The organism is Olleya sp. ITB9 (assembly GCF_001315805.1).
Taxonomy (GTDB): domain Bacteria; phylum Bacteroidota; class Bacteroidia; order Flavobacteriales; family Flavobacteriaceae; genus Olleya; species Olleya sediminilitoris.
The window spans coordinates 57,672-167,526 of record NZ_BCBW01000010.1 but is presented as its reverse complement, the minus strand read 5'-3'; the positions used below and the strand labels follow the sequence as shown (position 1 = coordinate 167,526).

Annotated in this window: 116 protein-coding genes, 1 other RNA gene and 1 pseudogene (1 of these 118 running past the window's edge); 40 read left to right on the top strand and 78 right to left on the bottom strand. The window is 30.5% G+C overall.

The features are described 5' to 3' along the window. Positions 1-127: 127 nt before the first annotated feature. The 20 genes from ITB9_RS02420 to ITB9_RS02320 all read right to left on the bottom strand — a co-directional run bounded on the left by ITB9_RS02420 (position 128) and on the right by ITB9_RS02320 (position 18,994). Entirely contained in the window at positions 128-1,075 is a 948-nt protein-coding gene (locus ITB9_RS02420; protein ID WP_054850977.1) for a hypothetical protein, read from the bottom strand. Between the two features lie 157 nt (positions 1,076-1,232). After that, entirely contained in the window at positions 1,233-1,610 is a 378-nt protein-coding gene (locus ITB9_RS02415; protein ID WP_054850976.1) for a hypothetical protein, read from the bottom strand. A 510-nt stretch (positions 1,611-2,120) separates the two neighbouring features. Next, positions 2,121-2,954 (bottom strand): hypothetical protein, encoded by an 834-nt coding sequence (locus ITB9_RS02405; RefSeq protein ID WP_054850974.1) that lies wholly within the window; start codon positions 2,952-2,954, stop codon positions 2,121-2,123. Between the two features lie 57 nt (positions 2,955-3,011). Continuing rightward, positions 3,012-3,242, bottom strand: coding sequence for a hypothetical protein (locus ITB9_RS02400; RefSeq protein WP_148638326.1), 231 nt, complete (start codon positions 3,240-3,242; stop codon positions 3,012-3,014). 348 nt (positions 3,243-3,590) lie between these two features. Continuing rightward, positions 3,591-4,250 (bottom strand): hypothetical protein, encoded by a 660-nt coding sequence (locus ITB9_RS02395; protein ID WP_054850972.1) that lies wholly within the window; start codon positions 4,248-4,250, stop codon positions 3,591-3,593. Between the two features lie 176 nt (positions 4,251-4,426). Further along, complete coding sequence (locus ITB9_RS02390; protein WP_028607872.1) at positions 4,427-4,696, bottom strand: hypothetical protein; 270 nt, start codon at positions 4,694-4,696, stop codon at positions 4,427-4,429. Between the two features lie 42 nt (positions 4,697-4,738). Then, entirely contained in the window at positions 4,739-4,930 is a 192-nt protein-coding gene (locus ITB9_RS02385) for a hypothetical protein (RefSeq protein ID WP_028607871.1), read from the bottom strand. A 157-nt stretch (positions 4,931-5,087) separates the two neighbouring features. Continuing rightward, positions 5,088-5,495, bottom strand: a complete 408-nt coding sequence (locus ITB9_RS02380; RefSeq protein WP_054850971.1) for a hypothetical protein — start codon at positions 5,493-5,495, stop codon at positions 5,088-5,090. A gap of 394 nt (positions 5,496-5,889) precedes the next feature. Then, positions 5,890-6,432 (bottom strand): hypothetical protein, encoded by a 543-nt coding sequence (locus tag ITB9_RS02375; RefSeq protein WP_054850970.1) that lies wholly within the window; start codon positions 6,430-6,432, stop codon positions 5,890-5,892. A 240-nt stretch (positions 6,433-6,672) separates the two neighbouring features. Beyond that, positions 6,673-6,864 carry a cold-shock protein gene (locus tag ITB9_RS02370; RefSeq protein WP_028289761.1) on the bottom strand — a complete coding sequence of 64 codons (192 nt, stop codon included), beginning with the start codon at positions 6,862-6,864 and terminating at the stop codon, positions 6,673-6,675. A gap of 310 nt (positions 6,865-7,174) precedes the next feature. After that, complete coding sequence (locus tag ITB9_RS02365) at positions 7,175-8,569, bottom strand: NAD-dependent succinate-semialdehyde dehydrogenase (RefSeq protein ID WP_054850969.1); 1,395 nt, start codon at positions 8,567-8,569, stop codon at positions 7,175-7,177. A gap of 52 nt (positions 8,570-8,621) precedes the next feature. Then, the gene (locus tag ITB9_RS02360; RefSeq protein ID WP_054850968.1) at positions 8,622-9,128 is read right to left on the bottom strand and encodes a peroxiredoxin-like family protein; all 507 of its coding nucleotides are present in this window, start codon (positions 9,126-9,128) and stop codon (positions 8,622-8,624) included. Positions 9,129-9,347: 219 nt separating this feature from the next. After that, positions 9,348-10,658: a DEAD/DEAH box helicase gene (locus ITB9_RS02355; protein WP_054850967.1), complete on the bottom strand. Its 1,311-nt coding sequence runs from the start codon at positions 10,656-10,658 to the stop codon at positions 9,348-9,350. A gap of 2 nt (positions 10,659-10,660) precedes the next feature. Beyond that, positions 10,661-12,001 (bottom strand): DEAD/DEAH box helicase, encoded by a 1,341-nt coding sequence (locus ITB9_RS02350; RefSeq protein ID WP_054850966.1) that lies wholly within the window; start codon positions 11,999-12,001, stop codon positions 10,661-10,663. Positions 12,002-12,139: 138 nt separating this feature from the next. Further along, entirely contained in the window at positions 12,140-13,027 is an 888-nt protein-coding gene (locus tag ITB9_RS02345) for a carbohydrate kinase (protein ID WP_054850965.1), read from the bottom strand. Positions 13,028-13,039: 12 nt separating this feature from the next. Continuing rightward, a complete protein-coding gene (locus ITB9_RS02340; RefSeq protein ID WP_054850964.1) occupies positions 13,040-14,524 on the bottom strand; it encodes a mannitol dehydrogenase family protein in 1,485 nt (494 codons plus the stop codon). 14 nt (positions 14,525-14,538) lie between these two features. Then, a complete protein-coding gene (locus tag ITB9_RS02335) occupies positions 14,539-15,507 on the bottom strand; it encodes an ABC transporter permease (RefSeq protein ID WP_028289768.1) in 969 nt (322 codons plus the stop codon). A 20-nt stretch (positions 15,508-15,527) separates the two neighbouring features. Next, the gene (locus tag ITB9_RS02330) at positions 15,528-17,051 is read right to left on the bottom strand and encodes a sugar ABC transporter ATP-binding protein (protein WP_054850982.1); all 1,524 of its coding nucleotides are present in this window, start codon (positions 17,049-17,051) and stop codon (positions 15,528-15,530) included. Between the two features lie 10 nt (positions 17,052-17,061). Next, positions 17,062-18,120 carry a substrate-binding domain-containing protein gene (locus tag ITB9_RS02325; RefSeq protein ID WP_028289770.1) on the bottom strand — a complete coding sequence of 353 codons (1,059 nt, stop codon included), beginning with the start codon at positions 18,118-18,120 and terminating at the stop codon, positions 17,062-17,064. Between the two features lie 55 nt (positions 18,121-18,175). Then, on the bottom strand, positions 18,176-18,994 hold the full coding sequence (locus tag ITB9_RS02320; RefSeq protein ID WP_261975540.1) for a hypothetical protein: 819 nt from the start codon (positions 18,992-18,994) through the stop codon (positions 18,176-18,178). 261 nt (positions 18,995-19,255) lie between these two features. Here ITB9_RS02320 and ITB9_RS02315 point away from each other — a divergent pair, with 261 nt between their 5' ends. Continuing rightward, on the top strand, positions 19,256-19,987 hold the full coding sequence (locus tag ITB9_RS02315; protein ID WP_054850962.1) for an NUDIX domain-containing protein: 732 nt from the start codon (positions 19,256-19,258) through the stop codon (positions 19,985-19,987). Positions 19,988-20,051: 64 nt separating this feature from the next. On the opposite strand, the gene ITB9_RS02310 is transcribed toward ITB9_RS02315, so the two are convergent. Then, positions 20,052-20,507 (bottom strand): cold-shock protein, encoded by a 456-nt coding sequence (locus tag ITB9_RS02310; RefSeq protein WP_028289773.1) that lies wholly within the window; start codon positions 20,505-20,507, stop codon positions 20,052-20,054. Positions 20,508-20,692: 185 nt separating this feature from the next. After that, positions 20,693-21,634, bottom strand: a complete 942-nt coding sequence (locus tag ITB9_RS02305) for an EamA family transporter (protein ID WP_054850961.1) — start codon at positions 21,632-21,634, stop codon at positions 20,693-20,695. A 92-nt stretch (positions 21,635-21,726) separates the two neighbouring features. Here ITB9_RS02305 and ITB9_RS02300 point away from each other — a divergent pair, with 92 nt between their 5' ends. After that, positions 21,727-22,002, top strand: a complete 276-nt coding sequence (locus tag ITB9_RS02300; protein ID WP_028289775.1) for a DUF3817 domain-containing protein — start codon at positions 21,727-21,729, stop codon at positions 22,000-22,002. Between the two features lie 2 nt (positions 22,003-22,004). Here ITB9_RS02300 and ITB9_RS02295 read toward each other — a convergent pair whose 3' ends face one another. Continuing rightward, on the bottom strand, positions 22,005-22,394 hold the full coding sequence (locus ITB9_RS02295; RefSeq protein WP_028289776.1) for an acyl-CoA thioesterase: 390 nt from the start codon (positions 22,392-22,394) through the stop codon (positions 22,005-22,007). A gap of 118 nt (positions 22,395-22,512) precedes the next feature. Between ITB9_RS02295 and ITB9_RS02290 the strand changes: the two genes are divergently transcribed. Then, positions 22,513-22,929, top strand: coding sequence for a hypothetical protein (locus ITB9_RS02290; protein WP_054850960.1), 417 nt, complete (start codon positions 22,513-22,515; stop codon positions 22,927-22,929). A 30-nt stretch (positions 22,930-22,959) separates the two neighbouring features. Here the strand turns inward: ITB9_RS02290 and ITB9_RS02285 are convergent, their stop codons facing one another. The 8 genes from ITB9_RS02285 to ITB9_RS15770 all read right to left on the bottom strand — a co-directional run bounded on the left by ITB9_RS02285 (position 22,960) and on the right by ITB9_RS15770 (position 26,913). Continuing rightward, positions 22,960-23,631, bottom strand: coding sequence for a DUF2461 domain-containing protein (locus ITB9_RS02285; RefSeq protein WP_054850959.1), 672 nt, complete (start codon positions 23,629-23,631; stop codon positions 22,960-22,962). Between the two features lie 119 nt (positions 23,632-23,750). Beyond that, positions 23,751-23,891: a hypothetical protein gene (locus tag ITB9_RS15535; protein ID WP_187294244.1), complete on the bottom strand. Its 141-nt coding sequence runs from the start codon at positions 23,889-23,891 to the stop codon at positions 23,751-23,753. Between the two features lie 52 nt (positions 23,892-23,943). Then, positions 23,944-24,153 carry a hypothetical protein gene (locus ITB9_RS02280; protein ID WP_054850958.1) on the bottom strand — a complete coding sequence of 70 codons (210 nt, stop codon included), beginning with the start codon at positions 24,151-24,153 and terminating at the stop codon, positions 23,944-23,946. Positions 24,154-24,249: 96 nt separating this feature from the next. Then, on the bottom strand, positions 24,250-24,411 hold the full coding sequence (locus ITB9_RS15270) for a DUF1328 domain-containing protein (protein WP_028289780.1): 162 nt from the start codon (positions 24,409-24,411) through the stop codon (positions 24,250-24,252). Between the two features lie 51 nt (positions 24,412-24,462). Continuing rightward, on the bottom strand, positions 24,463-25,368 hold the full coding sequence (locus ITB9_RS02275) for a mechanosensitive ion channel family protein (RefSeq protein WP_028607428.1): 906 nt from the start codon (positions 25,366-25,368) through the stop codon (positions 24,463-24,465). A gap of 44 nt (positions 25,369-25,412) precedes the next feature. Continuing rightward, positions 25,413-25,916: a Dps family protein gene (locus ITB9_RS02270; RefSeq protein WP_028289782.1), complete on the bottom strand. Its 504-nt coding sequence runs from the start codon at positions 25,914-25,916 to the stop codon at positions 25,413-25,415. 177 nt (positions 25,917-26,093) lie between these two features. Next, complete coding sequence (locus ITB9_RS02265; protein WP_261975538.1) at positions 26,094-26,777, bottom strand: tRNA pseudouridine(38-40) synthase TruA; 684 nt, start codon at positions 26,775-26,777, stop codon at positions 26,094-26,096. Continuing rightward, the gene (locus ITB9_RS15770) at positions 26,770-26,913 is read right to left on the bottom strand and encodes a hypothetical protein (RefSeq protein ID WP_261975537.1); all 144 of its coding nucleotides are present in this window, start codon (positions 26,911-26,913) and stop codon (positions 26,770-26,772) included. Before ITB9_RS15770 ends, ITB9_RS02265 begins: the two co-directional genes overlap by 8 nt. Before the next feature lie 52 nt (positions 26,914-26,965). On the opposite strand from ITB9_RS15770, the gene ITB9_RS02260 reads away from it, so the two are divergent. Then, positions 26,966-27,382 carry a hypothetical protein gene (locus ITB9_RS02260; protein WP_028607429.1) on the top strand — a complete coding sequence of 139 codons (417 nt, stop codon included), beginning with the start codon at positions 26,966-26,968 and terminating at the stop codon, positions 27,380-27,382. A 70-nt stretch (positions 27,383-27,452) separates the two neighbouring features. On the opposite strand, the gene ITB9_RS02255 is transcribed toward ITB9_RS02260, so the two are convergent. The 21 genes from ITB9_RS02255 to ITB9_RS02155 form a co-directional block, all read right to left on the bottom strand. Continuing rightward, complete coding sequence (locus tag ITB9_RS02255; protein WP_082396004.1) at positions 27,453-28,868, bottom strand: right-handed parallel beta-helix repeat-containing protein; 1,416 nt, start codon at positions 28,866-28,868, stop codon at positions 27,453-27,455. Positions 28,869-28,911: 43 nt separating this feature from the next. After that, positions 28,912-29,514: a bifunctional phosphoribosyl-AMP cyclohydrolase/phosphoribosyl-ATP diphosphatase HisIE gene (hisIE, locus tag ITB9_RS02250; RefSeq protein ID WP_054850956.1), complete on the bottom strand. Its 603-nt coding sequence runs from the start codon at positions 29,512-29,514 to the stop codon at positions 28,912-28,914. A 118-nt stretch (positions 29,515-29,632) separates the two neighbouring features. Then, positions 29,633-30,388, bottom strand: a complete 756-nt coding sequence (gene hisF, locus ITB9_RS02245; protein ID WP_054850955.1) for an imidazole glycerol phosphate synthase subunit HisF — start codon at positions 30,386-30,388, stop codon at positions 29,633-29,635. A gap of 90 nt (positions 30,389-30,478) precedes the next feature. Next, entirely contained in the window at positions 30,479-31,213 is a 735-nt protein-coding gene (gene hisA / locus ITB9_RS02240) for a 1-(5-phosphoribosyl)-5-[(5-phosphoribosylamino)methylideneamino]imidazole-4-carboxamide isomerase (RefSeq protein ID WP_054850954.1), read from the bottom strand. Between the two features lies 1 nt (position 31,214). Then, positions 31,215-31,796: an imidazole glycerol phosphate synthase subunit HisH gene (gene hisH / locus ITB9_RS02235; RefSeq protein ID WP_054850953.1), complete on the bottom strand. Its 582-nt coding sequence runs from the start codon at positions 31,794-31,796 to the stop codon at positions 31,215-31,217. Then, positions 31,796-32,935, bottom strand: a complete 1,140-nt coding sequence (gene hisB, locus ITB9_RS02230) for a bifunctional histidinol-phosphatase/imidazoleglycerol-phosphate dehydratase HisB (RefSeq protein ID WP_054850952.1) — start codon at positions 32,933-32,935, stop codon at positions 31,796-31,798. The genes hisH and hisB overlap by 1 nt, the downstream gene beginning before the upstream one ends. A gap of 44 nt (positions 32,936-32,979) precedes the next feature. Further along, positions 32,980-34,014, bottom strand: coding sequence for a histidinol-phosphate transaminase (gene hisC, locus ITB9_RS02225; protein WP_054850951.1), 1,035 nt, complete (start codon positions 34,012-34,014; stop codon positions 32,980-32,982). 243 nt (positions 34,015-34,257) lie between these two features. Beyond that, positions 34,258-35,541 (bottom strand): histidinol dehydrogenase, encoded by a 1,284-nt coding sequence (gene hisD, locus ITB9_RS02220; protein ID WP_054850950.1) that lies wholly within the window; start codon positions 35,539-35,541, stop codon positions 34,258-34,260. After that, positions 35,542-36,399 (bottom strand): ATP phosphoribosyltransferase, encoded by an 858-nt coding sequence (hisG, locus tag ITB9_RS02215; protein ID WP_054850949.1) that lies wholly within the window; start codon positions 36,397-36,399, stop codon positions 35,542-35,544. A 271-nt stretch (positions 36,400-36,670) separates the two neighbouring features. Then, entirely contained in the window at positions 36,671-37,483 is an 813-nt protein-coding gene (locus ITB9_RS02210) for a prohibitin family protein (protein ID WP_028289794.1), read from the bottom strand. 14 nt (positions 37,484-37,497) lie between these two features. Beyond that, positions 37,498-39,531 carry a hypothetical protein gene (locus tag ITB9_RS02205; RefSeq protein WP_054850948.1) on the bottom strand — a complete coding sequence of 678 codons (2,034 nt, stop codon included), beginning with the start codon at positions 39,529-39,531 and terminating at the stop codon, positions 37,498-37,500. An 8-nt stretch (positions 39,532-39,539) separates the two neighbouring features. After that, positions 39,540-40,286 (bottom strand): 3-oxoacyl-[acyl-carrier-protein] reductase, encoded by a 747-nt coding sequence (fabG, locus tag ITB9_RS02200; protein ID WP_028289796.1) that lies wholly within the window; start codon positions 40,284-40,286, stop codon positions 39,540-39,542. 161 nt (positions 40,287-40,447) lie between these two features. Next, a complete protein-coding gene (locus ITB9_RS02195) occupies positions 40,448-43,417 on the bottom strand; it encodes a pitrilysin family protein (RefSeq protein WP_054850947.1) in 2,970 nt (989 codons plus the stop codon). A 106-nt stretch (positions 43,418-43,523) separates the two neighbouring features. Next, entirely contained in the window at positions 43,524-44,396 is an 873-nt protein-coding gene (gene sucD, locus ITB9_RS02190) for a succinate--CoA ligase subunit alpha (protein WP_028607438.1), read from the bottom strand. Positions 44,397-44,494: 98 nt separating this feature from the next. Continuing rightward, entirely contained in the window at positions 44,495-44,884 is a 390-nt protein-coding gene (locus ITB9_RS02185) for a nuclear transport factor 2 family protein (protein ID WP_028289799.1), read from the bottom strand. After that, entirely contained in the window at positions 44,885-45,820 is a 936-nt protein-coding gene (locus tag ITB9_RS02180; RefSeq protein WP_054850946.1) for a UDP-3-O-(3-hydroxymyristoyl)glucosamine N-acyltransferase, read from the bottom strand. An 11-nt stretch (positions 45,821-45,831) separates the two neighbouring features. Next, on the bottom strand, positions 45,832-46,398 hold the full coding sequence (efp, locus tag ITB9_RS02175) for an elongation factor P (RefSeq protein ID WP_028289801.1): 567 nt from the start codon (positions 46,396-46,398) through the stop codon (positions 45,832-45,834). A 21-nt stretch (positions 46,399-46,419) separates the two neighbouring features. Then, complete coding sequence (gene lpxA, locus ITB9_RS02170) at positions 46,420-47,205, bottom strand: acyl-ACP--UDP-N-acetylglucosamine O-acyltransferase (protein ID WP_028289802.1); 786 nt, start codon at positions 47,203-47,205, stop codon at positions 46,420-46,422. Between the two features lie 10 nt (positions 47,206-47,215). Then, positions 47,216-48,622, bottom strand: a complete 1,407-nt coding sequence (locus ITB9_RS02165) for a bifunctional UDP-3-O-[3-hydroxymyristoyl] N-acetylglucosamine deacetylase/3-hydroxyacyl-ACP dehydratase (protein ID WP_028607440.1) — start codon at positions 48,620-48,622, stop codon at positions 47,216-47,218. After that, on the bottom strand, positions 48,609-49,637 hold the full coding sequence (gene lpxD, locus ITB9_RS02160; protein WP_054850945.1) for a UDP-3-O-(3-hydroxymyristoyl)glucosamine N-acyltransferase: 1,029 nt from the start codon (positions 49,635-49,637) through the stop codon (positions 48,609-48,611). Before lpxD ends, ITB9_RS02165 begins: the two co-directional genes overlap by 14 nt. A 25-nt stretch (positions 49,638-49,662) precedes the next feature. Beyond that, positions 49,663-50,892 carry an HD domain-containing protein gene (locus ITB9_RS02155; RefSeq protein WP_054850944.1) on the bottom strand — a complete coding sequence of 410 codons (1,230 nt, stop codon included), beginning with the start codon at positions 50,890-50,892 and terminating at the stop codon, positions 49,663-49,665. Between the two features lie 37 nt (positions 50,893-50,929). Between ITB9_RS02155 and ITB9_RS02150 the strand changes: the two genes are divergently transcribed. The 6 genes from ITB9_RS02150 (at position 50,930) to ITB9_RS02130 (ending at position 55,576) form a co-directional block, all read left to right on the top strand. After that, positions 50,930-52,483, top strand: a complete 1,554-nt coding sequence (locus tag ITB9_RS02150) for a response regulator (protein ID WP_054850943.1) — start codon at positions 50,930-50,932, stop codon at positions 52,481-52,483. 20 nt (positions 52,484-52,503) lie between these two features. Beyond that, positions 52,504-52,917, top strand: coding sequence for a tRNA (adenosine(37)-N6)-threonylcarbamoyltransferase complex ATPase subunit type 1 TsaE (tsaE, locus tag ITB9_RS02145; protein WP_028607444.1), 414 nt, complete (start codon positions 52,504-52,506; stop codon positions 52,915-52,917). Positions 52,918-53,087: 170 nt separating this feature from the next. After that, a complete protein-coding gene (locus ITB9_RS15530) occupies positions 53,088-53,231 on the top strand; it encodes a hypothetical protein (protein ID WP_187294243.1) in 144 nt (47 codons plus the stop codon). Continuing rightward, positions 53,194-53,715, top strand: coding sequence for a hypothetical protein (locus ITB9_RS02140; RefSeq protein ID WP_261975536.1), 522 nt, complete (start codon positions 53,194-53,196; stop codon positions 53,713-53,715). The genes ITB9_RS15530 and ITB9_RS02140 overlap by 38 nt, the downstream gene beginning before the upstream one ends. A gap of 253 nt (positions 53,716-53,968) precedes the next feature. Beyond that, a complete protein-coding gene (locus tag ITB9_RS02135; RefSeq protein WP_028607446.1) occupies positions 53,969-55,168 on the top strand; it encodes an alanine dehydrogenase in 1,200 nt (399 codons plus the stop codon). Between the two features lie 24 nt (positions 55,169-55,192). Next, a complete protein-coding gene (locus tag ITB9_RS02130; RefSeq protein WP_028289810.1) occupies positions 55,193-55,576 on the top strand; it encodes a DUF4258 domain-containing protein in 384 nt (127 codons plus the stop codon). 40 nt (positions 55,577-55,616) lie between these two features. Here ITB9_RS02130 and ITB9_RS02125 read toward each other — a convergent pair whose 3' ends face one another. Next, positions 55,617-56,792 (bottom strand): proline dehydrogenase family protein, encoded by a 1,176-nt coding sequence (locus ITB9_RS02125; protein WP_054850941.1) that lies wholly within the window; start codon positions 56,790-56,792, stop codon positions 55,617-55,619. A gap of 95 nt (positions 56,793-56,887) precedes the next feature. Here ITB9_RS02125 and aroB point away from each other — a divergent pair, with 95 nt between their 5' ends. Continuing rightward, the gene (gene aroB, locus ITB9_RS02120) at positions 56,888-57,952 is read left to right on the top strand and encodes a 3-dehydroquinate synthase (protein ID WP_054850940.1); all 1,065 of its coding nucleotides are present in this window, start codon (positions 56,888-56,890) and stop codon (positions 57,950-57,952) included. A gap of 85 nt (positions 57,953-58,037) precedes the next feature. Then, positions 58,038-58,334 (top strand): hypothetical protein, encoded by a 297-nt coding sequence (locus tag ITB9_RS02115; RefSeq protein ID WP_054850939.1) that lies wholly within the window; start codon positions 58,038-58,040, stop codon positions 58,332-58,334. Here the strand turns inward: ITB9_RS02115 and ITB9_RS02110 are convergent, their stop codons facing one another. The 3 genes from ITB9_RS02110 to ITB9_RS02100 all read right to left on the bottom strand — a co-directional run bounded on the left by ITB9_RS02110 (position 58,335) and on the right by ITB9_RS02100 (position 60,618). Beyond that, on the bottom strand, positions 58,335-58,850 hold the full coding sequence (locus ITB9_RS02110) for a DinB family protein (RefSeq protein ID WP_054850938.1): 516 nt from the start codon (positions 58,848-58,850) through the stop codon (positions 58,335-58,337). 78 nt (positions 58,851-58,928) lie between these two features. After that, positions 58,929-59,408, bottom strand: a complete 480-nt coding sequence (locus ITB9_RS02105) for an Lrp/AsnC family transcriptional regulator (RefSeq protein WP_028289815.1) — start codon at positions 59,406-59,408, stop codon at positions 58,929-58,931. 73 nt (positions 59,409-59,481) lie between these two features. Beyond that, positions 59,482-60,618, bottom strand: coding sequence for a M14 family zinc carboxypeptidase (locus tag ITB9_RS02100; protein WP_054850937.1), 1,137 nt, complete (start codon positions 60,616-60,618; stop codon positions 59,482-59,484). A gap of 313 nt (positions 60,619-60,931) precedes the next feature. On the opposite strand from ITB9_RS02100, the gene ITB9_RS02095 reads away from it, so the two are divergent. From ITB9_RS02095 to ITB9_RS02085, 3 genes are all read left to right on the top strand, one after another. Further along, on the top strand, positions 60,932-61,378 hold the full coding sequence (locus ITB9_RS02095; RefSeq protein ID WP_054850936.1) for a helix-turn-helix transcriptional regulator: 447 nt from the start codon (positions 60,932-60,934) through the stop codon (positions 61,376-61,378). A gap of 236 nt (positions 61,379-61,614) precedes the next feature. After that, the gene (locus tag ITB9_RS02090) at positions 61,615-61,989 is read left to right on the top strand and encodes a hypothetical protein (RefSeq protein ID WP_028289818.1); all 375 of its coding nucleotides are present in this window, start codon (positions 61,615-61,617) and stop codon (positions 61,987-61,989) included. A 3-nt stretch (positions 61,990-61,992) separates the two neighbouring features. Then, positions 61,993-62,778, top strand: a complete 786-nt coding sequence (locus tag ITB9_RS02085) for a TerC family protein (protein ID WP_028289819.1) — start codon at positions 61,993-61,995, stop codon at positions 62,776-62,778. 50 nt (positions 62,779-62,828) lie between these two features. On the opposite strand, the gene ITB9_RS02080 is transcribed toward ITB9_RS02085, so the two are convergent. The 5 genes from ITB9_RS02080 to ychF all read right to left on the bottom strand — a co-directional run bounded on the left by ITB9_RS02080 (position 62,829) and on the right by ychF (position 70,246). Next, positions 62,829-63,869, bottom strand: a complete 1,041-nt coding sequence (locus tag ITB9_RS02080; RefSeq protein WP_054850935.1) for a hypothetical protein — start codon at positions 63,867-63,869, stop codon at positions 62,829-62,831. 90 nt (positions 63,870-63,959) lie between these two features. Next, positions 63,960-66,647 carry a DNA gyrase/topoisomerase IV subunit A gene (locus ITB9_RS02075; protein ID WP_054850934.1) on the bottom strand — a complete coding sequence of 896 codons (2,688 nt, stop codon included), beginning with the start codon at positions 66,645-66,647 and terminating at the stop codon, positions 63,960-63,962. Beyond that, complete coding sequence (locus ITB9_RS02070) at positions 66,648-68,507, bottom strand: DNA topoisomerase IV subunit B (protein ID WP_054850933.1); 1,860 nt, start codon at positions 68,505-68,507, stop codon at positions 66,648-66,650. Between the two features lie 112 nt (positions 68,508-68,619). Beyond that, positions 68,620-69,078 (bottom strand): SRPBCC family protein, encoded by a 459-nt coding sequence (locus ITB9_RS02065; RefSeq protein WP_054850932.1) that lies wholly within the window; start codon positions 69,076-69,078, stop codon positions 68,620-68,622. Positions 69,079-69,151: 73 nt separating this feature from the next. After that, the gene (ychF, locus tag ITB9_RS02060) at positions 69,152-70,246 is read right to left on the bottom strand and encodes a redox-regulated ATPase YchF (protein WP_054850931.1); all 1,095 of its coding nucleotides are present in this window, start codon (positions 70,244-70,246) and stop codon (positions 69,152-69,154) included. 227 nt (positions 70,247-70,473) lie between these two features. Between ychF and ITB9_RS02055 the strand changes: the two genes are divergently transcribed. Beyond that, complete coding sequence (locus ITB9_RS02055; protein WP_054850930.1) at positions 70,474-73,233, top strand: TonB-dependent receptor; 2,760 nt, start codon at positions 70,474-70,476, stop codon at positions 73,231-73,233. A 100-nt stretch (positions 73,234-73,333) separates the two neighbouring features. Here ITB9_RS02055 and ITB9_RS02050 read toward each other — a convergent pair whose 3' ends face one another. Continuing rightward, positions 73,334-73,687: a 4Fe-4S dicluster domain-containing protein gene (locus tag ITB9_RS02050; protein WP_028289826.1), complete on the bottom strand. Its 354-nt coding sequence runs from the start codon at positions 73,685-73,687 to the stop codon at positions 73,334-73,336. A 76-nt stretch (positions 73,688-73,763) separates the two neighbouring features. Here ITB9_RS02050 and ITB9_RS02045 point away from each other — a divergent pair, with 76 nt between their 5' ends. The 9 genes from ITB9_RS02045 to ITB9_RS02005 all read left to right on the top strand — a co-directional run bounded on the left by ITB9_RS02045 (position 73,764) and on the right by ITB9_RS02005 (position 82,222). Then, positions 73,764-74,825, top strand: coding sequence for an acyl-CoA reductase (locus ITB9_RS02045; protein ID WP_054850980.1), 1,062 nt, complete (start codon positions 73,764-73,766; stop codon positions 74,823-74,825). A 109-nt stretch (positions 74,826-74,934) separates the two neighbouring features. Continuing rightward, positions 74,935-75,996 (top strand): 3-phosphoserine/phosphohydroxythreonine transaminase, encoded by a 1,062-nt coding sequence (gene serC / locus ITB9_RS02040; protein WP_054850929.1) that lies wholly within the window; start codon positions 74,935-74,937, stop codon positions 75,994-75,996. Between the two features lie 82 nt (positions 75,997-76,078). Further along, on the top strand, positions 76,079-77,035 hold the full coding sequence (locus ITB9_RS02035; protein WP_054850928.1) for a D-2-hydroxyacid dehydrogenase: 957 nt from the start codon (positions 76,079-76,081) through the stop codon (positions 77,033-77,035). A 123-nt stretch (positions 77,036-77,158) separates the two neighbouring features. After that, on the top strand, positions 77,159-77,794 hold the full coding sequence (locus ITB9_RS02030) for a DUF937 domain-containing protein (protein WP_028289830.1): 636 nt from the start codon (positions 77,159-77,161) through the stop codon (positions 77,792-77,794). Positions 77,795-77,895: 101 nt separating this feature from the next. After that, on the top strand, positions 77,896-78,327 hold the full coding sequence (locus ITB9_RS02025) for a DUF6146 family protein (protein WP_054850927.1): 432 nt from the start codon (positions 77,896-77,898) through the stop codon (positions 78,325-78,327). A 36-nt stretch (positions 78,328-78,363) separates the two neighbouring features. After that, the gene (locus tag ITB9_RS02020) at positions 78,364-78,855 is read left to right on the top strand and encodes a DUF6787 family protein (protein ID WP_054850926.1); all 492 of its coding nucleotides are present in this window, start codon (positions 78,364-78,366) and stop codon (positions 78,853-78,855) included. Beyond that, positions 78,856-79,194 (top strand): hypothetical protein, encoded by a 339-nt coding sequence (locus ITB9_RS02015; RefSeq protein ID WP_054850925.1) that lies wholly within the window; start codon positions 78,856-78,858, stop codon positions 79,192-79,194. 31 nt (positions 79,195-79,225) lie between these two features. After that, complete coding sequence (locus ITB9_RS02010; RefSeq protein ID WP_054850924.1) at positions 79,226-81,625, top strand: TonB-dependent receptor domain-containing protein; 2,400 nt, start codon at positions 79,226-79,228, stop codon at positions 81,623-81,625. Positions 81,626-81,640: 15 nt separating this feature from the next. Beyond that, positions 81,641-82,222 (top strand): hypothetical protein, encoded by a 582-nt coding sequence (locus ITB9_RS02005; RefSeq protein ID WP_054850923.1) that lies wholly within the window; start codon positions 81,641-81,643, stop codon positions 82,220-82,222. A gap of 35 nt (positions 82,223-82,257) precedes the next feature. Here ITB9_RS02005 and ITB9_RS15765 read toward each other — a convergent pair whose 3' ends face one another. The 5 genes from ITB9_RS15765 to msrA form a co-directional block, all read right to left on the bottom strand. Then, positions 82,258-82,653: an AraC family transcriptional regulator gene (locus ITB9_RS15765; RefSeq protein WP_261975535.1), complete on the bottom strand. Its 396-nt coding sequence runs from the start codon at positions 82,651-82,653 to the stop codon at positions 82,258-82,260. 42 nt (positions 82,654-82,695) lie between these two features. Further along, positions 82,696-83,034 carry a hypothetical protein gene (locus ITB9_RS15760; RefSeq protein WP_261975534.1) on the bottom strand — a complete coding sequence of 113 codons (339 nt, stop codon included), beginning with the start codon at positions 83,032-83,034 and terminating at the stop codon, positions 82,696-82,698. 51 nt (positions 83,035-83,085) lie between these two features. Then, positions 83,086-84,222: an MFS transporter gene (locus ITB9_RS01995; protein ID WP_054850922.1), complete on the bottom strand. Its 1,137-nt coding sequence runs from the start codon at positions 84,220-84,222 to the stop codon at positions 83,086-83,088. 86 nt (positions 84,223-84,308) lie between these two features. Continuing rightward, positions 84,309-84,611: a hypothetical protein gene (locus ITB9_RS01990; protein ID WP_054850921.1), complete on the bottom strand. Its 303-nt coding sequence runs from the start codon at positions 84,609-84,611 to the stop codon at positions 84,309-84,311. A gap of 236 nt (positions 84,612-84,847) precedes the next feature. Next, entirely contained in the window at positions 84,848-85,402 is a 555-nt protein-coding gene (gene msrA / locus ITB9_RS01985) for a peptide-methionine (S)-S-oxide reductase MsrA (RefSeq protein WP_028607466.1), read from the bottom strand. A 175-nt stretch (positions 85,403-85,577) separates the two neighbouring features. On the opposite strand from msrA, the gene ITB9_RS01980 reads away from it, so the two are divergent. The 6 genes from ITB9_RS01980 to ITB9_RS01955 are packed head-to-tail and all read left to right on the top strand — an operon-like array spanning position 85,578 to position 91,946. Beyond that, a complete protein-coding gene (locus tag ITB9_RS01980; RefSeq protein ID WP_054850920.1) occupies positions 85,578-88,031 on the top strand; it encodes a DUF5916 domain-containing protein in 2,454 nt (817 codons plus the stop codon). Between the two features lie 59 nt (positions 88,032-88,090). After that, on the top strand, positions 88,091-88,750 hold the full coding sequence (locus ITB9_RS01975) for an ABC transporter ATP-binding protein (protein ID WP_028607468.1): 660 nt from the start codon (positions 88,091-88,093) through the stop codon (positions 88,748-88,750). Between the two features lie 2 nt (positions 88,751-88,752). Next, positions 88,753-89,298: a CPBP family intramembrane glutamic endopeptidase gene (locus tag ITB9_RS01970; protein ID WP_054850919.1), complete on the top strand. Its 546-nt coding sequence runs from the start codon at positions 88,753-88,755 to the stop codon at positions 89,296-89,298. A gap of 57 nt (positions 89,299-89,355) precedes the next feature. Next, positions 89,356-89,919: a hypothetical protein gene (locus ITB9_RS01965; protein WP_054850918.1), complete on the top strand. Its 564-nt coding sequence runs from the start codon at positions 89,356-89,358 to the stop codon at positions 89,917-89,919. A gap of 11 nt (positions 89,920-89,930) precedes the next feature. Further along, on the top strand, positions 89,931-90,695 hold the full coding sequence (locus tag ITB9_RS01960) for a TIGR02757 family protein (RefSeq protein WP_054850917.1): 765 nt from the start codon (positions 89,931-89,933) through the stop codon (positions 90,693-90,695). 57 nt (positions 90,696-90,752) lie between these two features. Then, on the top strand, positions 90,753-91,946 hold the full coding sequence (locus ITB9_RS01955) for an ATP-binding protein (protein WP_054850916.1): 1,194 nt from the start codon (positions 90,753-90,755) through the stop codon (positions 91,944-91,946). A gap of 49 nt (positions 91,947-91,995) precedes the next feature. Here ITB9_RS01955 and ITB9_RS01950 read toward each other — a convergent pair whose 3' ends face one another. Further along, positions 91,996-92,319 carry a DUF6799 domain-containing protein gene (locus ITB9_RS01950; RefSeq protein WP_054850915.1) on the bottom strand — a complete coding sequence of 108 codons (324 nt, stop codon included), beginning with the start codon at positions 92,317-92,319 and terminating at the stop codon, positions 91,996-91,998. A 105-nt stretch (positions 92,320-92,424) separates the two neighbouring features. Beyond that, positions 92,425-94,320, bottom strand: coding sequence for a peptidase M61 (locus ITB9_RS01945; RefSeq protein WP_054850914.1), 1,896 nt, complete (start codon positions 94,318-94,320; stop codon positions 92,425-92,427). 154 nt (positions 94,321-94,474) lie between these two features. Here ITB9_RS01945 and ITB9_RS01940 point away from each other — a divergent pair, with 154 nt between their 5' ends. From ITB9_RS01940 to ITB9_RS01925, 4 genes are read left to right on the top strand one after another with little or no spacing between them, the layout of a single operon-like run. Beyond that, complete coding sequence (locus tag ITB9_RS01940; protein WP_054850913.1) at positions 94,475-96,403, top strand: VWA domain-containing protein; 1,929 nt, start codon at positions 94,475-94,477, stop codon at positions 96,401-96,403. Continuing rightward, the gene (locus ITB9_RS01935) at positions 96,400-97,650 is read left to right on the top strand and encodes a dihydroorotase family protein (RefSeq protein WP_054850912.1); all 1,251 of its coding nucleotides are present in this window, start codon (positions 96,400-96,402) and stop codon (positions 97,648-97,650) included. Before ITB9_RS01940 ends, ITB9_RS01935 begins: the two co-directional genes overlap by 4 nt. 4 nt (positions 97,651-97,654) lie before the next feature. Next, a complete protein-coding gene (locus tag ITB9_RS01930) occupies positions 97,655-97,990 on the top strand; it encodes a hypothetical protein (RefSeq protein WP_054850911.1) in 336 nt (111 codons plus the stop codon). After that, a complete protein-coding gene (locus ITB9_RS01925) occupies positions 97,990-98,637 on the top strand; it encodes an alpha/beta hydrolase (RefSeq protein ID WP_028607476.1) in 648 nt (215 codons plus the stop codon). The genes ITB9_RS01930 and ITB9_RS01925 overlap by 1 nt, the downstream gene beginning before the upstream one ends. A gap of 105 nt (positions 98,638-98,742) precedes the next feature. Here the strand turns inward: ITB9_RS01925 and ITB9_RS01920 are convergent, their stop codons facing one another. Then, positions 98,743-99,240, bottom strand: a complete 498-nt coding sequence (locus tag ITB9_RS01920) for a hypothetical protein (RefSeq protein ID WP_054850910.1) — start codon at positions 99,238-99,240, stop codon at positions 98,743-98,745. Positions 99,241-99,254: 14 nt separating this feature from the next. Beyond that, a complete protein-coding gene (locus ITB9_RS01915; RefSeq protein ID WP_054850979.1) occupies positions 99,255-100,016 on the bottom strand; it encodes an MBL fold metallo-hydrolase in 762 nt (253 codons plus the stop codon). A 93-nt stretch (positions 100,017-100,109) separates the two neighbouring features. On the opposite strand from ITB9_RS01915, the gene ITB9_RS01910 reads away from it, so the two are divergent. Further along, positions 100,110-101,564, top strand: coding sequence for a hypothetical protein (locus tag ITB9_RS01910; protein WP_028289853.1), 1,455 nt, complete (start codon positions 100,110-100,112; stop codon positions 101,562-101,564). A 192-nt stretch (positions 101,565-101,756) separates the two neighbouring features. Here ITB9_RS01910 and ITB9_RS01905 read toward each other — a convergent pair whose 3' ends face one another. The 6 genes from ITB9_RS01905 to ITB9_RS01880 are packed head-to-tail and all read right to left on the bottom strand — an operon-like array spanning position 101,757 to position 106,928. Continuing rightward, positions 101,757-102,305 carry a 1-acyl-sn-glycerol-3-phosphate acyltransferase gene (locus tag ITB9_RS01905; RefSeq protein ID WP_054850909.1) on the bottom strand — a complete coding sequence of 183 codons (549 nt, stop codon included), beginning with the start codon at positions 102,303-102,305 and terminating at the stop codon, positions 101,757-101,759. Position 102,306: 1 nt separating this feature from the next. Continuing rightward, positions 102,307-103,389 carry an iron-containing alcohol dehydrogenase family protein gene (locus ITB9_RS01900; protein ID WP_054850908.1) on the bottom strand — a complete coding sequence of 361 codons (1,083 nt, stop codon included), beginning with the start codon at positions 103,387-103,389 and terminating at the stop codon, positions 102,307-102,309. 28 nt (positions 103,390-103,417) lie between these two features. Further along, positions 103,418-104,035, bottom strand: coding sequence for a CatA-like O-acetyltransferase (locus ITB9_RS01895; RefSeq protein WP_054850907.1), 618 nt, complete (start codon positions 104,033-104,035; stop codon positions 103,418-103,420). Further along, positions 104,036-104,743 (bottom strand): HAD family hydrolase, encoded by a 708-nt coding sequence (locus ITB9_RS01890; RefSeq protein ID WP_054850906.1) that lies wholly within the window; start codon positions 104,741-104,743, stop codon positions 104,036-104,038. It abuts the gene before it with no gap. After that, positions 104,734-105,462 carry a 3-deoxy-manno-octulosonate cytidylyltransferase gene (kdsB, locus tag ITB9_RS01885; RefSeq protein WP_054850905.1) on the bottom strand — a complete coding sequence of 243 codons (729 nt, stop codon included), beginning with the start codon at positions 105,460-105,462 and terminating at the stop codon, positions 104,734-104,736. Before kdsB ends, ITB9_RS01890 begins: the two co-directional genes overlap by 10 nt. Positions 105,463-105,497: 35 nt before the next feature. Continuing rightward, positions 105,498-106,928, bottom strand: coding sequence for an ATP-dependent RecD-like DNA helicase (locus ITB9_RS01880; RefSeq protein WP_054850904.1), 1,431 nt, complete (start codon positions 106,926-106,928; stop codon positions 105,498-105,500). A 122-nt stretch (positions 106,929-107,050) separates the two neighbouring features. On the opposite strand from ITB9_RS01880, the gene ITB9_RS01875 reads away from it, so the two are divergent. From ITB9_RS01875 to rsmD, 3 genes are read left to right on the top strand one after another with little or no spacing between them, the layout of a single operon-like run. After that, a complete protein-coding gene (locus tag ITB9_RS01875; RefSeq protein WP_028289860.1) occupies positions 107,051-107,794 on the top strand; it encodes a hypothetical protein in 744 nt (247 codons plus the stop codon). Continuing rightward, the gene (locus ITB9_RS01870; RefSeq protein ID WP_028607484.1) at positions 107,778-108,599 is read left to right on the top strand and encodes a DUF3822 family protein; all 822 of its coding nucleotides are present in this window, start codon (positions 107,778-107,780) and stop codon (positions 108,597-108,599) included. Before ITB9_RS01875 ends, ITB9_RS01870 begins: the two co-directional genes overlap by 17 nt. Continuing rightward, positions 108,599-109,156 (top strand): 16S rRNA (guanine(966)-N(2))-methyltransferase RsmD, encoded by a 558-nt coding sequence (gene rsmD, locus ITB9_RS01865; protein WP_054850903.1) that lies wholly within the window; start codon positions 108,599-108,601, stop codon positions 109,154-109,156. Before ITB9_RS01870 ends, rsmD begins: the two co-directional genes overlap by 1 nt. Positions 109,157-109,191: 35 nt before the next feature. Here rsmD and rnpB read toward each other — a convergent pair. Continuing rightward, positions 109,192-109,501, bottom strand: an RNA gene (gene rnpB / locus ITB9_RS02425) — RNase P RNA component class A. A gap of 191 nt (positions 109,502-109,692) precedes the next feature. Here rnpB and ITB9_RS01860 point away from each other — a divergent pair. After that, positions 109,693-109,855: pseudogene (locus ITB9_RS01860) on the top strand (DNA polymerase III subunit gamma/tau) (it continues 1,564 nt past the right edge of the window).

The window sequence follows — 109,855 nt, the reverse complement described above, 5'->3', positions numbered from 1 at the left end:
GTCTTAAATGTGCTACAACGTTTTTGTATATGGTTTGTTTGTTGCGTGTTTTAAGTGCCTAATTTAGCAAATAAAAACCGAATAGAAAATCCGTGAGGATTTTCGTAAGTAGGCTTAAAACAAGCAATTAATTATACACAGTGTTGGAAATAGTTTTTAATATTTCTTCTCTCGTTTTAAAGTTTTTTTGATTGTTGAATTTTATATTTTCAACTTCCTCTTTGTACTCTTTCATTTCTCGTATTCTTACTTTTAAATAACTTACTATTGAACTATTACTATCTTTTTCAGCCTCTTTTAATTGGTCTTTTAAGATTTCCAAATCTAATTCTGCATCAGTCAGATAATAGTTTCCATAATAAAATAGCTGTTTGCTCTCATTGAATTTTTTAAGTAAACTCGATAGACAAGGTGCAAAACTTCCATTTCTTAAGTCAAAAATTACAGATTTGTCATTTGGTAAAGAATCTAGAAACTTTATTAATTCAGGATTATCAGATTCGCAACCTCTTATATTTCCCCAAATTCTATATTCAAGTGGTTCGGTATTTATTTCTTTTATCCGCAATTTGTAAGAAAAATAATCTTGAATTTTTTCTGTAATACATAAACCTTTGTAATCGTCAATCGTCTTATTTACTAGTTGAAAAAAGGCATCTAAAATTTTATAATCTATTTTGTATTTATCTATTCTAGGTGGACTTACTGAAGTTAACGAAATAGTGTCATTTCGTTGGTCAATTGTATTAAACTTAAAACGAATTCCATCTAATACATCTCTCTGATGTACAATGGAACTATCGAGCTGAATTTCATGAATTTCGTTTAGAAATGTTGTCAAATTTTCATTACTAATATCGTACTCTCTGTTAATTAAATTCTCTGAACCTTGAATACTTCTCTCTGTTTTATAGAACTTACTATTTTGATAAAGAACCTTTTTGTTTAAGTCAATCGAATATGTAATTGGTGATAGAAAAGCAGGATAGAATTCATATTCTATTTTTTCAATATTTCTTTCAGAATTGCAAGAAATTATTAAAATTGAAAATATGATGATTATTAGTCTGTTCAATGGTTCGTTCAAATTATTGCCAACGGTCTAGTGTATGATTTCGTTGCGTGTTTAAGCACTAAAGTTAGTAAATAAATCACAGATAGAAAGTCCGCGAGGACTTTCGTAAGTAGGCTATAACTAGCAATGAATTATACACATTGTTGTAAATAGTTTTTTATTCCACTTTCTCATAGTAATGATTCAAGTCATAATTCAATACAATTTTCGGCTTTTCAAAAATTTTATTGATAAAATATGTACTGTGTCCAGCTGTTCCCATTTCATATTCGTAAGTCCAATCAATTTCAGTCGTTAAAATTCCATAACTAACTTTATAAGTTCCATTTCCATAATATTCACTCGAAAATGTTCCATCTGATTTTAATATTAAAGTGTCTGCTTTATGAGGTGATTCTAAACAGCAAATTTTATTATCGTAATTAGTATTTGCGTAAACTCCTTCAACAGTATTTTTCGTCATTGGAATGTCACATCGCAAAACTAAAATTGCAATAAATAAAAATATTCCAATTCCCATTAGTATTCGTTTCATTTAGTTTTAGGTTTTAAAATCAAAATCGCGAAGGTCGAAATGAAAATAATTAATGGTATCTGAAACGCTAAATAGTTAAACTTCTCAATTGGTATTTCTGTTAAACGCCTAATTAATGGTGTCAGCATTAACCCAAAAATGATGATTCTAAAAATTCTGCTTTTAAAATATCTCGTAAAAAACAAAATAAGTCCAATTAATACAATAATTGCAAAAATTTGGTCATTATTACCAAATTCAAAACTTGTCCAAAATAGCCATACTATAAATGGTATTCCAATCATTTGTCCCATTAGAATTATAAGAGAATAAGAAGTTAAAGAAATGGTCTTTATGATGGTTTCAAATTTCAATTTCGAGGTTTTTCTTAAATTGGTTACAACGGTTTTGTGTATGGCTCGTTGCGGAAAATCAACTATGATTTTCCGCCGTAACCCAAAGATAGCGAATAAGCGTTGAATTCCGATTAGGAATTCAGCCGCAATGAGCTATACACGTTGTTATACCACGTTATTTATTTCTGAAATATAATTCGAAGTCATTTGAAAATCCATTTCCGTTATTATCTTGCTTAAACCATTCGCTTGTTGGTTTACTTTTCATAAGCGCATGACTTCTCTTTTCATTTGAGGATTTTATTTTAATTCTTTTTAGCATTCCATTTTTATTTATTAATTCAAAACCAATGTAGTACATTTCTTTTTTTTGAAAATTAATATTAGAATTGGATAAATCAATGATTAGTTTACTAGTATTGTTATTAATTTCTAGAACTTGTGGAGATTTTAAAATATCAATTCTTTTACCTTCCTTATTATTGAAAATCAGAGGTCTTATTAATATTGTTTCATTGTCAAATAAAACATCGTTTTCTAGATAAAACACAATTCCTACTAATTCGCAATCATTACAATTTTTATGAGTATATGAGGATAATATAGTAGCTTCTGAACTTACTAAAGTTGTATAATATTTCTTTTTAGATTTAATTTTATAATTATAATCGTGTTCAGGTATTTTCTTGGAAGAAATAATAACCTCATCAAGTATTTCAATTTCTTCATTTAATATAACCTCCTTATTTTTATTATATATTTCTTTAATTGTTAATTTGTTATTTTTAAAACCTGGAATTGAAAACTCAATACTATCACTATTATTTTTGTAAATGATTTTAGAAATGCCATTCTCATTCGAGTAGCTGTACTTATTGTTATGTTTGTTTAATACTAATACATTGTCTAAAATTTTATTTTTTTCATTCTTTATTTTAATAAATAATGAATCTTGTGAATAGCTTAAATTGGAGATGAGTACAATTAAAATTAATGATATTTTTTTCATAATTAGTAGTTTTTAATTAAGGTATGGTATTCAAAAACCATATCTTAATTTTTAAATTTAATTACAGTCAACTCCAGTCCATTCAGTGCTTGAACCTACATTTACCCAAAAAACATAAGTTGTTGTAGTTGCATAAGTACACATACAATCACCACAAGGTGCAGAGAAAGAAGATACAGAGCTACCAAACATTGGTCTAGCAGCTGCTATTTGAGTAGATAATAAAAAAGCAAAAGTAAAAAATATTGCTAAGTTTTTGTTTCTAAAATTATTCATTATTGTATTCATAATATTTAAAATTTAAAGTTGTTTAATTTACTCTTTCGATTTTCAAAAACTCGGTCTACTTATTTTTTTATTTCGGTTTCAACTTTCACATTTTCCGATTTTGGATGGTCAGTCCCTTTTTGACCGTTATGTTTTTCATATGTGGTATAACGGTCGTGTATAAGAATAGTAGGGCGGAAAAAATGCTGTTACTATTCGGTTAAGCACAAGCCGAATTTTTAAATTTTACTATTTATCTTTTTTATTGGAAGTCGTCAAATTTAAAAATTTGGCGACTTCGCAAAAGAGCCTAAGCCATTGAATTAGGCAACTAATTGCCCTATTATTTTTATACGTTGTTAGCAAACGTTATTCCGTCAGACTTTCAAAATAATTCTCTACACTTTTTCTTAATCCGCTAATCGATTCATTGGATTTTTTAATTTCCTCATCATTATTCAGTCGCTCAATTCGATTTTGTATTCTTTCGAGTTCATCTTCTGGTGAGTTGTAAATATCTTGAGCATTGGACGAGCCAATATCTTCCTCAACATCGTTTAAGTTCAGCGTTTCTTCATTCAAGCGTTTTGAAATCAAATTGAAGTTGGTTTCAAAATTTTTAATCTTAAGTTTCAAATCTTTCGGAAGTAATAATTTCTCACGGTGAAATACATCCATTAAAGTCAAATAATCTGCTCGCCAATCTTTTATCCTTGTTTTTAAACTTTCGTGAGAGAACGTTTCAGGTTGGAAAAGCGCATAATTCTTATAGTGTAAATTAACCATTTTATCATAAATTGATTTTAAAGCGTCAATTTGTAAATTGTTAAACTTGGAAAATTGAATTTCATTTTTTTTAAGCACGTTCTTAAAACGCTCAATTTTTCGAGAAACAATTATAGTTTGTCCTATCTGAAATCCTAAAACAATGAGTGTTAAAATGACTATTGCCCAAATATGATATTCCTTGTATTCCGCAAAGTACTTTTCTAATAAATGTTCAATATTCGATTGAAGTAAAATTGTCATTCACGATGGTTTTTTCTAATGTTTGCTAACGGTTTTGTGTATGATTAGTTGCGTGGTTTAAGGAACTAATTTAGCAAATAAAAACCGGATAGAATATTCCGCAGGAATATTCGTAAGTAGGCTTGTACCAGCAATTGATTATACACGTTGTTGGCATTTCGTTGTTTTTATTCAGGTTATTTATTTTCCTGTTCCTTTTTCTTAATATCTCTCATTGTTACTAACATTGTTAAAATTAAAAGGATATTCGACACAATTCCAGCAAATGGTCCTTTTTTAAGATTATCAAAATCAAGTTCTGAAATGTTGTAAATCATAAGTACAATACTTGCGATGATTATCAAATAAATAAAATATTTTTTTGTCATTGTTTTATTTATATTTTTTTTGCAAACTTTTTCAATTCCGATTGAGTGAGCAATTCCGCAACTTGCTAAATTCCGCATTCAATTCAGGTTTTGATTCCGCAAACAAGCTAAAATTCCAATTTAGTAAAGATTATTTTCAGAATCTTTCTTTTCTCTTTTAAAGGATTCTGTCAGACTTTTTAGTTCAGCAACTTTTTCCTTTTCTGTCAAAATTTTATTTCCTTTAATTTTCTCTTTTAGAGAATTGTATTTTTTCTTTAGAGATTCAATATGGTCATTTTGTCCAAAAGAATGCAATTTTAATTCTTCCATAATTTTCCTTTTGAGTTCGTTCGTCAATGAATGCCAACGTTTATGTATAAGAATAGTTGCGGGTTTGTATGCGAGGATTTTCCGAAGGAAAATCAGACGTTACAAACACGCAACGACCTTTGATTAAGCACTAAACCGCAATTATTTTTATACGGTGTTACCTGCTGGCTTTTATTTCGTTTATAATTTTATTCTTTCTTTTTTTTGTTAAAACTTTAACCCAATATGTGATTATAACATCGTATCCACCAGATATTTTTCGTTCATTTTCATTTAGTTCAACAATCCAAGTTGCAATTTTATTTTCGTTTTTATTCGACTCTTTTATTTGGTCAAAATATTCCGTTTTCGTTCCGAATTGTTGAGCACTATTTCCAGTTACAAAAATCACTTTCTTGTCGGTTAAATCATAATTTTTAAGCTGTTTGTCATTCATATATTCAGTCAGAAATTCAGATTCCGTTTGAGTGAGTTTCGGGCTATTATCAATTCCGCATTCAACGAGATTTTGTCCAATTGAGTTAATTGAAATCAGCAGTAAAATTATTGTCCCAATTTTTTTCATAAGTTCGATTTTCAGCTTGCAGGTAACTGGTTATATGACAACTAATATGGTTGTTTTTGGGGTTATATTTCCCGTTATGACAACTTTTAGTAACTTATATTAAATAAGTTTCATTTTATTATAGTTGTATTATTAAAGGCTAAATTACAATAATGCACTTGCAAGTACAATACGTATAACTACGTATTTTTTTGCCTGTGTATATTTTGTGTTTTGATAGGTAGTTGTAATTAAGTGTTTAATTATTAGACCTTTTATGACAGGACAGTTGTTTTTAAGTAACCTTAAAATAACTATTTATAAATTGTACTAAAAAAAAGAAAACGCCTTACAAGGCAATTATATAAGTCTGTTTTTAAAATTTATTGGCTTGTGCAACGGTTACTATTGTTAGCTATAGTTTTTTGTTTCTACTTATGGCGAATATCAGAGTTGAATTAGGTAATACCTTTATAGTTTTTCTAATTTTATTCTCGTAATTATTCATTAGTTTTACTTCTTGTGTAAATTGTAGCATTAGATATTCAGTACTTTTTTCAGATATATAAGTGTATTTAAGTCCTTTAATTATGAAATCACAAGCACCATCAATTAGGTTTAAATAATAATATTCTCCTTTTAGTTTAATTCCAAAGGAGTTTGCATAAGCATAAGTTTCGTATTTTATTTCTGTTTTTCCGCTTGTTGTTTTTCCTTTATACTTTTTACGACTTACATCGTACACTTTGTGTTTGTCTTTTTCTATTTCTAATTTAGCAAAACTTCCTTGAAAATCTAATAGTGATTGTTTGTCGTCAAGATCTTTAACAATTAAAATTCCATTAATAGTACCTTGATATTTTCCTGATTCTAAATTTTGAAAAACAGATTGAAATTGGGTTTTGTTTATGCAACTTGAGTCGTTTTGTCCAAATGAATAAAATGAGACAAATGTCATGAAAATAATAATTGCTGTTTTTCCTCTAATTTGTATTGCTAGTTTAAAGTGTTCTTTTATTATTTTCTGGTCGTTTTAATTACTGCCAACTTGTGTTATACTCACCTTTTTACATTAAAAAGATAAAGTATGACTAACAAATCAGACCTCTTAAGTAGTCATTATTACATAATGATAAAGTTTAGGCACAAAAAAAGGCCACCTTCTTAGGTAGCCTTTTTTAATTGTAATGGATATATATTAGATAACTTTTACGTTTACTGCATTTAATCCTTTGTTTCCTTCTTTTAAATCGAATTCAACCTCATCTCCTTCTCTAATCTCATCGATTAATCCAGAAATATGTACAAAATGGTCTTTATCAACTCCTTCTTCAGTTATGAAACCAAATCCTTTTGTGTCGTTGAAAAATTTTACTGTACCTCTACTCATTGTAATATAATTTATTTTATTAATACTTAATAGTTTACAAGTATAATGCCAAATATTGATACTTCAATTTTTTTATTCAATTATTTTTCATTTTTATTACAATGATAACTTTAAATTCATTTTAAATATGCATTAAATTAACCTTTATTACTAGGTATTGTTTGCATAACTTATATTTTACTAGTGATTACGTGTTTATTTAAGCCTATTAGTAATTAATCTGTTTAAAGTACAATGGTATTATTAAAATACATAAAAGACCAAGTATTAAGCTTGGTCTTTTATAATTGTTACTATTTAATTGGTATTATTAACTATTGTTAAGCATTATTGCTTTGGTGTTAACAAACTCTGTGATACCAAAACCACCATGCTCGCGTCCATAACCAGAATCTTTAATACCACCAAATGGCATATTTGGATGTGCTAATCCGTAAGAATTAATGTTTATCATACCTGTATGAAAATGATTTTTGGCTAATTGTATTGCTTTGTCCTCATCTTTACTAAAAATTCCGCCTCCTAGTCCAAAACGACTATCGTTAGCAATTCTCATGGCATCCTGATCATCTTTAGCTTTTATCAGTGATGCTACTGGTCCAAAAAGCTCGTCATTATAAGCTGGTTGTCCAGGTTTAACGTTTCCTAATACAGTAGATGGGTAATAATATCCTTTTATGTCTGGTATTGTACCACCACATAAGACCTCTGCGCCTTTATTAACGCTTTCTTCAACTTGATTATGTAGTTTATCTCTTAAATCTTTTCTGGCTACAGGACCTAATTTAGAGTCCTTGTCCATTGGGTCTCCATGATTAATTTGCGACATGCCCTTAACAAAAGCCTCTTTAAATTGATCATAGACTTTGTCTACAACTACAAAACGTTTTGCTGCAACACAGGTTTCTCCGTTATTGTAAGTACGACCAAACACACTAGTTTTTACAGCTAAATCCACATCTGCATCCTCTAAAACTAAATAAGCATCGTTACTCCCTAATTCTAAAACCGTCTTTTTTAAAGCTTTTCCTGCTTTTTGTGCGATATACTCACCTGCTTTAGAGCTACCTGTAAGCGTTACACCTCTAACTAGTTTATGCTCTATAATTTTATCTGACGTGTCATGATCTATAATTAAAACAGTGAATAGGTTTTTAGGTAAACCAGCGTCTTCAAATACTTTTTTAAGCATTAAGGCAGAACCAGTAACATTTTTAGCGTGTTTTAAAAGGACTCCGTTTCCTGCCATTAGATTAACTATGGCATATCTTATGGCTTGATATAATGGAAAATTCCATGGTTGGATACCATAAATAACACCTAGAGGTGCTTGTTGTATGATACCTTTACCACCATTTTCCATGGTTCTGACTTCGTCTTCTAGTTTTTTTCTACCTTCGGTTGCAGTATACTCACAAATACCAATACACAATTCAATTTCTTCATGACTTTGCTTGACTAATTTACCCATTTCTTGGGTCATAAGTTTTGCGTACTCGTCTTTTACTTTTTTAAGTTCTTCGCCAATGGATTTTACTATTTCAGCACGATGATCTAAAGATTTAAGTCTCCAGTCTTGATAGGCTTTATCACAGTTGTTGACTGCTTTTAAAGCGTCTTCTTCTGTCATGTAATCATAATGCTGTATTTCTTTTTCTGTTGCTGGATTTATAGTTGAAAATCCTTTATTTGATGTCTTTGTCATATTCTTTTTCATTTTCTTTTTAATTAATACTAGTCTATCGGGTTGTTAGGTATTACGCCTCTCCTCTAGCAGGATAATCTGCTTTTAAGATGTAATCAATACCTCCTAATACGTCATTAAAACTTGGACGTCCAAATGGCATAGATTGTAAAGCTTCCCAATACACGGTTTGGTCAGGTGTTAGTAAAAACAAGCCAGGTTCTGTAAACAGTTCTGGTTCGTCCTTAATCCCTTCCGAAATAAATAAACCCCATTGTCTTGCTTCGTCTATAGACAAACCAAAACCTAATGGTATATTTGCTATCTCCCACTCGTCATGTGTTGCTTTTGCAACCGTTTCTGTATCACTACTTATGGCTATGATATTTACACCACGCTCTGTAAACTTGCTCACCTTTTTTTGAAGTTCTTCTAACTGAGACTTACACACTGGACAGTGTTTACCTCTGTAAAATAATATTAAGGTGAAATTTTTTGGCGATTGGTCACTTAACTTCCAAGTGGTGTCGTTTACTAATTGTATTTCTAGTTCTGGTGCTTTTTCTCTTGGTTTTATCATTGTATTGTATTTTTATTAAAAGCGAAAGTTGATTGGTTAACCGAAACCTTAGGCTTTTGTGATTATAATTTTGTTTACACAAAGGTCTTAAGTATTACCAGTAAAAGCATTATACAATTATACAAGTGTGTTATAGGATTATCATGTTTTTAGAATATAAAAAAGCCTCAAGATATTATTGATATCTTGAGGCTTTTAAAATTTAGAACTAAAATTATTTTATATAGTATACACACGTACTTTCTTTTTCTTAAGTCGTGTATTGTTTATTTTGTCAATAATACTGTTTGATTTAGCCTTTGGTACTGCTACAAATGCGCAATCTTGTTTAAGCTCTATGACTCCAATTTCTGATTTTTCAAGATGACATTGTTTAAATAACACTCCAGCAATATCTCCTTTTGATATTTTATCTTTTCGTCCTCCAGAAATAAACAAGGTGGTCCAATCCGTAGCCATTTTGGTAAGCTTTCCGTTTGGTGTTACTGTGTCATCAACAGTGATAAAATCTGGTAAACGTTCTTCTTCCCATTGTAATACGTAAGCTGTCCCTTCTGTATTCATACGAGCTGTACGACCATTACGATGGGTAAATTCTTCGGCTTTTAAAGGCAATTGATAATGAATGATATAATTAAGCTCTGGAATATCTAAACCACGTGCAGCCAGATCTGTAGCAATTATAATTTGGTGTGTCCCGTTTCTAAACTTAATTAAAGCACGCTCTCTATCTATTTGTTCCATACCGCCTTGAAAACAACCATGCGCAATATTATTTTTATTTAAAAAATCGCTTACATATTGTATGGTGTCTTTGTAATTGCAAAAAATAATACCAGGTTTGTTACCAATGTCATGTAAAAGATCGACTAAGGTTTGAAGCTTATTTTTGTCAGGAGACAATACATGCTTGATCTGTAATTTTGAAATTTTAGTATCCGAATAATCTATAATGATTTGGTTTTCTAAACCTACAAAACGTGGAATGTCCATATCTTGAGTTGCAGAAGTAAGGATTCGTTTTTTTATGTGAGGCAAATTATTGATAATTTGACTCATTTCCTTTTCAAAACCAACTTCTAAAGACTTATCAAACTCGTCTAAAACCAACGTGTTTATATTATCTACAGCAAAAGTCTCGCGACGTAAATGATCTGCAATACGACCAGGAGTACCAATAATTATAGCAGGTGTATGTGCTAAGTCAATTTTATCTTTACTAAAAGGACGTCCTCCATACACTGCATTGGCTTTAAAACCAGAACCCATTGTGCGCACAACTTGCTCTATTTGAATGGCTAACTCACGTGAAGGCACTAAAATTAATAATTGAACCTCATTACAATTAGGGTCTAAAGCTGTAATGGTAGGTAATAAAAAGGCTAGTGTTTTACCTGTACCTGTTGGTGATAATAGCACAGTGTTTTCTGCATTAGCAATAGATAACAGTGCTTCTTCCTGCATTGGATTAAGCGCTTTGATATTTAATTTATCTAAAATATCTTGTTGTATCTTTAAATAATTAGACATAATTATTGTTTCTTTTTTACCTTTTTAGTGGTTTGCTTTTCTACAATAGTATTGCTTTCTGCTATATAATTAGCCAGAATTTTATCTACTAATTCTTCTTTAGTTAAATGGTGAAATATAGTTTTGACTTTTGCTTTAAAATCTTCAGGAATATCACGATTAGGTTTTGTTTTAAAGATCTTTCTTGCCCATAATAATCCGTTATTTTGCTCGATGCTTTTAGCATCCGCTTTTTGATATTGTTTAAACGTGATTCCTAACTCATCTTCAAATTCTGGAATATCTTGTACTTCATCTTCTTGAATTACACTTAACGCTAATCCCTTTGCACCTGCTCTAGCTGTACGACCACTTCTGTGGACATAAGCTTCATAAGTATCTGGTAAATGATAATTTACAACAAAAGCTAAATCTTTAACATCTATACCACGAGCAGCTAAATCTGTTGCTACTAAAATATTAATGTGACCCTCACGAAATTGTCCCATAATACGATCACGAATTCCTTGTGATAAACTTCCGTGAATAGCACCTGATGAAAATTTATTAATTGCTAAGTTTTTTGCTAATTTGTTAACTGCAGCTTTGGTTTTACAGAAAATGATACCACGTTGTCCATCGTTAAAGTTTAAAAAATGCATTAAAACATTTAGTTTTTCAATAGGCTGTACAACTACAAATTGATGCTCTATACCTTGATGTCCTACAGTTTGCATATCCGCTTCAATTGTAGTTACTGTTTTAGCCAAGCTGTTTTGTACCAATTGTTTTATGGTTCCTGGTATTGTTGCAGTAAACAACAACGTACGCCTTGATTTTGGTAAGGCTTTAATAATAGCCTCAAGCCCTTCTTTATGTGCGCTAACCATTTCGTCTGCTTCATCTAAAACAAAATAATTAATTTGACTGACATCAATAGCTTTACGATCTATAACATCTGCTAAACGACCTGGAGTAGCAACTACAATATGGGTTTGCTGTTTAAGTCTTTCTATTTGAGGTTTTATAGGTATACCACCAAAAACACCTGCAATTGACACAGCTAACTCTTCAGAATTAAAACTGTCTAAATTTTTTAAAATCTGTTGTCCTAATTCTCTTGTTGGAGCTAATATAACTGTTTGAATGTTGGTATTCTCTGGATTTACAAGTTGTAATAGCGGTAATCCAAATGCTGCGGTTTTACCAGTACCCGTTTTTGCAATAGCGACAATATCATCCTTAGAATTAAGGATTACAGGAATTGCTTTAGATTGAATATCTGTAGGAACAGTGATGTTTAAATTAGATAACGTGTTATTTATTACACTATTAATTCCTAAACTAGAAAACGAATTTGACATATATTAAATTTTGTGCAAAGATAGCTTGTAAATTTAAAAGAACACACAAAGCAACAGTAGTTTAAGCATAGTAAATAAAAAAGCTTTATGAGTTACCATAAAGCTTTAAAGGGTTTGCTATCAATCTATTTACAAAACCTAACTATTACTTTCAATAAAGTTAGTAATATCTTCTACTGTTATTTTTGGGTTTGCACCTTCACTACCTGCTACAATAGCTCCAATTGCACATGCAAAATCTATAGCTTCTTGTGGATTATCATTATTTAATAACTTATTGATTAAAGTTGCTAAAAATGAGTCTCCTGCTCCAACTGTGTCTATGACTTGAATTGGGTAACCTTCGTTATAATAAAACTCATCATAATAATACAGAATAGCACCTTTATCTCCCTTTGTAACACAAATAGACTTGGTATTTGTCTGTTCTGCAATATATTTGATTTTATCTTCTAAGGATTGTTTATCAAATTGCATATCAGCACAAACCATATCAATCTCGTCATCATTAAATTTAATAAAATCAGCTTCATCCATTAAATCCTTAACAATATCTATATCATAATAAGGTGGTCTTAAATTGACATCAAATATCTTGTTTTTTGCAATTTTTAAAAGCTCATACAAGGTATGCTTTGTCGTACTATCTCTTGCAGCTAAACTACCATAAACAAAAGCATCTGCATCTAAAGTAGCTTGTTTAGAAGCTTCGGTTAACTGGATATTATCCCAAGCTCTAGGATATTGTATATCATAAGTTGCCTGACCATCTAAATCTAAGGCTACTTTTACTTTTCCCGTTTGAAGTGTGTCATCAATCTGAAGGCTTTCGGTATTAATCCCTTTGTCTACAATAAAAAACACTCCTTTTTTACCTAATTTATCTTTACCTATTCTACTAATGATAGAGACATTATTATTTAATGATTTTAATCTAATTGCAAAATTTAGAGGTGCACCTCCAATTTTTTTGTGAGTAGGAAAAACATCCCATAATACTTCTCCAAAACAAACTATATTTTTCATACTACTTTATTATTAATAAGTACTATTAATACTTTTTAAATTATCTTCAATATTTTTATTTGTGATATCTTCATAGGCATTTACAAATGCTTCAGTAAAGACAGGATTCTGTTTTAAAGTTCCAAAAACCGATCCCAATTCTAAAAATGCAATAGGATTCTGTTTTGCCTCTTTCGCTTTTTCACCTAATTCTTGTTTTAAAGCGTCCTTTATGATTAAAGTGTCTCCATTTTCATTAGTACCCAAACTATAAATTGCCCAAGCAGCTGTTACAAATGCAGCTAACTGAATAGATCCTTTTGTTTCTAATTGTGATTGAATCGTAGGTAAAATAAAAATTGGATATTTTGCAGAAGTTTCCGAACAAATACGATCAATTTGATCTTTAATATTTATATTTCCGAAGCGCTCTAACAATGATTGCTTGTAGGCTTCTAAATCAACACCTTCTAAATCCCCTAAAGTTGGTGTCACTTCTTCATCCATATAATGCTTTAAAAAGGCTCTGATATTTGGATTATTAACAGCTTCATCAATGGTGTTGTAACCCATTAATGCACCTAAAATTCCTAATACTGAATGTCCAGCATTTAATAAACTTAGTTTCATTTTCTCATAAGGCACAACATCTTCAACAAACTGTGCTCCTACGTTTTCCCAAACTGGTCTTCCTGCAATAAAATTATCTTCGATAACCCATTGTTTAAAAGGTTCGCAAACTACAGGCCAAGCATCATCGATACCAGAAGTGTCTTTTAAATGTGCAATATCTTCTGCTGCAGTTACAGGTGTAATTCTGTCTACCATTGCATTTGGAAAAGAAACATTTTCGTTAATCCAATCTACCAATTCTGGCGCTGCTTTAGACACATAGCTTAATAGCATATTTTGCGTCATGTGACCATTACCTTGAATATTATCGCAAGACTGAATAGTGATGCCTTTTAATCCACGTTCTTGTCTTAATTTTAAAGCTTGAGTTAAATAACCAAATATTGTTTTTGGTGCATCAGGATATTCTAAATCGTGAATAATTAACGGATTTGTAAAATCGAATGTTTTGGTTGCTTCGTTATAATTATAACCACCTTCCGTAATGGTTAAAGTGATGATTTTAACCTCTGGACTCGCCATTTTTTCAATGACAGTTGTTGGATTTTCTGGAGCAAACAGATATTCTGTTATCGCACCAATAACACGTTTAGTATGTGTGCCATCTAATTCTTTAACAATTAAAGTATACAAACCATCTTGTTCCCTTAGTGTGTTGTATATTTTAGTGTCAAAATCTAATAAAGCTACACCACAAATTCCCCAATCTTTTACGCTTTCGTCTTGTAATAGTTGATCAGTATAAAAAGCTTCATGCGCTCTATGAAATCCGCCAATACCAACATGTACGATTCCTGTTTTAATATCAGATCTACTATACTTTGGTATTGCAATTCGTTCTCCAATTGCAGAAAGGTTTTTAGTATTTAATTTTAAGTTTTCCATTACAGAATATATATTTATTTGCTTTCGAATCTTTGTAATAATACTGCGAAAATGATGATAGCACCTTTAACCACTTGTTGTGGATAGGAAGGCACATTTAATAAGTTTAAAATGTTTCCTATTAATCCTAAAATAAGCACACCCATTAAGGTGTTGATAGCTGTTCCTTTTCCTCCGTTTAAACTTGCACCACCAATAACCACAGCAGCAATAGCGTCTAGCTCCCAAGCCATTCCCATGTTTGGAGACCCTAAGTTGGTTCTAGAAGCCACAATAATAGCAGCAGTTGCAGCTAAAGCACCAGAAATGGCATAGACTAAAAATTTGTATTTATTGACTTTAATACCAGATAAACGAGATGCTTCTTCGTTACTACCAATAGCGATTATTAATCGTCCAAAAACATTGTAACGTAGCATAACCATTGTGCAGATAACGATGATAAAAAATACAATTGCAATATTAGGAATACCCAAAGTTGAGTTATTTGCAAAATTAGACATGTATTGTCCTCCAACTGTTGTGAATGTAACAGGAGACCCTTTAGAATAGATAAAACTTAAACCTCTAGCAATAGTCATTAATGCTAAAGTTGCCACAAAAGGCGCCATTTTTTGATAAGCAACGAGGTAACCAGAAACACTTCCTAAACCAAAGCCAATCACTATAGTCATTAAAATAGCCAATGGTAAAGCAAAAATATTGACTAAAATAGCAAAGGCAACCGCTAATAATGCTACCATAGACCCAACCGATAAATCAATACCACCTGTAAGTATTACGATTAGCATACCTATGCTAATAATACCAATACCAGATACTTGTTTTAATAAATTTGAAAGGTTGACAGATGTAAAAAACACATCCGAAATTAGTGCAGAAAAAATCACTAATAATATAAAAATGAATATTGTATTATACTTGACTAAGAACTTTAGTATGCCTCCTGGAGTACTAAGTTGTTGTTTTAATGTTAAAGCCATAACGTTAATGTTTAATTAGTTTAGTTATATTGTTTTAAAGGTTCTCCAATGGAGTATCGTAAAATGTTTTCTTCTGAAAATTGTTCTTTTTGCAATTCGCCATAAATAGTACCTTCATGCATTACGAGAATACGATCTGAAATTCCCATAATTTCTGGCATATCTGAAGATATTACAACAACACCAACCCCTTTTTTAGCAACCTCATTAATAAGGTTATAGATTTCAATTTTTGCACCTACATCCACTCCTCTAGTTGGTTCATCAATAAAAATGACTTTACTATCAATGCTTAACCATTTTGCTAGAGCTACTTTTTGCTGATTACCACCACTAAGATTTTTTACATTAACCTCTGAATTTGGTGTTTTAATGTTTAGTTTTTCAATTAAACCTAAGACCTTTTTGTATTCGTTTTCTACGTTTATGAAGCCTAGTTTACTAGAAATAGATTTGAAACTGGTTACACTAATATTTCGTCTTATAGACAATGGTAAAAACACACCTTCTTCTTTTCGATCTTCGGAAACAAAACCAATTTGATAACCAGCAGCATCTACAGGAGAATTCGTTTTTATTTCATTTCCTTCTAAAATTAAAGTTCCAGATTTCTTTTTATCTGCACCAAAAATTAATTTTGCAGTTTCTGTTCTTCCGCTTCCACCTAAACCAGCAATACCAAGAACTTCACCTGGTTTTACATTAAAAGAAACATCATTGACTATAGTTTCTTTGGCAGTTAAATTTTTTACTTGAAAGATGGGTACCTCTCCAATTTTAATATCTCTTTTTGGATACAAATCTTTTAATTCACGCCCAATCATTAAGTGAATTACGCCATCTTTATCTGTTTCGGAAATAGGCATACTACCAGTATCAACACCATCTCTAAGTACAGTTACTGTATCTGCTATTTTGAAGATTTCGTCTAAATGATGCGATATATATATAATGGAAATACCTTGTTCTTTTAATTTGAAAAGAATTTGAAATAATTTTTTTACATCTTTAGGATCAAAAACTGTTGTCGGTTCATCTAAAACCAAAATCTTAGTGTCTTCTGAAATAGCTTTAGCAATTTCAACCACTTGCTTTTGTACAATACTTAAGTCTTTTACTTTTGCGGAAGCATCAATTTTAAAGTCTAAAGAATCTAATAATTCTTGTGCATCCTGAATTAAGCCTTTCCAATTCATCCAAGATTTACTAGCACCTAATTTGTGTAAATAAATATTTTCTGCAACCGATAAATCATTCACTAAAGACAATTCTTGATAGACTACATTAATCCCTAAAACCTGACCTTCATGTGTGTTTTTAGGTTTAATTTCCTCTCCATTTAAAACCACTTTACCAGCATCTTTTTGATGCACACCACTTAATATTTTAATTAAAGTAGATTTTCCAGCACCATTTTCACCTAATAATGCATGAATTTCTCCTGACTTTACTTTTAAGTTCACATCTTTAAGTACAGAAACAACTCCAAAACTTTTGGAAATTCCTGACATTTCTAAACGATATTCGTTTGTTGAATTTTTCATGTCTAATAAATTAAAAGATTGCGTTTGGATTGTAGTACTTAGCAGCATTCTCTTTGGTAATTAATAAAGGTGCTGTGTATGATTTTTTATCAAAATCGGTTTTACCATTCATATATTCTACAGCATATTGCACTGCATTTTTACCAATTTGCACAGGACTATTCATTGCTGTACAACCATAAAAATCGGTTTCCATGATATATTTAATGGCTTCTTTTTGACCATCTGCACCAGCAACAATTAAAATATCATCGGTTTTACCAGCTTGTGCAATCGCTTTAATAGCACCTAACACACAAACATCAGATTCTGTAATGACTACATTAACATCTGGATGTGCTACTAAAATATCTTCCATAGCTTTCAGTCCTCCTGCATAAGACCATTCTGTATACGCTTGTGTTTTTACATTTAAGTTAATTTTACCAAGCGTACGTAATTGTTCTTCGGTAATCCCTTGTAATAAACCTTGTTTACGTGTACGACCCACTGGGTTTCCTGCATTTCCGCTTAATAAAGCAATATTCATAGGTTTGTTTCCAAACTTTTTTGCTAACCATTCTCCTGCTAATTCACCATTAGCCAAGTTATTAGATTGTATAGTGGTTACAAATTCTGCTTCAGGACTAATAGAACTATCAATAATAAAAACAGGTATACCAGCAGCTTCTGCCAATTTAGTGACGCCAACCAAGGCATCTGGATCTTTAGGGTTTAATAATAAAGCATCCACGCCTTTGGTAATTAAATCTTCAACAGCAGCAATTTGCTTATTAATATCATCTTGACCATCAGCCGATAAAAATGTCATTCCATTTTTTTCTGTAGTAGATTTTATGCTTTGCCATAATGCTTGATAGTAAGGCGCATTTAGTGAAGGTGAACAATAGCCTATTTTTTTACCGACTAAATCGATTTCGCTTTTAAAAACATCTCCAATGTCTTCAGAAGAATTTGAAGATGTGTTTACATCATTTAATTGCTCTGCACAACCAGAGCACAATAATACAAATACAACCATTGACAATGTCAATTTAAAAGTATTAACTATAGTAGTTTTAGTTTTCATAATTAGTTTGTTTATGATTTTAACACAATGAAAGTTAAGGGATTATATTTAACTATTAAAATAAAGTAAGATCAAATTGGATGACTGTTTTTTCTTGTTCAGGATTCCACATTAAAGTCACATCCACAGGTACTTTATATTTATAAATCTCTAATTGTTTATTAAATGTAGCGCCAACGTTAATAAGGTTTCCTGCACCTTGAGTATAAAACGTTTTATCTGTAATAAAAGACCAAGCTCCTCCTGCAAATAGAGACAAGCTAGAGTTACTATTTTGCCATACTTTGCTGCTAACCTCAAAATAATGTGTCCAAGAATTTTCTAAATCTCCATTATCTTGTACTTCATAATCTCCAGAACCACCATTTATAATAGTAGCAAAATATAATAAAGTGTTTGGTGTTACATTATAACCAAAATTTAAATCTACAAAGTTGTAACCTTGTGTTTTGTCGTAACTCCAGTAACTTAACTTATCACCTCTTTCTTCAACTCCTGTATAGTTATTATGAGTTACAGCTTCAATAAAAAATTTATCTGAAAAACGGTATTTTGTATAAATTGAAACTTCTTTATAATAAGCACTTTCGTTTTCACCGGTAACTATATTATCTACATCTACAGTAGAGAAACTTGCTCCTCCCCAAAAACCAAAAGTGAATTTTTTATTTTTAGAGTTGTATTCTAAACTACTCGCTATCATAGCTCCTGGATGTACTACAAATCCGTGCCAAGTATGCATATTTTTTAGATGTGTACTAATACTAAACGGAGAATACTCTTCCTTTTCTTCTTCTTGGGCAGAAACTATATTTAAAGTGAAACAGGCTAAAAGACATAAAACGATTGTAGTTGTTTTTGATTTTTGGTTCATAATTAAAGTAGTTTTAGTTAGTTTATTTATAAACGTCATAATTACGTTTGTTTTTCAAATGTATTATAAAAAAAATTACAAAACCTAATAAATAGCAAAAAAAGTATGTTAAATTAACATTTATGTGTGCTATATTGACTTTATGGTGTCTATTATTCAAATAAAAAGTGTTATTATTGCTAATGTGAATTTGACGTTTAATTAAAGTTAATACAAGTTTTTTAGATTAATTTTTCGTTATTTATTGAAGCTGAGATAATTATGAAGCCTGAAAAAATATTAAACATATCCGTAGATTGCGTTGTATTTGGATATGATACAACTACTAAATCTTTAAACGTTTTAATGATAAAGCGTTACCTAAAAGATAAACAAAAAATTTTAGTTAATGACTATGTATTGACTGGTTATCATGTATATACGCATGAAAAACTGGATGATACAGCCACTAGAGTCTTGAAGGAATTGACTGGGTTAACAGATCAGTATAAAAAACAATTTAAGGTATTTGGAGACCCTAACCGTTTGTCAAATGAAAAAGATTTAATTTGGATTAAAAATGAAGAGTTTAATTTAAGAACCATTACCGTTGCCTATTATTTTTTACTAAAAACTGAAGATGTAGATTTAAGCAAGAACACTAATGATGCGGAATGGTTTCCGGTGAATGAGTTACCTGAAGTTGGATTTGATCATGAAAAAATTATCATGGAAGCATATGATGATTTAAAAGAAAAATGTCTGTCAGAGCCTATTATATTTGAGCTTTTACCTGATAAATTTACTATTAATGAAGTTCAAGATTTATACCAATCTATATTAGGTATTGAAATTGACAACAGAAATTTTAGACGTAAACTAATAAATAAAAAATATATTATTGCTTTAGACGAAAAACAAGTAGGTGTATCCAAAAAACCTGCGCAATTATATATGTTTAGTAAGGATATTTATGATAAAGTTTTTCAGAAAAACTATTTAATAACTATTTAAAAATAAAAAACCCATTAAGATTAACTCTTAATGGGTTTTTATATGTGTTAAATCTAGCTAATTATTAGATTTTTTTCACTTTTACAGCATTCATACCTTTCATACCTTTTTCAAGTTCAAAAGATACTTTGTCATTTTCAGCAATTTGGTCTATTAAACCACTGACGTGACAAAAATACTTTTCGTTATTTTCTGTGTCAATAATAAATCCAAAACCTTTAGAGGTATCAAAAAATGATACTTTACCTTTTCTTACTGGATCTTCTTCTTCTCCTTCAACTTTTTTAGGAACTCCTAAAACAATTTCTTCTGCATCAATCTTTTCTCTCATCTCTGGATCTGGTGGAGTATCTACCAAATTACCATTAAAGTCTACATATGCAAACTGGATACCATCAGAACCTCCATTAGCCTCTTTTTCGGCTTTACGAGCTTCCATCTTCTTACGCTTATCTTCTCTTTTCTTTAAGCGTTTTTTTTCTTTTTCACTTTTATTAAATGTTTGTTGCGATTTTGCCATTAGCGTTTTTAAATGTGTGTATTAAAATGAATTCATAAAAAGCAGAAAGTAATAAAAAGCTATGTTCTGCTTAACAATTTTAACGTCGTAGAAAGCGACTGTTACAAATGGTTTACCTGCTTTTATGAGTTACAAAGATACTAACTTTTTAATTAATTGTATGTTAAGTCTTTAAGCTATTTAGACTATTTTTTTAAATTTTGTAGCTTTTTACGTTTAAATCTAGAGAAAATAATGATTTTTTTCTTCGAATTTATAAAATATACTCCTGTTAATAAAACAACAGCTGCAACAATAGACTGCTTTGTAATCTGCTCATCCAAAACATACCATCCCAAAAATAAAGCAATTACTGGATTAACATAAGCAGAAGTAGACACCTTTTCTGTAGAGACTTCTTTTAATAAATAATTAAATGCTGTAAAAGCAACAATACCACCAAAAACAATTAATAACAGCATGGCGCCTTGTGCATTTATACTCCATTTTAAAGGTGACGTCCAAACTTCTTTAACTGTTAGGCTAAAAATGACTAAAAACAAACTAGCAAAAACCATTTGATAACCAGTAGCTACAAAAAAGTTTTTTGGCAAATCTGCTTTAGACACAAAAATGCTACCATAACTCCAGCTTAAAACACAAGTAAAAATAACGACTATACCAATGATACCGTTTTGGTCTAATTGCAATGTATCTTGACTAACCAATAAATACATACCTATAACACCCAAAACAACACCAATAATAGATTTTGTTTGAATTTTAGAGCCTTGTAAAATACGCATTAAAAAAATAACGAATAACGGTTGTGTTGCTGCAATAAGTGCTGCAAAACCGCTATCTACATATTTTAAAGCCCATACAAAAACACCGTTACCATACACTAAAAATAAAAATCCAGCTAAAGCCGAATTTTTTAATTGTATTGTACTTGCTTTAAGAGATATTTTTAAAATTTTAGCAATACCAAAAATTAAAATCCCTGCGCAAAAAAACCTAATGGATGCTAAATATAATGGTGAAACCTCTGACACCACAACCTTATTAAGTAAATATGTTGATCCCCAAATACAGTAAATAGAGAAAAATGCCAGTATAATTAGTATAGATTTTCTTGTACTATCCATAACGTTAATTTTAAACGAATTTAGTGATAAATCACTTGATAAAACCTAAAAAAAGAAAACTATAAATTATCTTTACAAAAAAGATAATTATTATGCTAAATACATTTAGAATTGTAGCTTTATTAGAAGGTTTATCATATCTATTTTTAATGGCTGCTGCTATATACAAACGATTACCTGGAGGAGATGACTATTACGTCAGACTACTTGGTATGCCTCATGGATTACTGTTTGTAGCCTACATTGCATTAGCCTTTTTAATCAAGCCAGAACAAAAATGGTCTAATAAAGTATTTGGGATAGTATTATTAGCTTCTATCCTACCGTTTGGGACGTTTTATGTAGATAAGAAATATCTAAAATCTTAATACTAATTATTTAGACGGTCTTTAACAAACTCTATTTTAGTTTTTCCGTGTGGCTTAGGATTACCATCTTGGTCTAAATTTACCATAATAATATTTTCTACAGTAATAATAGTTTCGCGTGTACGCATGTTTCGTACTTCACAATTTAAAGTGATGGAGCTACGTCCAAATTTTTGTACTTCCATACCAATTTCGACAATATCACCTTCTACAGCTTTAGCCATGAAGTTAATTTCGCTCATATATTTTGTAACCACTTTGTTGTTTTCTAGTTGTATGATGGTGTATAAAGCAGCTTCTTCATCTATCCATGCTAATAACTGACCTCCAAACAGTGTTCCGTTTGGATTTAAATCTTCGGGTTTAACCCATTTTCTTGTGTGAAATCTCATATTAAATCTTTACCTCAAAGATAAATAATCTTAATTGTTAACAACACAGTTAAAAACTATATTTATTGATACGACTATTAGTCTTTATTATCGATATTTTTATTAAAACTTAATAATTATGACTACAAGAGACACACAACTATTAGCCATTAGACCAATTATTAAAAGTATAACTATTAGTCCAAATATGAGTGATGATGAGCGTTTCCAAAACACCACATTACGTCCAATTATCAAGCTTCAAAACGATTTGTTTATAGCTGTTTTTAGAAATTACATCGCTAAACACAAAAATGTATTTTACCAGTTAACTATTGAAAAACGAATGACTTACATTGAAAACGCTATACATAAAGACATCAAGTTTAGAAACAGTTTAAAAGGAATGGTTATTGGGCAATTTACCATAGCTGAATATCAAAAATATATACTAAACTCCTCCGCTTTAAATAAGCGAATGATGAATATTGTTAAACAACGTTTACAGAGTAATATTCAACTATTTGAAAAACCAAAAACTTTAAAGGCTGTTTAGCCTGAACAAATACACTATAACTGATGTTGTTTAATCTTTAATTATAGATTCACCATTTAAGTCTGTAGTTAAAACATCACTCATATAATCAAAAAATGGTCTGATGGTTTTAAAATCATCACTAACTTGTTTTGCAAAATCTGGTGCAGTAATATCTGTATCAGTATATTGCTTAGTAAAAATGAATTGTTTTTTTCTTATTAAATCAATAGCTGGATGATTTTTATCAAAATCTCTTGGAGCTGTTTTTAACTCTTCACCTTGTAAATTTCCCCAAACCTGCTGTAAAGACTTTTCATTAATAATATCTCTAACCTCTTGATCGTCCATTTCAAATTCTTTTCTAATACGCAGTAAATCGTCTTTTTCTGGATTCCAAAATCCGACAGCAATAAAATTATTACCTGGTTCTATCTGCATATAATATCCACCTCGTAATCTAGGTTTGACACGATGGAAAGCTGCGCCAAAATTATTTTTGTATGGTAATTTATTTTTAGAAAATCTTACATCTCTGTAAATTCTGAATATTTTAAGTTTTTCAAATTCGTCGTGGGATTGCAAATTAGTATACACTTCATTAAACAATATTTTAACTGCTTTTAAAGCTTTATCATATTCTGTCTTTTGATCTGCAAACCAATCACGATTATTATTAGATTTTAATTTATTAAGAAAATTTAAAGCTGTTTTAATGCTCATAACCTGTTTGTTTATTTGTAAAAATACAAAAGCCTCAAATAAACTGAGGCTTTTGTTACTATTAATCTAACATATAATTTATATGTGATAATTATTTTTTCTTTTCACAGCAATGTGATTTAATCTACTGCATCTTCAACGTCATCTGCTACATCTTCTACAGCGTCTTCTACTTTTTCTCCTGTTGTTTCTTCTCTACAACTTGTTAATACTACAGATAAAGAGAATAATAAAATAAAGGTATATGCTAATTTTTTCATGGCTTGTGTTTTTGTGTGGTTAATATTTTGGTTGATTTTTTAATTGAAGGTATTAATCTTCAATGTCATCTACAGTGTCATCAATGTTGTCTTCAACATCGTCCATAGCTTCTTCAACTTCGTCTGAAGCATCTTCTAGTCCATCTTCAACATCATCAATAGCCTTTTCGACTGTTTCTTCAGTTGATTTTTCTTCTCTACATCCTGTAACCACTAGTGACAGTGAAAATAGAATTAGAAAAGTATATAATAACTTTTTCATTGTTTTTGGTTTAAGGGTTAATAAAAGCTAATCAGTCGACTTATTTTTACTTCTAAACTATATATAATGACTGATTAGTTTTTTATTTAATTGTATTTATGATTTTACTGCTCCTTTAATTAATGATAGTACAAACAGTACTATAAAAATGAAGAATAAAATTTTAGCAATTCCTGCAGACGCTCCTGCAATTCCGCCAAATCCTAAGACTCCTGCGATTAGTGCTATAATAATAAATGTGATTGTCCAACGTAACATAATTTTTTTGGTTTTAAATGATTAATATTAGTAACTAAAAGTACTTTACTATTAGTTATTTGAGAATGAATTCTCGACTTCCTGAGGTGCATCAAAAGATAATTTGTTATCAAATTGAAGCGTCCTAATAGGAAAAGGTATGTTTATATTTTCTTTGTCATAAGCTTTTTTGATTTCGATTATAGCTTTACTTTTAGATCGCATTTTTTCAAGTGCATTTTCTGCATCAATCCAAAATCTACATAAGTAATTAATCGAGCTTCCACCATACTCGGTAAAGTAAAACTCTACGTCATCGGGTGAATCTATTTGATCAAATGTGTTGCAAATAGTTTGTTTTGTTAATTGTTCTACATGGTCTAAATCTGACTCATATCCTACTCCACACTCCAAGAAAACTCTCATTTTAGTAGTTAATGTGTAATTTTTTAATGGATTTTCTAAAATCATCTTATTTGGTATAACAACCATGTTATTATCAGCTTCCTTTATGGTAAAATCTTTTAAGTTAATATCTATAACTTCTCCAGAAAACCCATTGGTTTCTACCCAATGTCCAATTTGAATCTTTTTTCTGAAGGATAGCACAATACCAGCAAAAGTGTTAGATAAAGTCCCTTGTAAGGCTAAACCAATTGCTAAACCTGCAACACCTGCACCAGCTAATAAAGAGGTTAATGTTTTACTTAAGTTTAAAATCCCTAAAGCTAAAAACAATCCTGCAAGCACTACAACTACAGAGGACAAACGTCCAATCATGTTAGTTATAGAATTTTGATGTACACGTTTTGATACTAATTTTGTAACGTATTTATTAACGTATTTTGCAATAAAATAAGAAACAAATAAGACTACAATTGCAAGTAATAAATTTGGTATGTTAGATATTATGGCGTTTAACCATCCTTCTAATTTGCCTATTAACAAATTATAGGCTTCTGATAATTGATTTTTCATAGTAATTGGTATTATTAGTTAATATTTAAGTAAAACTTAAAGTATTAGCTATTTGTTACCACTTTTTTAAGTTGATCAGAGGTGGTTTTTGACCAAGCATTTAACATCCAACTAGATTTTTCTAATTCTCTGATATAAGCTCCTATTAAGTCAATTGTACCTTCGTCTCCAGCATCTTCAGACTTACTTAAAACTTGTGTCATTTGAGATAACATTGTTTTGTGGTCATTTAACAACTCATCTATCATTTCTTGATCCGTAATCATACTTGATGCTTCAGATAAAGATGATAATTTTAAATAGTCGCTAAATTTACTAACTGGATGATGTCTTAAGGTTAAAATACGTTCTGCTATTTCATCAACTTTTACTTTAGCTTCATTGTACATGTTTTCAAACTTTTCGTGTAGGTCAAAAAAGTTTTTACCTAACACGTTCCAGTGAAAGCTTCTTAGTTTTTGATAATATATATTGTAATCTGCTAATAAGGTATTTAACTCTATAACTACAGGTAATAGTTTTTCATCTTGCATATTCAAATAATTCATGTGTTCTGTTTTTTTAGGTTGTTAATTATCTCTGGTACAAAGATGCAACACGAATACAGTTTACATGTTATATGATTTTTTTAGAATGTTATAGAATTACAACAAATAGGTATAAAACAGGGTGTTTTCTTAATAAATTAGTGTTAAAATGAAGAAAAATGACTAGTTTTTGAACTTTTACTCAAATTGAATACTGTTTAAAATCAGTCCAGAAGCTGGTGCAACGTAATACACATCTCCTGTAAAATCTGGTTTTAAGCTAGCTTCAATATCTTGTAAAGTACGTTTACCTTGTCCTAAATGTATTAAAGCTCCCATCATTAATCGTATTTGGTTTCGCATAAAACCTTTTCCTTTTACACGTAATATGTAGCTTTTCTCAGGAAAAAAGCTAGCAGTATAAATGGTATTATCTACAATTTCGCATTTTAAGATGGTACGATTATAAATACCATTATCTGTTGGTTTGTAACAATATTTTTTTAAATAATGCTCACCTTCAAACAGTTTAGCTCCTTCTTTCATTAAGTCTATATCTAAAGGATCTAGTATAGTTGTTAAAATTGGAGCACAAAATGGATGAAACTTATCTCCAAAAGCAAACATATAAAGATATTCTTTTACTTTAGAGTGTTGTATAATATTAAACTTACTATCTACCTCACGTATTTGCAAGGCTCTGATATCTTGTGGTAAGTTGGTATTAAACAGTGCTAAAAATGCTTCAGCATCCTCAATAGGTTCTTCTAAAAAAAGTTCAAAAGCTGCACTTTCTGCACTAACCATAGCATCTGTACGACCAGAAGTTAACGTTTTAAATTTCTTTTTTTCTAAAATGAAGTTTAATGTCCTATCAATCATTAAATGCAACGTCTTTAAGTTTGGTTGTTTTTGCCAACCATGGAACCTGTATCCTAAATACTGTACGCTTATCACGTAAAAAAACTTTTTCTGCATATCTAATTTTGAATGCCGAAAATACTGCTTTACGCCACATATCGCAAAAATTTTATACCTTGAAACACTTTAACTAACTAAAAACTTAAATTATGACTAACGTAACCACTCAAAAACCACCAATGTGGTTTTTAGTTATTAGCATTATTGCTTTAATATGGAATGCACTAGGTGTTATGGCTTACCTAGGACAAACTTTAATGACAGATGAGATGATTGCACAATTACCTAAAGCAGAACAAGACATGTATGCTAATTTACCTTCTTGGTACCTTGGTGCATTTGCTATAGCTGTTTTTGCTGGAACTATTGGAAGTTTAGCTCTTGTATTAAAAAAGAAATGGGCATTTAATGTATTATTAATATCATTAGTAGCAGCAATAATACAAATGTGTTATTTGGCTTTTGTAATAAAAATGACTAACGCTATGACACCAATGATAATTTTAGTTGGTATAGCCTTAGTTTGGTTATCAGATTATGCTACAAAAAAAGGATGGCTGTCTTAAAATTATAACTCACAAAAAAACATCAGCATTTAGCTGATGTTTTTTTTTATTCATAAATTAATTAAACTTTTTAATTAATCCAACATCCATCCCATGGAGTGTTTTCTTCTAAAGGTATATCAAATGGTTCTTGATTATAAGTATTACCAGAAGCACTACCGCTAACTTCTAAAAAACGATAAGCCCAACATTGACTTGGATGTTCAACTATATTATTTGTCAACGTAAGATTAGTCATCTCTTTAAATGCCAGGTGACCATTATCCATAAAGTTATTTGTTATTTCTAAATCAGCACCTCTATACATATACATACCACAGTTATTTAATGTATTATCGTATATGTAAGTGGTTGCAGGATTAGTTTTAGGACTATCGTTGGAATACATTATAATACCATTCCAGTTATTAACAGATACTGTACGCATGGTTATACTATTATTTCTAATAGTCCAATCTGCATTTTTCCAATAGACTATTGGTCCATCAATATACTGGCTATCTTCTCCTTGTAATAAAATATTATCTTCAAGTAAAACATTTTTCCCATCAGTATTTACAATGTCTCCACCTCTATTATTGTGAAAATAATTATTTCTAATTGTAATATTTTCATTTAATCGTCCAGCACCTTCTAAATCAATTCCAAATTGAGGAGCAATTCCATTTGTATGATGAATTTCATTGTTTTCTATCAAAACTTCAGCACTTCCAACAAGTGAAATACCTTGACGTCTATTATCTGAGAAGTTGTTTCTTCTAATATCAATATTTTTTAGTAATTGTTGATCTGCATCACTTGGACTACCAACCAATAATATTCCGTCACCATTAGCTTTACCTAAAGTTACATTTTCAACGGTAACATATTCACTTTCATCTTCAATACAAATTAAATGACCTTCATCATGAGCTACAGCACCATCACTAGTTCTTGGAGTATATTCATGATTATCTCTATCTCCAAGAATAGTTCCTCCAGAAATTACAACATGAGATTTACCACGAACAGCTATTGCACAGTAATTCCATTTATTATTTGGTGCCATTTCAATTATGGCATTTTGATCTAATAACAACGCCATATTGCTATCCAAAACTATTCCTGCTTGATAAATATCATTACCATATTTACCAATTAAATAATGTCCTGCAGGCAAACAAACTTCACCATAACCTTGTGAAATAGCCCAATCAATAGCTGCTTGAATATTATCTGTTGTTTTAACTGGTTCTGTCCTATTGTTTGGTATGTCCCAAGCTTGAAGGTCAATACAATAACGCTCATTAGAAATTTGATCGTAAGGCATAACGTCTATTGGTGTCATGACTCCATTAAACGGATTTGGATTGTCAGGATCTGTTGGACTTAAAGGTGTTACAACCGTAGCTGTTTGGTCATCATCTATATCATCAAAACAAGATGTTAAAGATAAAGCCAAACTTAAAGCTAGGAAGTAGTTTCTAAAATTGATTTGGTTGATCATTTTTCAGTTTAATTATTATACGTACAAAACCCGAAAAAAGACTTTATTTTTTTTCACGTCCTTTTAAAACACCAACTACATCTTTGATTTTAAAACCTTTAGCTTGTAATAACATTAAGTAATGGAACAATAAATCTGCGCTTTCGTTTAAAAACAAATCGTCGTTATCATCTTTTGCTTCAATAACCACTTCTACAGCTTCCTCTCCTACTTTTTGAGCCACCTTATTAATACCCTTTGCAAATAATGAAGCTACATAGGATGTAGAAGAATCTCCACTTTTTACACGACTTTCAATTGTGTTTTCTAATTTAGAAATGAATCCAAAATTTTCAGTATTTGCGTCGTTCCAGCAGGTATCGCTTCCTGTATGACATGTTGGCCCTTTTGGATTTACTTGAATTAATAACGTATCATTATCACAATCTAATTTAATATCAACCAGATTTAAAACGTTACCACTCTCTTCTCCTTTAGTCCATAAACGGTTTTTTGTTCTGCTAAAAAAGGTAACTAATTTAGTATCTTTTGTTTTATTAAACGCTTCTTCGTTCATGTAACCCAACATCAATACATTTTTTGTTGTTGCGTCTTGGATTACTGCTGGTACTAATCCGTCGTTATTTTTATTAAAATCTATGTTCATTTTTTTTGTTTTGTCTGGTCGAGCGCAGTCGAGACCTCTATATTTCAAATAACCTCTCGACTGCGCTCGAGAAGACATTAATTTTTATGAAATGCTGAAACGAATTCAACAAGACAATTTATAGTCGTACTGCTATATTATTATCTCTTAATTCTTCTTTTAAATCTTTTATTGCAATTTCACCAAAATGAAAAACACTTGCAGCCAATGCAGCATCTGATTTACCCATTTTAAAGGTATCCACAAAATGCTGAACCGTTCCTGCTCCACCTGAAGCTATTATAGGAATATTTAAAGTTTCAGACAACTTGGCTAAAGCTTCGTTTGCAAAACCTGCTTTGGTACCATCGTTATTCATAGATGTAAACAAAATCTCTCCTGCTCCTCTACTTTCAACCTCTTTTGCCCAATCGAATAAATTTAACTGAGTTGGGATACTTCCTCCTGCCAAATGCACTATCCATTCGCCATCAATTTGTTTGGCATCTATAGCTACAACAACACATTGGCTCCCAAATTTGTTTGCTAATTCGTTAACTAATTCTGGTCGTTTTACTGCTGAAGAATTAACAGACACTTTATCTGCTCCAGATTTTAAAAGCACATCTACATCTTCAACAGACGAAATACCTCCTCCAACTGTAAACGGTATATTAACGTGTTCTGCCACCTTTAAAACCATATCAATCATGGTTTTTCTACCTTCTAAAGTTGCCGAAATATCTAAAAACACAAGCTCATCTGCTCCTTTTACAGCATATTGCTTCGCTAATTCTACTGGATCTCCAGCATCACGTAGGTTTACAAAATTGACACCTTTAACGGTTCTCCCGTTTTTAATGTCTAGACATGGTATAATTCGTTTTGTAAGCATAATTTTATTTGTTAATGGATATAAAGAAGCAATCCGTAACTTAATTAAGAGATTGATTCATTTTATTGGCAATGACACTTTATTTTTAAATTATAAAAATCGTTCTAATTCTTTTAAAGAGATTCTGTTTTCATAAATCGCTTTACCAATAATTATACCTTCACAATTAATTTCTGAAAGCTTTTCTAGATCTTCAATAGTTGTTACTCCACCAGAAGCTATAAGTTTAATAGACTGACCAGAACTACCGTTTGTACACTCTTCAATAATATTTTTGTACAACTCAATTGATGGACCTTCTAGCATTCCGTCTTTTGAAATATCTGTACAAACTACATATTGAATGCCTTGTTTTTGATACTCTTTTATAAACGGAATGACATCTAAACTACTTTCTTCTAACCAACCACTAATGGCTATTTTTTCGTTTTTACAATCTGCTCCTAAAATGATTTTTTGAGAACCATATTTACTTATCCAACGCTCAAACGTATCTCTGTTTTTAACAGCAATACTACCTCCTGTTATTTGTTTTGCTCCAGAATTAAATGCTGTGATAATATCATTATCAGATTTTAAACCACCTCCAAAATCAATTTTTAAGTTTGTTTTAGATGCAACTTGCTCTAAAACTCTGTAGTTTACAACATGATCGGCTTTTGCACCATCTAAATCGACCATATGCAAATACTCTATTCCTGCGCCTTCAAACTGTTTTGCAACTTCTAGTGGATTTTCATTGTAAATTTTAGTGGTATTGTAATCACCTTTTGTTAAGCGTACACATTTACCGTCTATGATATCTATTGCTGGTATTATTCTCATGTTATAATTCTATAAAATTCTTTAAAATTTGTTCTCCCACTACTGATGATTTTTCTGGATGAAATTGTACACCATAAAAATTATCTTTTTGTAAAGCTGAAGCAAAATCTACACTATATGTAGTTGTGGCAATGCTTTCTTTACAAGCTTCTGCATAAAAACTATGTACAGAGTACATGAATGCCTCGTCTTTAATACCTTTAAACAGCTTAGATTTTAGATCGGTTATCGTATTCCATCCCATTTGTGGTACTTTAACGGTATTATTGAAACGCTTTACATCTACATTAAAAATACCTAAACCTTTGGTATTACCTTCTTCTGAAGATTTACACATCAATTGCATGCCTAAACAAATTCCTAAAACTGGTTGTTTTAAAGTTGGAATTAAAGTATCTAAACCGCTTTCTTTTAGCATTTGCATTGCAAAACTTGCCTCACCAACACCAGGAAAAATTACTTTGTCTGCTGCTTTAATCTTATCAGGATTATTTGATAAAATAGCATCGTAACCTAAGCGTTTAAAGGCAAATTGAATACTTTTTATATTACCTGCTCCGTAATTTATTATTACTAATTTCATTACAACATTCCTTTAGTTGATGGTAAAAACATTTTGTTAGCATCACGCTTTACAGCCATTTTCATTGCTTTTGCAAAGGCTTTAAAAATACCTTCTATTTTGTGGTGTTCGTTAGTGCCTTCTGCTTTAATGTTCAAGTTGCATTTTGCACCATCTGTAAACGATTTAAATAAGTGGAAAAACATTTCGGTTGGCATATCGCCTATTTTTTCGCGTTTAAAATCAGCTTCCCATTCTAACCAGTTTCTACCTCCAAAGTCAACAGCTACTTGCGCTAAACAATCGTCCATTGGCAAACAAAATCCGTAACGCTCAATCCCTAATTTATTACCTAAAGCTTTGTTGAATAATTCCCCTAAAGCAATCATGGTATCTTCAATCGTGTGGTGCTCATCAACTTCTAAGTCGCCATCAACTTTTATGGTTAAATCCATTGCGCCATGACGACCAATTTGGTCTAACATGTGGTCAAAAAATGACAAACCTGTATCAATATCATTTTTACCAGAACCATCTAAATTTAGCTTAATATAAATCTTAGTTTCGTTGGTATTACGCGTGATTTCTTCAACACGATCATTTAGTTTTAAAAACTCGTAAATAGTTTTCCAATCTGTGCTTGTTAATGCAATAGAATCTAAAATTTCTTGTTTAGAAGTTTCAATTTCATCTGCACCTAATTCTGGATCTTCAGATAAAAAGATACCTTTTGCTCCAAGGTTTTTAGCCAATTCCATATCTGTAATTCTATCGCCTAAAACAAAACTGTTTTCTAAATCGTATTCAGCTTTATCAAAATACTTTGTTAGTAAACCTGTTCTTGGCTTGCGTGTTTCGGCATTTTCATGCGGAAATGTTTTGTCTATACAAACTTCAGAAAACACAACACCTTCTTTTTCGAATGCTGAAATCACTTTGTTTTGCGCTGGCCAAAAGGTGTCTTCTGGAAAAGAATCTGTCCCTAAACCATCTTGATTTGTTACCATAACTAGCTCAAAATCTAACTCTGAAGCTATTTTAGCCATGTATTGAAACACTTTTGGATAGAACTCTAATTTCTCTAAACTATCTAATTGATAATCTACAGGTGGTTCTAAAACTAAGGTTCCGTCTCTGTCTATGAATAGTACTTTTTTCATGATTATATGTTCTTGTGAGATTCTGAAACAAGTTCAGAATGACGTTATATATTTTTTAAAGCTTCAATTAATTTTTGGTTTTCAACAGCAGTTCCAATAGTAATTCGAATACAATTTTCGACCTGAGTATTTCTATTTCTAATAATTACTTTTTTATCTATTAAATATTGATAGGTATTATCTGCATCATCAACTTCAACTAATAAAAAGTTAGCTTCTGTAGGATATATTTTTTTTACGATAGGTAATTGACTTAAAGCGTCTTTTAACTTCGTTCTTTCTAAAAGAATATTGTCAATATTTTTAGTAACTTCAGCTTGATTATTTAAGCTATTTAAAACTGCTTCCTGATTTAAAGTGCTTACATTATAAGGAGGCTTTACACGATTATAAAGCGTAATAATTGCTTCGCTAGCATAGGCAACTCCTACTCTAACACCTGCTAATCCCCAAGCTTTACTAAAGGTTTGACTTACAATTAGATTGTTGTATTTATTTATGTTTTTAATGAATGATGCTTGAGAGCTAAAGTCGATATAAGCTTCATCTACAATCACAATACCATTAAAATTCTCTAAGATATATTCAATGTCATCAGTGTTAATTGTATTTCCTGTTGGATTATTTGGTGAGCAAATAAAGATAATTTTAACCTCTTCAAAATCTAAATACGGTTGTAATTGATTTAAGTTTATTTGAAAATCATTAATCAATGGTTGCTTAATCACCTCTATATTATTGATGTTTGCAGACACATCGTACATTCCGTAAGTTGGTGTAAAGGTTAAGACTTTGTCTTTTCCAGGTTCACAAAAAATACGAAAAGCTAAATCTATAACTTCATCGCTTCCGTTACCAATAAAAATCTGGTTAGATTCTACCGATTTAATAGCTGATAACTTTTGTTTAATTTCTGATTGTTGAGGATCAGGATAACGGTTTAATTCTCCAAACGGATTTTCGTTGGCATCTAAAAACACATCTGCTGTACCTTTAAACTCATCTCTTGCAGATGAATACGGTTTTAAAGCTTTAATATTTGCTCTAACTAGGTTGTTTATGTTGAATGTTGTATTCATTTTTATAATTACTGAATAAATTACAGTTCTCTATTATATTCATTTTGTGTGATACTGAAACGAGTTCAGTATGACGTAACGATAGTATTTAAACTTTACCTCTTAATTTAATTCCTTGCTACAAATCTTTCGTGACACTGAAATGAGTTCAGTATGGCGTTATGATAGTATTTAAAATTTACCTCTTATTTCTAATTATTAACTTTAAATCTTGCGTCACACTGAACTTGTTTCAGTGTCTCATTATTTTAAATCTTTTAATCTAATTGAAACTGCGTTTTTGTGTGCTTGTAATCCTTCGGCTTCAGCCATTAACTCTATAGTTTTACCTATATTTTGAATACCTTCTTTAGTAATTTTCTGAAACGTAATAGCTTTTGTAAAACTGTCTAAATTAACTCCTGAATACGCTTTACTAAATCCGTTTGTTGGTAAAGTATGATTGGTTCCTGAGGCATAATCTCCTGCACTTTCTGGTGTGTAATTACCTATAAATACTGAGCCTGCGTTTTCAATTCCGTTAACATAAAAGTCATCGTCTTTTGTACATACAATAAAGTGTTCTGGTCCATATTGATTAATTAAATCTAGAGCTATTGCATCCGTTTCAACTAAAATAGATTTAGAATTTTCAATCGCTTGTTTAGCAATATCCTGTCTAGGAAGTGCTTTAATTTGAACCTCTATTTCTTCCGCTACAGCGTTAATTAAATTTTGAGAGGTAGACACTAAAATGACTTGACTATCTGCGCCATGTTCTGCTTGAGACAACAAATCTGAAGCTACATAACTAGCCTTTGCAGTATCATCTGCAACGACTAATAACTCACTTGGACCTGCTGGCATATCGATTGCCACACCATATTTGGTTGCTAATTGTTTAGCGACAGTAACAAACTGATTTCCTGGACCAAAAATCTTATAAACTTGAGGAATAGATGCTGTTCCAAAAGTTAGTCCAGCAATGGCTTGAATGCCACCAACTTTAATAATTTTTGTAACTCCACATAATTGTGCTGTGTATAAAATTTCGTTAGCTATTTTTCCTTCTTTATTTGGAGGAGAACATAAAACAATCTCCTTACATCCTGCGATTTGTGCAGGAACAGCTAACATTAAAACTGTTGAAAATAAAGGTGCAGTACCAGCAGGAATGTAAATCCCAACTTTTTGAATAGCTCTTTTCTCTTGCCAGCAGTTAACACCTTTTGCAGTTTGCACACTAACTTTTTCTGTTTTTTGTGCTTTATGAAAGTTTTCTATGTTTGTTTTTGCTTGCTGTATGGCTTGCTTTAATTCGGTAGAAATTTTAGCACTTGCTACTTTTACTTCTTCAGTAGTTACAGTGTTTGATGCTAATTCTGCTCCATCAAATAATTGTGTGTATTTCGCTACTGCTTGGTCACCATTACGTTGTACATCATCAAAAATTTGAGTTACCGTAGTTTCAATATCATTAACGGTTTGCGTTGGTCGTTTTAAAATGTCTGACCATGTCGATGGGTTTGGATTGCTAATAGTTTTCATTTATATCACCATATTTTCGATTGGACAAACAAGGATACCTTCTGCACCATTTTCTTTTAACTCGTCAATAATTTCCCAGAAATCATTTTTGTTAATTACAGAGTGGATTGAACTCCAACCCTCTTTAGCAAGAGGTAAAACCGTTGGACTTTTCATACCTGGAAGAATGCTTATAATATCGTCTACCTTATTATTTGGTGCGTTTAGCAATACATAACGTGATTGTCTAGCTTTTAAAACAGACTGTAATCTAAATTGTAATTTATTTAAAATGGCTTGGTTGTCTTGAGAAATTTTAGGAGATACAGCCAATACTGCTTCCGATTTTAAAATAACTTCTGCTTCCTTTAAACCGTTTTTAAATAATGTGCTTCCGCTTGACACAATATCTACAATTGCATCTGCTAAGCCAATATTTGGTGCAATTTCAACAGAACCATTAATTATGTGCAAGTTTGCTTTAATTCCGTTTTTATCTAAAAATTGATTTACTGTGTTTGGATAAGAGGTTGCTATACGCTTTCCTTCTAAATCTTTAATCGAATTGTAAGATGCACCTTTTGGTACAGCAACAGAAACTTTGCATGAAGAAAAACCTAATTTTTCGGCAATTTTAATATCGTTTCCTTTTTCTATTAAAACATTTTCTCCAATAATAGCAACATCTACCACTCCATCTTTAAGATATTGAGGAATATCTCCATTACGTAGGTAAAAAATTTCTAGTGGAAAGTTTTTAGCTGAAGCTTTTAGTTGGTCTTTACCATTGTCTATTGAAATACCAACAGCTTTAAGGATTTTCATTGAATCCTCGTTTAATCTTCCTGACTTTTGAACTGCAATTTTTAATTTACTCATTTTAGTTTCTTTTTTATTTTTTATTTTTTTTTGAAAATTTGAGTAAATCTTAAAACGACGTTTTTAAAAACAAAAAAACCGCTTGATTTACTCAAACGGTTTTAAAAATATTTTGGATTTATTCAATACATTTCTATCTGGCTTGAGTGCTAGTATGGAAATGATGATGATGTGATTGAATAAAATTCATGTTTCTTTTTTTTGTCTTAACAAAGATTGTAAAAATAATATTACAAATCCAAATTTAAGTACATTAAATTAATGTTAAGCCTTATTGGTTACCTAAAATAATTGGCATACCAGAATCTCCAGAACCAATAACTATAACTTTACTGTTGTTTGATTCTGAAAGCTTTACAGTAGCTTCAATACCTTTATCTTGTAATATTTTATCTGTTAAAGATGCACTTAAAATTTTATTTGCATCTGCTTTACCTTGTGCTTCAATTATTACTTTTTCTGCCTCTTTAGCTGCTGTAACTAACCTAAACTCATATTCTAAAGATTCTTGTTCTTGTTTTAATTTACGCTCAATAGCATCTTTAATTGTTGGTGGTAATGTTACATCTCTAATTAAAATATTGTTTAATTGAATGTACTGAGATTCGACTATTTTTTTAGTTTCTTCAAAAATTTCATCTTGAATAGCATCACGCTTACTAGAATATAATTGCTCTGGTGTATAACGACCTACAACACTTCTAGCTGCACTACGTATAGCTGGCTGTAATACACGACTAACGTACTCTCTACCTTTTTCTTTATGTAATTTACTTAAGTTTTTGTAATCTGGCTGATATAATACAGACGCATCCAATTTGATATCTAGTCCGTTAGAAGACAATACCGACATTTTTTCTGGTAACTCTTGCTGTCTAACCTCATAATCAATAACACTATTCCAAGGTGCAACAAAATTAATACCTTCTCCTAAAGGCTCGCTATTAGGGTCAACACCTCCTCCTAATTGATATAAAACTCCTGCATGACCAGAGTCAATAGTTTTAACAGATTTGGTGATAATAATAATTCCGACTATAACCGCAAATAAAACAGGGAAAGCCACTTTTGGTAATTTATCCATTGTAATTTTTTAATTTAAATTAATCCTTTGTATTTTCTGATAAACCACTCTAATGCTAAGCTAAGCACGATAATAAAGAGTAAATAATACCAATCTATCAAAGGTACGACACTTTTATTACTTTTTTGAATGGGTTGGTAACGCTTGTCGTTTAATAAGTCATTAGCTAATGCTTTGTAATTATTTATAAAAAAAGCGTTTCCGTTACTATTAGTAGCAACTTGTTGTAGTTTTGTTACATCTGCATTTAAAAATTGTTGCTCGACGTTATATTCTATTATCTTAAAATTACCAGAGACTGAAATATTTTCTGAAGAAGATTTAACTGTAAAACTATAGCTTCCAGAAGCTAAACCATTTAAATTAACTTGGTAATTATTCTCTTTTAAAATTAAAGGTCTTGTTGTTGTTTCTAAAGATTGGTTATTTTTTACAACGATAGATAGTGATGTATTGTCATCAAACTCGTAATTTTTATTAAAAAACTGAGCACTAATTATAATATTATCGCTTCCATTATAAAACGAATTATAATCAATATTCAATCTGTTTTTTCGCTTGTTAGATGCTAAATACTGTACTAGTTTACCAATAAAATTATCAAATTTCAGAAAACTATCTTCGTTTAAATAACTTTGCGCTCTCCACTTCCAAAGATCTTCTCCAAATAATATAGCTTCTCTCCTACCATTAATTTCTAAAGTTGTTAATAATGGCTGTTTCGTTTGAATACCTGAAACGGTTTTATACAAAATTGTTTCAGACGGTAAATTAAAATCTGCTTCACCAAAAGTAGATTTTAGAGGCGGAAAATTATTAAAATCTAAATCTTCAATTATAAAAGCTGAATAATTAGTGTTTAAATTAGGTTGGTAATCTTCGGTTTGAGTCGTTGCTTCTAAATTATAATCTGTTTGAATTTCATTTAAAAATAACCAATCTGTTTTAGGTCCTGATATTACCCATTTATTTTTATTTTGTTTTTCTAATTCGGCAAACAAAGACTTAAATGAATTGTTTGGCTGATACAGTATAACTAATTGAAAATCATTTAATTGATTTAAAATTTTATTAGGATTTAAAAATACAACCTCACGCTGTTCATTACTTTCAACACTCTTCTTTAAAGCACCTAAATCAGGATGTAAAACAGTACTTACAATTGCAACTTTAGACTTTTGATCAATGACTTCTACTGCAAAATTTTTATAATTATTGGTTTTATTTTTTTCAGTTGATAACGGAATTACTTGTGCTTTGTAATCCTGTACTCCAACACTATTAGCTGATAAATTAAAGTTTAAAACCTCACTATTTTTTGATTTATCTAAGGTAATGACTTTAGAAAATACAGTAGTATTTCCTTTAGTAACCACAAATTTACTTGAAATAGCTTGATCTCCATTGTAGATTACTATAGCTTCTACAGGAAATTTATTTTTTAAATATGCATATTTATTAACGTTAAGCTTACTAATTTGCAAGTCTGAATACACAACGGTATCTCCTAAAATAATAGGATAAATAGGTTGATTGTATTTTTTAGCTGAAAATTGATAATCACTACCAATGGTTTGGTTTCCGTCGGACACAACAATTGTTGGTGCTGTACTATTTTTATATACTTGAGATAACTGCTTAAAAACCTTATCTAAGTTAGTTTGATTTTGATTAAATGATAAGCTATCATTAGAATTTAATGTGTTTCCGAATGAAAACAATTCAATATTAAACTTATTATTTAATTCTGCGTTATTTGATATAGAATTTACAAACTCTTGAGCTTTTACATCTTGTTTTAAGTGCTTTATAGACGATGAATTATCTACAGCAACTACCAAATTTGGTTTTACAATATCATATTTAACTTGCTCAAACTTTGGGTTAATCAGTAATAACAATACTGAAAACAAAGTAATAAAACGCAAAAAAGCAAAAAGCGCATTAGATGTTGATGCGCCTTTTGCTTTATATTTATATTGAAACAGAGCTAGTAAAAGTGCTACTACTCCTGCTAAAATGATATATAATACTGTTTCTGTTGACATTAAATAAATTACGTTAACATTCCTCCATCAACATTTAACGTCTGACCAGTAACATAAGCAGACATGTCTGATGCTAAAAACACACATACATTTGCGATGTCTTCTGGTGTACCACCACGTTTTAAAGGAATTGCATTACGCCATTCTTTAACTGTGTTTTCATCTAATTTTGCTGTCATTTCTGTTTCAATAAAACCTGGAGCAATCACGTTACTTCTAATATTTCTTGAACCTAACTCTAAAGCAACAGACTTAGAAAAACCAATGATACCAGCTTTTGATGCAGCATAATTAGTTTGTCCAGCATTACCCTTAACACCAACTACAGAACTCATGTTAATAATAGACCCTTTACGTTGTTTTAGCATTGTGCGTTGTACAGCTTTTGTCATGTTGAATACAGACTTAAGGTTAACTTCGATTACTTTATCAAAGTCCTCTTCACTAATACGCATTAACAAATTATCTTTAGTAATTCCTGCATTGTTTATTAATACATCAATACTACCAAATTCTGTAAGTACATCCTGAGCTAAAGTTTGAGCTTCGTCAAAACTAGCAGCATTACTTTTATATCCTTTTGCTTTAACACCTAAAGCTATTAATTCTTTTTCTAACTCATTTGCTGCGTCTACAGATGAGCTGTATGTAAATGCAACATTAGCACCTTGCTGAGCAAATACTTGAGCAATACCTTTACCAATACCTCTTGAAGCACCTGTAATTATTGCTGTTTTTCCTTCTAAAAGTTTCATTAAAATAATATTTGATTTGTTTTTGTTTACACGAAAACACATTGTTAGTTTACTATTTCAAATATAGTAATTACAATTTGTTATGTATAAAAAAACCTCATAATTTATAGTAATTATGAGGTTTTGTATTCTAATTCTTTTTAGTCAATAGACTATTAAAGTTACATTTTTACGTCTTCAGATTTTTCGTAATTAAATAAATGGTCAATATCCATTTCTTGAACTTTTCCTAATTTATTTAAAGCTTTTAAATCAACGTCTTTTTTATTACCAATTACCATGACGTTGTAATCTTCACCTTTTATGTTTTTATTAAAAAACTCGCGTAAGTCTGCTAAAGTCATATCTTTAATAGCATTATACATAGCCTCTCTGTTATCTTCAGAGATTCCTAATTTTTGAAGTCTTTCATAATTCCAGAAAATACTTGATTTATTAATACGCTGTGCAGCTATTTTTTTAAGCGTAGACTCTTTAGCAGCATTAAATTGTGCTTCAGATTCTGGCATATCATTCATTAATCCCATCATAGCATCAACAGCTTCTGGCATTTTATTAGCCTGAGTACCAATGTAAGCCATCATGTAATTAGCATCATCTTTTTCTCTAGCTGTACTGTAGCTTGACCAAGCAGAATATGCTAATGATTTAGATTCTCTAATTTCCTGAAATACAATGGAAGATAGTCCACCACCAAAATAAGTATTGAATAATGTTGAAGCAGCCATATTTTCAGCTTTAAAAGGCTCTCCTTTAGCTAAAAACATCATTTCTGATTGTACCATATCAAAATCTACAAAATACACATTTCCACCTGTTTCTTTTTCTTCAAAAGTCATAGCTTCAGGATAATCCTTTAATTGTACATTAACTTTATGTGATGCATTTAAGGCAGATACAGCATTGTCTATATCTTTACCATAGTAAAACATACGTTGCTTGTAATTTTTTAAATCCTTTGCTAAAGCAACCAATTCTTCAGGATTAATTTTATTTAACTCTGATACCGAAATTATATTACGGAAACTAGAATTTTCGCCATATTTGGCATAGTTAAGTAAACCACGTCTTAAAATACTCCCTTTATTAGTCTTAGTATTTTGTCTTCCTTTAGCTATAGATTGTACATATTTATCATAAGCTTCTTGATCTGCAACAGCATTATCTAATAAATGTTCTAGTAATTCTAATCCTTTTGGAAGATTTTCTTTTAAACCACTTAAACCAATGTATGTTTTTTCGTTACCAGTATTAACGTAATAATCTACTCCTAACTTATAAAACTCTTTTTTAAGTTGCTCATTAGAATATTTTTCTGTTCCTAAATACTCTAAATAGCCAACAGCTAAGTCTAATTTTTTATCATTATCACTTCCCATGTCAAAAATGATATTCATATCAAACAAATCATTTGTTTCATTTTCAATGTAAGATACTTTAATTCCGCTATCAGTTTTAGTTTCTTTTATAGCTGAAGCATAATCCACATAAACAGGCTTAAGAGCTTCAGATTGAATGTTATTAAACTCTTCTATAAATTCAGAATTAGATCCTCTATTTAAATTTACTGGAGTTATTCCTGGGTTTTGAACCTTTACAATATTTTCATCAATACCTTTACGTTTATAAGTTACAACGTAATTGTCTTTATAAAATGAATTAGCAAAATCAACTAATTCTTGCTTAGTTATCTTTTTAAGATCATCTAAAAATTTAACTTTATCTTCCCAGTTTTCGTTATGGATAAACGCATTTACATACGCATCTGCAACAGCTGTACTGCTTTCGTATTGTTTAAGTTGAGATTTTTTTAAGTCATTAATTACAGCATCAATCATCCAATCTTCAAACTCTCCTTTTTTTAGCTTTTCAATTTGCTCTAAAAGTAATTCTTTAAGTTCATCTAAAGACTGACCTTCTTTTGGTGCTCCACTTAAAACATGATAACCATAGTCATTTAAAAATGTAGGCGACGATCCTGCATATTGCACTAATTGCTTTTGATTTAAGTTTAAATCCATTAAACCAGCATTTCCGTTAGCTAAAATCATATCTGCTAAAGTTACCAGTTTTTCATCCTCTGTTTTTACACCTCCAGTACGATATGCAATAGAAATACTTTCTGATGTTGGTCCAAAAACTTCGTTTTCTACTACACTTGTTATCATTTCTTCTTTAGGTAATTCTGGATGTTTAACTTCCTTTTTCTCTAATTTACCAAAGCTTTCATTTACTTTACTTATTGTAGCATCAAAATCTAAATCTCCAACCAATACTACAGCCATGTTATTTGGGACGTAATATTTATCAAAATAATTATGAATATCAACCATCGATGGGTTTTTCAAATGCTCGGCAGTACCAATAGTTGTTTGTTGACCATATGGATGATTAGGAAATAAACCTTTAAGCATTGCTGCATAACGTTTACGTCCATCACTATCTTGGCCTCTATTAAACTCTTCAAAAACAGCTTCTAACTCAGTATGAAATAAACGTAACACGACTTGTCCAAAACGTTCACTTTCAAGCTTTAAAAATTTATCAAGCTCGTTTGCAGGAATTTTATTTGTATAAACTGTTTGCTCAAACCATGTGTAAGCGTTTGTACCAGTGGCACCAAGAGAACTTGACATTTTATCATACTCGTTAGCTACAGAAAAATTTGAAGCTGCTAATGATACACGGTCAATTTCTTTATAAATAGCTAATTTATTATCTGGATTTTTTTCTGCTCTATGTTTTTCATATAAATTAGAAATAGTATCTAGATATTTTTTTTCAGTTTCCCAGTTAACAGTACCAATTTTATCTGTTCCTTTAAAAACCATGTGTTCTAAATAGTGAGCTAATCCTGTAGATTGTTTAGGATCGTAGTTAGAACCTGCTCTTACTGCAATGTATGTTTGTATTTTAGGTTCGTCTGTGTTTTTACTTAAATAGACTTTTAATCCATTATCTAAAGTGTATAAACGTAATCCTGTTGGGTCATTTGCAACGGTTTGATAACTAAATCCATTAGCGTCATTTTGGGTTTCTGACTTAGCTACCGAAGACGCTGTATTACCTTTTTTGCAACTAGCAACTAAAGTAATTATAGCAATAGCTAAGACTAATTTTAAGTGTTTCATTTTTTGATTGATTATATTAATAAAAAAAGTTCGTTAGCTAAATTAAGCTAACGAACTTTAAAGGGTATTATATTTTGAGTATTTTAACAGAAAATCAACAGATTTCTTATCCTAATACTTCTGCTACTTTTTTACCAATTTCAGCTGGAGAATCTACAACGTGGATACCACATTCTTTCATAATCGCTTTTTTAGCTTGAGCTGTATCATCAGATCCACCTACAATTGCACCTGCGTGACCCATTGTACGACCTGCTGGAGCAGTTTCACCTGCTATAAATCCTACGATTGGTTTTTTACTACCAGACTCTTTATACCATTTAGCAGCATCAGCTTCTAATTGACCACCAATCTCACCAATCATAACAACACATTCAGTTTCTGGATCGTTAATTAATAACTCAACAGCTTCTTTAGTAGTTGTACCAATAATTGGATCTCCTCCAATACCAATTGCAGTTGTGATACCTAAACCTTGTTTTACAACTTGGTCTGCAGTTTCATAAGTTAAAGTACCTGATTTAGATACAACACCTACTTTACCTTTTTTGAAAACAAAACCTGGCATGATACCAACTTTAGCTTCACCTGGAGTAATAACTCCTGGACAGTTAGGACCAACTAAACGACAATCTTTATCTTTAATATAATCTGCAGCTTTAATCATATCTGCAACAGGAATACCTTCTGTAATAGTAATAATTACTTTAATTCCAGCGTTGGCAGCTTCCATAATTGCATCTGCAGCAAAAGCTGGTGGCACAAAAATGATTGTTGTATCTGCACCTACTTTATCAACAGCTTCTTGAACTGTATTAAAAACTGGCCTGTCTAAGTGTGTTTGTCCACCTTTACCTGGTGTAACACCACCTACTACATTTGTTCCGTATTCAATCATTTGACCAGCGTGAAAAGTACCTTCACTACCTGTAAATCCTTGAACTATTATTTTTGAATCTTTGTTTACTAAAACGCTCATGTTTTGTATTGATTAAGAAGTTTTATGTTGAATTGTTATTTACTTTACAAAAGTAAGTTTTTGTCTGCTAATTGAAAACGAATTTAATATTTAATTTATTAAAATGATGATAAGCTTTGAGGATTCTCGTCAAACAACTGACTAATTTCGTATCCTTTGTATAATAGACCGTTTTTGACTTCCCAAATGGAAATAAAATGTGCTATTGGTTCGATTTCATCTGGTCTTTCAATTGTTGCTGCATAAGCAGTATATCTTGCAGTAATTGTATCGTTTTCTTTTAATAAATGGCTTAATTTATATGTAAACGTTACAAATGACTGCCTTATATCTTGTAATTTGGCTTTAATACCATCATGATCTAAAGCTATATAGCCTTTACTACTATTCCAATGTAATTGACAATCTTTGTCAAACATATTTATAGCATCTTCTGATTTTGCTAAATCTAAATTATAAAAGGCTTTAACAACCGCTCTTGCTGACATCTATTTATTTTTTAAATGTTTGATAATTTCTGGAATTCGCTTAATGTAAGCCAATTCTTTTAATTTTACTCGTGATTCTTCAATTGGAGTACCAAAATAAGATTTACCACCTTCGATAGATTTTGTAACACCTGTTTGACCTAAAACATTAGCTTTTTTACCAATTGTAATTCCGCTGGTAGTACCAACTTGTCCCCAAAGTGTCACTTCATCCTCTATGATACAACATCCTGCAATCCCTGTTTGTGATGCAATTAAGCATTTTTTACCAATTACAGTGTCGTGACCAACTTGAATTTGGTTATCTAGTTTAGAGCCTTCTCCTATAATAGTATCTCCTGTAACCCCTTTATCAATAGTACAAAGGGCTCCAACATCAACATTATCTTTTATTACAACTCTACCTCCAGATTTAAGTTGATCAAATCCTTCTGGTCTATTTTTGTAATAAAAGGCGCTTGCACCTAAAATTGTACCAGCGTGTATAGTTACATTATTACCAATTACTGTATCATCATATATACTTACATTGGAATGTATGACACAGTTGTCGCCAATAACAACATTATGACCAATAAAACAATTGGGTTGAATTATAGTATTTTCACCAATCTTAGCTGAAGCTGAAATAGCTGAATTAGCACTTTGAAAAGGCTTAAAATGAGAGGTTAATTTGTTAAAATCTCTAAACGGATCATCACTAATTAATAATGCTTTACCTTCTGGACAATCAACCTTTTTATTAATTAAAACAATTGTAGCTTTACTATTTAAAGCTTTATCGTAATATTTAGGATGATCAACAAATACGATATCTCCTGGTTCGACAACATGAATTTCATTCATGCCTAAAACCTGAAAATTTTCGTCTCCAACAAAGGTGCTATCAATAAGTGACGCAATTGCTTTTAATGTATATGGTTTAGGAAACTTCATGTGTTAACTAACTATTCTTTAACACGTTCTTTGTAAGTTCCTTTTACAGTTTCTACTTTAATTTTATCTCCTTCATTTATAAATAAAGGCACATTAACAATAGCTCCTGTTTCAACTGTTGCTGGTTTTGTAGCATTAGTTGCAGTATTCCCCTTAACACCTGGCTCAGTAGCTGTAATTTCTAAAACAACACTAGCAGGTAATTCTACTGATAAAGGACTATTATCTTCTGTATTAATAATTACTGTTACAACTTCTCCTTCTTTCATTAATTCTGGACGATCTAAAGCTGCTTCTAATAATCTAATTTGAGTATAATCTGCTTCATTCATAAAATGATAAAATTCACCATCATTATATAAATATTGAAATTTATGAGTTTCTACTCTAACATCTTCTAATTTGTGACCTGCTGAAAATGTGTTATCAATAACTTTTCCGTTAGTTACACTTTTTAATTTTGTTCTAACAAAAGCTGGACCTTTACCTGGTTTTACATGTAAAAATTCAATTATTTTATAGATATCATTATTATATCTTAAGCATAATCCGTTTCTAATATCTGATGTTGTAACCATTTTATAATTTTGTTTTAATTTTTAATTTGATTTAAAATAACCTTTCATAATACCTCTATGAGAGTTTTTGATAAACTGAAGTATCTCGTCACGCTCAGTTGTCGCTTCCATTTCTGCTTCAATAATAGCTGCTGCTTGTGTATTATTATAGTTTTTTTGATATAATATTCTAAATATATCTTGAATTTCTCTAATTTTTTCTGTGGAATACCCTCTACGTCTTAATCCAACAGAATTAATACCGACATAAGATAATGGTTCTCTACCTGCTTTTACAAAAGGTGGTACATCTTTACGTACTAAAGATCCTCCTGTTACAAAAGCATGACTACCTACTGAACAAAATTGGTGTACAGCAGTCATACCTGCAAGTACAACATAATCTCCGATATTAATGTGTCCTGCTAATGTACTATTATTAGAAAATATACAGTTGTTACCTACAATACAGTCATGAGCAATGTGGCAGTAAGCCATGATTAAACAATTGTCACCAACAACCGTTTTCATTCGGTCTGTTGTCCCTCTGTTTATAGTTACACATTCTCTAATGGTCACATTATCACCTATTATAGTTAATGTGTCTTCATCGTTATATTTAAGGTCTTGTGGTACAGCAGAAATCACTGAACCTGGAAAAATATTACAATTTTTTCCTATTCTTGCGCCTTCCATTATAGTGACATTACTACCTATCCATGTGCCTTCTCCAATAATTACATTATTGCTAATAGTCGTAAATGGTTCTATAACCACATTTTTGGCAATTTTCGCACCTGGATGTACGTATGCTAAAGGTTGGTTCATTTTTATTGTATTATTTTACTTTAGTTATTTGTGCCATTAATTCGGCTTCTGCACATAATTTACCATTAGTATAAGCGTAACCTTGCATATGGCAAATACCACGTCTTATAGGTGTTATTAACGAGCATTTGAAGATTAATGTATCTCCTGGCACTACTTTTTGCTTAAATTTAACTTTATCCATTTTCATGAAAAATGTCAAATAATTTTCTGGATCAGGAACAGTACTAAGTACTAAAATACCTCCTGTTTGTGCCATAGCTTCCACAATTAAAACTCCTGGCATTACTGGAGCTCCTGGAAAGTGACCTTTGAAGAACTCTTCATTCATGGTCACATTTTTCATTCCTATAACTTTGTTTTCAGATAATTCAAAAACTTTATCAAGTAATAAAAAAGGTTGTCTATGTGGTAACATATCCATAATTTGATTTACATCCATAACTGGAGTTTGGTTTAAATCAATATTTGGTACGTTATTACGTCTTTCGTTTTTAATGAGTTTAGACATTTTTTTTGCAAACTGTGTGTTTACAAAATGTCCTGGTTTATTAGCTATTACTTTACCTCTAATACGTGTTCCGATTAAAGCTAAATCACCTATAACATCTAATAATTTATGTCTAGCAGCTTCATTAGGATAATGCAAAGTAAGGTTGTCTAAAATCCCATTAGGCTTAACTGCTATAGCTTCTTTATTAAAAGCTTCTTTAAGTTTTTCCATAGTAGAATCGGATAATTCTTTATCTACATATACTATAGCATTATTTAAATCGCCTCCTTTAATTAAACCATGCTCTAGTAATGCTTCTAATTCATGTAAGAAACTAAAAGTCCTTGAGTCTGATATATCTTTTTTGAAGTTAGATATTTTATTTAAAGTTGCATTTTGAGTTCCTAAAACTTTTGTACCAAAGTCAACCATTGTTGTTACTTGATACTCTTTAGAAGGCATGACTAAAATCTCGCTTCCAGACTCTTCGTCAGTGTAAGATATAACATCAGTAACCTCATAAACTTCTCTGAATGCTTCTTGTTCTTGGATACCTGCTTTTTCAATAGCTTCTACAAAAAACTTTGATGAACCATCCATAATTGGTGGCTCAGAGTTGTCTAATTCTAAGATAGCATTGTCAATATCTAAACCAATCAATGCTGCTAATACGTGCTCACAGGTCTGAATAGTAACACCGTTTTTTTCTAAACAAGTACCACGTTGTGTGCTAGTTACATAGTTTGCATCTGCTTCAATTACTGGAGTACCCTCTAAATCAATGCGTTTAAAAGCAAATCCTGTGTTTTCTGAAGCTGGTTTGAAAGTTAATGTTACCTCTTTTCCTGTGTGTAAGCCAACTCCTGTCAAGGATATTTCCTTTTGAATTGTTTTTTGCTTTATGTCAGTACTAACTATTCCCATTTCCTTTTTTTTCTAATTCGTTTATGGTTTTTACCAATTTTGGTAAGTTTTTAAAATATACATAGGATTTATTGTAATCTCCATAAGATAAAGCTGGTGACCCTTGAAGCACCTCGTTATCTTTAACATTACGTCCTATACCTGATTGTGCTTGTATTTTTACATTATTACCAATAACAATATGCCCTACAATGCCTACTTGTCCTCCAATTTGACAATTTTCACCAATTTTGGTAGAACCCGCTATGCCTGTTTGGGCAGCAATAACAGTATTTTTACCAATCTCTACATTGTGTGCTATCTGAATTTGATTATCCAATTTTACACCTTTTCTTATAATTGTAGATCCTAATGTTGCTCTGTCAATAGTAGTAGCTGCACCAATGTCTACAAAGTCTTCCAATATAACATTACCTATTTGTGGCACCTTGCTATATTCTCCGTTTTCATTTGGCGCAAAACCAAATCCATCAGCTCCTATTATAGCTCCAGAGTTTATAACACAATTTTTACCAATAATACAGTCTGAATAGATTTTTGCTCCAGAAAACACGACTGTGTTATCTTGTATAGTTACATTGTCACCAATATAACTATTAGGAAAAATCTTAACATTATCACCTATTGTTACATTATCTCCAACTACGGTAAATGCACCAATGTAAATATCCTTTCCGATTTTAGCCGAATCTGATATTGATGTTGGTTGCTCTATACCAAACTTATTTAGCTTAACTTGATTATAGTATTCTAATAATTTTGAAAATGACTTATATGCATCTTCTACTTTAATTAGCGTACAAGTTATATCTTGTTCTGGTATAAAGTCTTTACCAACAATAGCTATTGTTGCTTTTGTGGTATATATATAGGGCGTGTATTTAGGGTTCGCTAAAAAGGTTAAAGCACCTTCTACTCCTTCTTCTATTTTTGATAATTTAGATACCTCTACCTGAGGATTGCCTTCTACGACACCATCTAAAATACCAGCGATTTGTTCTGCTGTAAATTTCATTGTTAGCAAAAATAGAAAAAATGTACTAAAGTTTGTCTTTTGGATAACATATATAATATTTAGTCACTGTTTTTGATAGTGCTTTTAAATTTAGTTGGTCTGAAGCCTTAACTATATCCTCTACTTTACCGTTTTTGTACAAAATATTTATATTTTGTTTTTTTCTAGTATAAGCTTGATTACTTATTTGTCCAGTAAACACAAAATAATTAGCTTCATGATCGGAAATACTATGTTTTTGTTGCAAAGTTTTTTTATGATTATCTAACACATCTTGCTTAATTGGTTTCTTTTTTATTTTAACCTTTAATAAATGTCTATTAATAATCATATCACAAAGATTTTTTAGTACAAAATCATCGTGATATTGCCAGTTTTTCATTGCTGAAACAATATCATAATCATCTAGTTTAGCAAAGGTTTCAAGACAATCTGAGTTAAATTCATTTAAAGTAATTTCATTTTCTAAAAAGAATAACAATGGTTTACTTGCTTGTAATTTTACTCCGTTTTTAACTAACTCTTTAGCTCTTTTTAATACTCGTATTAACAATTGCTCTGCTACTAAACTTGTTTTATGTAAATACACTTGCCAATACATTAAACGTCTAGCTACCAAAAATTTTTCAATACTATAAATACCTTTATCTTCAATAACTAAATGGTCATCTTTTACATGTAACATAGTAATTAGACGCTCACTATTTATATTGCCTTCAGATACTCCTGTGTAAAAACTATCACGTTTTAAATAATCTGCACGATCCATATCAATTTGACTTGATATAAGTTGTAACATAAATTTACGATGGTACTTTCCTTTAAAGATTTGGATGGCTAGTGTTAAATCGTCGTTAAATTCAGCATTTAATTCTTGCATAAATAACAATGAAATCTCTTCATGAGAAACACCACTAACAATACTATGCTCCATTGCATGGCTAAAAGGACCATGACCAATATCATGTAACAAAATGGCTATACATAGTGCTTTTTCTTCTTCTTCAGAAATCTTAACTCCTTTAAATCTAAGCACTTGAATTGCCTTTTGCATTAAATGCATACAACCAATTGCATGATGAAATCTAGTATGATGCGCTCCTGGATATACTAGATATGACAATCCCATTTGTGAGATTCTTCTAAGTCTTTGAAAAAATGGATGTTCAATTAAATCAAAAATTATAGAATTTGGAATAGTAATAAATCCGTAAATTGGGTCGTTTAATATTTTAAGTTTGTTACTTGGTTTCAAGCTTAAGCCTTTATTTAATTAATATACACAAATATACATGAACAATATAAATATTCTTTGGGTTGACGACGAAATAGATTTACTAAAACCTCATATCCTGTTTTTAGAGAAAAAAAACTATAATGTCACAACTTGTAATAGTGGTACAGAAGCTATAGAAATTCTGGATGACAAAAAATTTGATATTGTTTTTTTAGACGAAAACATGCCTGGATTAACAGGCTTGGAAACGCTACATGAAATTAAAGAAAAGCAAGATACACTTCCAGTAGTAATGATTACTAAAAGTGAAGAAGAATACATTATGGAAGAAGCTATAGGTAATAAAATAGCCGATTACCTTATAAAACCCGTAAACCCAAACCAAATACTTTTAAGTCTTAAAAAGAATTTAGACCATTCTAGATTAGTGTCTGAAAAAACGACTTCTAATTACCAACAAGAATTCCGAAAAATAGCAATGGACATGGCTATGGTAAATAGTTATGAAGAATGGGCAGATTTATATAAAAAGTTAATTTATTGGGAAATTCAGCTAGAAGACATTGAAGACCCTAGTATGTTTGAAATTTTAGAATCTCAAAAAAACGAAGCCAATACACAATTCGGAAAATTTATAGATAAAAATTATCCGTCTTGGTTTGAGCCAAACACAGATGCTCCTACTCTATCACATACATTGTTTAGAGAAAAAATTGCTCCAGAATTAAGCAAAGAGCAACCTACATTATTAGTTGTTGTAGACAATTTACGTTATGACCAATGGAAAGCTTTTGAACCTTATGTAAATAATCATTACAAAAAAACTAAAGAAGAAGCTTTTTACAGCATCCTACCAACAGCAACACAATATGCTAGAAATGCCATATTCTCAGGATTAATGCCACGAGACATGGAGAGCTTACATCCTGAGTATTGGAAAAATGATACTGATGAAGGTGGAAAAAACCTTCATGAAGCTGATTTTTTAAACGCACAAATGAAACGTTTAGGATTAACAAAACTTAAACATGAATATTACAAAATCACAAATTTAACTGCAGGAAAAAAATTAGCAGATAACTTCAGAGGTCTTAAAGACAACGATCTAACTGTAGTGGTATATAATTTTGTAGATATGTTATCACATAGCAAAACAGAAATGGACGTGGTTAAAGAATTAGCGTCAAACGACAAAGCGTATAGAAGTTTAACGCAAAGCTGGTTTAAAAACTCTCCTTTACTAGAAATGATACAACAGGCTCAACAATTAGGTTTCAAATTAATTATCACCACAGACCATGGTACTATTAATGTTAAAAACCCATCTAAAGTTATTGGAGACAGAGATACAAGTTTAAATTTACGCTACAAAACTGGACGTAGTTTAAGCTACGAAAACAAAGACGTTTTAGCTGCTAAAGACCCAAAATCAATACATCTTCCTTCTATCAACATGAATAGTTCGTTTATATTTGCTAAAAACGATTTATTTTTTGCTTACCCAAATAATTACAACCACTATGTTAGCTATTATCGCAACACCTACCAACATGGAGGAGTGTCTTTAGAAGAAATGATAATACCATTTGTTGTATTAAATCCTAAATAAACTATTTTTGCTTAAAAAAAGTGGAACTAAATTATAACTTAGAGGACGTAGAGGCTATTGCTAAACAAATTTTAGAAACTACTACTTCCAAAACAATATTATTTGAAGGAGAAATGGGTGTAGGCAAAACTACACTTATTAAAACTTTAGTTAAACTTTTAGGAAGTATTGACAATGTTAGCAGTCCTACCTTTTCTTTAGTAAATGAATACAAAGGTCAAAATGATACTATTTATCATTTTGATCTTTATAGAATAGAAGACGAAACAGAGTTATACGATTTTGGTATTGACACTTACTTGTACAGTAATAATTATGTATTAGTAGAATGGCCAGAACTATTAAAACCTTTAATTCAAGACAACTACAGTATTATCCGCATAAAACTGTCAGAAAACTCTACACGCAATCTTACTATAGAGAATTTTAGCTAAAATCAGCATTTTTTTCTTTCAATCAAGAGTGTTTTTTTAATCAATTGCGGTTTTAACCACAGTAAAAAATTCAAAAAAGTCATTTTTTAACATACTTTTAACATTTTTCAAGTTTTTGAATTGACTTTTTATCTACATTCGAGATGTAAACTAATTTAATCCCTAGCAAAATGAGAACTAAAAAGTATCTAATAGCGATTGCTATTTTTGGTGGAGTAATATTCTCTGCACAAGCGTCAAATCTTATTGATTTAAATGAACAACAGACAACAGAAATTGACAGAAATAGAATCAAAATCCCAACACACGGATAATAAATCTTTTATAATAGGCAGTATTATAGCTACATTTATAGCTATAACTCCATATATCTTCTACTACTATGAAAGTGTTCCAGACGTAAAAATTTGGAATACTTTTTTGTTTAATTACGATAGTAAATACTACTTAAGTGCACAAGTAGGAATATGGACTATTATTGGAAAATTTGTTCCGTTATATTTATTAATAATCTGGTTTTTCACCTGTCGTCATTGGTGGTACCATGCATTATTGATACCTATAATCATGTATTTTTTTCAATTTGCAACTGTAATAAACGAGGATTTAAAATACGTAGATACAAACCAATTTCTGTACCTAGTGATTATGATGGCTATAGTTATACCATCTATCTACTTAGTTAGAGCAAGGATATTTAATAAAATAAACACAGTAAACAAATCACTTCAAGATTTAGAAGATGAACTAACCATAAAACCAAAAACACTTTGGGGAAAAATTAGACAATATTTTTAACTAGCTTATAGCTTATAAATGATTACCAAATGTTTTTTTTAGATCACAACCCTAAACATGCTAAACAACCTACTAAATACAGCTATAAAATTTAAAGTAAAAACATCCAAAAACAAATCAAACCAAACATTACAACAACAAGAAGAAGATTTATTAAGAAAGCCAACCAACCTGTGGGAAAAAATAAGACTTTATTTTTAGTACAATAAGTTACAATAATTTTGTAATTTGTTGTTTTAAACTTAACTAAATTATGTCCAAACCACTGTCTCCATTTTCTAAAGCAGAATTAATCCCTCAAGAAGAAACTTTAGAGATTTTTAAGCACAAAAGCAGTCTTTTTATAGGAATTCCCAAAGAAACAGCTTTTCAAGAAAAACGTGTTTGCCTTACACCTGATGCTGTATCTGCAATTGTAAGCAATGGTCATCGTGTACTAATAGAATCTGAAGCTGGTAAAGGTGCAAATTTTAGCGATAAGGATTATAGTGAAGCTGGAGCTGAAGTCACAAAAGACACAGCAAAAGTTTATTCTTGCCCTATGATTTTAAAAGTAGAACCTCCTACTCTTGAAGAATTAGACTTAATAAATCCACAAACTACTTTAATATCTGCATTACAACTTAAAACACAATCAAAAAAATATTTTGAAAAATTAGCATCAAAACGTATTACCGCTTTAGCTTTTGAATTTATTCGTGATGAAGATGGTGCTTATCCAGCAGTTAGAGCATTAAGCGAAATTGCAGGAACTGCATCTGTATTAATTGCATCTGAATTATTGAGTAATTCTAGCAATGGTAACGGATTAATGTTTGGTAATATAAGCGGTGTACCTCCAATAGAAGTAGTAATACTTGGTGCAGGTACTGTTGGAGAGTTTGCCGCAAGAAGTGCTATTGGACTTGGTGCCAACATTAAGGTTTTTGATAATTCTATTACAAAATTACGTTGTTTACAAGCTAATTTAGGTCGTACAATTTACACATCAACATTACAACCTAAATATTTAGGCAAAGCTTTAAAACGCTGTGATGTGGTTATTGGTGCTGTTAGAGGTAAAGACAGAGCTCCTATTATTGTATCCGAAACAATGGTTGAAACCATGAAAAAAGGATCCGTGATTATTGATGTTAGTATTGATATGGGTGGATGTTTTGAAACTAGTGAAGTCACATCTCACAACAATCCTACTTTTAGAAAAAACGGAGTTATACATTATTGCGTACCAAATATTCCTGCAAGATATTCTAGAACTGCTTCTGCTTCTATAAGTAATATTTTTACACCATATTTATTAGAAATAGCAGATAACGGTGGACTTGAGCACGCTATTAGATTTGACAAAGGTTTAAAAAACGGACTATATTTTTATCACGGAATTTTAACAAATCGTGCAGTCGGAGAATGGTTTGACTTAAAACATAGTGATATTAACCTTTTAATATTTTAAATTTGCAATTCGAAAAAATTTAAAATGAAAATATTACAACGTATTGGTTATTATTTAGGAGGTTTTGCAATAGGATTAGTATTATTAGCTTTTTTTTTAAACGGAAGAGGTGTTTCTTGCGAGTATAATTACGGTCCAGAAGGTCGTGTATTAAAAAGCATAAGAACTAAAACACTTCAATTTTCTGAAGCCAGCAAAACCACCATTGCAACAAGAACTATTGATACAGCAGCTATTAGCTATTTATTAAAAGAAGGAGATGTTGACTTTTCTAAAAGCCAACCAAGACAAGAACCTTGTGGAATTTACTATATTTCTGGTACTACAAAAGACAAAAAACAATTTGAATTATTAGTTCAAAATTGTGACAGTATTGCAACAATGCAATCCATTAAACAATTAGATTAATAAAATCCGAAAACAAATCAAAAATTAAGAGTAAATATTCCTATTTACTCTTTCTTCGTTTACGCTCTGCTTTTAACAAAGTTAACTCACGACCAGTTTGTCCTGCAACAGATGTGTTTTCTTCTGCACGTCTAATTAAATATGGCATTACGTCTTTTACAGGTCCAAATGGTAAGTATTTTGCAACATTATAGCCTTGATCTGCCAAATTAAAACTAATATGATCACTCATTCCGTATAACTGCCCAAACCACACACGATTATCTTTTTTATCTATTCCTAAATCATCCATTATCTTCATGGCTAAATAAGTGCTTTCTTCGTTATGCGTTCCAACAAAAATTGAAATATCACTTAAGCTTTCCATGATATACTGCAAGCAATCGTTAAAATTTTTGTCGGTTGTAATTTTATCTTTACATATTGGTGAATCATACGCTTTTTCAAGCGCACGCTCACGTTCTTTTTCCATGTAAGCACCTCGTACTATTTTATAACCCAAAGTATACCCACCTTGCTTGGCTCTTTCATGCGAAGCTTTTAAATATTCAAGCCTATCATGCCTGTAAGTTTGAAGTGTATTATAAACAATTGGTTTGCCTGTATTATAAACTTTCATCATGTCCTCAGCTAACTCATCTGCAGCTTCTTGCATCCAGCTTTCTTCACCATCAATTAAAACTTCAACATCTTTAGCCTTGGCTAACTTACATATAGCATGATAACGCTCTACAATCCTACTCCATTCTGCAGCTTCTTCGTTAGTAAAAGGTTTTCCTTCCCCTTTTTTCTGAAACAAATAAAAACGCCCTAAACCAGTTGGCTTAAACACAACTATTGGCATTGCTTCTTTTTCATCACAAAAATGAACTAGTTTTATGATTTTTTCTTTAGCAGAATCAAATTGATTTTCAACTGCTTTTCCTTCAACTGAATAATCTAGAACAGAACAAACACCTGCTGTATACATTTTGTCTATAACACTAATACAATCATCCTCATTAACACCTCCACAAAAATGATCAAATACAGTAGCACGTATCAAACCTTCTACTGGTAAATGTGCTTTTAAAGCAAAATTAGTAGCAGCTGTACCAATTCTAACCAGTGGTTGATTAGAAATCATTTTAAATAAAAAGTAAGCGCGTTCTAACTCTGAATCACTTTTTAACTTAAAAGCCACTTCTGTATTTTCAAAAAAAGAGTCCTTTATCATATTTATATTTTTTAAGACGAAACAAATATACTATGTATTACCAATAGTTTTTAAAAAAACTATTAATTTTACAGCTTAACGTTTTTAAGTTTTTCATGACGCCAATTACAACTCAAGACTACAGTATTCAGTTTAACTCCGATTGCTATTCAGCTTTAAGCAATTACATTCAAAATAACACATTTTCAAACATATTTATACTAGTAGATAGTAATACGTCTGATCTTTGCTTACCTAAACTTTTAGCACAATTAAATACAGAATTAACTATAGAAGTTATCGAGATTGAAGCAGGAGAACAACACAAAACCATCGAAACTTGCTTAGGTGTTTGGCAAACCTTATCTGAATTAGGTGCAGACCGAAAATCTTTAATGCTAAATTTAGGAGGTGGAGTGGTCACTGATTTAGGTGGTTTTGTCGCGTGCACTTACCAAAGAGGTATTAAATTTATAAATATACCTACTACTCTTCTGTCCATGGTTGACGCATCAATTGGAGGTAAAAACGGGGTTGATTTAGGAGCTATTAAAAACCAAATTGGGATTATTAAAACACCAAACATGGTATTGGTTGACACAAATTATTTATCTACATTATCAAGCCGAGAAATGAGATCTGGATTGGCAGAAATGCTAAAACACGGATTAATTCACAACGAATTGTACTATAATAAGTTGTCGATTTTATCTAATCTAACACTTGAAGATTTAGATCAGTTAATTTACGATTCGATTTTAATAAAAAAAGACATTGTTGAACAAGATCCAACCGAACAAAATTTAAGAAAATCTCTTAATTTTGGACACACACTAGGACATGCAATTGAGTCGTTTTATTTAAACCATAAATCTAAGGCTTTATTACATGGTGAGGCTATAGCTATTGGTATGATTTTAGAAACTTATTTATCTAATAAATTATTAGATTTTCCGGAAGATAAAATGCAGCTCATAAAAGAAAACACCATAAAGGTTTATGGTAAAATTGATATTCCCGAAGCAGACTACCTTCCTATTATAGAATTAATGAAGTTTGATAAGAAAAATATAAAAGGCAATATTAACTTTGTATTACTAAACAGCATAGGTGACCCAAAAATTAATCAAACTACAGCTAATGATTTGATAATCAAATCATTTAAGTTTTACAGCAATTAACACTTTTGTATTATAAAAAATCGTAATTTTAAGTAATTGCAAAAATTGCAAGACTCTCCAATCAGTTAAATAAAACTATATTGGTATGCGAAAAATTATTGTAGATTACAAAAAATTGACTCCAGAAGTACTGAATCTTTTATCCTCAAAATTTCCTGATGGTTATGGTGATAATGATATCATAACCTTTGATAATCACAGAAATGAGACTATAGAAGCTGTAGAAGTTAAAACAGAAGACACTATTTACCTTGTCAAAGTTAGCAGTAAACTTCACTATACAATGATAAATTTTGACAACACAGAAATCTTTCAAACCAATGATAATGGATATATTATCACAGATTTAGACAATAAAACACTAGATAATGAAGAAGAATAATTACAAATAAAGTCTTCTTATAACGTTATTATGGTGTATTTCATGACCAATAATTAAAAAACCTAAAGCTCTTACAGACACCTCTCCTGCTCCAGCAATTCCTTTACTTTTTAAAGTTTGATTATCAAAACTTTTAAACAACGTTAATGTTGCTTGCCTCACACTCTCATACTCCTTTAACAAACTATCTAAAGAACGGTTAGATGCATTTGATACATCTACATAATCATTTTCATTAAAACCCAATAATGCTGTTTTGTCTTGTCTAGCAAAACGTAATGCACGATAACAAAAAATACGCTCTGTATCTATAAGATGACTTATAATCTCCTTAATAGACCACTTACCTTTAGCGTATCGATAATCAAGCTTAGAGTCTTCAATAGACTTATAAAAGTCTAAATTAGTATTTAAACCCGAAATCAAACCTGGAATTAATTCTACATCAACAGCTAAATCTATATAACCCTTAAAATAAAGAATATACTCATCACTTTTTAAATCTAAAATTGTCATAAATTGAATTTTTAAGTAATTTAAACAAAAAACGCTTCAAAAATGAAGCGTTTTTAGATTATAATAAATTAAAACGACTTATAAATCGTTAAAAATACTATGCATTAAACGTTTTTTGTCGTTTATGCTTTCGTCTAAAGAAATCATAGTTTCTGTTCTGTACACACCTTCAATGTCATCCAACATAAAGATTACGTCCTTTGCATGCTCTGTATTTCTTGCTCTAATCTTACAAAAGATATTAAATTTACCGGTTGTTACATGTGCAACAGTTACATAAGGTATCTCACTAATACGCTCTAAAACAAATGATGTTTTAGATGTGTTTTGAAGAAAAACACCAACATAAGCAATAAAAGAATACCCAAGTTTTTTATAATCTAAAGTCAATGATGACCCTTTGATTATTCCTGCATCTTCCATTTTCTTTACTCTAACATGAACTGTACCAGCAGAAATCAATAATTTTTTTGCGATATCAGTAAAAGGTACTCTTGTGTTTTCGATTAACATATCAAGAATTTGATGATCAATTTCATCCAATTTAAACTTTGCCATTTTGTGTTTTTGTTAAATAATAAGCAAAATTAAAACATTTTTAATGAATTATCTATATTAAAAAACAAGAATTTTAAAGATTTAATGATAATTTCACATTGTTTATGAATACGAAATCGTTTTCGTAGTTAATTGACACAACTTCATTATTTGAAGTAAAAACCTTACCATTATTAGCAATCAGCACTTTATGAGCATGAAAATCTGATAAATCCTCAATAGCAATAATTTTTGGAATAAATTTCAGTTGTTTATCAACTAAACGTTCTTGATAGTTAATTCCAATGTCAAAAACACCATTATCAAACTGTGCATTTTTGATTATTATATCGTAAAAAAGCTTTCCGTTTTCTGGAATTTTAAAATAATCTTGATAATTATCGCCTGTAACGTCATGATTTGCAATATAATTTAATGTAACTACCAAAGATTTATATACAAAACGTCTTACCTCTTCCCTTTCATAATCACCTTTATAATGCCCAGCTTCAAATAAGACAGTAGGTGTGTTTAAGTTTTGAAACGTATCACCAACACAATTTATATTAAAACCATCGTCATAACGTCCTATTTGGTCAGGTAAGTCTAATTGAAGCGTTTGGTTTATAGCATTAATAATCTCCATTGCTTGTTTCCTTGCTAATGTTAAGCTACGATCAACATCAGCAGCTGGCGATAAAAAAGATAATGTAGCTATATTATTGGTTTGTCCAGCACTAAATAAAGTACGCTGACCATGTAAATTAAGGCAAAAGTCAGGTTTAAAAGCAGTATAACAGTCTTGTAATACTTGACTTTCTGGCTGAGTTAAAGCTTGTGCATCACGATTTAAATCAACTTGATTAGCATTTAGTCTAGTATAAGCTTCAGATCCATCTGGATTAAGCATTGGGATGATTTTAATAGTGCATTTATCTAAAACAGATATTAATTGACCATCATAAAGGGTGTTTAAAAGATCAAAACAAGCTTTTGTAGTTGTAGACTCGTTACCATGCATTTGAGACCACATCAAGATTTTTTTTGGTCCTTTACCTAAAGTTATAGAATAAATGTTTTTACTCAACACAGATTGACCAATACAATCAATTGTAAAAACATCAGACAGTTTATCCATTAATGGAGTAAGGTCTTTTAAGGTAATATAGCGACCAAAAATTTTGGGTTCTTTATACGTATCATATAAAGTATTTAAAAGTGTATTATCCATAGGTGTTTATTTCGTTTACAAATGTAACACTTTAGTTATTTACATTTGTAAACAAGGTGTTTTACATTTGTAATTTACTTTTGTAAACTATTAACTCTTAAAAGTATTTTAAAATAAGTGCTTTAAACACAAATAGTTACAACTTGATTAATATTTAACCTAAAAAACTTTAAATCAATTATTTAAACAACTGTATTTAAAGTTTAACTTTATATAAAACACTCCTTGAAAACGATTCCAATTGTAACATATACACCTCTTTTTACAATTGTAACATTGTATATTCAATTGAATTGTTTACATTTGTATCACCATGATAAACAATGCAGAATTTTCTAAAAGACTTCAAAAAGTCATCGATTATTACAGTGAAAGCGCCTCTTCTTTTGCTGAAAAAGTAGGTGTACAACGCTCTAGTATTTCACATATATTATCAGGTAGAAACAAACCAAGTTTAGAATTTGTTTTGAAGGTATTAGACACTTTTCCTGAAGTAGAATTATATTGGTTGATGAATGGAAAAGGACATTTTCCAAAAAGTATATCGATTCCAAAAATTGAAAAACCTCCTACTCCAAAAAAAATGAATCAGGACTTATTTACAAATTCTGAAAACTTAGATTCAGAAATTCCTAAAAATCCAGAATTAAAAAATGTTGAGGCTTTTCAAAATTTAAATCATAATATTTCAAAAGGAAAAAAAATTGATCGCATTGTCATTTTTTATTCTGATGGTAGTTTTTCAAATTATGAAAATTAAAATTTGTGAATCTTACTTAATTTTAAATATCATTTAAAAAAATTCATTTTTTTAAAATCAGAGATATTTTCTCTTTGTTATTAAAAAAACACTTTTTACTAAATAAATTGGTTTTTTCAAATTTCTCGAATTTGATGTTAGGTACACAAATTTTTCAAATACGCGATTTATAGAAAGGTTACTTTTTTGATTAAATAAACAAACATTTGATTAATTTTGTAGTAAACCGTTTTTTAATGAAAGTAAAAATTTTATACCTATTATTAATAACTACATTTTTTAGTTGCTACACTATTGAAAGAGATTGTAAAACTTTTAAAACAGGACAATTTTACAGTGAAGTAAAAATTGGAGATATTACCTATAAATCTAATTTTACAAGAAACGATAGTTTACAAATTGAAACTTATGATGGTAAAATTGACAGCACTCAAGTAAGATGGGTCAATGATTGTGAAGTGATTTACAAAACTATTAATCCTAAAAATATGGCTGAACGTAAAGATGTCCATCTTAAAATTTTAACCACAACAGATTCTTCTTATACTTTTGAATATTCATATGTAGGTGAAATAAATAAACAAAAAGGAACTGCTTATCTAAAACCATAAATTATGTTAGATTTTTTTACTTCAAGTGATGCTATTTTTGCCTTACTTACCCTAACTTTCCTTGAAATAATTTTAGGTATAGATAATATTGTTTTTATATCTATTGCTGCAAATAAATTACCCGAAGAGCAACGTAGTAAAGTGACTAATATTGGGTTGTTATTAGCAATGGTCCAACGTATAATACTATTATTTTTTGTGTCATTTTTAGTTGGTTTATCAGAACCGTTTTACAAGTTGGATTTAGACTGGATGCATCTTGAGTTAAGTTGGCAAGCTTTAATATTATTTTTTGGAGGACTCTTTTTAATATACAAGTCAACTTCTGAAATTAGAGAAAAAGTTGATACACCAAAACACGATGAAGACCAGGTTAAAGGAAAAGTGATTAAGTCCTTACAACAGGCAGTGGTTCAGATTTTAATTATAGATTTTATATTTTCAATAGACTCTATTTTAACAGCTGTAGGTATGACTAATGGACTGTCTGAAAACCATAACTACAACTTAATTTTAATGATCGTTGCAGTTATAATTTCTATAGTCATAATGATTTCTTTTGCTAATAAAATTAGACGATTTATAGAGAGTAATCCTAGTATACAAATATTAGGTTTATCGTTTTTAATATTGATTGGTTTTATGTTAATTACAGAAGCTGGTCACCTATCACACACTACATTTTTTGGTAATACAGTTGGAGCAATACCTAAAGGTTATTTATATTTTGCTATTGCTTTCTCTTTATTTGTTGAGTTTTTAAACCAGAAAATTAGCAAGAAAAAATAAAAAAGCCATCCTTTCGGATGGCTTTTTTTTTTATAAATATTATGCTAAGATTATTTTGATAAATATACAGAAGAAGCTGCTGCTAAACTATTATTAATAAAAGGCGCAATATTACCTCCTGATTCAAAATTATTAAAAGCTAAAATTTGTCCTCCACCATTACCAGCTTCTGCAATATAAACGGTTTGTGTTGTTGCGTCATAAGCTACATCTACTGGATTACCCATTAATGTTGCTGATCCCGAAACTCTAACTTGCTGATCTAAAGCTAAAGTTGCTCCTTCAGAAAGCGTGTTAAATTTATTTGTAAAATCTTCTATATAATGGAATCCTCCATCATCTTGACCATTTGAGGCCTCTCCAATATCAGTCAAAATCATGACGTCTGATTGTGCATCATAAGTTAAACCATGAGTTCTAACTATACCTTCAACAGCTATAGTTTTTGTAACACTTAAAGATGTATCTGTTGTATTATTTAAAAAGTCTGTAAATACCGCTAATTGATTTGTGACATCAACTATAGCAAATAAATCATCACCTTTAAAGGTAATGCCCCAAAGTTTAAAATCTGTTATTATAGTGTTTCTTAAAGTTATATTATTACCTGATTTACTGTAAATAAAAAGTCGTCCATCTGGTGTAGTAGTATCACCATCTACATCTGCATTATCTGCAACAACAATTAAATTACCATTAACTGCTACTTCCCTAGGACTCTCCATATCATTAGTTCCGTCTGCATCCACATTTATTGTGGTACCTGAAGTTAAAATACTAGTAGTATTATAACCTTCTAAACCTAAATCTGACCTTGACGCTTGTAGTAAAAAATCTTCATCTTGATTATAATACACACCATCTGCTGCTAAACTTGCAGTTATTAAAGTTGATGTTGTTACAGCACTTTGATCTGTTACATCATAGATGGTAATATTTCCGTCAGAATTATTTGAAGCATATAATTGTACGGAAGCTAATTGTTGGTCATCCATAGATACAGAATTATCATCATCATCACTGCATGATAATAATGAAACAGTTGTAAATAGGGAAAAAATTGTGATTTTTGTTAATCTTGTTGTTTTCATAAAAGTTAAATATTTATTGGTTTTGCTGTACTTACGTAAACAACAAAAACAAGGTTTTAAATATTTAACATTTTATGATTTACTTAACAATTAAAACAAACTAGCTTGACCTTTGTCGTCAGCATCATTATCTTCATTATCATTAGATTTAGTTTCTTTTTCTGCGGATTTAGTAGTTTCAGAATTATTTTCTTTTTTGTCTGAAATTACTTCTTCATCATTTACTTCAACTATCTCTGCTGCAACTTCTTCTGGCGATTCAAAAGGTATTGGATCTAATAAATTAATGGCATTTACTTTATCTTTAGTTAATTGGTTTCCTAAAGCTGAAATCCCTTTAATAGCAATAAATTCTTCTAAATTAACCTCTTCATTATCCTTTCTATCTTTACCTCTTTCTTTTGAAAATACTATTTCAGCAACTGGTATCCAGTCGGTAGAGACAATTTCTAATTGCGAGTTAGGATGATCTGTTATAAATAATTCTTCTTTATTTTCATTTTCAATTAAAAAACGTTTAACGTAATATCGTTCTTTATCTCCATCAAAATATACTGCGGAAATCGGTTTTTTTGGAATCCATTTTTCCATGATAATCATATCACTATCAAAATGTAAAGTCACTTCTGGAGTTACTGTCTTTACTATACCTTTTTGATTGATTAACAACAGTTTATCCTCTCCTTTAAATTCGCCAATCAACTCTCCCCTACCATCAACATTAATACGTTGTACAGTCTCGTCAAACCAAATTTTACGAGGTTTTAAAGTAGAAATTCCTTTCTCTTTTAAGTCTACAGATTTGATAGCATATTTAGTCACCAAATTACCTTTAGAAGCACGTCCTTTAATTAAAATATCAGCAAAATCTAAATCCCATTTCAACTTTTTAACACTTCCAACTTGGCGTAAACTTATTGCCACTACTTCTGCTTCACCATTAGGATTAGCTGAAAAATACCAAGCTTTAGAGCCTTTATTGCCATTAGTTAAATCGTAAAGTTTATCACGTGTCATTGCAGTTACCGCAAAACGCTTAACATAGGATGGACCTTTACTTCCATCACGATAAATCATATTATAAATGGTACGCTTATCCTTCTTTTTAAAAACCGCTACATGTATGATATTTTTACCAATAAAGGTTTTGCTATCCACTTTAGTAACCATCATTTTACCATCTGCAGTAAAAGCAATAATATCATCAATATCACTACAATCACATACATATTCATCACGACGCAAAGACGTACCTAAGAAGCCTTCTGCTCTATTGACGTATAATTTTGTATTACGAATAACCACTTTGGTAGCATCAACATCCTCAAAAGCTCGTAATTCTGTTTTACGTTCTCTACCTTCACCATATTCCTTTTTTAATCTAGTAAAATACGCAATTGCATACTCTATTAAATTTGCTAAATGGTGCTTTACTTCGGCAATTTGTTCTTCTAAAGCATCAATTTTTTGTTGAGCTTTATCAATATCAAACTTTGAAATACGCTTAATACGAATTTCTGTCAATCTTGTTATATCTTCAACAGTAACAGCACGTTTTAGATGCTTAATATGAGGTTTTAAACCTTTATCTATAGCTTCAATTACACCTTCCCAAGTTTCTTCTTCTTCAATGTCACGATAGATACGGTTTTCTATAAAAATACGTTCTAAACTCGCAAAATGCCATTGTTCTTCAAACTCTCCAAGCTTAATTTCCAGCTCCTGTTTTAATAACTGAACCGTATTATCTGTACTACGACGCAACATGTCAGTAACACCTATAAATAGTGGTTTATTATCTTCAATAACACAGCCTAAAGGCGAAATTGAAGACTCACATGCAGTAAACGCATATAATGCATCTATAGTTTTGTCTGGAGATAATCCTGAAGGTAAATGAATTAGTATTTCTACTTCAGCAGATGTATTATCTTCAATTTTTTTAATTTTTATTTTTCCTTTGTCGTTAGCCTTTAAAATAGAATCTATTAGTGATGATGTTGTTGTCCCAAAAGGCAACTCATTTATCACTAAAGTATTTTTATCTAATTGATTAATCTTGGCACGACAACGTATTTTTCCACCACGTAATCCATCATTATATTGACTACAATCTGCAATTCCTCCTGTTGGAAAATCTGGTACTAATGTAAAGCGTTTACCTTGTAAATGTTTTACTGAAGCATCTATAAGCTCAATAAAGTTATGAGGTAAAATTTTGGTTGACAAACCTACAGCAATACCTTCTCCACCTTGGGCTAACAATAACGGAAACATTACTGGTAAATTTACAGGCTCTTTACGACGACCATCATAAGAGGCTTGCCATTCAGTAATTTTAGGGTTATAAACAACGTCTAAACCAAATTTTGATATTCTGGCTTCAATATATCTTGAGGCTGCAGCACGATCTCCTGTTAAGATGTTTCCCCAGTTACCTTGGGTATCTATAAGCAAATCTTTTTGACCAATTTGAACCATAGCATCAGCAATACTAGCATCACCATGTGGATGATACTGCATCGTATGACCTACAATATTTGCTACTTTATTGTAACGTCCATCGTCTAAATCTTTCATTGAATGCATGATACGACGTTGTACAGGTTTAAAACCATCTTCAATAGCTGGTACTGCACGTTCTAGAATTACGTAAGATGCGTAATCCAAAAACCACTCTTTATACATACCAGTAATTCTGGTAATGGTTTCTTGAGGTTCTTGGTTTTCTAAATTATCTAAATTGTCGTTGGTTAGGTCGTCGTTGTCTTCTGCCATTTATTTACTTTCCTCAATTAAATCAAGTTCTACTTTAAGATTATCTATTATAAATTCTTGTCTTTTAGGTGTGTTTTTTCCCATGTAAAAGGATAACAGTTCTTCAATAGACATGTTGTCGTCTAACATTACAGGATCTAATCTAATATCCTCACCAATAAAATGGACAAATTCGTCTGGACTAATTTCACCTAATCCTTTAAATCGAGTAATTTCTGGTTTAGGTTTTAATTTTTCAATTGCATCTACACGTTCTTGTTCTGAGTAACAATAGATGGTTTCTTTTTTATTTCGAACCCTAAATAATGGTGTTTGTAAAATATACAAATGTCCTTCTTTAATGACTTCTGGAAAAAATTGCAAAAAGAAGGTTATTAATAACAACCTAATGTGCATTCCATCTACATCGGCATCTGTTGCTATTACTACATTGTTATATCTTAAATCTTCTAAGGATTCTTCAATATTTAAAGCTGCTTGAAGTAGGTTAAACTCTTCATTTTCATATACAATCTTTTTTGTTAATCCATAACAGTTTAAAGGTTTTCCTTTAAGACTAAAAACCGCTTGAGTATTTACATCTCTAGATTTTGTGATACTTCCTGATGCCGAGTCTCCCTCTGTTATAAACAGTGTACTTTCTAAGTTACGTTCGTTTTTTGTGTCTCCAAAATGCACACGACAATCACGCAATTTTTTGTTATGCAAGCTGGCTTTTTTAGCTCTATCTTTAGCTAATTTACGTATTCCTGATAGTTCCTTACGCTCTCTTTCGGCCTGTAATATTTTACGCTGTAATTTATCTGCTGTTTCTGGATTTTTATGCAAATAATTGTCTAAATATGTTTTTAGAAAGTCCGTTACATAAGTACGTACAGTTGGAAGCTCTCCTCCCATATCTGTAGATCCTAATTTTGTTTTGGTTTGACTTTCAAAAACAGGCTCCATTACCTTTATTGCGACTGCACTAACCACAGATTTACGTATATCTGAGGCATCATATTGTTTACCAAAAAAGTCTCTAATAGTTTTGACTAAACCTTCTCTGAAGGCATTTAAGTGCGTACCACCTTGCGTGGTGTTTTGACCGTTTACAAAACTATTATACTCTTCGCTATATTGTGTTTTACTATGTGTAATTGCTACTTCAATATCATCACCACGTAAATGAATGATGGGATATAGTAGGTCGGTTTCGGCTATTTTTTCGGCTAATAAATCTTTTAAACCGTTTTCACTATAAAATTTTTCTCCATTAAAAACTATAGTTAAACCTGGATTTAAATAGACATAATTTTTAAGCATTTTAACTACATATTCTGGTCTAAATTTGTAGTTTTTAAATATTAAATCATCAGGAACAAAAGATACTTTGGTACCTTTACGTCTACTGGTCTCTTCTAAAAATTCTTGATTTACAAGATTACCTTGCTCAAAGTCTGCAGAAGCACTTTTACCATCTCTAGAAGATTCCACTCTAAAATAAGAAGACAATGCATTAACCGCTTTAGTACCTACACCATTTAATCCAACAGATTTTTTAAAAGCTTTGCTATCATACTTTCCTCCTGTATTCATTTTAGATACTACATCTACAACTTTACCTAGAGGAATACCACGACCATAATCGCGTACAATAACCTTACTACCTTGAATGGAAATTTCGATGGTTTTACCTGCTCCCATAACAAACTCGTCAATAGAGTTATCTAATACTTCTTTTACTAGAATATATATACCATCATCTGGAGAAGAACCATCACCAAGCTTACCAATATACATACCAGGACGCATACGTATATGCTCTTTCCAGTCTAGTGATCGTATATTGTCTTCGGTATATTTAGTTTGTTCTGACATATGGTTTTGGTACAATTTAGAGATACTGTGCTAATATAATATAACACATTAAAAAATGAAACACTGACTTAATAAAGTAATTAACAATAGATAATTTATCCGATTAAAAACCTCATTTTTCAAGTATTTCTGCCTTGATTTTTAAACTTTTATTTCTTGTATTAAGTAAATTGGACATGTATTTTTTTAAAAATAAAACATTTGCAATTTTGCCTAAAACTCCAAAAGGGGATTTAAAATAAAATTTGTCTACCATTATTGTTTTATTGTTTTGAACAGAAAAAATATGCTCATGTTTAAAACTTTTAAACACTCCTGAAACCATTTCGTCAACAAAATAATTAGGTGAATTAAATTGTGTTATTTTTGATGTTAGCTGTTGTTTAACACCAAAATGAAACGCTTCCCAAGTTACAGTTTCTCCTAGTTCAATTAAGCCAGATGTTTTACCAGCAATAGCTTTTTCTTTTGAATGTTTTAGTGACTCTGTATGAAAATCTATATTTCTTGACAAATCAAAACACGTTTTGATATCTGCATCAATTATAGTTTCAAGTGTTATTAATGGCATGATGTAAATATATACAAAAACGCCATAATGACTAACATCATTATGGCGTTTAAATGTTATTGTAATAATTTATTTACACGTTAAATAAGAAATGCATTACATCTCCATCTTTAACTATATAGTTTTTACCTTCTACACGCATCTTACCAGCTTCTTTAACCTTTGCTTCACTTCCAAACTCTACATAATCATTGTAACCAATAACTTCTGCACGAATAAAACCTTTTTCAAAATCTGTGTGAATAACTCCTGCTGCCTGTGGACCAGTAGCACCAACATTTACGGTCCATGCTCTAACCTCTTTAACACCAGCTGTAAAATACGTTTGTTGGTTTAATAATTTATAAGCTGATCTAATTAATTTAGCTGCACCTGGCTCTTCTAAACCTATATCTGCAAGAAACATTTGACGCTCTTCGTAATCATCTAACTCGTTAATATCTGCTTCTGTACCAACAGCTAAAACTAACACTTCAGCGTTTTCATCTTTAACTGCTTCTTTAACTAAATCCACATATTGATTACCCGAAACAGCACTACCTTCATCTACATTACAAACATACATTACTGGTTTGTCGGTAATTAATTGAGACGGTTTGACGTAATCTTTATAATCTTCTTCTGAAAATTCAATAGCTCTAACAGATACTCCTGCTTCTAAAGCTTCTTTAATTTTAAGCAAAACAGCTTCTTCTGCTTGAGCTTCTTTATTTCCAGTTTTAGCAGCACGTTTTACTTTATCTAATTTTTTATCTACAGTTTCTAAATCTTTTAGCTGTAATTCCATGTCAATAGTTTCCTTATCTCTAATTGGATTTACATTACCATCAACATGTACAATATTGTCATTATCAAAACAACGCAAAACATGTAAGATAGCGTCAGTTTCTCTAATATTAGCTAAAAACTGATTCCCTAAACCTTCTCCTTTACTAGCACCTTTAACTAATCCTGCTATATCTACAATCTCTACAGTTGCTGGTATTACACGTTCTGGATTAACTAAACTTTCTAATTTTTCTAATCTTGGATCTGGTACGTTAACGACTCCAATGTTTGGTTCTATAGTACAAAATGGAAAGTTTGCACTTTGCGCTTTTGCATTAGACAAACAATTAAATAAGGTTGATTTACCAACGTTAGGCAATCCTACAATTCCTGCTTTCATTTACTAAAAATTTATCACAAATTAAGGATGCAAATATAGCACTATATGATTAACTATTTCTCACTTAACAAGAATTAAATACAACTAAAGCTAAATTTTGTTTTAACTAAAAAATTAACCTAAACCTTACATTATCAACAAGTTTAAAACTAAAATTGTAAGAATATTAATGTGAATTGTTACATTTTTAATATAAATTAGCAGTAATTAACCAAAATTTTATTTAAATGATAAAAAAACTGAAAATTATGTTTTTGCTACTATTTACTGTAGCATTTGCACAAGCACAAACTGGTGTTACTGGGACAGTGACAGACATTAATGGCTACGGAATACCAACCGTTAATGTTGTTGAAAAAGGAACATCAAACGGAACCACAACGGATTTTGATGGAAATTACACACTTAATGTTTCTGATGGAGCTGTATTGGTGTTTAGCTATGTTGGCTATGAAACTAAAGAACTAAGTGTTGACAACACAACCAACTTTAATGTCACACTAACTAGTGGAGAAGCTTTAGACGAAGTTGTATTGGTTGGATCCAGAACAGCTCCTAGAAGTAACGTCAATAGTGCACTACCTATTGATGTTGTTGGAGTCAAAGAATTAACTTCTACTGGACAACCTACATTTGATAAGGCCTTACAGTACAGAATACCCTCTTTCAACACTGTACAAACACCTGTTAATGACGCTACATCCTTATTAGATCCTTATGAAATTAGAAACATGGGACCAAGTAGAACATTAATTTTAATTAACGGGAAACGAAAAAACTTAAGTGCTTTATTATACACACAAACTTCTCCTGGACGTGGAGAAACTGGTGCAGACATCTCTGCAATACCTACTGATGCTATCAAAAGAGTAGAAATACTTCGTGATGGTGCCTCAGCACAATATGGGTCTGATGCTATTGCTGGTGTAATGAATATAATACTTAAAGACAACGCAAATTTTGGTTCTGCAACCTTAAGAAGCGGAATTACAAGCGAAGGTGACGGAGAAATGATTGGTATTGCAGTAAACAATGGATCTATAATTGGAGATAATAAAGGTTTTATTAACTATACTATTGATTTTTCTAAAACTAATTTAGCTAATAGACCAGGAACGGTTGATGCTGAAGGAGAAGCTGGTGATTTTGGAGCAGACCTTGCAGATGTACAGGAGTTTTTAAGTAGAAATCCAGATGCTAATAACATAAATGGTTCTCCTGAAACTGCAGCGTCTAAATTTTTAATTAACTCTGGATTAGATTTAAATGATAATACAGATCTTTATTTTAATGCTGCATATGTATATAAGCGAGTTAATAGTTTTGCTAATTATAGAACACCATACTGGAGAACAGTTGATGAATATCCATATCTAGCAGATTTTTTCCCTGGAGAAAACCCTAATAATGCAGGAGGTTATGATGGATACGTTCCTACTTTTGAAGGACTGTTAAACGATTACAACGGAACTGTTGGAATTAAAACTAAAATTAATGATTGGAATATTGATTTAAGTTATACTACTGGTGGAAATACACAAACTTACACCGTTAGTCAATCTCATAACAGAAATGAAGTGTATGGCGTAAGCTATAATCCAGAAACAGATGAATTTGAAGCAACACCATTATATCAAGCTAACAGTCAACAATCTTTTGATCCAGGAGGAACTAAATTTACTCATAATGTTGGTAACATAGATATTTCCAGAGTACTATCTGACAAAGTTAGTATTGGATTTGGTGCTGAATTTAGAAATGAAACCTTTGAAGTTATTGAAGGAGAATTAGCATCTTATGATGGTGGTGGTGCAGATTCGTTTGCTGGAAATAGCCCTGAAAATTCAGGAAAATTTAACCGTTATAATATTGGTGGATATTTCTCTTTAGACTATGATGTTAGTGATGCTTTTTTATTAAGCGGAACTATTAGAACTGAAAATTACTCAGACTTTGGTAATACTTTTGTTTACAAATTCAGTACTCGCTACAAATTAACAGACAATTTGACTGCAAGAGCTTCAGTTTCTTCAGGATTTAGAGCACCAACATTACATCAAATTTACACACAAAAAGCTCAATACAGCTTTATCCCTGGACAAGGAATACAAGTTGGAGGTTTAATTAATAACGTCTCCACTCAAGCAAAGCTATTAGGTATTCCTGAATTAGATGCAGAGACTTCAAACAATTTCACAATTGGATTTGGTGGTAAATTAGCTAATAATTTAACTTTTACGGTTGATTATTATAACATATCTGTAGAAGACAGAATTGTATTAGGTTCAGAAATAAGTGCTACAGGAGATCCAACTAATCCATTAGATATTTTACTAACTAACAATAACCTAAGCGATGTTAGTTTTTTCTCTAATGCAATAGACACACGTACCTCAGGAATAGATCTAGTATTAAGCAAAAAAAATATAAGTATTGGTGAAGGTGACTTAGATTTAAACTTATCTGGTAACTATACAATTCAAAACGAAAGAGATGGTGATGTTAAAGACATTGCTTTAGTCGCAAATGCAGGACAGTCTGTTGTAAACGCAACTCAAGAAGCTTTGTTTTTCACTTCTAGACCAAAGTCTAAATGGATTTTAGGTGCAAATTATGATATTAACAAATTTGGTTTCTCATTAAATAACACCTATTTTGGTAAAACCACTTTTAAACAACAAGGTATGAGTGATGATTTAAGAACAGAGTTTATACCTAAAATAGTAACAGATTTAGGTATAAATTATAATGCTTCAGAAAAATTAACACTGTCGTTAAACGTTAACAACCTATTAAATGTGTTACCTGAATGGGAATTTAAAGCCGAAAATGCAGCTGGTGAAGCTATTTTAGCAGATCCTGCAGCTACAAAAAACCAATCTAACTTAATTACATTTAATCAACGTTACTCTCAAATGACTTATGATGGTTACCATTTTAGTCAACTTGGGACAATGTTTAATTTATCTTTAAACTATAAGTTTTAAAAAACTAACCCTCTAACTAAAACCAAAAAAAGCAACTCAATTTTGAGTTGCTTTTTTAATTTTAATATAAAGGATTAAGCTAAAGCTTAGGTTTTATAATTTATCCGTTTGGATGCATAAATTTTTGTTTTCCTAACAATACATCTTCCGCTTCAACATTGTCGTCATCAGGTACACAACAATCTACAGGACAAACAGCAGCACACTGTGGTTCTTCATGAAAACCTACACACTCTGTACATTTGTCAGGTACAATATAATATATCTCATCACTTATTGGTTCTTGTGCTTCGTCTGCATCAACTTCTTTTCCGTTAGGCAATACTAAACTTCCGTCAAGACTTGTTCCATCTTTATATCTCCAATCGTCAGCACCTTCGTAAATTGCAGTATTAGGGCATTCAGGCTCACAAGCTCCACAATTAATACATTCATCTGTTATAATAATAGCCATATTGTAATTTTTCTTTTTGGTTTACTTAACTTTGTGGTGCAAAAATAAAGCCAAAAAAGGTGTTATACAAATAATAATGAGCAACAAAGATTACATATTAGAAGCTTTTGTAAAATTAGGTCAATTTATTAGTCAATTTTCTTCAGAAGGAATTACTAAAAATGAAACCATTCCGCATAACGATTTGTTTTTTGATGGTTTTAAACATCAAATCAAATTAGCCAACGAATATAACGGTTGGTTTACACGAAAAAACATACAATTTGCATTAGATGGTTGGAGTAAACAATTATCTGAAGATAATCTTAAACAATGGATTAAAGATTATAATTTTAGCGATGTACAACCAAAAACGGTTGCTATTATTATGGCTGGAAATATTCCTTTGGTTGGTTTTCATGACTTTTTAAGTGTTTTAATAACAGGTCATAATGTATTAGTTAAGCAGTCCTCCAATGACAAACATCTACTACCCTTTTTAGCTAAGTATTTAGAAACTGTAGCTCCAGAATTAAAAGGAAGTATCAGATTTACTGAAGATAAATTAGAAAATTACGATGCAGTTATTGCAACAGGAAGCAATAACACAGCACGCTATTTTGACTACTATTTTAAAGACAAACCATCAATAATAAGAAAAAACAGAAATTCGGCAGCCATATTAACAGGTCACGAAACCTCAGAACAGTTAGATTTGTTGTCTGAAGACATTTTTAGATATTATGGTTTAGGATGCCGAAACGTATCAAAACTATTTGTCCCTAAAAACTATAATTTTGATGCTTTTTTTGAAGCCATGTATAAATGGAATCCTATTATTAACGAAGCCAAATACGCTAATAATTACGACTATAATAAAGCTGTATATTTAATGAGCGAATTTGACATGTTGGAAAATGGTTTTTTAATGATAAAAGAAGACCAAAGTTATGCCTCACCAATTGCTACTGTTTTTTATGAATTTTATGATTCAACTGAAGCTTTACAGCAAAAAATTAAAACTGACAAAGACCTAATACAATGTATAGTCGCTAGTGGCTTTGATGATAATGAAATTCCGTTTGGTAAAACTCAAAAACCCGAGCTTTCAGATTATGCAGATGATGTGGATACCATTACATTTTTATTAAAAATCTAGTTAATAAATTATTATATTCTTAACTTAAATTAGTACAATAATTATCACCTTTGTTAATTGTAAAAAAATAAAACATAATTTCTGTTAAACAGAAACAAAATTTGTAACCATGCAAAGACATAATTTTAGCGCAGGACCATGCGTTTTACCACAAGAAGTATTACAAAAAGCATCACAAGCTTTATTAGATTTTGACAACGGTTTATCTTTAATTGAAATATCCCACAGAAGCAAGGCTTTTGTTGATGTTATGGAACAAGCTAGAGCCTTAGCTTTAGAGTTATTAGGCTTAGAAGGCAAAGGTTATAAAGCATTGTTTTTACAAGGTGGAGCTAGCACACAATTTTTAATGGTAGCTCAAAATTTACTAGAAAAAAAAGCTGCTTATTTAAATACAGGAACTTGGTCTGACAAAGCTATAAAAGAAGCAAAAATATTTGATGATATAACAGAAGTTGCCTCATCTAAATCAGCAAATTTCAACTATATACCAAAAGGATTTGATATACCTGAAGATCATGATTATTTTCATTTAACTTCAAATAACACCATATTTGGTACACAAATTAAAAACTTTCCTAAATCACCTATTCCATTAGTTTGTGATATGAGTAGTGATATTTTTTCACGTACATTAGACTTCTCTCAATTTGATTTAATTTATGCTGGAGCTCAAAAAAACATGGGACCAGCTGGTACAACTTTAGTAGTTGTTAAAGAGAATATATTAGGAAAAGTTTCTCGTAAAATTCCATCAATGTTAGATTATAAAGTACACATTGACAAAAGTAGTATGTTTAATACTCCTCCTGTTTTTGCTGTATACACATCAATGCTAACCTTACAATGGTTAAAAGATTTAGGTGGAATTACTGCTATCGAGAAAGAAAACGAGAAAAAATCTCGTTTAATGTATTCTGAAATTGATTTAAACCCATTATTCAAAGGGTTTGCTGCAAAAGAAGACCGTTCTGACATGAATGCAACATTTACATTAACCAATGACGATTTAAAAGATACTTTTGACACCATGTGGAAAGAAGCAGGAATTAATGGCTTAAATGGTCACAGAAGTGTTGGAGGATACAGAGCAAGCATGTATAACGCATTGTCTTTAGACAGTGTAAAAGTACTTGTTGAAGTTATGAGTGAACTTGAAAGTAAAGCCTAATTAACAGTTTTAATAACTGTAATATTTAAAATAAATTAACTAAAGCTAAATATTAAACATTTTAGCTTTAAACCTTAAAAAAATGAAAGTATTAGCAAACGATGGTGTATCACAAAGCGGAATTGATGCATTAGAAGCAGCAGGATTTGAAGTCAGTACAACAACCGTTGCTCAAGAACAATTAATTAATTACATCAACGAGAAAAACATTACTGTACTTCTTGTTAGAAGTGCAACAACAGTAAGAAAAGACTTGATTGATGCATGTCCAGAATTAAAAATCATTGGTCGTGGTGGTGTTGGTATGGATAATATAGATGTTGAATATGCTAGAGAAAAAGGATTACACGTAATCAATACTCCTGCAGCTTCATCACAATCTGTAGCAGAGTTAGTATTTGCTCACCTTTATGGTGGTGTTAGGTTTTTACATGATGCTAACAGAAACATGCCTTTAGATGGAGATTCTCAGTTTAAAAAACTAAAGAAAAACTATGCAAAGGGAGTTGAATTAAGAGGAAAAACTCTTGGTGTTGTAGGATTTGGACGTATTGGACAGGAAGTTGCCAAAATTGGATTAGGTGTTGGAATGAAAGTTATAGCTGCCGATAAATTTATTGAAGCAGCAGATGTTAAAGTAGACTTTTTTGATGGACAATCTGTAAGTTTCAATATTAAAACACAATCTATGGATGAAGTTTTAAAGCAATCTGACTTTGTAACATTACATGTACCAGCACAAGAAGATTACATAATTGATAAAGCACAGTTTGACAACATGAAAGATGGATCTGCTATTATAAATGCAGCAAGAGGTGGTGTTGTTAATGAAGTAGAGTTAGTTAACGCATTAGAAAGCGGTAAATTAGCTTTTGCTGGTTTAGATACTTTTCAAAACGAACCTACTCCTGCTGTACAATTATTAATGAATGGTAGAATATCTTTAACGCCTCACATTGGTGCAGCAACCAATGAAGCTCAAGATAGAATCGGAACAGAATTAGCTACACAAATTAAAAACATACTTTTAAACGGATAAATCATTGTTTTTATCGATGTTTTATAAAGTGTTTGATATATTGAAAGCCACATTGTTAAAATGTGGCTTTTTTTTGTAATTTTAAAATATCAAAAATTAAATAACCTATTAAACTTTTATAAAATGGCAGGAATTTTAGACTTACTAAACTCAGATTTAGGAAAAACAATTATCAGTGGTGTTTCAGGATCAACAGGAACTGATCAAGACAGAACAGGAAGCGTATTAACTATGGCTTTACCTGTATTAATGAAAGCAATGGAACGTAATGCTTCAACACCAGAAGGTGCAGAAGGATTATTAGGAGCTATTAAAGGAAAACACGATGGTGGAATATTAGATAATTTAGGAGACCTTTTTGGAGGTGGAGTAAATGAAGAAGTAGTAAATGATGGTGATAAAATTTTAGGTCACGTATTAGGTGCTAAAAGAAATGGTGTTGAGCAAGTTATTGGTCAAAAATCTGGATTAGACTCTGGTGCTGTTGGAAATATATTAAAAGTTGCAGCTCCTATTTTAATGGGTGTTTTAGGTAAACAAGCCTCACAAAGTAATGTAAGTTCTACAAACGGTTTAAGTGGATTATTAGGTGGATTACTTGGTGGTAGCGAAACTAAAAACGAACAAAGCTTTTTAGAAAAAATATTAGATGCAGATGGTGATGGTAGTGTAATTGACGATGTAGCAGGAATGGTATTAGGTGGAGGATCTAAAAAAGGTGGACTTGGAGGTTTACTAGGAGGTCTTTTCGGAAAATAAAATCCAAATTACAAAGTATGTATTTAAAAGCCAAACTCATGTTTGGCTTTTTTATTTGATACAAGTATAAATATTTTGTATTTTTAGTAAAACATCTTGTTATGAAAAACACACTATTTGTAATAACTATCATATTAATAGCCTTTAGTTGTGGTACGCCAAAACATATAACTAATACAGATAAAGGTGCAGTTAAAGTTGGAGACACAATTACACTGTCTAGTCAAGAAACAGAGTATGATATTATAATTATAGAACCTGGTTTTAATGCATGGCTAAATAGTATAGCACAACCAGAAGGATATTACTCTCAACAATATCTTGAAAATAAAAACTTATTTTATGTTAACGAGTGGAACAGTCGCGTAAGACAGCCACAACGTTTTAGCCCAAGTCTTTACGAATTAAATATAGACTATCAATCCAATATTGATTATGGCTATGAGGTTAATTATAAACTATATAACTACTTTGTTTACTTTCAAAATAGATATAAACAAAATCTTTTAGGTGGTCGGATTCCTCTTAATTAAAGGCTTTTCAATATATTTGCAACGACAAAAATTGAAATGAATACATTTAAAACACGTTGGGAAATCCAACAAAATTGGCAGCTCCTATTCCCTATTTTAGGTTTTTTAGCCCTACTCTATTCTAGCTATAAATTAGCTAACCTATTAATTAACAGTAATTTGTTGTTAGTTATTATCTGTACAATTGTCATCACTTTTGGTTTACTAAAATTCATTTTATTTCTTTTTAAAAAGCTAGAAAATAAATGGGAAGTAGATTATAAATGGGAAATGATTCGCATTTTTATGGTATTTGCTGCCACAGGAAGCTCTTCTGTATTTATTGGAAGACCAATAATTGAATGGTTAGGAATTACTAAAGAAAACTTAAATGTTTTTGTCTATTGGATATTATATATTATTATTGGCCTTATTTTTTATCAAATCTTATTGGTTTGTTTTGGCTGGTTAGCTGGTCAACATAAATTCTTTTGGGAATTTGAAAAGAAAATGATTAGACGATTTGGATTAGGAAAATTTGTAGATTAATTGAAGCATAACCAACAGGAACAGTATTTTTTATTAAAATATATAGCAGTAGTTTTACTATTAGCTATATTGCTTCCGTCTGCGGTTAAGTTTACGCATGTTTTTGAAGATCATAAGCACGAGGTGTGTACAGATTATTCAACTAACCACATGCATGAAATTGATTTAGAATGCGAATTTTTCAAATTTAAACTCAGTACACAATATTATACACTTTTAGAGAATTTCGATTTAATAATCGAAGACAACTTCTTTAAAATTAAAGATACATATTATAACTTTCAGTTTAATTATCAGCAATTATCTTACTCTCTTCGAGGACCTCCATTTGTAGTTTAAAATAAGTCTTTTTTAAACTAATTTTTTTACGATGAAATATTTTATATCGATTTTGTGCTTCTCTGTTTTCAGTTTTGTACAAAGTCAAAATTGCAGTTCTACATTTTCTGGAGAAGTGCATGATTTTCATGATGGTACGCCAATAATAAATGCTACTATTTTTATTGAAAATCTTAACAAGTATACTACTACTGATGTTAACGGACAGTTTTCTATTAATGACCTATGTAACGACGTTATTAAAATAGAGGTCTCTCATTTAGCTTGCGAAACCAAAAAAATGGACGTAACTATTGATGGTGACACCTATTTAGAAATAAATCTAGAACATCATATTGAAGCGTTAAGTGAAGTTGAAGTTAAAGGTGTTAACACCTCTAAATTAACCAAAACTACTCAAGAAACAATTCTAAAATCCGAAACCATTGACCGTTTTAGCTCTCTTAATTTAGGTGATGCTTTAAAACAAGTTAGTGGTGTATCCTCTATAAATACTGGTAGCACAATTGTAAAACCGGTTATTAATGGATTACATAGTAGCAGAATTATTGTTATGACTAATGGTGTTAGGCTACAAGACCAAGAATGGGGAATTGAGCATGCACCAAACATTGATTTAAATACAGCAGGAAGTATTAACGTTATCAAAGGTGCAAATGCTTTAGCCTATGGTGGAGACGCTATTGGTGGAGTTATTGTTGCTAAGCCTTCAAAAATTAGTTTAAAAGATTCGCTTTACGGTAAAACAATTATTACAGGTCATAGTAATGGTAGAGGTTATAATCTAAACTCTTCTTTAACTAAAACGTATAAAAAAGGTTGGTATTTAGGTGCTCAAGCTTCATTAAAACGTTTTGGTGATTTTGAGGCAACTGATTATAGCTTAACCAATACAGGTTTAAACACTAAAGGGTTTTCTGTAAATGGTGGTTTTAAAACTTTTGAAAAAGGGTTTAATATATCTTATAGTTATTTAGATAACGAAATAGGTATTTTAAGATCATCACACATAGGAAACGTTAATGATTTAGTAAACGCTATAAATAGCCCTGAACCTTCTGTTATTGAAGATTTTAGTTATGATATTAACGCTCCAAAACAAGAAGTTACACATCAAATCTTTAAAACCGAATTTTATAAACGTTTTAAAAAATTTGGACGTGTAGACATTCAGTATGACTATCAAAACAACCATCGCTATGAGTATGATATTCGTGTTGGAGATGATAAAGACAAGCCAGCTGTAGATTTAACATTAAAAACGCATACTTTAAAAACTAATGTGAAATTAGATTCTAAAAGTAATGTGACCTACCAATTTGGTGTAAATGCAAGTTTTCAGAATAATTTTGCAGACCCAACAACTGGTGTCAGACGTTTAATACCTGATTATGACAAATATGATTTAGGTACTTATGTTATTTCGTCTTTAAGACTAAATAATGATATTAATTTAGACTTTGGCTTACGTTATGACTTTAATCAAATTAATGCTAAAAAATTCTATAGAACAAGTAGTTGGGAAGAACGTGGTTATGACACAGATTTTCCAGATCTTGTTATAGATGATTTAGGCACACAATTACTAGTAAATCCAGTTTTAAATTACCATAATATATCTGCTTCTGCAGGAATATCTTATAAATTAAATGACAATAGTAATTTCATTTTTAATTATGGTTTATCAAATAGAGCGCCTAATGCTTCCGAGTTGTTTAGTGATGGTTTACACCACTCTGCAGCAAGAATTGAATTAGGAGACTTACGTATTAAGCAAGAAACATCCAATCGTGTTTCTGGTACGTATAACTATATAAACGAAGCATTAACATTAAACTTTGAAGCATTTTATAATCACATAAGCGATTATATTTTTATAGAGCCAACAGGAACAACACAAACCATACGTGGTGCGTTTCCGGTTTGGAGTTATAATCAAACCAATGCTAGTTTATATGGATTGGATCTAACAGCTAATTATAGCTTTAATAACCAATGGTATATAAATAATAAGTCGTCTTTTATAAAAGGAAGAGATTTAACTAGAAATGATGCTTTAATTGATATGCCTTCAACAAAAACTGTAAATAGTATTGGCTATACAAATAAAAAATGGCTGAATTTAAATACCGAATTACAAAGCGAACTGGTTTTTAGACAGAATGATTATCCAAACAATAATTTTGAAGTCTACAACCCTACAACTGATCAAATGGTATTGGTAGATGTAAGTACTACACCTCCAACCTATCATTTATTACACTTACAAAGTAATATAACATTAAATATATCTGAAAAAACCAATTTAAATATTGGACTAAACATTACTAATATATTTAATACAGATTACCGAGAAAACCTAAATAGATCAAGATATTTTGCTGATGATCTAGGAAGAAATATTATGTTACAATTAAAATTAAATTATTAACACAAAACACTAAAAATGAAAAATTTAAAACAATTATCTCTTATTTTATTAGCAGCTATTGCATTTGTATCATGCTCTAACGATGATGATGCTACAGACAACCCAGTACCTGTAAATGAAGAGGAAGTTATCACAACTTTAACAGCTACATTAACTCCAGTTGGTGGAGGAACAGAAATTACTTTACAAAAACAAGATTCAGATGGTGATGATGGTCCAGATGATGCGGTAATTACAGTATCTTCTCCATTAGCAATTGGCACAACTTATAATGTAAGCTTAGAGTTATTAAATGAAACAGAAAGTCCTGCTGAATCAATTAATGAAGAAATTGAAGAAGAGGATGATGAGCACCAATTTTTTTACACAGCATCAGGAGATGTAGCAACATTTGCTTATTTAGATTTTGATGGTGACGGAAATCCATTAGGTTTAGAATTTACTTTAACAACTGCTGATGTTGCATCAACAGGAAACATTACAATAGTGTTAAAGCACTTACCAAACAAGTCTGGTGAAGGCGTAAGTGATGGTGATAGTACTAATGCTGGTGGAGAAACAGATGTTATGGCTATTTTCCCTGTAGTAGTAGAGTAATTTCTATTATTTAATAAAAAAATATCCCGTAAAATTTACGGGATATTTTTTTTATAATCTGTTTTGAAAATGGTTGGACTAACACCAACATTTTTTTTAAAAAACCTTGAAAAACTACTAACCGAATCAAAGTCCAGTAAATAAGCTAATTCTTTAGTCGTTATTTCGCTTTTAATAAGTCTTCGTTTTGCTTCAGTTACTTGTCGCTGTTGTATGATTTGCTTAGCTGTAAGGTTTAATTTTTCTTTTAAAATTTGATTTAATCTTTTAGTGCTTATTCCAATTTTATTAGCATAAAATAAGGCTTTAGTTTGATTTAAAAACTCTGTTTCCATAAGTTCTAAAAACTGAAACACCCTTTTTTGGTTTAATTCTTGATCTAGAAACTGATTGTTTTGATATCGTATTAAATGTAAAATTAAAACCTTCAAAACTGTTTTAAACATTATATAAGAGGCCTCTTTATTATTATATTAAGTTTTAAGTAAACCTATAATACTTTGTACTTGCTTAATTTCTACTAATTTGTTTAAAATAAACTTTGGGTATTTATTAAATAATGACATGACATCTAAAGCATATTCAATATTATCTTCATCTATTAAATCACGTTCAAAATTTATTAAAAGACCTTCAGATGTAGTGAAAACCTCTTGTTTAAACACTTCATTTAAAGGTTTAAAATGAATAATCATCTGGTTATTATCTGCTAAATGAAAGTAAATTCCCATAGAAGCATCTGATAGTAATTGGTTATTACTTTCAAATTGTTCAACAATTATAATTTTACTATTCCACTGCTCTGTCTTCATTTACTTTTAACTCTACTTCAAAAGTAAGAAGATTTTTCTCATATTTAATACTTAGTTTTTTTTTGAAAAAAGAAAGAATAAAACACTTCCAATTATTGCTGCCAATCCTGCTGAAATTGCATAGATTGCAGTATAATTATTAGAAACATACTCTATAAATGTAGATAAAAATTGCCCTCCAAACACACCCATTGAAAATAATCCTAAGTTTTTACCTTGAGTTTTTAAGGTACTTACCTCTAACATCATATGATTTAATAATGGAATTGTAAATCCAAAACCAATACCAATAAAAATAGTAGTTAGCACCAAAAACGGTAGACTTAGTTTTGTAGATAATACTAAATAGCCTAGCATAAAAAAAACAAATCCTATGGTTACAGTTTTACTCTCTCCAAAAGCACTTACCATTTTAGGCATTTGGCTTGCTGTAATAATAGCTATTACAGATATAAAAGCCATTAAATATCCTGTTTCTGACTCTGTAAAACCAAAAGAATTTGGTAAGTATATGGGTAAAGTTACAAAACCAACAAAAAACAACATCATAGCTAAAAGTGACGCTATAAATATTAGGTTTACCTGTCTTGTGTTCCTTTTGTTTACGTTTGTATCCGTTGTTATATTCTGTGATCTAAATTTAGTTTTTGGCAATGTTTTAACGACCAAAAACAAACAAATAATAGCTACTAAATAAATATAAAAAGGAAATTGCCAATGTATTTGACCTAATACACCACCAATAGCTAAAAACACAACACCTCCTAGCTCTATAGACATGCCTTGCCAAGCAATCATTTTTATTCTAGCTTCTCCCGTAAAGAAATCTGCAATATAAGCTGTGACTGATACTTGTATAGCAACAGTTGCTGCATCAAGTAAAATGCGATCTAATATTAATATATAATTATTGGTAATAAACGCACCAATAAAACCTAATACTGCATATGGTATAAGTCCTAAGCTTAAAAGTTTAATTGTACCTAATTTAGGTAATAATCGTCCTATTATTGGTGCAAAAAGAACAACGCCTAGTGATGGTAAAGTAATTAACCAGCTAGGTGAAAATGCTAAACTTTTATGTTGTGCTATACCTGATAATGAAGGCGCAATAACTGTACCTACCATTATGGTTAAACTACTAACAAATAGTAGTGTAAAAATCCCAAAGTTTGATATTTGTTTCATATTACAAATTTCAGGTTATTGCCAAACTTAACGTTTACAACACATCTAATTACGTGTGCAAATATGGAAACTATTTTAATTAATTATTATTTAGGCATTACTTGATCTGATTTAGCCTGATCACTAAATATATAAGTATAAAACCACATTAAGGTAAATGATGGTATAATATCTAAACCAGGTAAAGCTTCTTCTATAAAAGAAAATACAGCTGCAATTTTACCTATTCTTCCTTTATACAATTTTGTCATCAACCAAGCCGAAGCTGGAGCCCAAATAATATCAGAAAACTCACCAATACCAGGTATAATAAAGCTGACATAACCTAAAGCATCAAAGATAATTCCTAAAAAAAGTTTGGTGTATTTGTTTGTGTTATTAATATTCATTTATAATATTTTGTATTTCTAATTAATAGAAAGCAAATAGTATTCCAAAAAAAATAGCAACATATTAATCATAACCTTAAGTTAAAAACTCACATTGCTTTTGCTACATGTTCTGGTGTTTTAATAACTCTTTGTGTCAACTATCTTTACCTAACTATTCAATAATAACTTTATAAGGCTGTTTGACATCTTCAGTAACCTACATGTTATATTCTTCATTTTTTTTGTAAAGCATCTTAAATATAGTTTTCTTTTAACTTAGCAGTATAATATTGTTTCAATTTATTAATTTTTGGATCAATAACAAACTGACAATAAGAGGCTTCTTTATTTCTATCATAATAAGTTTGATGCACGTCTTCTGCTATATAAAAAGGACCTAATTGGGTAACTTCTGTAACAATTGGATCGTTAAATACGTTTTGGTCTTCTAGCAATTGTATAAAAGCTTCTGCTTTATCTTTTTGATCTTCTGTACTATAAAATATTGCAGACCTATATTGCGTTCCAATGTCATGTCCTTGCCTATTTAAAGTTGTAGGATCATGTGTGGCAAAAAACAACTCTAAAAGCTCTGTATAAGCAACAATTGTAGCATCATAAAAAACTTGAATGCCTTCAGCGTGACCTGTTCTACCTGTACCAATTTCTCTGTAAGCTGGATTTTTAATGGTACCTCCTGTGTAACCAGAAACTACTTTTTTAACACCTTTAATGCGTAAAAATACGGCTTCGGTACACCAAAAACAGCCTCCTGCAAAAGTTGCTGTTTGTAAATTTTCTTCTTTCATAATATAAAAATAACCAATTTTACATAGCTTATATTTATTCAACTATAGGTAAAAGAAATATTTAACGTTTAATTAAGAGATTTTTTTTAGTTCAAATATAGTTTTGCAAAATCAAACTGTAACAATGCTAAAAATAGTTAGTCTTTAGTTCAGTAATCATCAACCAAAACATTAAATGAAATCTTTTTTTACTTTACTATCAGTCATTTTTGTATCACTACAAACGTTAGCACAAGTTAAACCAACGTATCAAATTAAACGCACAGACCATCCTCCTAAAATAGATGGAGTTTTAGATGACAAGGCTTGGAATGATGCACAAATTGCAACAAATTTTACCGAGTTTAAACCTGATGTTGGTGATGTTGCTCCAGACAATAAAAGAACATCTGTTAAAATGACATATGACGATTCTGGGATCTACGTTGCTGCATATTGTTATGATGTAAAAGAAGACATCATGCGCCAATTTACACAGCGTGATAATTTTGGTCAAGCTGATTTTTTTGGGTTGATATTTAATCCAAATAATGATGCACAAAATAATACCGAATTTTTCGTTTTTAGCTCTGGTACACAAGCTGATGCTGTTGAAAGCCCAAATTATGGTGAAGACTTTGGATGGAATGCGGTTTGGGAAAGTAGTGTCAAAATGGTTGATGACGGTTGGATTGTAGAAATTAAAATACCATATCGTGCTTTACGTTTTACGCAACAAGAGGATCCAACTTGGGGAATTCAGTTTCATAGACATTATCGTAAAACTAGAGAACAAATGACTTGGAGTCCAATTGATGTTACCAAAGGTAATGCAGGACTTTATAACGCTGAATTAAAAGGGATTAAAAACATTAGTCCTCCTACAAGATTAAGCTTTTTTCCATATGCTTCTGGATTAGTTAGTACTTTTGATGGTGAAACCGAAAGCGATTTTGCTGCAGGAATGGATATTAAGTACGGTTTAACCGAAAACTTAACTTTAGATGCTACATTAATACCTGACTTTAGTCAAGCAGGTTTTGATGATGTACAATTAAACCTTGGTCCTTTTGAACAACAATTTTCTGAACAACGTCAATTTTTTACTGAAGGTGTTGACCTTTTTAGCAAAGGAAACTTATTTTACTCTAGACGCATTGGAGATCGTGCTTCAGGAAGATTAAATCTTCAAGACAATGAAACTTTTGAAGAGTTTCCTGAAAAAGTACAACTATTAAATGCTGTAAAAGTTTCTGGTCGTACAAAACAAGGTCTAGGTATTGGTTTTTTTAATGCTATTACAGAAAAAACAACAGTAGACATCACTAATACAGAAACTGGTCAAAAACGTAGCCAAGTGATTGAGCCATTAGCCAATTACAATATCATGGTTTTAGACCAACAATTTAATAAAAACTCTGCTGTAACCTTAATTAATACTAATGTAACTAGAGATGGTGATTTTAGAGACGCTAATGTAACAGGATTATTATTAGATTTAGTTAACAAGCAAAACACTTACGGAGCAATTGCAGAAGTTAAAATGAGCACCTTTAATGATGTAGCATCAAAAGATAATGGCTATACAGCAAGAGTTGGATTAGGAAAAAATAGTGGTAATTTACGTTATAGCGCGACTTATGATTATGCTGATGAAAACTATGATATTAATGACCTTGGTATATTATTTAGAAATAATTACAGCAATTTTAATGCAGAAGTTAGCTATCGTACCTTTGAGCCAGGAAAAACCTTTAACAATACTTATTTTGGTACTTGGATAAATTATAACCAACTGGCTAATCCAAATACATTTACAGGTGCTAATACTGGTTTTAACTTTAATGGTCAAACTAAAACATTACACAATCTAGGTATAAATGGTAATTTTAATTTTGGTAAACAATATGACTATTTTGAACCTAGAAATGGCTTTGACAGCTATTTTATTACCGAAAACTATGCACAATCTAACGCATGGATATCCAGTAATTACAACTTGTTTTTTGCTCTAGATGCTAATCTTGGTTATGGACGTTTATTTAATGACACACGCAAAAATTTTAACAATATTTGGTTTGGTTTAAATCCAAGATTTAAATTTAACGATAAGTTTTTAATGGTATTAGGTTTTGACTATGACAACTATACAGCAGATAGAGGTTATGTAAATGGTCAAGATATTGACGATAGGATTATTTTTGGTCAACGTGATCGCGTAGACATGACAGCAAGTATTTCTGGTAGTTACAACTTCAACTCGTTTAATGCTTTAACCTTAAGTTTTAGAAACTATTTAAGTACTGTAACTTATGATAACGACATGTATGTTTTACAGGATAATGGACGTCTAGAAAGGTCTTCTATTTACACTAAAAACACTATAAATAGTGATCCAGATTACGATCCAGACATTAATTTTAATACTTGGAATTTAGACTTGAGCTACACATGGCAATTTGCACCAGGAAGTCAACTAACAGCTTTATATCGTAATCAGATTTTTAACTTATCTAACGACTCTGAAGCTAACTTGTTTGAAAGTACATCAGACTTATTTAAACAAGAACAACGCAACACTGTTTCATTAAGGTTAGTCTATTTTGTTGACTATAACGATATTAAAAACGTCTTAAAAAAACAAAGCTAAGTCATTATTTGTTGTCTAATAATTTATAAAGTAGTAATTTCCGTTCTTTATAAATAACTATGATTAAAGCAAAAAATATACATAAATATTATGGAGATTTACACGTACTAAAAGGTGTTGATGTTCATATCAAAAAAGGCGAAATTGTAAGTGTTGTAGGAGCTTCTGGAGCAGGAAAAACAACTTTATTACAAATTTTAGGAACTTTAGATTTTATTGAAAATAAAAAAGAAAGTCAGCTAGAAATTAACGGTAAAGATATTACTGGTTTAACCGAAAAACAATTAGCACAATTTAGAAATCATCATATTGGGTTTATATTTCAGTTTCATCAATTATTGCCAGAGTTTACCGCTGTTGAAAACGTCTGTATTCCAGCTTATATTAAAGGGACTAATAAAAACGAAGCTGAAAACAGAGCTAAAGAATTGCTTGATTTTCTAGGCTTATCACACCGTTATAATCATAAACCAAGCGAGTTGTCTGGTGGAGAGCAACAACGTGTTGCTGTAGCTAGAGCCTTAGTGAATAATCCAGAACTGATTTTTGCAGATGAACCTTCTGGAAATTTAGATAGTGAAAGTGCTGAAAATTTACATAACCTATTTTTTAAATTACGTGACCAATTTGGACAAACCTTTGTTATTGTTACACACAATAAAACTTTAGCAAATTTAGCAGATCGTAAATTAACTATGGTAGACGGAAACATTATATAACTATGAAGCTATTATTTAACTCCATACTAAACTATGTTAAAAATCCGCGTTTAAAACAATTAAAACACGTTACAACGTCCCAAAAATTAAGCATTGTTTTTACAGCAATTCCAATATGTATTTTATTAGGCTTAGGATTTGGATTGTTTATTGGTGCACTTGAAAGTTTGGGTTTATACAGTCAAGATAGTCATGCGATTAATAAATTAATGGAGGAAGAAACTCCTTTTACTATAATTTTTACTGCTGTAATTATGGCTCCTGTGATTGAAGAATTAATATTTAGAGGTCCTCTAACCTTATTTAGTACAAAGTATTTTAAAATAGCGTTTTACCTAATGGCTATTCTGTTTGGATATGTACACATTTTTAATTTTGAAATAACATCACAAATATTGTTACTTTCACCATTATTAGTAGCTCCACAAATAGTTATAGGTCTAGTATTTGGTTACATACGCGTAAGATTAGGATTAACATACTCTATGCTTTTACACGCGTGTTACAATGGTATTTTAATTATTCCAGCTCTATTATTATTAGAATAATTAACACTTTTAAACGCAACTAAATACATCTTTTAGCATCTTGTAAAAAACAATTTTATGCTAAAAAAATCAATGTATGTTTATGGATGCTTTCTAGCTATTCAATGCCTTCTATTTTCTTGTTGTAAAGAAAAAACCTATCTAGTTAATTTACAATCTATTGAAATTGTTAATTTAACAGACAACTCACAAGTTACAACTACTGAAGACTTTGTATTATATTTAAATTTAATCTATGATTTAGAGGATATATCTATGTTTTCCAATACTAATATTAATTCAGCATTAGCCACAACTTGTCCTGATAATATTTATGTTTATGAATCTCAAATAACAAATCTAAACATTACAGCAAATACTGAAATTAATGGTATAGCAGCTGGAGAAAGCTTAAATCAAATAATGAGTTTTTCATATTATGATATTGAAAACACTATGGATATAGTAGAACTTTACAATCCATCTGAAACAAATATGAATCATCAAAAATCTCCAGATGATGTCTTATTCATTTTTAATGAAACAATTCCGTCACAAACAGAATTTAAGCTAACATTAACTATAGAAACTTCAAATAGCAATATCTTTACAACAACTTCAAATACATTTATCATTCAGTAACCAATTAATAAATGACACAGCAAGACCTTAAAGAGTTTCTTGATAGTAAAGTAGAACAATATAATACGCCACAATTTATTGATAGTGATCCAATACAAATTCCGCATTTATTCACTAAAAAAGAAGATATAGAAATTGCAGGTTTTTTAAGCGCAACTATATCTTGGGGAAACCGTAAAAGCATTATAAATAATTGTCATAAAATGATGGATTTATTAGAACAATCTCCATTTGATTTTGTGATGAATCATCAAGAATCTGATTTAGAAAAACTTGAAACCTTTGTACATCGTACTTTTAATGGTGTAGATTTTATAGCCTTTATTAAAGGCTTACAACATATTTACACTAACCATAATGGTTTAGAAGCTGTTTTTGCTAAACATGCAACATCAAACAGTTTACAACAATCTATCCATCAATTTAAACACACTTTTTTTGAAATAGAACACTTACCACGTACTCAAAAACACATTAGTGATCCTCTTAAAAATAGTGCAGCAAAACGCATTAATATGTTTTTACGTTGGATGGTAAGACCCAATACCACTAAAGTAGATCTAGGGCTTTGGGACAGCCTCTCTCCTGCTCAATTATCCTGTCCTTTAGATGTACATTCTGGAAATGTGGCACGTAAACTAGGATTGTTAGACAGAATACAAAATGATGGAAAAGCTTTAACCCAATTAGACAATAGTTTAAGGCAACTAGATGTAAATGATCCAGTTAAATATGATTTTGCCTTATTTGGTTTAGGTGTCTTTGAAAAATTTTAGTATCTTAAATCCAACTTATTAAGTGTATACGTAACTATTATAAAATAATACGATCAAATGATAATACCTGATTATCCAATTAATGAAATTGAAAGACAATCTGAAGTCAACAATTACAAATTAGTGGACACCTTACCAGAAAGTGATTTTGATAATATTACTAGTTTATTATCTACAATTTTTGATGTTCCAATTTCATTAATTACCATTTTAGACGCAGATCGTAATTTTTTTAAATCTCACTATGGACTAGATTTTAATGAAACACCACGAAATACTTCATTCTGTAGTCATGCCATATTACAAGATGACATTTTTATAGTCGAAGATGCTAGAATTGATCCAAGATTTAAAGACAACCCAATTATTGAACTTTATCAAACAATATTTTATGCTGGTGTACCCTTGATTACCAAAAATGGTTATCCTTTAGGCACATTATGTATCTACGATCATAAACCTAGACAGTTATCAGACTCACAAAAACAAGTATTAAAAACCATTGCAAAACAGGTTATTAATTTATTCGAATTAAGACTAAGCAACAGGTTGTTAGATCAAACTAAACAAGAGTTAACTGAAAGAAACAACGAGCTTAATAAGTTTGCTAGTCATGTGTCTCATGATCTTAAATCTCCTTTAGCTAATATTGTATCCTTAACTGATTTATTAAAAGAAGAAAAAGAAAATACGCTTACTAAAGAGTCTACTGAATTTTTAGGCTATATTGAAGACTCAGCCCAATCTTTAAAAAATTATATTGACGGAATATTGATTCATTATAAATCTAACGAGTTATTAAATGAAGACAAAGATTATATAAATGTAAATGATTTGTTTAAAGAGGTACAACGTATACTTTTATTGAATGATAACCAATTAAAAACAACAGTCTATAGCAACCAAATATTTACTAATATTGCTGCTGTTACACAAGTTTTAATTAATCTAGTTGATAATGGCTTAAAATATAATAATAAAGCTAATCCTGAAGTTTATTTGAGTTTTACTGAAGATCAAAAACACTATACTTTTACAGTAAAAGACAATGGTAATGGTATAGCTAAACAGCAACAAGAAAACGTTTTTGAATTATTTAATAACAACAATCAAACAGACGTTAAAGGTAAAAAAGGTACAGGTATTGGCTTATTTACAGTTAAAAATTTGGTCAAAAAATTAGGTGGTACCATAAGTCTAAACTCACAATTAAATCAAGGAAGTACGTTCACCTTTACCATAGAAAAATAAAAAAGCCTAATCTAAAGATTAGGCTTTTTTATATAAGTAATTCTATATACTATGATTGCTTCATGTATTTAATAAGCTTTTTATTTAGAGTTTCTTGATCTATATATAATGTTCCACTCATACCTAAACATTGTCCATCTTCAAGTTTTAAAGTTTTTTTATCTGTAATATAAGTTCCATCAGTTTTTACTAAAGTCCCATTGTTTAATTTTAACTCTTTACGCAACTGTTCTACACCTGTTGCAGTGTAATGATATACTTTACTATCTAAAAGTATAACGTAGTTTGCATCTTCAATTTGTTTAGCGTCTTGTGCTTGTACTGTGCTTAATCCTAAAAATAAAGCAAAAGCAATCATAATAAAGTTTTTCATTGTAATATTTTTTTAAGTTTGTATCTTAATTAAAATGTAAGTGTCTACAAATCATTGTTTAAAATTAAACATTTCAATTTTTGTGCCAAACTATTTAATAAATATTTAGCCTTTTAACCAAGCTTGTCTTGCTGCTTTTTGAGCAGAAGTTGCTTCAGGATTTTCGTTTAATTTAGTTCCTGTTGTATAAGACTGTGTTAATTTAGTTTTGATAACAACCTCTTTTCCTGCTCTATCTAAAACCACATTAATATCTTTACCTGGTTGCCACATGTACATATTAGTTAATATCTTTTGTGCAGAACCCATAGTTAAGGCTTCTCCATCAACAGTCTTTATAACATCACCTGGTAACACTCCATTTTCTGTCCAAAAGCTATTGTCTTTTACAGCTTCGCTAAAAGGAATAGTCATAGTTTCACGATTTGGAGTAAAAATTAAAGCTCCATCGTTTTGGATATAATTAGTTTTTACACGACCAGAATCTAGTTTTAATCCTACTTTTTCAAAATAAACAGAATAGTCTATTGGTGTACCTCCAACAACATGAGTATTTAAAAATTCGCCAACACTTGGGTAAGTCATTGCGATAATTTCATCAATTAATTTATCGTCTTCAAACGGTTTGTTTTTTCCGTATTTATTAGATAATTCTTTCATTAAAGATAAAATACCTCTGTTACCGTTACTTTCTTCACGCATAATAATGTCAATACACATACCTATTAAGGCTCCTTTCATGTATACGTTATAATATTGTGGTGCATAAGGTTCATCCAAAACATTTTCACTCATTTCGGTAAAACTCATACTATCATCTAAGTTAGCAGATGTTTGTATTTTGGATAAAATATCTCCATAAAACTCTTGATTATCTACTAAACCTTGATCTACTTGAAATAAAGTAGCAAAATATTCAGTGACACCTTCATACATCCATAAATGTTTAGAAAATGTTGGTTGGTTGTAATCAAAATAGTGTACATCTTCAGAGTGCACACTTAATGGTGTTACAATATGAAAAAACTCATGAGATACAACATCTATCATGCTTTCGGCTAAAGTTTCAAAAGGAGAATCTTCACTTAAAACTACAACTGTAGACGTATGATGCTCTAATGCACCAAATCCTTTAGGTGATTCTGGCTTTCCTTCAGATAAATACAAATAGATATCATAACGTGGTGTACTATTAACGTCTCCTAAATATGCTTTTTGAGCTTGCATCATTTTTTCCATTACTTCTTTAATGCTTGCTGCTGTATGTACTTTGTTAGGCGAGTAAACACTTAATACAATTTTAATATCTCCAACTTGAAATTCTTCAACATCTAATTCTCCATAAAACATTGGATTATCAGTAATATCAAAATATCTTGGTGCAAAATAACTTGAAGTTGCAAATTTACCATCTTCGCTAGTTGTTTTACCTGTTTCTTGTAATGCAGATGTTCGTTTAAAATCTACTGGTGCAGTAACGTCTAAACTATATTGGCTATCCTTAAGGCTATCAAAATAACCAATAAATCCGTGTAAATTTAAAACGTAGTTTGTAGGCTCGATATTTGTTCCAGCAGGAGAAAATGGTACTTCTCCTCCTATTCCACCACCAGAATTAGCTTCTTGATCAAATGTATCGTTTGCATTATAAGTAATATAATCTAATTGTGTAGCATTGGCTATAGTCCACGTATTAGTATCTACTTTAGTAGTTGGCAACTCGTTACCTTTATAATCAAAAGCTTTAAAATCGTCAATATATTTTCCAAAATCACTTACAGAGTAAGTCCCTTGTACAACTCTTGGTAATCTATAAGTTACAGTTTGTGTTGTAAAACGTCCTGGGTTAATGGTTACAGGAGCTTTATCGTTAACGACTTTAGACAAGTCAATGGATGCTGCAATTGGAGTTTGTGACGCCAATTTGTCGGTTGTTTTTGAACTGTTACAACCCACTAATAAAAGTCCTGTTGCTAAAGTAGTTACTAATAGTTTTTTCATTGTTAATTATTATGTTTGTTAATGGTCTTATAAATAAAGACGCTTAAAAGTATAATTTGTTACATGATATAAACATTAAGATTTTGTTAAAATGTTATTTTGTGAATAGCTATTATATAAATGCAATTATTATCTTTGACAAACTTTAAAATTAATGCAGTTTAAAAACCCAGAACTTCTTTACGCGCTTTTCTTACTGCTTATCCCTATTATTGTCCATTTATTTCAGCTTAGAAAGTTTCAAAAAGAGTACTTTACCAATGTTGATGTGATTAAAAAAGTACAATTACAAACTCGTAAAAGTGCTACCATAAAAAAATGGTTAATACTATTAACTCGTTTACTTTTATTAGCAGCTATTATTATAGCTTTTGCACAACCTTTTACCTCAAAAATAAAAGCATTCAATACAGCTAAACAAACTGTGATCTATCTGGACAACTCGTTTAGTATGCAAGCAAAAGGTGATAAAGGTCCATTATTAAAACGTGCTATTCAGGATTTAATAGAAACCCTTCCTGAAAACCAAAACCTATCTATTGTCACAAATACAGAAACGTACTTAAATACTACAATTAAAGCTATTAAAAACGACTTATTACAACTTAATTATTCTTCAAATCAATTAAGTTATAATGCAGCTTTACTTAAAGCAAAAAAAACATTTAACAATCAAGATAATACCGTAAAAAACTTGATTTTTATTTCAGATTTTCAGCAAAAAAATACTGATTTCACTATTAAAAAAGATACAAATCTAACTGTAAATTTAGTGCAATTAAAACCTGAAAGTACAAGTAATATAAGTATTGATAGTTTATATATTTCCAAACAAACATCTAATAACATAGAGTTATCTGTTATATTAAAAAGTAATAGTATATCAAAAATTAATTTACCAGTTTCAATTTATAATAACGACAATTTATTATCCAAAGCCACTGTAGATTTAAACAAAAAAGCATCCACTGTATTTACTATTCCTAATGATCAAGTTACAAAAGGAAAAATAACTATTGAAGACACACAATTACAATTTGATAATAGCTTATATTTCAATATAAACTCGCCTTCAAAAATTAATGTTTTAGCTATTAGTAATACTAATGACAGTTATTTAAGTCGAATTTTCACAGAAGATGAATTCACTTTTACTACAAAAACTACAAACACATTAGATTATAGTCTTTTTGACACACAAAACTTAGTGGTTATTAATGAAATTGAAGCTTTACCAGAAAGTCTAACCACTGCTTTAAAAGCTTTTGCGGATCAAGGAGGTTCGGTTGTTTTTATACCAAACACAAACGGAAACCTTAATAATTACAACACCTTTTTACAGCGATTTAACATTGCACCTTTTAGCGCAATAAACGCCAACCAAAAGCGTATTACAACCATAAATTATGCACATCCACTGTATGCTAATGGTGTATTTGAAAAAAGAGTAGATAATTTTCAATATCCAAAAGTAGAACGTTATTTTCCTCAGATAAATCTAAAAGCAACACCAATTTTACAATTTGAAGATAACAAACCTTTTTTATCACAAAACCAGTCTTTGTATGTCTTTTCGGCTCCTATAAATACGGATAATTCAAATTTTAAAAATATAAATTTAATTGTTCCAACGTTTTACAAAATAGCAAAGCAAAGTTTAAACACAACAACATTATATTATACCATTGGGCAAAATACTAGTTATGATGTGGCTACAAATTTACAGCAAGATGCGGTATTAACTTTAGTTAATGGTAATGACAAAATCATCCCAGAACAATATTATTTTAATAATAAAGTCCTTATCAAAACTAATGACATACCAGAATTAGCTGGTATTTATGATATTAAAGATAAAACCAAAATATTGCAAAATGTTAGTTATAATTACAATCGTACCGAGAGTAACTTAAACTACCTTAATCTAGACAACATTAATAACGCAACAGTTAGTAACTCGATTACTACTGTTTTAGATAACATAAATAACGATACTAAAGTTAAGGAATTATGGAAATGGTTTGTAATTTTGGGACTCGTGTTACTAATTTTAGAAATGCTCATCTTAAAATATTTTAAATGAACACCTTAATAAAAACAGCAACAATAATTGATCCTTCTAGCAAATTTAATAACCAAGTTTGCGATATTTTAATCGAAAAAGGTAAGATTACTAAAATTGCTAAAAACATTGATAATACTAACAATTACAAAACAATAACCTTAGATAATCTACACGTTTCACAAGGTTGGTTTGACAGTAGTGTTAGTTTTGGAGAACCTGGTTTTGAAGATAGAGAAACCATTGCTAATGGATTAAAAACTGCAGCAAAATCTGGATTTACTAGTGTCGCTGTACAAGCCAACACAAATCCAATTATAGACACCAATGCCAATGTAGCTTTTGTACTATCTAAAGCACAAAACAATGCAGTTAACTTATTACCAATAGGCGCTTTAACTAGACACAGTGAAAGTATTGATTTAGCTGAATTATTTGATATGAAAAACGCAGGAGCTGTTGCTTTTTATGATTACAAAAAACCTATAAGTAATCCTAATTTATTAAAAATAGCGCTGCAATATGCAAGTAATTTTGATGGTTTAGTTTGCTCTTTTCCTATTGAAACAAAAATATCTGGCAAAGGAATTGTTAATGAAGAATTGACAAGCACCTCTTTAGGCTTAAAAGGAAGCCCCAATCTAGCTGAAGCTATGCAAGTGGCTAGAGATTTATTTTTACTTGAATATACGGAAGGAAAACTACATATTCCAACCATTTCAACTGCTGAAAGTGTTGCTCTAATAAGAGAAGCTAAAAACAAAAAACTTGATGTAACCTGTAGTGTTGCCATACATAACTTATGCTTAACTGACGATGTTTTGGTTCAATTTGACACCAATTACAAAGTCAATCCACCACTTAGGATTAAAAAGGACGTTGATGCCTTAATTGAAGGTTTAAAAGACGGAACCATTGATATGGTAACCAGTGATCATAATCCAAAAACAATTGAAGACAAAAAAGTAGAATTTGATCATGCTGCTTTTGGCACCATTGGACTTGAAAGTGCATTTGGAGCTTTAAATACAGTAGTTTCTACAAAAAAAGCTATTGAGTTATTAACACAAGGAAAAACTAGATTTGGTCAAAAAATTAATAGTATTAATGAAGGTGAAATAGCAAACCTAACCTTATTTAATCCTGATTTAAAATACGCTTTCGCGGAAAGTGATATTGTTTCAAAATCAAAAAACAGTGCCTTTTTAGATCAAGAATTAAAAGGAAAAGCCTACGGAATAATCGCAAATAATAAAACAGTATTATAATATAATGAATCAAAAAAACACCATTGAAGAAGGAAAAACACTAGCAGTCGTTAGCTATTTAACCATAATTGGTAGCGTTATTGCTATAATAATGAATGGAGAAAAGAAAAATGAATTTACAAGTTTTCATAACAGACAAGGGTTAGGCTTATGTCTTTTATGGATGTTTATTGCCTATTTTGTTAGTCAATTTGACAACTTCCAAATCTCTATTGCATTTTGGATAAGTATGGGAGCACTTTTGTTTTTAGGTGTAATGACAGCTATTAATGGATCCATGAAACCAATTCCGGTTATTGGGCCATTTTTTCAAAAAATTTTTAAAGGACTAGGTAAATAATGGAAAACTTTAACTTACATCACATCACAAGACCATCGTCTTTAAAAGAAAATGCGCCTTTACTTATTTTGTTTCATGGTTATGGAAGTGACGAAAACGACTTATTTAGCTTTGCAACAGAGTTACCAGAAGAATTATTTATAATATCTGTTAGAGCACCTTACCCAATGCAACCCTATGGTAATGCATGGTATGCTATTAATTTTGATGCAGAACAAGGTAAATGGAGCGATAATGATCAAGCCATAGAATCTAGAGATTTAATAGCTACATTTATAGATCAGGCTATTGCTAACTATCCTGTGAATAAAGATAGTGTATCCTTATTAGGTTTCAGCCAAGGTTGTATTTTAAGCTATGCAGTAGCTTTAACATACCCAGAAAAAGTAAATAATATTATCGCTTTAAGTGGTTATGTCAATGAAGATTTATTTACTGCTAAAGATGCTTCGGCTTATAAACACCTTAACTTTTACGGATCACATGGTACTGTAGACCAAGTTATTCCTGTGGATTGGGCAAGACAAGCTCCAAAATTCTTAGAAGCATTAAACATTAAACATCAGTTTAGCGAGTTTCCGGTTGGACATGGTGTTGCTCCTCAAAATTTTTACGAATTTAAAGATTGGTTAGTGAACTTGATTTAAACACTACAATTAAATAATCAAAAAAATCCCTAATTATAAATGCTTATTTATTAATTAGGGATTTTTTATTTTGAATCTTTGAGATTGAAAAAATATTTCTTAACCTTATCTAGTATATAAAAGGTAATCTAGCACTTCAAAATCAACATTTTGTTCTGGAGTTATAAAGTATTGTATTAGTAATTCTCCCCAGAATTGACCGTCAGAAAAATCAGCAACAATCCATCTGTGATTTAACATTTTAATGGTGTTAAATTGTAATTTTCTACCTTCTGAAGCAGCAAAAGGAATTAAAGGATGTTCTCCATCGGTTTCATTTAATTTATACAATTCGTTTTTTAAAAACGGAATTAATGCTTCAGTATCTAATTGTTTGTTATAAAAATAATCTTTTGCATCTTGGTTGTAACGTAAATCAAACAATGACAAATCTGATAACTCATCATTTAAAGTTGTTAAAGAATCCTTCATGGATTCGTTATTAATTCTTAAAACTTCAATACGTTTACTACTGTCTTCTAATATTTTTTTAGAATTTACATATTGAAACACTACTATTAGTAATGTAAAAATAAACAGGTACATAAAGATTTTGTTCTTCATTTTTTTAAGTTTTTTTAAATCGTAATTTGTAATTGATCGTAAGCTAAATATACGTTATCTGGCAATTGTTTTTGGACTTCTTCATGGAACCCTAACAAATGACTAATATGTGTTAAATAGGTACGTTTAGGTTGTAATATTTTTATAATTGCTAAAGCTTCTTCTAGATTAAAATGCGAAATATGGGCTTCTATACGCAAAGCATTTATAACTAATACATCTAAGTTTTTAAGTTTATCTAATTCGGTTTCAGTAATTGTTTTAAAATCTGTTAAATAAGCAAAATTTTCAAATCTAAAACCAAATACTTGAAGCTTATAATGCAAACCTTCAATAGGAATAATTGTTTTATTATTAATCTCAAAAGGCTTATTTTCAATAGTATTAATAGCTACTGTTGGAGCTCCAGGATATCTATTTTCTGTTTCAAAAACATATTCAAAACGCTTTTTAAGCTCGTTAATCACACGTTTATGTGCATAAATCGGCAATTCGCCTTGTCTGAAACAAAATGGTCTTATGTCATCCAATCCAGCAGTGTGGTCTGCATGCTCATGTGTAAATAATAAAGCATCAATTTTAGTAGGATTATTAAGTAACATTTGTTGTCTAAAATCTGGTCCACAGTCTATAACAAATGTATTTTTATCCCACTCTATCATTATAGAAACACGCAACCTTTTATCTTTAGGATTTTGGCTTAAACACACAGGATGAGTGCTTCCTATAATAGGAATTCCTTGTGATGTACCTGTGCCTAAAAATGTTATTTTCAATGGTTGAAGATTTCTCACAAAAATAGAATATTTTTTTTGTTTGCTATAGTTATTTGATACCTTTGTAAAACTTAACATCATTGTAAATTTTATATGGAAATAAGGCTAAAAGGAGATAAAGAGTTTGAAAATATTCCGTCTCTTAAGGACAAAGCATTACGTATTAATTTAAACGAAAATATTTACGGAACGTTTTCTGAAATTGGAGCTGGACAAGAAACTGTGCGTCACTTTTTTAGAGCTGGAGGAGCATCTGGTACTATTGCAAAAGCAATGTCTGCCTATGATAAAGAATTTAGTGATGCTATTTATGGTATTGAAAACGATAGACGTTACGTAACTGAAGCACGTTTACGTAAAATGGTAGCTCATGAAATTAGATTAATTGAAGAACGTATTGGAAGGGAAAAAAATCCACACAAAATGTTTTTTAGTTTTGCTAATACTGTGGCAACTATTGATTTTGCTAAAAAATATAAAGGACATGGTTGGGTAGGAATTAAATATCAAATTGATCCTGAAGAAGAAGAATATAACGAAATTGTTTTGCACATACGTTTTAAAGAAAACGATGCAAGATTACAACAAGAAACTTTAGGGATTTTAGGTACAAACCTAATTTATGGTGCTTTTTATAAGTATAACGAACCTAGAAAGCTGTTACGTTACTTATATGATCACTTAGATAAAGATCAAATAGAAATTGATACTATTAACTTTTCTGGTCCAGTTTTTAAAGATGTAGACAACCGTCTAATGAGTTTACAATTAGTTAAAAACGGAATGACTGATGCTGTCATGTTTGCTCCTGACGGAAATAATGTATTACCAGCAAGAGTTTTATACAAGAAAAATATATTAGCGTTACGTGGTAGTTTTAGACCTGTAACTAAAGTTAATATTGACATGTATGAGAAGTCTTTGGAGATGTTTATTAAAGAAAATAAAGTAGACGAAAACAATACTCAGGTTATTTTTGAAATTACTTTATCTAACCTAAGAGCTGAAGGTGAAATTGATGAGCAAGATTTTATGGATCGTGCACGTTTGTTATGCTCTTTAGGACATACTGTATTGATTTCAAACTTCCAAGAATACTATAAATTGGTAGAATACTTCTCTCAATATTCTAAAAACAGAATGGGATTAGCAATGGGAGTAAATAATCTTGTAGATATTTTTGACGAGAAATATTACAGACACTTAAGTGGTGGTATCTTAGAAGCATTTGGTAAATTATTCTTTAAAGATTTACGTGTTTACCTGTACCCAATGAAAGATGAAGATGGTACTTTAACTACCAGTGATACTTTAAAAGTACATCCACGAATGAAAGAATTATATAAATTCTTTAAATACAATGGAAAGGTTGTAGATATCACAGACTTTGACCCAAGTACACTAGAGGTGTTTTCTAGAAGGGTTTTAAAAATGATAAATTCTGGAGAAGATGGATGGCAACAAATGCTACCAGAAGGTGTCTCTAAACTAATTATGGAACAAAGTTTATTTAATTGTGAAACTGAGGAAATTCCTAATAAAAAATAAAACAATTTAAATTCTATAAAAAATAAAGCGCTTTTAAGATAAACTTAAAAGCGCTTTTTATTTGTGTAAGCGTAGTAGTTTTAATGTTTCTTTTTAGTGACTGAAGTTTACTGTATGTTTCATCAAGTACTACGATTATAGTATTACAAATCCCGTACCAAAATTTAATTTTTAATAAAAAAACTTATTTTATTACGAATTTTTTGAAATTTTACCTCTAACTCCTTTAAAGAAAGATTTCATATATTTAAAATCAGCTTCTACGTCATCCGTTGGGTAAAAAGGTTCTGATATTTTGTTTTGCTTATTACCAAAGTCCATTGTAAACATAATGATAGGTACATTGGCTTGTTTTGCTATGTAGTAAAAACCTGTTCTCCACTCCTCTACTTTACTTCTAGTACCTTCAGGTGCTAAGGTTAATCTAAACTCTTCTTTATTTTCAAACAGCTTAGCAATAGATAAGACTTTGTTCTCTTTGTTTTTTCTGTCTACTGGTACACCACCAACAGCTCTAAAATAATAACCAAATGGCCACGTAAATAATGATTTTTTACCAATAAAATTAGTTTTAACCTGAGTAACTTTACGTAATAGTATGCCTATAATAAAATCAAAATTACTAGTATGTGGTGCAGATATAAAAACAGCTTTTTTAATCGTGTCTTGAGAAAAATTGGTATTTCCAACTACTTTCCAGCCAATAACTTTAAAATATATAAATTTTGCTAACCAGTACATATTACATTTTTTGGTATAATGCCTTAAGCGTTGCATGAGTTATTGTGTCTTTCCAGTTTTCACCAATTGCATTTTCCCATAAAGGCTCTAAACTTAAAGCAACATTTATCATAATATCAAAATCTTTGTCAGATAAATCTTTACAAATACCTTGAGGTAAAGTTATATTATGTTTAATCTTCATTTGTTTAAACATTGCTACTCCTTCAGGATAATAATCTACTAAATGATCGAAAACAATACAGTTACCAATACCATGTTTGATACCTAATAAATAACCTAAACCATAACTCATAGCATGTGCTACACCGACTTGAGAGTAGGCAATACTCATTCCTCCATGCCAACTAGCCATCATTAATTGATCTTGCGCTTCTTCTTCAGTTAAATTATCTCCTAGAAAAATATCTTTGCAAAGCTCCAATGCTTTCTCACCATAAGATTGGCTAAAAGCATTTAAATAGGTTCCTTTTAAAGATTCTATACAATGTACATAACAATCCATTCCTGTATAAAACCATTGATCAGTCGGTACATCTTTAGTTAATTCTGGATCCAATATAACTTGATCAAAAGGAGTGTAGTCACTATTGATACCTAATTTACGTTCTGGACCAGTTAAAATAGTTGTTCTAGAAACTTCTGCTCCAGTTCCTGATATTGTAGGTATACCAACATGATAAACAGCTTCATTTTTTACCAAATCCCAACCTTGATAATCTTTACTTTCTCCATCATTATTAAGCATTATAGCAACAGCTTTTGCTACATCTAGCAAACAACCACCTCCAATACCTATAATACCAGAAGGACGTTCTTTAAAGTTTAGTATAATATCCTCTACATACTGATCTATTTGTTCTGTTTTTGGTTCTTCTTTGGTAGATACAAAAACTATTTTATCTTGATAGGATAATGGTATTCTTGAGGTTAACCAAGCATTTCCTTTAAAGACATCATCTACAAAAAATATAAATGGTGCTTTAGTGTTTAATCTTTTAGGCTGAATAATATCTGCTAATTGATTAAAACTACCACGTCCAAATACTACATTTGACACCATTGGAAAATTTTTATAACTCATTGACTTTTAGTCTTTATTTGTAAATTTATTACTTATTTAATTGTTCTTGAAATAATTCTGAAAATAAACCAATATGATAACCATCCACTAAAGCGTGATTAACACTAATTGCTACATTCATCATTAATTGGTCATTCTCTTTAATTGCTTTAGCAAATGCTAATTTAGGAACAGATTCTACTGCGCCTGAAGTGGGCTCTTTATGACCGGAAAAATTCACCCAAGGTAATGCTGAGCAATGTATGCAATTATTAGCATTAACTGGTGGAAACAGGTCGTATGAGTTTTCAATTCTTCGTTTTTCGGCAGATAAATTAGATAAAAACACATTTAAGTCTGTATCATAATTTATAAAAGAAAAACCAAAGGTTTTGTCACTTCTAATAATTGTAGCCGAAGCATGGATAGTATCACAAATTTGAATAGCATCATCTACTATTCTATATTTAAAATTTTCTATTGCATTTATAGCGGTCATGCATGCATGAAGATAAACACCAAAAAAGCTTACATTATTAACTTTAGCATAAGCGTAGGCTTTGCTTACATCAAAAGGAATTGTTACCCCAAAATAAGGATCCTTCAATTTTGAAAAATGCTCAAAATGCTGTTTTCTGTTCCAGGTATTTATATCTAATGTTTTCAATTATAATTTTAATAATTTGGGTAAGTCTTTTAGACTTTTAAGTGTTTGATATTGTTTTAAATCGTTGGTATTAACATCTACTTGCTCATGCAACCAAGTTGTATGAAACGGAACATGTATGGCACTGGCTTTTAAATTAACAAGTGGTAAAATATCTGATTTTAAAGAGTTACCAATCATTAAAAATTCTGAAGGCTTAATCTCTAAATGGTTTAGTAATTTAGAATAATTAGCTTCTTTTTTATCACTTAAAACTTCAATATGATGAAAATAATCTAACAATCCTGACTTTTCTAGTTTACGTTCTTGATCCAGTAAATCACCTTTAGTGGCAACAATTAACTTATACTTTTTAGATAATTGTTTAAGTACTTCCTCTACACCATCTAACAGCTCTACTTTTTCATTAATCATATTTTTACCTATATCTAAAATTTTAGATATAGTTACATTTGAAACCGTATGGTTTGAAAGCTCTAAAGCCATTTCTACCATGGATAACACAAAACCTTTTACACCATAACCATATACTGGAAGATTTTTAATTTCCATTTTAAATAGTTCTTGGTCTATTTTATTTTCGGTTTCAAACTGACTTAAAAGTTTAGCAAATTCTTGCTCAGCGTTTCTAAAATACGTTTCGTTTACCCAAAGTGTATCATCAGCATCAAAACCGATAACTTTAATATGACTGTAATCTACTTCCATAGTTTTTTTGCGCGTTCTAAATCTTCAGGTGTATCAATTTCTACTCCTTCAATATCGGTTTCAACCATTTTAATCCGTTTACCGTATTCTAAATACCTAATACATTCAATCTTTTCTGAAGCTTCAAGCGTTAGCATTGGTAAATTATAAAAATCAAGTATAGCTTGTTTTCTAAAAGCATAGACACCTTTATGTTTAAAGTATTTTACAGCTACAGCTTCATCTCTTGGATAAGGTATTGGGCTTCTTGAAAAATATAACGCAAAATCTTGCTGATCAACAATAACCTTAACTGTATTTGGGTTTTTAATTTCTTCCCAATTAGAAATATTTACCATTAATGATGCTAGATCAACTATTTGATCTTTATCTTCTTTAAAAACTTGAATCAGTTTTTTTAAAGACTCAGCATCAGTAAAAGGCTCATCGCCTTGCACATTAATGACTATATCTATATCTAAATCTTGAACAGCTTCTGCAATACGATCACTACCACATTCGTGTTCTTTTTTACTCATTAAAACATGACCACCAATTTTATTGATTTCGTCATAAATTATATCGCTATCAGTCACCACCACCACATCATCAAATAATTTGGTATCAACTGTTGCTTCATAAGTACGTGTAATGACAGGTTTTCCTCCTAAATCTTTCATTAATTTACCAGGAAAACGAGATGCACTATATCGTGCAGGAATCATTGCTATTATTTTCATCTAAGTTTTAAATTAGAGTATAAAAATAAGGTATTTTAATGGTCTTCTTCAAAAAATTCGTCTTTAAAACCAATTAAATATAGTTTTTCTTTTGCACGAGTAATTGCAGTATATAGCCACCTAAGGTAGTCTTTGTCTATTCCGTTAGGTAGATAAGGTTGCTCTATAAAAACCGTATTCCATTGACCACCTTGTGATTTATGACACGTTATGGCATAACTAAATTTAACTTGAAGTGCGTTAAAGTAGTTATTACCTTTTATTTTTAAGAATTTTTTATAGTTACTGGTTTCGTCTCCATAATCTTTTTGGACTTCTTGATACAATCGGTTAGACTCTTCATATGGTAATGATGGTGTTTCGGCTTCAATGGTATCTAACATTAAAACGGTTTCAAATGGTTGCATTTTAGGGTAATCAACCATACGCACTTTAACTTCTGCAAACCTAAAACCATATAATTCTTTAATGCTAAAGATTTCTAAAACTTCAATAATATCACCATTTGCTATAAAACCAGCTTCGGTTGTTGGCTTAATCCAAAAGTAATTATTTTTAACTACCATTAGGTAATCACCTGCAGATAACTCGTTTTCATTAAACAAAATACGACTACGTATTTGTTGATTATATAGGTTTGCACGTTTATTACTTCTAACAATTATACTGGTTTCTTCATGACCCAAACTACTATAAGAGTCATTTATAGCATCCATAATTTCATAACCATCTACTAATCTGACTATATCTTTAAAAGCTTTTAAATTAAATTTAAAGCTGTCATAAAATCCGTCAGAAATAGCTTCTCTTAAAATGGTAGCGTTTTCTAGAATACCAGAATCTTCACCTTGACGTACAACTTCATCAAGTTCCATTTTAGTCACAGACTTATTATAGTTTAAACTAAGCGTATTAACATCTAAAGCTGGACTAATATCTAATTTAACTGGAGGCAACTGAGCAGTGTCACCAATTAAAAGCAGTTTACATTTATGTCCTTGATAAACATATTGCATTAAGTCATCTAATAATGATCCGTTTTCAAATAATTTAGAATCGCTTGGCGAATCCGGTATCATAGAAGCTTCATCTACAATAAAAATGGTGTTTTTGTGTTTATTGGGTTGCAAAACAAACTTTACACCTCCTCCTCTTTCCTTTTTAGGGAAATATATTTTTTTATGGATAGTAAATGCTTCTTTTTTAGAATAATTAGAGATTACTTTGGCTGCTCGACCTGTTGGAGCCATCAAAACTGCACTTTTTTTGATCTTCCATAAATTTGCTACAATTGTACCAATAATGGTGGTTTTACCAGTACCAGCGTAACCTTTTAACAAAAACACTCCATTTTCTTTATCATTTAAAATAAATTCAGAAAGTTGTAAAAGTAAAATATCTTGTTTTGTGGTTGGATTAAACGGAAAATGCTGTTTTATAAGGGAATAAAATTGAGAACTAGTCATTAAATTGTGTAAATTGTAAACTTTTTATCAAATATATAAATCATTTTTACCAACAATGGTTTTAACGAATAAAAAAAAATTGTAGATTTGTCACTGACCTTAATTAAATTTAATAAAATACTATGATAAAATTAGCACTTATTGTACTTGGAGCAATTTTACTAACAATTTTGATTGTTTGGCTTATTGACAAATTTATCCCAACTAAAGCAAAACCTTTTTTAACATTAGCGCTTTGGGCACTTATAATCTTTTTAGGTTATATCACATTTAATTCTGTTTATGGCGAAATTGAATTTAATAAACTTAAAGAAAAACGTTACGCTGCAGCTATTGAGCGTTTAATAGATATTAGAGATGCACAATTAGCGCACAGAACTGTTACTGGAAAATTCACTAAAAGTTATGACGAATTAATTAGATTTATCGAAAACGGTAAATTTACATTAGTAGAAAGAAGAGACACTAGTGTTGTTGATGAAGAAAGAACTTTAGCTTATGGTGGTGTAACTATGTTTAAAGACGAAGTTATTGTTGACACTATTGGTTATGAACCAGTAAAAGACAGATTATTTAAAGATACTGACAGATACAAAACCATGATGAATGTACCACTAGCAAAAGAAGGTACTAAATTTACAATGGATGCTGGAATGTTAGAAGATGAAAACGGAAATGAAATTCCTGTTTTTGAAGCATATGTTAAAAAAGATGACATCTTATACGATCAAGACAAAAACTTAAGACTTAAAGAAAATCAAGTAATATCTGTTGAAGGTGTTAATGGTGATGCTTTACGTGTAGGATCAATGAGCGATTTTAAAACACTTGGAAACTGGCCTAAAACTTATGGCAGTAACGAGTAATACAATACATAATTCAAGCAACTTAGAATTGTCCATTCAAATTAGTTTGAGTGGACTTTCTTTTTGTGTTTTAAAAAAAGACAATAATACTGTCTTACACTTAAAGTCTCAAGACTTTAAAATAAAAAAAACACCTACTGAGTTACTAGATGCAGTTAAAGATCTTTTTAAAACAGAAGCGTTATTAAAAATTAAATTTGATAACATCAATATTATTCATGTTAATGATTGGGCAACATTAGTACCCAAACCATTATTTAAAGAAGACGCTTTAGCTGATTATTTAAAATTTAACACCAAAATTTTAAAGACAGACTTCATTACATTTGATACTATAATTAGTAACGACAGTGTTAATGTTTATGTTCCTTTTACCAATGTAAACAATTTTATATTTGATCAATTTGGTACATTTACTTACAACCACTTCTCTACCATATTAATAGAAAAATTATTAATTTTAGAAAAGCACAGTGACCAAGCTAAGGTATACGTTAATATTTCTAGTTCTAATTTTCAGATAATAGCAATACAAAAAGGAAAACTTTTATTGTACAATACTTTTGAGTATCATACAAAAGAAGATTTTATATATTATCTAATATTTACTCTAGAGCAATTAAAACTAAATCCAGAAACTATAAACGTGGTGTTTTTGGGAAGTGTTACAGAGGAAGATCCTATCTATCAAATTTCATATAAATATATTAGACATGTGTCTTTTGGAAATAGAAATGACAATTTAGATTTTACCGAAAAACCAAAACAGAACCACTTACATTTTACATTACTAAAAAGCTTATAATGCGCATAGTATCAGGACAATTTAAAGGAAGAAGGATAACAGCTCCAAAAAAGCTACCAGTACGTCCAACAACAGATATGGCAAAGGAAGCCTTATTTAATATTTTAAATAACCAGTTTTATTTTGATGATATTTCGGTATTAGACCTATTTGCTGGTACAGGAAACATAAGCTATGAGTTTGCTTCTAGAGGTACAGAACAAATTTTATGTGTAGATCAAGACTATGGTTGTATAAAATTTATAAACGAAACTGCTACCAGTTTTGAAATGGATATACAAACCATTAAAAGTGATGTGTTTAAATTTTTAGAAAAAAGTAAACAACAACATACTATCATATTTGCAGATCCACCTTATGATTTTCCTGTTGAAGAATTTGCGAAAATTCCAACCTTAATTTTTGAAAACAATTTATTAGAAACTGAAGGTTTATTAATTGTAGAACATTCTAAACATACAGATTTATCACAATTACAAAACTATACGCACTCTAAAAGTTATGGAGGAAACGTATTTAGTTTTTTTGAAAATAAAACTATCGACGAAGAAGAATAAAACAAAAAACCATCTATTACTAGATGGTTTTTTTATAGTTAAGCAAATCTATAAGCCGGATTTTGTACTCTTAACAAAGAGCCCTTATCATTTATCTGAGCTTGCTGTTACCAACACGCTTTAGCTACCTACCCTCTAACAATCGCGCGTGTACGCTCAAACGTTAGTATACATGGTATTGCACCTCATAGAGTTTACCTGGTTTCACTACAGCATGACCTGTACATACTTTCTGTTGCACTTTTCCTCACCTTTCGGTGGATGGCTGTTAACCACTATGATTACACTATGGTGTCCGGACTTTCCTCTTTAAACTAAATTTAAAGCGATAAGGCGATTTACTAAATGCAAAATTACAACAAACAATACATTTGATATACAATAAACTTTAAATAGTTTCAACAAATACAATAACTATAGTTTTGTTAATAACTATCCATAAAATCAAGGATAAGGTTTCTTAGTTTAATGGGTATTTTTTAAATTTGTTATTCATTATTATAGCATCAAACTGATGTTTAAAAATTCGATATAATTTGGAACACTTTGTAGTATCTGCCAGAAAATATAGACCACAAACCTTTAAGGACGTTGTTGGGCAATCTGCTATTACAAACACCTTATTAAATGCTATTGAAAACAATCATTTAGCACAAGCCTTACTATTTACAGGACCACGTGGTGTTGGTAAAACTAGTT

Bases quoted from the DNA above. Each gene is read 5' to 3' on its own strand.
- aroB (WP_054850940.1), top strand. From the start codon at position 56,888: ATGACGCCAATTACAACTCAAGACTACAGTATTCAGTTTAACTCCGAT.
- ITB9_RS02290 (WP_054850960.1), top strand. From the start codon at position 22,513: ATGACTACAAGAGACACACAACTATTAGCCATTAGACCAATTATTAAA.
- ITB9_RS02405 (WP_054850974.1), bottom strand. From the start codon at position 2,954: ATGAAAAAAATATCATTAATTTTAATTGTACTCATCTCCAATTTAAGC.
- ITB9_RS02180 (WP_054850946.1), bottom strand. From the start codon at position 45,820: ATGAAGTTTCCTAAACCATATACATTAAAAGCAATTGCGTCACTTATT.
- ITB9_RS02135 (WP_028607446.1), top strand. From the start codon at position 53,969: ATGTCCAAACCACTGTCTCCATTTTCTAAAGCAGAATTAATCCCTCAA.
- ITB9_RS02365 (WP_054850969.1), bottom strand. From the start codon at position 8,569: ATGACAAAGACATCAAATAAAGGATTTTCAACTATAAATCCAGCAACA.
- ITB9_RS02195 (WP_054850947.1), bottom strand. From the start codon at position 43,417: ATGAAACACTTAAAATTAGTCTTAGCTATTGCTATAATTACTTTAGTT.
- ITB9_RS02260 (WP_028607429.1), top strand. From the start codon at position 26,966: ATGACTAACGTAACCACTCAAAAACCACCAATGTGGTTTTTAGTTATT.
- ITB9_RS01875 (WP_028289860.1), top strand. From the start codon at position 107,051: ATGATAAAATTAGCACTTATTGTACTTGGAGCAATTTTACTAACAATT.
- ITB9_RS02045 (WP_054850980.1), top strand. From the start codon at position 73,764: ATGAGCAACAAAGATTACATATTAGAAGCTTTTGTAAAATTAGGTCAA.
- ITB9_RS02305 (WP_054850961.1), bottom strand. From the start codon at position 21,634: ATGGATAGTACAAGAAAATCTATACTAATTATACTGGCATTTTTCTCT.
- ITB9_RS02035 (WP_054850928.1), top strand. From the start codon at position 76,079: ATGAAAGTATTAGCAAACGATGGTGTATCACAAAGCGGAATTGATGCA.
- hisIE (WP_054850956.1), bottom strand. From the start codon at position 29,514: ATGAACATAGATTTTAATAAAAATAACGACGGATTAGTACCAGCAGTA.
- ITB9_RS02350 (WP_054850966.1), bottom strand. From the start codon at position 12,001: ATGTCAAATTCGTTTTCTAGTTTAGGAATTAATAGTGTAATAAATAAC.
- ITB9_RS02340 (WP_054850964.1), bottom strand. From the start codon at position 14,524: ATGGAAAACTTAAAATTAAATACTAAAAACCTTTCTGCAATTGGAGAA.
- ITB9_RS02050 (WP_028289826.1), bottom strand. From the start codon at position 73,687: ATGGCTATTATTATAACAGATGAATGTATTAATTGTGGAGCTTGTGAG.
- hisB (WP_054850952.1), bottom strand. From the start codon at position 32,935: ATGAAAAAAGTACTATTCATAGACAGAGACGGAACCTTAGTTTTAGAA.
- ITB9_RS02335 (WP_028289768.1), bottom strand. From the start codon at position 15,507: ATGGCTTTAACATTAAAACAACAACTTAGTACTCCAGGAGGCATACTA.
- ITB9_RS02005 (WP_054850923.1), top strand. From the start codon at position 81,641: ATGAAAAATTTAAAACAATTATCTCTTATTTTATTAGCAGCTATTGCA.
- ITB9_RS01910 (WP_028289853.1), top strand. From the start codon at position 100,110: ATGGAAATAAGGCTAAAAGGAGATAAAGAGTTTGAAAATATTCCGTCT.
- ITB9_RS02345 (WP_054850965.1), bottom strand. From the start codon at position 13,027: ATGAAAAATATAGTTTGTTTTGGAGAAGTATTATGGGATGTTTTTCCT.
- ITB9_RS02065 (WP_054850932.1), bottom strand. From the start codon at position 69,078: ATGCCATTAATAACACTTGAAACTATAATTGATGCAGATATCAAAACG.
- ITB9_RS02090 (WP_028289818.1), top strand. From the start codon at position 61,615: ATGAAAGTAAAAATTTTATACCTATTATTAATAACTACATTTTTTAGT.
- lpxD (WP_054850945.1), bottom strand. From the start codon at position 49,637: ATGAAATTTACAGCAGAACAAATCGCTGGTATTTTAGATGGTGTCGTA.
- ITB9_RS02295 (WP_028289776.1), bottom strand. From the start codon at position 22,394: ATGAGATTTCACACAAGAAAATGGGTTAAACCCGAAGATTTAAATCCA.
- ITB9_RS02370 (WP_028289761.1), bottom strand. From the start codon at position 6,864: ATGAGTAGAGGTACAGTAAAATTTTTCAACGACACAAAAGGATTTGGT.
- ITB9_RS01975 (WP_028607468.1), top strand. From the start codon at position 88,091: ATGATTAAAGCAAAAAATATACATAAATATTATGGAGATTTACACGTA.
- ITB9_RS02085 (WP_028289819.1), top strand. From the start codon at position 61,993: ATGTTAGATTTTTTTACTTCAAGTGATGCTATTTTTGCCTTACTTACC.
- ITB9_RS01890 (WP_054850906.1), bottom strand. From the start codon at position 104,743: ATGGAAGTAGATTACAGTCATATTAAAGTTATCGGTTTTGATGCTGAT.
- ITB9_RS02395 (WP_054850972.1), bottom strand. From the start codon at position 4,250: ATGACAATTTTACTTCAATCGAATATTGAACATTTATTAGAAAAGTAC.
- ITB9_RS02300 (WP_028289775.1), top strand. From the start codon at position 21,727: ATGCTAAATACATTTAGAATTGTAGCTTTATTAGAAGGTTTATCATAT.
- ITB9_RS15270 (WP_028289780.1), bottom strand. From the start codon at position 24,411: ATGTTACGTTGGACAATCACATTTATTATTATAGCACTAATCGCAGGA.
- ITB9_RS01940 (WP_054850913.1), top strand. From the start codon at position 94,475: ATGCAGTTTAAAAACCCAGAACTTCTTTACGCGCTTTTCTTACTGCTT.
- hisA (WP_054850954.1), bottom strand. From the start codon at position 31,213: ATGAGAATAATACCAGCAATAGATATCATAGACGGTAAATGTGTACGC.
- ITB9_RS02115 (WP_054850939.1), top strand. From the start codon at position 58,038: ATGCGAAAAATTATTGTAGATTACAAAAAATTGACTCCAGAAGTACTG.
- ITB9_RS01995 (WP_054850922.1), bottom strand. From the start codon at position 84,222: ATGAAACAAATATCAAACTTTGGGATTTTTACACTACTATTTGTTAGT.
- efp (WP_028289801.1), bottom strand. From the start codon at position 46,398: ATGGTTACAACATCAGATATTAGAAACGGATTATGCTTAAGATATAAT.
- ychF (WP_054850931.1), bottom strand. From the start codon at position 70,246: ATGAAAGCAGGAATTGTAGGATTGCCTAACGTTGGTAAATCAACCTTA.
- ITB9_RS02265 (WP_261975538.1), bottom strand. From the start codon at position 26,777: ATGATTGATAGGACATTAAACTTCATTTTAGAAAAAAAGAAATTTAAA.
- ITB9_RS02130 (WP_028289810.1), top strand. From the start codon at position 55,193: ATGAAAATATTACAACGTATTGGTTATTATTTAGGAGGTTTTGCAATA.
- ITB9_RS02275 (WP_028607428.1), bottom strand. From the start codon at position 25,368: ATGAAAAATCAATTATCAGAAGCCTATAATTTGTTAATAGGCAAATTA.
- hisC (WP_054850951.1), bottom strand. From the start codon at position 34,014: ATGAATACAACATTCAACATAAACAACCTAGTTAGAGCAAATATTAAA.
- sucD (WP_028607438.1), bottom strand. From the start codon at position 44,396: ATGAGCGTTTTAGTAAACAAAGATTCAAAAATAATAGTTCAAGGATTT.
- ITB9_RS02285 (WP_054850959.1), bottom strand. From the start codon at position 23,631: ATGAGCATTAAAACAGCTTTAAATTTTCTTAATAAATTAAAATCTAAT.
- msrA (WP_028607466.1), bottom strand. From the start codon at position 85,402: ATGAAAGAAGAAAATTTACAAACAGCAACTTTTGCAGGAGGCTGTTTT.
- ITB9_RS02025 (WP_054850927.1), top strand. From the start codon at position 77,896: ATGAAAAACACACTATTTGTAATAACTATCATATTAATAGCCTTTAGT.
- ITB9_RS01950 (WP_054850915.1), bottom strand. From the start codon at position 92,319: ATGAAAAACTTTATTATGATTGCTTTTGCTTTATTTTTAGGATTAAGC.
- ITB9_RS02125 (WP_054850941.1), bottom strand. From the start codon at position 56,792: ATGATAAAGGACTCTTTTTTTGAAAATACAGAAGTGGCTTTTAAGTTA.
- ITB9_RS01965 (WP_054850918.1), top strand. From the start codon at position 89,356: ATGCTAAAAAAATCAATGTATGTTTATGGATGCTTTCTAGCTATTCAA.
- ITB9_RS02020 (WP_054850926.1), top strand. From the start codon at position 78,364: ATGAATACATTTAAAACACGTTGGGAAATCCAACAAAATTGGCAGCTC.
- ITB9_RS02055 (WP_054850930.1), top strand. From the start codon at position 70,474: ATGATAAAAAAACTGAAAATTATGTTTTTGCTACTATTTACTGTAGCA.
- ITB9_RS01870 (WP_028607484.1), top strand. From the start codon at position 107,778: ATGGCAGTAACGAGTAATACAATACATAATTCAAGCAACTTAGAATTG.
- ITB9_RS02010 (WP_054850924.1), top strand. From the start codon at position 79,226: ATGAAATATTTTATATCGATTTTGTGCTTCTCTGTTTTCAGTTTTGTA.
- ITB9_RS02310 (WP_028289773.1), bottom strand. From the start codon at position 20,507: ATGGCAAAATCGCAACAAACATTTAATAAAAGTGAAAAAGAAAAAAAA.
- ITB9_RS01955 (WP_054850916.1), top strand. From the start codon at position 90,753: ATGATAATACCTGATTATCCAATTAATGAAATTGAAAGACAATCTGAA.
- ITB9_RS02095 (WP_054850936.1), top strand. From the start codon at position 60,932: ATGATAAACAATGCAGAATTTTCTAAAAGACTTCAAAAAGTCATCGAT.
- ITB9_RS02330 (WP_054850982.1), bottom strand. From the start codon at position 17,051: ATGAAAAATTCAACAAACGAATATCGTTTAGAAATGTCAGGAATTTCC.
- ITB9_RS15770 (WP_261975537.1), bottom strand. From the start codon at position 26,913: ATGTGGCGTAAAGCAGTATTTTCGGCATTCAAAATTAGATATGCAGAA.
- lpxA (WP_028289802.1), bottom strand. From the start codon at position 47,205: ATGAACCAACCTTTAGCATACGTACATCCAGGTGCGAAAATTGCCAAA.
- ITB9_RS02075 (WP_054850934.1), bottom strand. From the start codon at position 66,647: ATGGCAGAAGACAACGACGACCTAACCAACGACAATTTAGATAATTTA.
- ITB9_RS02390 (WP_028607872.1), bottom strand. From the start codon at position 4,696: ATGCGGAATTTAGCAAGTTGCGGAATTGCTCACTCAATCGGAATTGAA.
- hisH (WP_054850953.1), bottom strand. From the start codon at position 31,796: ATGAAATTAGTAATAATAAATTACGGAGCAGGTAATATAAAAAGTATT.
- ITB9_RS02315 (WP_054850962.1), top strand. From the start codon at position 19,256: ATGAAGCCTGAAAAAATATTAAACATATCCGTAGATTGCGTTGTATTT.
- serC (WP_054850929.1), top strand. From the start codon at position 74,935: ATGCAAAGACATAATTTTAGCGCAGGACCATGCGTTTTACCACAAGAA.
- ITB9_RS02280 (WP_054850958.1), bottom strand. From the start codon at position 24,153: ATGAAAAAGTTATTATATACTTTTCTAATTCTATTTTCACTGTCACTA.
- ITB9_RS02415 (WP_054850976.1), bottom strand. From the start codon at position 1,610: ATGAAACGAATACTAATGGGAATTGGAATATTTTTATTTATTGCAATT.
- ITB9_RS02255 (WP_082396004.1), bottom strand. From the start codon at position 28,868: ATGATCAACCAAATCAATTTTAGAAACTACTTCCTAGCTTTAAGTTTG.
- hisD (WP_054850950.1), bottom strand. From the start codon at position 35,541: ATGAAAACTATTAGCAATCCAAACCCATCGACATGGTCAGACATTTTA.
- ITB9_RS15530 (WP_187294243.1), top strand. From the start codon at position 53,088: ATGAGAACTAAAAAGTATCTAATAGCGATTGCTATTTTTGGTGGAGTA.
- ITB9_RS02400 (WP_148638326.1), bottom strand. From the start codon at position 3,242: ATGAATACAATAATGAATAATTTTAGAAACAAAAACTTAGCAATATTT.
- ITB9_RS02375 (WP_054850970.1), bottom strand. From the start codon at position 6,432: ATGACATTTGTCTCATTTTATTCATTTGGACAAAACGACTCAAGTTGC.
- ITB9_RS15535 (WP_187294244.1), bottom strand. From the start codon at position 23,891: ATGAAAAAATTAGCATATACCTTTATTTTATTATTCTCTTTATCTGTA.
- ITB9_RS02070 (WP_054850933.1), bottom strand. From the start codon at position 68,507: ATGTCAGAACAAACTAAATATACCGAAGACAATATACGATCACTAGAC.
- ITB9_RS01880 (WP_054850904.1), bottom strand. From the start codon at position 106,928: ATGACTAGTTCTCAATTTTATTCCCTTATAAAACAGCATTTTCCGTTT.
- ITB9_RS02165 (WP_028607440.1), bottom strand. From the start codon at position 48,622: ATGGGAATAGTTAGTACTGACATAAAGCAAAAAACAATTCAAAAGGAA.
- ITB9_RS02270 (WP_028289782.1), bottom strand. From the start codon at position 25,916: ATGAATTATTTGAATATGCAAGATGAAAAACTATTACCTGTAGTTATA.
- hisG (WP_054850949.1), bottom strand. From the start codon at position 36,399: ATGAGTAAATTAAAAATTGCAGTTCAAAAGTCAGGAAGATTAAACGAG.
- ITB9_RS01900 (WP_054850908.1), bottom strand. From the start codon at position 103,389: ATGAGTTATAAAAATTTTCCAATGGTGTCAAATGTAGTATTTGGACGT.
- ITB9_RS02185 (WP_028289799.1), bottom strand. From the start codon at position 44,884: ATGTCAGCAAGAGCGGTTGTTAAAGCCTTTTATAATTTAGATTTAGCA.
- ITB9_RS01905 (WP_054850909.1), bottom strand. From the start codon at position 102,305: ATGTACTGGTTAGCAAAATTTATATATTTTAAAGTTATTGGCTGGAAA.
- ITB9_RS01935 (WP_054850912.1), top strand. From the start codon at position 96,400: ATGAACACCTTAATAAAAACAGCAACAATAATTGATCCTTCTAGCAAA.
- ITB9_RS02030 (WP_028289830.1), top strand. From the start codon at position 77,159: ATGGCAGGAATTTTAGACTTACTAAACTCAGATTTAGGAAAAACAATT.
- ITB9_RS02105 (WP_028289815.1), bottom strand. From the start codon at position 59,408: ATGGCAAAGTTTAAATTGGATGAAATTGATCATCAAATTCTTGATATG.
- ITB9_RS02385 (WP_028607871.1), bottom strand. From the start codon at position 4,930: ATGGAAGAATTAAAATTGCATTCTTTTGGACAAAATGACCATATTGAA.
- ITB9_RS02360 (WP_054850968.1), bottom strand. From the start codon at position 9,128: ATGATAAAACCAAGAGAAAAAGCACCAGAACTAGAAATACAATTAGTA.
- fabG (WP_028289796.1), bottom strand. From the start codon at position 40,286: ATGAAACTTTTAGAAGGAAAAACAGCAATAATTACAGGTGCTTCAAGA.
- ITB9_RS02110 (WP_054850938.1), bottom strand. From the start codon at position 58,850: ATGACAATTTTAGATTTAAAAAGTGATGAGTATATTCTTTATTTTAAG.
- ITB9_RS01930 (WP_054850911.1), top strand. From the start codon at position 97,655: ATGAATCAAAAAAACACCATTGAAGAAGGAAAAACACTAGCAGTCGTT.
- ITB9_RS02380 (WP_054850971.1), bottom strand. From the start codon at position 5,495: ATGAAAAAAATTGGGACAATAATTTTACTGCTGATTTCAATTAACTCA.
- kdsB (WP_054850905.1), bottom strand. From the start codon at position 105,462: ATGAAAATAATAGCAATGATTCCTGCACGATATAGTGCATCTCGTTTT.
- hisF (WP_054850955.1), bottom strand. From the start codon at position 30,388: ATGCTTACAAAACGAATTATACCATGTCTAGACATTAAAAACGGGAGA.
- ITB9_RS15760 (WP_261975534.1), bottom strand. From the start codon at position 83,034: ATGAAGACAGAGCAGTGGAATAGTAAAATTATAATTGTTGAACAATTT.
- ITB9_RS01980 (WP_054850920.1), top strand. From the start codon at position 85,578: ATGAAATCTTTTTTTACTTTACTATCAGTCATTTTTGTATCACTACAA.
- rsmD (WP_054850903.1), top strand. From the start codon at position 108,599: ATGCGCATAGTATCAGGACAATTTAAAGGAAGAAGGATAACAGCTCCA.
- ITB9_RS01920 (WP_054850910.1), bottom strand. From the start codon at position 99,240: ATGAAGAACAAAATCTTTATGTACCTGTTTATTTTTACATTACTAATA.
- ITB9_RS01945 (WP_054850914.1), bottom strand. From the start codon at position 94,320: ATGAAAAAACTATTAGTAACTACTTTAGCAACAGGACTTTTATTAGTG.
- ITB9_RS02205 (WP_054850948.1), bottom strand. From the start codon at position 39,531: ATGTCAACAGAAACAGTATTATATATCATTTTAGCAGGAGTAGTAGCA.
- ITB9_RS02210 (WP_028289794.1), bottom strand. From the start codon at position 37,483: ATGGATAAATTACCAAAAGTGGCTTTCCCTGTTTTATTTGCGGTTATA.
- ITB9_RS01960 (WP_054850917.1), top strand. From the start codon at position 89,931: ATGACACAGCAAGACCTTAAAGAGTTTCTTGATAGTAAAGTAGAACAA.
- ITB9_RS02080 (WP_054850935.1), bottom strand. From the start codon at position 63,869: ATGAAAACAACAAGATTAACAAAAATCACAATTTTTTCCCTATTTACA.
- ITB9_RS02150 (WP_054850943.1), top strand. From the start codon at position 50,930: ATGAACAATATAAATATTCTTTGGGTTGACGACGAAATAGATTTACTA.
- ITB9_RS02100 (WP_054850937.1), bottom strand. From the start codon at position 60,618: ATGGATAATACACTTTTAAATACTTTATATGATACGTATAAAGAACCC.
- ITB9_RS01970 (WP_054850919.1), top strand. From the start codon at position 88,753: ATGAAGCTATTATTTAACTCCATACTAAACTATGTTAAAAATCCGCGT.
- ITB9_RS01990 (WP_054850921.1), bottom strand. From the start codon at position 84,611: ATGAATATTAATAACACAAACAAATACACCAAACTTTTTTTAGGAATT.
- ITB9_RS02325 (WP_028289770.1), bottom strand. From the start codon at position 18,120: ATGAAAACTAAAACTACTATAGTTAATACTTTTAAATTGACATTGTCA.
- ITB9_RS01925 (WP_028607476.1), top strand. From the start codon at position 97,990: ATGGAAAACTTTAACTTACATCACATCACAAGACCATCGTCTTTAAAA.
- ITB9_RS02320 (WP_261975540.1), bottom strand. From the start codon at position 18,994: ATGAACCAAAAATCAAAAACAACTACAATCGTTTTATGTCTTTTAGCC.
- ITB9_RS02355 (WP_054850967.1), bottom strand. From the start codon at position 10,658: ATGTCTAATTATTTAAAGATACAACAAGATATTTTAGATAAATTAAAT.